Origin of the sequence: Microbacterium sp. NPDC060117 (genome assembly GCF_042729315.1) — a bacterium.
GTDB lineage: Bacteria > Actinomycetota > Actinomycetes > Actinomycetales > Microbacteriaceae > Microbacterium.
Map to the genome: position 1 here is coordinate 1246527 of NZ_JBHWXR010000001.1, position 111762 is coordinate 1358288.

The window sequence follows — 111762 nt, forward strand, 5'->3', positions numbered from 1 at the left end:
TGCTGCTGCAGCAGATCAGCCTGCCCATCAGCGGGCGAGTGCGGCGGTACTTCAACATCATCACGCAGGAGGGCGACGCGAACACCCACGACGAGCACCGCCTGCTCTGCGAGGCCATCGCCGGCGGGCACGTCGAGTGGGCGGGCAGCCTCGCCGCGGCGCACCTCGAGCACGGCAGGGTGAGTTCGATGAAGATCGTGGACCAGCTCTTCGAGCCCTGAGCTCCGGACGCACACCTGGCATGCCAGATCGCCCCCTCCTCGAAGGAGGGGGCGATCTGCATCAGAGGGTCGGGAGCAACTCGGACCAGTCCGGCGCGAAGCGCTCCCGGCGCACCCAGAGGCGCTCGCTGCCGCGTTCGACGAGGAAGCCCTCGGCATCGCGCGAGAGCAGCTCCTCTCCGCGCGGCGAGTCGAACAGCCGCTCGGTCCAGTCCTCGACCGTCGGGAACGTCGACTCGTATAACCCGTCGAACACGGTCGCGCCCGGCGTGCTCCAGATCCGGTAGCTCTGCACGTAGCGGACGGCGCCGGGGTGGTGCCGCCGAACCAGCTCTGCGTGCACTCCTCCCCAGTGCGCGACGAACCCGTCCCGATCCAAGTGACTCTGTCGCACCTGCGTGCCGATGCGGATCCAGCCGCGGGTGCCGTTCGGATCGCCTTCGTCGTGGCGGCGATCGAAGACCACCCGCTCCAGGATGCTGCACTCGGCCCCGCCGAGCTCGGCGCAGAGCGGGGAGGCGTCGGCCGGGCCGGATCCGACCGGCAGTCCGTACAGGTGCAGCAGCGCCCCGAACTCGCCGGGTCCGGCCTCGGACTCGTTCACCAGCGGGCCCGGCGAACGCAGATCGAGCGACACCTCGACCGCGATCCCCTGGGCGACGAGGTCCCGGGCCACGGCGCGCAGTGCGAGCGGATCCTGCGGACCGCGCAGCATCCAGACCCGCTTGTGCCGTAGCGAGACGTCGGAGAAAGATGGGCCGGTACGCACCACGTCAGACCACGTTCAGCCGGTTCGGGATGGAGTTGAGCTCCTCCACGCCGTTCTCGCCGAGCAGCACCGTGCCGCCGACGCACACGCGCTGACCGTCGCGCAGGGCGTTCGGCTCGAAGGCGAACGCATGTCCCTCCTGGATGACGAAGTCGCCGTCGATGCCGACACCGCCGGGCAGCTTCGGCAGACCGGCGAGGGCCGGGTCCACCTCGGGGTGCAGACGGGTGGCGCTGTTGTAGATCGGCGAGACGGTCTGCACCATCGGACCGGTGTTCCACGTGCGCGAGCTGCGCAGCGGCTCCTCCATGATCGCGGCGAGCTCGGAGAACAGCATGCCCGGCTTCAGTGCGGCCAGACCCGCCTGGTAGGAGTCGACGCAGACCTGCTCCAGCTCACGCAGCAGAGGGCTCGGCTCGCCGAACGACACGTCGATCTGCTGCTGCGATTCCTGACCGCCGTAGAACGCGAACACCTCGGCGGCGATCGTGTCGCCGGTCTTCAGGATCCGCGGGGCCCCGCCCATCTCGAACCACTCCGGCACCGACCACGCGAACATGCTCTCCCCGGCGCGCTCCAGCATGAAGGGCCAGCGCACCCAGCCGCCGCCCGCGATCACGGCGTGGAACGCGGCCGCGGCGATCTCGTGCTCGCTGCCGCCCCGACGCGCGGTCTCGACGAACGCGCGGCAGGCGTCCTCGCCCAGCGATGCCGCCTTGCGCAGCAGCACCCGCTCCTCGGGGCTCTTGATGATGACGATCGACTCGTACGGATCCGACACGTCCACCCATTGCACGTGCGGCATCGCGGCGATCACGTTCTGCCACTGGGTGTGCGAGATCGTCCCGGCCCACTGCGAGACCATGCGGCTGGTGAGCCCGACGACCCCGAGCCGGGCGTCCTCCATGCCGCGCTCCTTCAGGGTCGCGGCGAGGTTGGCGATCGCGTTGCCGGGCACCCAGTCCTCGACCCAGCGCTCCCAGCGGTGGCCCTGCGCGTCGTATCGCTCGAGCGGCACATCGCCGATGAAGTACGTGGGGTCGTCGGTCGCGGTGAGCAGCACGACGCCCCGCTTGCCCTCGTTGGTGAGGTAGGAGTCGGCGATGTCGCGGCCGGTGCCGAACACGACGATGCCGTCCAGCCCCTCCTTCGCGATGAGGCCGCGGATCGCCGCCCAGCGGCGGTCGCGCTCCACGAGGCTCAGCGTCGGGTAGTTCGCCTGGATGTCGGTCATTGCTCTTTCCTTCACTGCGTGTGTGTTCCTGTGGTCTCCAGCGCCGAGAGCTCGCTGCGGAGCCGTCGGACGCTGCGGACGATGAAGTCGAGGGCGTCGCCCTCTCGGACCGGTGCGCGCAGGGCGTCCAGCCCCGGCGCGCGACCGCGTGAGACCCGTTCCTCGTAGGCGCGGGCGAGTCGCACCAGCTCGATCACCTCGCCGGGTGCGAGGTCGGGGTGCCCCTCGCGCCAGTGCGCATCGAAGAGGTGGATCCCCATCTCCGCGCGGCTCGAGATGATGCCTTCGATCGAGAGCATCACGTCCCGCTCCGGGCCGAGCGCCGCCAGCAGTGCCGGCCAGTCCAGCACGCCCTCGCCGACCGGGAGCAGGAACCGGCTGAGCCCCTCGTCGGTGAAGACGAGCGCGACATCCCGGATGTGCGCGGCCCGCAGGTACGGCGAGACGCGCACGGCCGCGGCGACCGGATCCTCCCCGCGCACGGCCACGTTCGCGCTGTCGAACGTGATCCCGAGCACGTCGGGGCCGACCGACTCCACCAGTCGCACGAGCTCGTAGGTGGTGATCTCCTCGTGCGTCTCGATGTTCAGATGGCTGCCGTGTGCGCGCAGCACCGGCGCGAGCGACTGCAGGAACCGCTCGGTCGCGACCAGCTGCTCCGGCCAGTCCACGTCGGTGCGGAACCGATCGAAGGCGAACCTGCCCTTGTCGGCCAGTCGGAATTGATAGTTGCTCAGCGCGCTCCACAGCTCGTGGATCCCGGCTGCGGCGGACACCTCGATCATCCGCACCATCGCGGCGCGGTAGTCACCGCCCATCCTGCGGATGTGCGGTGACTCGGGCGTCGAGAACGGGTTGACCTTGCCGACCCCTGCCTCGAGCCGCAGCCCGAGGTCGGCCGCGCACTGCGCGGCCGACCGCACTTCGTCCTCGTCGAGGTCTGCGCTCAGCTCGAGCACGGACCGGAAGTACACCCCGTCGAGGGAGTGCTCGGCCGCGCGCTCGAGCATCCAGCACGCCCCGTGCTCGTCCGAGCCGGGGAACTTGGTGCTGTCGACGCCGACCAGCACAGGCGCCTACTCCCCGGCCCACTCGACGCCGGCCGGAACCGTCTCGAGCTCGATGAGGCCGTGCGCGAACACGTTCGTCGGGTCGTACTGCGTCTTGATCGCGGCGAGACGGTCGTACTTGTCGCCGTAGATGTGGCGGGCCCCCGCTGCGTCGTTGTGCTCGGACGTGAAGTTGATGTAACTGCCCGCCTCCCATTGCGCGACCGCCGCGCCGAAGCGCTTCACCCAGGCGACGAGCTCCGGGCGCTCGTCGGCGTACAGCCAGTCGGCGCCGATGTTGCCGCCCCAGCGGGAGTGGATGCCCGTGGTCGAGTCGTTGCTGTGATCGCGCGGCGTGAGCTTGCCGGCGATGAGTTCGAACGGGCACATCGTCTGGTGCGCGATGAAGGCGCTCGAGTTCAACGGCTGCCCCGGGTAGGCGTCGGCATGCTCGATCGCGAGGTCGAGCAGCTCATCGGGCAGCTCGCCGAACGCGACGTGGCGCCAGTAGTGCGAGATGCCGTAGCGGAACTCGTCGTCCGTGGAATGCTGCAGCGTGACATGAGGGATGGAGCGCAGGCTGGTGTAGATCGGCTCGTATCCCTCGAAGATCGGCGCGGTGATCGCCGGCTCATCGGCCGGGTCACCGTAGGTGACGGTCGCGATGGAGATGATCGGCTTGCCGCGGTGCTCACGGGGCAGCTGACTCCAGTAGTGCGGTGCGCGGTAGAGGCGCACGTAGGTGGTCGAGCTGTCGGGCTGCGCGGGCCCGAGCTCGCGGAACCGCTGCAGCAGCGCCTTGCGGTCCTCAGCCGGGAACAGGGCGAGGCGCACGGTGGCGAGACCCGGCAGATCGACGTAGTCGAAGACGAACTGCGTGGCGATGCCGAAGTTGTGGCCGGCGCCCTTGAGCGCCCAGAACAGCTCAGGCTCGCTGTCCTTGTTCACGCGGCGGATCTCGCCGTCGGCCGTGACGATCTCGACTTCGCGAAGGAAGTCGACGGTCGATCCGAACATGCGCGAGAGGTAGCCCATGCCGCCGCCGAGCACCAGGCCGGCGACGCCGGTGTGCGAGACGACGCCGGCAGGCAGCGCCACGTTGAACGGCTCGGCGGTGCGGTCGACATCGCCCCAGCGGCAGCCGGGGCCGACGGTGAGGGTGCGCTGCTCGGTGTCGACGACGACGTCGCGCATGAGGCTCATGTCGATCATGACGCTGCCGTCGGCGACCGAGGTGCCGGCGAGGTTGTGGCCGCCGCCGCGCACGGTGAGGGCGACGTCGTTCGCGACGCACCACCGCAGCGCGTCCGCGGCGTCCTGCGCCGTGGTGCAGCGCACGATCGCGAGCGGGTGCTGGTCGATGTCCGCATTCCAGATCCGGCGCAGCGTCTCGTAGCCGGGCTCACCGGGATGCACGACGTCGCACGAGACGGCGGTGTCCAGCCCGGCGGGCAGAGTGGGGTACGGCATGGTCGTGATCTCCTTCGTCACTTTCTGGGTTCTGGTCGCAAGGCTCGTGGGGCTCATGAGGCCCTCGCCTCGGTTCGCGCTCCGACGGTTTCGAGCACCGCCTGCAGGGCGGCGAGCGAACGGCCGAGGAATTCGCGCAGCTGGGCACCCGCGTCGCCGCCCTCGAGGCGCAGCTCCGCGAGCCCCGGGGCCTCGCCCCGCGCGGCGCGGATGGCGTGGTCGTCGGCGAGGCGGCCGAGCTCGGCGAGTTCGATGTCGTCGAGTCCCGGATCCGCAGCCCGCCAGAGCGGATCCTCCGGGTCCAGGATCATCTCGGCCCGCGAGCCGCCGATGCCCTCGATGAACAGCTGCACGTCCGGCGAGGCCGTCAGCAGCGTCGCAAGGAGGGGCCGCCAGTCGATCGCGCCGTCGCCGACGGGGGCGAGGAAGCGGCTGAGGCCGTGCTCGGAGCGGGCGACGATCGCGTCGCGCAGGTGGGTGGTGCGGGTGATCGCGGCGACCCGGTCGACCGCAGGGCCGAACGCCTCGCCGCGCACCGGCAGATTCGCCGGATCCAGGCAGACGCCCAGCACGTCGTCGCCGTGCTCCGCCACGAGACGCAGAAGCTCCCGGGTCGTGATCTCCTCGTGCGTCTCGATGTTCAGGCGCACGTCGGTCGCACGCAGCGTGGGCGCGAGCTTGCCGATGAAACGCGAGGTCGCCTCGAGCTGATCGGCCCAGGTCACATCGGTGCGGAACCGGTCGAAGCAGTACGGCGCGGGCAGGCCGTGCTTGTAGCCCCCGCTCGCGGTCCACGGCTCGGTCCAGCCGTATTCGGCGCAGATCCGGATCAGGCGCTGCATGCCGGCGAGGTAGCTGCCGTCTCCGAGGTCGCGCACGCGCGGCAGCTCGGCGGTCATGTACGGGTTGATCTTGCCGACCCCCACCTGCACCGCGAACCCGCGCGCGTCGGCCTCCCGCGCGAATGCGGCGATGCCGACCGGGTCGAGCGTCGGGAACGCCTCGTCGAGAGTGCGCACCAGGATCCCGCGGAATCCGAGCTCCTCGAGCACGTCCAACGTGGCGACAGGAGAGGGCGCGAGCGTGGAGGATCCGCCGGAGAACTTGACGTCGGCGCCGATCCTCATCGTGCCCCCGATCCGGCGCGAGCGCGCAGCGCGATCCGCTGGGCGCGGCGCTCCCGCTCGATCGCCACATCCGGCACGGGTACGGCCTCGAGCAGCGCGCGGGTGTACTGCGCCTGCGGGTCGCCGTAGATCTGCGCGACCGGGCCGCGCTCCGCGACCACGCCGTGGTGCAGCACGACGATGCTCGAGCACAGGTACTTCACCACGGCGAGGTCGTGCGCCACGAAGAGCACGGTCAGATCCATCTCGCGCTGCATGTCCTTGAGCAGGTTCAGCACCTGCGCCTGCACCGAGACGTCGAGCGCCGAGACCGGCTCGTCGCAGAGCAGCACCTTCGGGCCGACGCTCAGCGCGCGCACGATCGCGATGCGCTGCCGCTGGCCGCCGGAGAAGTGCCGCGGATAGCGGTCGAGGTGCTGCTCGCCCAGCCCCACCCGCTCCATCAGCTCGATGACCCGGTGACGCCGTTCACGCGCGGAGAACCCGCCGACGACGATCATCGGCTCCTCGACGATCTGCCGCACGGTCATCCGCGGATCCAGGCTGGAGTACGGATCCTGGAACACCATCTGCACATCCCGGCGATAGCGGTGCAACTCCGCCGCGCTCGAGGAGCGCAGGGGCGTGCCGCGGTACGAGATCGTTCCCGCGGTGGAGTGCTCGAGACCCACGATGCAGCGGATGGCCGTGGACTTGCCGGATCCGGATTCGCCGACGAGACCCAGCACTTCGCCCTGGCGCAGTTCGAACGACACGTCGTCGAGGGCGAGGGCGCCTCTGCGGACGGAGCCGAACCGCTTGGTCAGGTTCTGCACCGAGATCAGCACATCGGATTCAGACATCGACGCTCACTCCCTCCGTGGCCGGTTCCGCCGCGGCCGTGTGCTCGGCCTCGGCATGCGCGGCCATGTAGTCCTGGACGGTGGTCAGACGGACGTTCGGATCCGCGTCCAGACGCGGGACGGATCCGATCAGCCCGCGCGTGTAGGGATGCTGCGGCGCGACGAAGAGCTCCTCGACGTCCTGCTGCTCGACGAGGTTCCCGCGGTACATCACCGCGACGCGGTGGGCGAGCCCGGCGACGATCGACAGGTCATGGGTGATGAACAGCACGGCGAGGTCGAGCTCGCGCGACTGCTCCTCGATGAGGTCGAGCACCTGCTCCTGCACGCGCACGTCCAGTGCCGTGGTGGGCTCGTCGGCGATGAGCAGCCGCGGCTGCGCGACGAGCGCCGCCGCCATCACCACGCGCTGTCGCATGCCGCCGGAGAACTGGCTCGGGTAGGCCCGCAGCCGCTCCTTGGCCTTCGGCACGCCGAGCCTGTCGAGCGTCTCGGCGGCCCGCGCGTACGCCTCCTTCTTGGAGGTGCCTCGTACGAGCAGCGGCTCCGCCACCTGCTCGCCGATCGTGAGCACCGGATTCAGCGCCGTCATCGGATCCTGGAAGATCATCGAGATCTCGGCACCGCGGATCCGCCGCATCGACTTCTTCGACGCGCCGAGCAGCTCGGAACCGGCCCAGCGGATCGATCCCTGCAGCTCGACGTCGCGGTCGAGCTGCAGGATCGACCGCGCGGTCATGGTCTTGCCGGAACCCGACTCGCCGACCAGCGCGAGGCGCTCGCCGGGACGGATGCGGAACGACACGTCGTCGACCAGGGTGAGGTCGCCGTCGCCGCCGCCGATGCGGAAGCGCTCGGGGACCACGACGGAGAGGCCGCTCACCTCGAGGATGGGCTCGGTGGACATCATGCGCGCCTCCTCGAGGCAGGGTCGGCGATCGCACGCACGGCGTCGCCGACGAGACCGAAGGTGATGGCGGCGATCGTGATCGCCAGACCGGGGAAGAACGCGACCCACCACGCCGTGGTGATGTAGGCCTGGCCCTGCGCGATGAGGGATCCCCAGTCGGCGCTCGGCGGCGGAGCGCCCACGCCCAGGAAGGCGAGGCCCGCCATCATCACGATCGTGCCGGACATCTCCATGCTCACGTGCACGTAGATCGCGTCGAGCGAGTTGGGCAGCGCGTGCCGGAGCATCAGGCGCGTACGGGTCATTCCGGTGATCTGCGCCGACTCGACGTAGGCGCTGGTCATGGTCTCGCGCAGGATCGTGCGCATGATCCGGGCCGTGCTCGGCCACGCGGCGAAGATCATCGCGACGATGATCGAGACGAGCGACGGCCCGAGCGCGGCGGCCAGTCCCAGCGCGAGCACGAGCGACGGGATCGACATGAACATGTCGCAGATCCGCATGATCGCCTCGTCCAGCCAGCGCGGGGCGAGCGTGGACAGGCTGGCGACGAGCACGCCCAGTGCGGTCGCGGCCAGCACCACGAACACCGCGGCGAGGAGGGTCATCGGCGCTCCGGCGAGCACGCGGGAGAGGATGTCGCGGCCGGTGTCGTCGGTGCCGAGCCAGTGTCCTGGCCCGGGCGGCAGCAGCGCGTCGGTCGGCTTGATCGCGTACGGATCCTTCGGCGCGAGGAGCGGGCCGACGAGCGACAGCACGAGCAGCAGGCCCGCGAGCACGAACGCGATCTTGTCGACGACGGGGGCGTGGCGACCGAGGAGCTTGCGCGAGATCGCACCGATTCCGCGCCCGAGGGCGCCCGGCGAAGCCATCTGGGACAGCCGTCGCGCGGTGCCCGTGCCTTCGACGGTCTCGACGGAGACGGTCACGGCGCCGGTGGGCTGTTGCGTCTGCGTGTTCATGCTCTGCCTACCTGGGAGGTGCGGACACGGGGATCGATCGTCATCTGCGTGACGTCGACGATGAAGGAGGTCACGATGAACACGAAGCCGATGATGAGCACGGCTCCGAGCACCGAGAACGTGTCGTGGTTGATGATCGACGCGTACATGTAGCTGCCCACGCCGGGGAGCGAGAAGACCACCTCGACCAGCACTGCGGCGCTGACCATCCAGCCGAACTGCATGCCGACGATCGCGAGAGTGGACCCGAGGGCCGAGCGCAAGCCGTGTCTCAGCACGATCCGCCCGCTCGGCACGCCCTTGGACACGGCGAACGTGATGTAGTCCGACTTGAGCGCGGTCATCATGTTGGAGCGCACGTTGCGCGCCAGCGTCGAGATGAACGGCGTGCTCAGCGCCATCGCCGGCAGCAGCAGGTGCCAGATCGAGTCGAGCACGTTGCCGATGTTCCCGAACAGGAGCGAGTCGAGCACACTGAACCCGGTCACTTTCGGCGGGGCCATGCCGACGCTGTTCACGCCGGAGATCGGGAACCAGCCGAGGATCGAGCCGAAGAGGAACCGCGCCATCAGCGCGAGCCAGAAGATCGGGATCCCGCCCTGCATCACGAGGATGATGCGCGTCGCGGTGTCGCCCGCACGACCCTCGTTGAGCGCCGCGACGAGTCCCAGCGGGATCGCCACGCACAGGGTGATGAGCATGCCCAGCACGACCACCTGGATCGTCGTCGGCAGCACGTGCGCGATGTCGGCGAGCACCGGCTGGTGCGTGTACGCCGAGCTGCCCAGATCACCGCGCAGCGCCCGGACCAGGAAGTCCCCGTACTGCACGATGAGCGGCCGGTCGAGGCCGAGGACGTGGCGCATCTGCTCGATCTGCTGAGCGTTGGCCATCCGGCCCGCGGCGACAGCGGCGATGTCCCCGGGGATGAGCCGCGACATCAGGAAGACGATCGTGGCGACGCCCCAGAGGGTGAGGACCGCGAGACCGATCCTGCGAAGGATGAAGGAGAGCATGTTCTTCCGTCCGGGAGGAGGGACGGGGCGAGCCCCGCCCCTCCTCGGATCCGATTGCGCCGGCTTACTCGGCCAGCGTCAGCAGTGAGATGTCGTACGTGGCCGCGATCGGCGAGTACGGGATGGGCGCGAACTTCTCGTTCTGCACCTGGACGCGCGACGGGAACGCGATCAGCATCGTCGGGCGATCCTGGATGATCGCCTTCTGCGCCTGCTCGAAGTCCGCGCATGCGGTCTTCTGGTCCGTCGAGGTCGTGCCCTCGGCGAGGAGCCGGTCGACCTCCGGGTTCGAGTAGCGCGCGAAGTTCGACTGCCCGATCGATGACGAGCTCCACGTGTGCGTCAGCATGGAGCCGATGTCGGGGTACTGGGCCAGATCCCACAGGATCGAGACGTCCGGCGTGGTCTCCGGCTTCTTGATCATCTCCAGGTACTGCGAGTACGTGATCTGCTTCACGTCGACGTTCAGGCCGATGTCACGCAGATTGGCCTCGAGGATCGTTCCCGCGGTGCCCTGCTCCGGGATGATCGACTGGTACGCGATCGTCACGGTCTGTCCCGCGACGCCCGCCTCCTGGATGAGCTGCTTGGCCTTGGCCACGTCCTGCTTCGCCGGATCGGTCGTGTACCGGCACTGCATGTACGCCGGGACCAGGCTGTCGGCCGGCTTGCCCCAGCCCTTCAGCGCATTCTTGATGTGGGCGCTGTAGTCGTACGCCAGCTGGATCGCCTCGCGCACCTTGATGTCCTTCGTGATGCCGCTCTCGGTGTTCATCGCGCCGATCGTCACGAGCGGGCTCTGGTGCTCCGTGATCTGGAACCCCTTCTTGCCCTTGAAGGTGTCGAGGTCGCTGACTGCCATGCTGGTGCCGATGTCGGCCGTGCCCGCCAGCGTCTCGTCACGCAGCGCGCTGTTCTCCTTGAAGATGCGCATGACGAGGCTGTCCGGGCGGTTCTTCTTGTCCCAGTACTTGTCGTAGACCGCGAGGTCGACCTCGGACGCGGGGTTGTAGCTCTTCAGCGTGTACGGCCCGGACCCGGCGTCGTTGCTGCTCAGCCACTCCTGTCCGTCGTCGGATCCGGCGTGCTCGGAGACGAGCTTGGAGTCCACGACGTAGATGAGCGCCAGCGCGCCGGCGAATGCGAGGTTCGGCTTCGCCAGAGTGATGGTGACCTGGTTGTCGCCGATCGCCTTCGACGACACGTAGTCGGTGATGAAGCCGGCGCTGCCGGAGGCGATCTTGTGCACGCGCTCGAGCGTGTAGACCACGTCGGCCGCGGTGAGCTTGTTGCCGGAGTGGAACGTGACGCCATCACGGATGGTGAGCGTGATCGAGGTCGCGTCGGAGGAGTATTCGTACTTCGACGCGATGCTCGGCACGATCTTGCCGTTCGCGTCGTAGTTCAGGATCCGGTCGTAGAGGCCGGCGATGTAGAAGTCGTTGTTGGCGTTCGAGCCCTGCTGCGGGTCGAGCGTCTCGGGCACGATGTGCGAGGCGATCACACCGGCCTTGCTCTGCGTTCCGCCGGTGCTGCCCGCATCTCCTTTGCCGGTGGACAGACCGCAGGAGCTGAGTGCGAGCACCGATGCGGTGACGAGGACGAGCAGTCCTGCCCTCTTTGGCAAGGTCTTCATCCCTTTTCCCTTCCTTACTGCGTCGAGTGATTGAGGACGGAGCGGATGCTCGATCGCGTTCGGGCGGGTTCCCGGGGATCTGATCGACAGCGCCGTCGGAATCAGGATGGCATACCAGAAGGCGCTTGTCACGCACCTTCTTGACCAATTAATCCTGTTTGGCATTCCAAACGGGATTCGGACTCTCGCACTTCCTCCCCGGCGAGACCCGGGCCGGGACCGCGATCGCTAGCCTGGCCGCATGAGCACGCACATCGCCGCCGCACCCGGTCAGATCGCCCCCGTCGTCCTCTTCCCGGGGGATCCGCTGCGCGCGAAGTGGATCGCGGAGAACTTCCTCGACTCAGCGGAGCTCTACTCCGAGGTCCGCGGCATGCTCGGCTTCACCGGCACCTGGCAGGGACATCGCGTCTCGGTGCAGGGATCGGGCATGGGGCAGCCGTCGATGTCGATCTACGCGAACGAGCTCTTCCAGGACTACGACGTGCAGACTCTCGTGCGGGTCGGCTCCTGCGGCGCGCTCACCGAGAAGGTGGGCATGCGCGACATCATCATCGCGAACGGGGCGTGCACCGATTCGGGGATCAACCGGATCCGCTTCCACGGCCAGGACTACGCACCCGTCGCCGACTTCGCGCTGCTGCGCCGTGCCGTCGAGGCGAGCGAGCGGATGGATCTCGAGCACGCGGTCCACATCGGCCTGCTGTTCTCGGGCGACCAGTTCTACAACACCCGCCCCGAACTCACCGAGCCGCTCGTCGCGCACGGGGCGCTCGCCGTCGAGATGGAGACCAGCGCGCTCTACACGCTCGCCGCGTTCTACGGCCGCCGCGCGCTCAGCATCTGCACCGTGTCGGACCACCTCGTCACCCACGAGGAGACGACGGCGCTGGAGCGCGAACAGAGCTTCGGCGACATGGTGCGGATCGCCCTGGAGGCCGCGATCGCGGTCTGAGCCGGCCGACGAGGTCGGTCAGCGCAGGGCGATCGACACGTCGGATCCACCCTCGTGGGTGAGCCGGGCCCCCATCTGCACGAGCTGAGGTCGGGGAGCGAAACCGCCGGCGAAGAGCGCCTGCCCCTGCGCGAAGAGCGGCGACCGCGCGATGGCATCGGCCGGCGCGAAGCCGAACACCTCCCCCAGCTCGGCGAGGTCGCGCTCGGAGCTCATCTTCATGAGCGCGAGATTGTCGCACTGCGAGATCACATTCGGGTGCACCTTCGAGGGGCGCTGCGTGGAGAGCAGCAGCCACAGCCCGTACTTGCGCCCCTCGGCGGCGATCTGCTCGATCCGCTGCGCGAGCAGACGCTGCAGCGGGGTCGACGCATCCGGACCGCAGAGATTGTGCGCCTCATCGATCACGATCAGTCGCCCGATGCGCTCCTGACGTCGCGCCCAGAGCTCGTCGAGCACCGCCAGAGCGGCGGTCTGCATCTGCGCCGGGGTGGCGAAGTGCCCCAGGTCGATCACCGTCGCGTCCGCACGGTCTCCGACGATGTCGGTCACATCTCGTCGATCCCATGCCCACATGTCCCAGTCCGGGAGGCCGAGGTTCTCGATGCGCTTGGCGATGCGCAGATAGCCCGGATCGCCACTCTCACGCAGCCACTCGACGACGGGCTTCTGCTCGTCGGTGAGGTACTGGGCATCGATCCGCAGCATGAGGTTGTAGTCCTCCGCGTCCCGGATCGGATCCAGCTGGAGGATGGCGGCCCGCGAGCGGACATCCATGTCGACGAAGCGCACCAGGAGCCTGTCGTCTCGCCCCGGTGCGGAGTGCAGCACCCGCACGTCGCGCTCGCGCAGCGCGGCGGCCTCCGCGGCCGGGGCGTCGTCGCGCACCTTCCCCAGCGCGACGAAGTCGGAGTTCGGATCGAACACGACGACGGGAAGTCGCGTGTGCAGCAGCACCTGCTCGAGCAGCACACCGAGCGCGTAAGTCTTCCCGGATCCGCTCTGCCCGCACCAGAACGTGTGCCGGTTGAGCCGAGAGGCGTTCAGGAAGGCGGGCGCCTCCGAGTCGAGGAGGCTTCCGATGGGCAGATCCGCGGGCATGACCGTCATCCTAGGGCGGCGGGCGCGGCCGGACTCCTCGCGTCCCGCCGTTCACCCGTCGGTGGGATGATCGACACATCATGTCTGCGCGCCTCGATCCGTCCGTCCTCCGCTCCGCCGAGGGGGACCCGGATCCCGACGCGGTCTACATGGCGTTCGTGGAATGGGCGGAGTCCACCGGGATCTCGCTCTACCCGGCGCAGGACGAAGCGGTCATCGAGATCGTGTCGGGGCAGAACCTGATCCTCAGCACCCCGACCGGCACCGGCAAATCGCTCGTCGCGGTCGCCGCGCACTTCGCCGCCCTCGCCGACGGGCGCCGCACCTACTACACCGCCCCGATCAAGGCGCTCGTCAGCGAGAAGTTCTTCAGCCTGGTCGACGTGTTCGGCGCCGAGAACGTCGGCATGGTCACCGGCGACTCCGCCGTGAACGCCGACGCCCCGATCGTCTGCTGCACGGCGGAGATCCTCGCCAACCTCGCGCTGCGCCAGGGACCCGATGCCGAGGTCGGCCAGGTCGTCATGGACGAGTTCCACTTCTACGGAGACCCGGATCGCGGGTGGGCGTGGCAGGTGCCGCTGCTCACTCTGCCGCAGGCGCAGTTCATCCTCATGTCGGCCACGCTCGGCGACGTGACGGAGCTCGCCGCGGACCTCACCCACCGCACCGGACGCGAGACCGCGGTCGTCACAGGCGTGGAGCGGCCCGTCCCCCTGCACTTCTTTTACGAGACCACCCCGATCCACGAGACGATCGAGGATCTGCTGCACACCGACCGCGCGCCGGTCTACATCGTGCACTTCTCTCAGGCCGCCGCGATGGAGCGCGCCCAGGCGCTCGCGAGCGCGAAGGTCGCCACGCGCGAGCAGCGCGACGAGATCGCGGAGCTCATCGGCGGGTTCCGCTTCACCACGTCGTTCGGCAAGACCCTGGCGCGCCTGCTCCGGCTCGGCATCGGCGTGCACCACGCGGGCATGCTGCCGAAGTACCGGCGCCTGGTCGAGCAGCTCGCGCAGCGGGGCCTTCTGCGCGTGATCTGCGGCACGGACACTCTCGGCGTCGGCATCAACGTGCCGATCCGCACGGTTCTTCTCACGGCGCTCACGAAGTTCGACGGCACGCGGATGCGCCAGCTCAACGCACGCGAGTTCCACCAGATCGCCGGTCGGGCGGGCCGCGCGGGGTTCGACACCGCCGGGACCGTCGTCGCGCAAGCGCCCGAGCACGAGTCGGAGAACCTCGCCGCGATCCGCAAGGCCGGAGACGATCCGAAGAAGAAGCGCAAGATCATCCGCAAGAAGGCCCCGGACGGCTTCGTGTCCTGGGGGGAGCCCTCGTTCCAGAAGCTCATCGCCGCCGAGCCCGAGACGCTGACCTCGCACATGCAGATCACGAGCGCCATGATGCTCAACGTGATCGGTCGCGGCGGCGACGTGTTCGCCAATATGCGCGCACTGGTATACGACAATCACGAACCACGTGCGAAGCAGCGCATCCTCGCGATCCGAGCGCTCGGGATCTACCGGACGCTGCGGGAGTCGGGCATCGTCGAACGCGATCCCGACGACGGTTCGGTACGGCTCACGGTGGACCTGCAGCCGAACTTCGCGCTGAACCAGCCGCTGTCGCCCTTCGCGCTGGCGGCGTTCGAGTTGTTGGCCCCTGAGGATCCGGCTTTCGCGCTGGACATGCTCTCGATCGTGGAGGCGACCCTCGACGACCCGCGGGCGATCCTCAGCCAGCAGGAGTTCGTCGCCCGTGGCGAGGCCGTCGCCGCGATGAAGCGCGAGGGCATGGAGTACGAGGAGCGCATGGAGGCGCTCGAGGAGATCACCTACCCGAAGCCCCTCGAGGAGCTGCTGTCGGCGGCGTTCGAGACCTTCAGCGCCGCTCAGCCGTGGATCCGCGACTTCGAGCTGCACCCGAAGTCGGTCGTCCGCGACATGTACGAGCGAGCCATGTCGTTCGGGGAATACGTCGCGCTCTACAAGGTTGCGCGCTCGGAAGGAGTGGTGCTCCGCTACCTCTCTGACGCCTACCGCGCGGCCTCGCAGACCATTCCCGAACACCTGAAGACCGAGGAGCTGCGGGATCTGATCGAGTGGCTGGGCGAACTGGTCCGCCAGGTCGACTCCTCCCTGCTGGACGAGTGGGAGGAGCTCGTCTCGGGCCACCCCGTCTCGCACTCCGACGAGCCGGTCGTGCCGCCGGCCCCGAAACGCCTGACGACGAACGTCCGCGCCTTCCGGATCCTCGTGCGCAACGAGCTGTTCCGCCGCGTGCAGCTCGCCGCCCGAGAGGATCTGGACGCCCTCGCCGCGCTGGATCCGGAGTTCGGCGCCGACGGCTGGGATGCCGCCCTCGACGCCTACTTCGCCGAGCACGACGAGATCCGCACCGGACCCGACGCCCGCAGCGCGGCGCTGCTCATCATCGACGAGACCGGCGGGCCCGATCATGAGCGGCCGGCGCGCGCCTGGGCGGTGCAGCAGATCCTCGACGATCCCGTCGGCGACCACGACTGGCGGATCTCCGCGATGGTGGATCTGGACGCCTCCGATGAGGCGGGCGAGGCCGTCGTCGCCGTGACCGGCGTGGCCCGGCTCTAGCCGGATGCCCATCTCATCATCTCCGGAGGGATCCCCGAGCTCCCGGAGCCGATGTCCTGCGCCCGGCGTATCGTCGAGGACACGGAGCGAAACGGAGGACGTCATGACGATTCACGAAGGGCGCGGGGGGCCGCGAACAGCACGCCGGCGGGGGCCGATCCACCAGGGAATCATCCCCTCCTATCTGCTGGCGAAGCTCGCTGAGTCGGAGCGATACACGCAGGCCGCCGAAGCGGCCAGGCAGACCCTGATCGCGCCGGCGCCCGCGCAGCACCGCGCGCAGCTGCAGCTCTCCATCGACGAGAACGGCACGCTCGTCGCCACAGTCGAGGCCGCACCGAATCGCACCATCAGCGACGCGCACGGCACCGAGAACCTGCCCGGCACCGTGGTGCGCAAGGAGGACGAGCCGACCGTCGCCGACGTCGCGGTGAACCAGGCGTTCGACGGGCTCGGCGCGACGTTCCAGATGCTGCTCGACGCCTTCCAGCGCAACTCGATCGACGGCCAGGGCCTGCCTCTGGACGCGACAGTGCACTATGGATCCGGATACGACAACGCGTTCTGGAACGGCGAGCGCATGGTGTTCGGCGACGGCGATGGCCAGGTGTTCCAGCACTTCACCGCCTCGGTGACCGTGATTGGCCACGAACTGGGCCACGGTGTGATCCAGCACACTGCGGGCCTGGAGTACCAGGGCCAGCCCGGCGCTCTGAACGAGTCGCTCGCCGACGTGTTCGGCGCTCTCACCGAGCAGCACCTGCTCGATCAGACCGCGGATCAGGCGACCTGGCTCATCGGCGCCGGCATCTTCACCCCTGCGGTGCACGGCAAGGCGCTGCGGTCGATGCTGCACCCTGGCACCGCCTACGACGATCCCGAGCTCGGCAAGGATCCGCAGCCGGCCGACATGAGCGGATACGTCACGACCACCGACGACAACGGCGGGGTGCACATCAACTCGGGCATCCCGAACCGGGCGTTCGCGCTGTTCGCCGTCGAACTCGGCGGTCGCGCCTGGGAGGCCGCCGGATCCGTCTGGTACCGCGCGCTCACCGGGGGCCTTTCCTCGTCGGCGACGTTCGCGCAGTTCGCGAACGCGACGATCAAGGAGGCGGACGCGGTGAGCACGGCGACCGGGGACGCCGCGCGCATGGCCTGGGCCTCGGTCGGCGTGATCAAGGCGACGGGCGATGAGCGACACGCCGGCTGATCCGCCCGTCGGCGTCCCCGCCGACTCCGCTGCCGCCGGCGACGACGGCGTCGCGATCCGTGTCGCCCGCAGCGGCGGGATCGCCGGGATGACGCGGCGCTGGAGCGTCCAGCCCTCCGGCGGCGAGACCGAGCACTGGATGCTGCTCGTCGAGCGCTGCCCCTGGGACGAGAAGCCGCCGGCCGGCACCGGGGCGGACCGCTTCGTGTGGCGGATCGAGGTGCGGATCCGTCGGGAGCGCCACGAGCAGGTGATCCCCGAGGAGCACCTGCAGGGTCCGTGGCGGGCGCTCGTCGACGCCGTGCAGGAGGCCGACGCCGGCACCCGCCGGGCCTGATCTCGGCAGCCGAGCCCGTCGCCCGAGGGGCGGAAGGCGGCCTGCGTCACACACCCCCGCCACCCAGGGCGTACATCTCGCGCAGAGCGCGCCGGCCGCGTCGCTCCCGGCACCTGCCGGTCAGGATCTGCGGGATGCCGCCCAGCGCCGGCGGATCCTGTGCAGCAACGGCATGAGCCCGTAGATCACGATGGGGACGGCGATCGTCACCGTGATGATCGTGCGCGGGATCACGGGGATTCCCGCCATCAGCGGACCGAGCAGCAGGTTGATCGCCAAGAGGGTCGGCGTCACGGCGATCCAGATCATGAGCGCGAGCGTGTGCTGACTCGGCGGCCGAGGGATCGCGGGAGCCGTCGAGGCGGGCGGAGCCGCAGCGTCGGGCGGGACCATCGGGCCGGACGGGTGCGTCATGCGTCGGCCGCCTCTCCGCTCAGCGCCGGCATGCGTCGTGCACCGCGGACGTCCTCGTCGACGAGATCGGCGTTGACGTCCATCGCGACCGCATTGGCGTGACCTGCGGCGGTGATCACCTGCGCACGCGGATCCACGAGGTTGCCCGTCACCCACACTCCGGGAACGGCGGTGCGCCCCGACGCATCGACGTGCGCGAAGCCCGCGCCGTCGACGGCACCGCCGAGAGCCACCACGAGTTCGGTGCGAGGGCGGGAATCCGGCCGGAGGAACAGCGCGTCGACGGGGACCACGTCACCGCTGTCGAGCCGCACTCCGCCGAAGCGCTCGCCGTCGACGAGCAGTTCGGCGACCCTGCCGTCCTGCATGCGGATGTCCCGCGCGCGGAGCTGGTGCTCGTCCTCCTCCGTGAGCACGCTGCCGTTCGTGAAGAAGGTCAGATCCGGCGACCATTGACGGACGAGAAGCGCATGCCGCACCGCGCCCGGAACGCCGCCGAGCACGCCCAGTGCCCGATCGCCGACCTCGTAGCCGTGGCAGTAGGGGCAGTGCAGGAGGAAGCGCCCCCAGGACTCTCGGGCGCCGGGGATGTCCGGAAGCACATCCTCGACACCCGCCGCGAGGATGATCCGACGGGCGGAGATCTCGGACCCCTCCTCGGTCGTCAACACGAACCCGTCCTCGGCGTCGCCCGCGGCCGACACCACGGGGTGCGGGATCAGGCGCACGCCGTAGGACGCGATCTCCTCGCGTCCGATCTCCAGCAGTCGCGACGGCGGGAAGCCGTCGCGCGAGAGGAAGCCGTGCATGTGCGCGGCAGGCGCGTTGCGGGGTGCGCCGGCGTCGAGGAGCACCACGGAGCGGCGGGAGCGGGCGAGGACGAGGGCGGCACTGAGTCCTGCGGCTCCGCCTCCGACGATCGCGGTGTCGAACTGTTCTCGGGTCATGCGTCCAGGTTCGCGTCGGACGGTACGATCTGGCAATCCTTCTTGCAGAAACCGCAAACCCCTGGTGTTCTTGTCGATGTGGACACGAACGCAGACCTCGCCGCCGCGCTGGATGGGATCGGACCGCGCCTGCAGCGCATCAGGACCAGTCGCGGCCTCACCCTCGCCGAGGTCGCAGAGCTCGCCGGCACCTCGGCCAGCACCGTGTCCCGGCTCGAGAGCGGCCTGCGCCGGCCCGGCCTCGAGCTGCTGTTCCCCCTGGCGCGGGCGTACGGGATGAGCCTGGACGACCTCGTCGGCGCGCCCGAGTTCGGGGATCCGCGCGTGCAGTTTCGTCCACGGCGCAGGAACGGGCGCATCGTGATCCCGCTGAGCCGCAATCCCGGGGGCGTACAGGCGTGGAAGGTCGTGCTGCCCGCCTCTCCCGGCCCCGGCGAGCTGCGCAGGCATGACGGATCCGAGTGGATCTACGTCCTCAGCGGGCGCATCCGCCTCATCGTCGGCCAACGGGACCTCGTTCTCGGACCGGGCGAGGTCGCCGACTTCGACACCCGCACTCCGCACTGGTTCGGGGCCACGGGCGACGCGCCCGCGGAGATCCTCAGTCTCTTCGATCGCAACGGCGCACGGGTGCACATCCCCGAGGCGAGCGACGACACCGTCGTGCACTGAGCAGGACACCGGCGACGGCAGGTCGGTCGCGAGTGACATCGGCGTCGACGCGTCCGCGCCCTCAGTCGGACGCCGCGACGAGGCGGACGGCGACCGCGCGCAAAGCCGTGCGCACCTCGTCGCCCTCGAGGACGACGAAGCGGATCCCCGTGGCTCCGAGGTAGAGCGCGAACTCCTCCGGCGAGCGGGACCCCGCGACGAGGATGCTCGTCTCAGGCCCCTCCTCGGTCACGACCGCGACCGTGGCGTCGAAATGACGGCGCACCTCGGTCGCCGGAGCGTACATGCGCACCCGCGCACGGTAGCGATAGGGCGCGGTGGTGATGCTGTGCGCCGTGAACTCCCGCAGCGACTCCTCCGGGATCTCCCGGGCCGGGAAGCCCTCCCGCAGCATCAGCGGGCCGCGGATCCGGTCGATCCGGAGCGTGCGCCATGCCTCGCGCTCGGGATCGAGTGCGATCAGGTACCAGCGCCGGGCGGTATGCACGATCCTGTGCGGCTCCACGATGCGGCGCACCTCGACGCCGTCGTGGCGGGTGTAGTCCAGGCGGAGGCGCTGCCGGGCATGGATGGCGGCCGCGATCGCCGCCACCACACCCGGATCCACCGCCGCGTCCGCTGTGCGGGTCGGGTCCAGCGGCACCAGGGCGCGCTCGACCTCGGCGATGCGGGTGCGCGCCGCCGAGGAGAGGGACTGCTCGAGCTTCGCCAGCGCGCGCCCCGCGGCCTCCTCCATCCCGGTGACAGCGCTGTTCGCGGCGGCCCGCAGCCCCACAGCGATCGCGATCGACTCGTCAGCGGAGAGGGCGAGCGGCGGCACGCTCGCACCCGGCCCCAGCCGGTACCCGCCGTGTCGGCCGCGCGTGGCCTCGATGCCGTATCCGAGCTCGCGGAGGTCGTCGATGTCGCGGCGCAGCGTGCGATCGCTCACCTCGAGCCGCTCGCGCAGTTCGACGCCGCTCCACTCGTGGCGGATCTGCAGGAGCGAGAGGAGAGCGAGCGTGCGTCCGGTGGTGCGTGTCATGCGACCATGCTTCTTCCCTATCCGGTCATATTCTGGCCGTTGATGGCGAGAAGCTGAAGTCATGAACGCACAACAGAGCGAATCCGCCGTCCTCCCGTTCCGTATCGAGATCGCCGAGACCGCCGTCGAGGACCTCCGCGCCCGGCTCCGCGGCGCCCGTTTCCCCGGCCCTCTGCCCGGAGACACCTGGCACGACGGCGTGCCCGTCGAGGTGCTCCGCGACCTCGTCGCCCGGTGGGAGCGGCACGACTGGCGGGCCACCGAGGAGCGCCTGAACAGCCACCCGCAGATCGTGACGCGCATCGACGGGCAGACGATCCACGCCGTGCACGTGCGCTCTCCGCATCCGGGGGCGACCCCGATCCTGCTCATGCACGGCTGGCCGGGATCCTTCCTGGAGTTCGAGGGTCTGATCGGGCCGCTGACGGATCCTGTCGCGCACGGCGGGGACGCCGCCGATGCGTTCGACGTGGTGATCCCCTCACACCCCGGATTCGGCTTCTCCACGCCGCTCGAGGATGCGGGCTGGACCGTCGCCCGCACGGCTGCGGCCTACATCGAGCTGATGACGCGACTCGGCTACGACCGTTTCGCGGTGCAGGGCGGCGACCACGGCGCGGCGGTGGCGCCGGAGATCGCGCAGCAGGCGCCGGAGCGCGTGCTCGGCGTGCACGCGAACGGATCGCTCGGCGGATCCTTCCTCGGCGGGCTCGACGAGGAGACGACGGCCCGGCTCACCACGCTGGAGCAGGATCGGGTGCGCCGCGTCGGCGAGTTCATGCAGCGCGAGTTCGGCTACATCGCGATCCAGGGCACACGGCCGGGCCTCATCGGCGCCATGACCGCGGACAGCCCGGTGGCCCAGTTCGCGTGGATCTATGACAAGCTGCAGGCGTGGACCCACCCGGTCGACGCCGACGCTGTCGACGTGCTGGGCGAGCGCTTCGTGTTCGAGAACGCCGCGCTGTACTGGTTCACGGCCAGCGGCGGATCGTCCGCGGCGCTGGTCTACGCGCTGAACACGGCATGGGAGGCGCCGAAGCCGAGCTCCGGAGTGCCGACCGCCGTGATCGTGTTCGCGCACGACATCGGCCTGCGATTCGCCGAGGAGCAGCACCACCGCATCGTGCGGTGGACCGACGTCGAGGATCGCGGCGGCCACTTCGCGGCCATGGAGGAGCCGGGCCTCCTCATCGACGACATCCGCGCGTTCTTCGGATCCTTGCGGGCCTGACGCGGCCAGGGCCGTCGCTCAGCGCGCCGGCTCGACACCGGGCTCAGCGCGCCGGCTCGGTACACGGCTCAGCGCGTGGGCTCGGCGGCACCGCCCGTGTCCGGCTCCACGGGCGGCAGCGGGATCGCCACGCTCGCCGCGGACGTCGGCGTGCCGAGACCGAGCCCGAACGGATCCGCCGTCGGCTGCTCGGGGAGCAGATCAGCCTCGTCGCGGTCGAACAGCTCACCGGGCAGCGCCGCCCATTCGCTCGGCTCTTCCGGCTTCTGCGTGAACATGCCCATGCGTCCATTGTGCGCCCGCCGGTGCGGGAGCGGATCCGCCGGATCCCCGAGGGTCAGCCGCGCAGGAGCGTCGCCCGGGCGCTGATCCGCGGGGCGTCCGGCACCAGCACGGCCAGAACGCGCACGAAGGTGGTCATCCAGACCAGGCCCAGCCCCACGGCGATCGCCTCGAGCCCGGCCGAGGAGTACAGCCCCATCGGCCAGTGCAGCAGCACCGCCGCCACCAGCAGCACGCCGAGGCCCACCGTGGCGATCACGAGCGCCCGCGGCGGGCCGGGCAGCGCCCGCGTCGAGATCAGGGCGGCGAGCGCGAACAGCGCGAGTGTGCCGATGGCCGCGATCCAGTGCACGACGCGGTTCAGCTCGATCGGCACGAAGCCCACGACGGCGAGAGCCGCCCCGGTCGCGCCCCAGAGGGCGACGACCACGGCGATCCCGCGCAGTGCGCCGTCACCGCGCAGCCGGTGCAGGTCGCGGCCGATGTACGCGCCGACCGTGGCGAACAGCAGCCCCGCCACGACCAGGGTGCCGTTGAACGCCCAGCCGCGGGCGCCGAGGCCGAGCTGCGAGAAGTTCTGCTGCCACCACAGCGGATCCGACGCGGTCGCCATCGCGAACAGCGTGCCGATCGTGAGGAACCCGAACAGCAGGGTAGCCAGATCCCGCGTGCGGATCCCGACGCCGGCGGTGTAGGCGAACCGTCCGCCGATCGCCGCGGCGACGCCTGCGACGAGGGCGCCGCCCAGGGTCGGGGCGGTGAAGTCGTGCAGGCCGGCGCCGAAGACGACGCCGCCCAGCAGCACCCCGAACGCGGTCACCGCCGCGAAGGCCACGGTCAGCGCGACGGCCGACACGTGCGACACCGCCGTCTGCCATGGCGGCATCGAGTCGGTCTCGCCACGGCGGTGCTGCACCGTGCTGACGACGAACGCAGCCGCCGCGATGACGCCGGCGATCACCGCCACGGGCTGGCTCAGCGATCCGGGTCCGGTGAGCGCACGGGGCGGACCGAGCAGCGCGACAAGCCCCGCGAGCGTGCCGAGGGCGAAGCAGAGCGCCGTCGCCCACACCGTGCGCGTCTCGTTGCGCAGCCCGCGCGAGGTGTCCATGCGGTCATCGAACCACGTCCCGCCGACGTCGGCCCGGCGACCGTCCGCGGACCATGGATCCGGACCCGATCGACCGCCGCGGACACCGGAGTCCGTCAGCGCGCGACGGCGCCCGTGCCGCCGTGCATCTCACCGCGGAGGGGCCAGCGCCCGTTTCGCTGACGGAACTCGTTCGCGCGCAGGAGCGGCGAGACGTCGAAGAGACGTGGATTCAGCCGCAGCCGCGGACCGGACGAGCCCCGCACGGTCAGCCGGAACCCCCCGCCGGACGCCTGCACGGAGAAGTCGGTGATGTCGGCGTAGGCGATCACGGCCTCGCGCCCCCAGACCGTGCGGAACGCGATCTCGTCGACCCGGGGCTCGACGTAGAAGTTGCGGTACATCACGAGGAACACCACGCCACCGAGCAGGATCCCGATCGAGGCGATCCGCAGCGGCCACAGCATGCCGTCGCTGTTGTTCTCGGTGAAGGAGGCCAGCCCCATCATCAGCCCGACGGCGACGAACAGCGCGCCCGCGAGCGGTACGAACACCGGCATGCGCTGCCGCACGGGTCCCACCGATCGGCGCCCGCGCATCCGTGACACGGCGGCCGCCGCGAGGATCAGGACGGCCAGCACGAGGAGGACCTTCACCACGACCGCGGACACCCCTCGAAGGTACCGCGTCGAACCCCTGTCGATGTCCGCCCGCTCGCGCCCTCGCCCGAGGGCTGCGCCCGGAACGCAGGAGATCCCGGCCGGAACCGCTCCCGAGACGGGAGGGACGACCAGGATCTCCTGCGTTCGGGGCGGCGGTCAGACCAGGACCAGGTCCTCCATGCGCACGTACGACGCCTCCATGCCATCGACCATGCCGGTCGCCAGGATCATGTCGCGGGTCTCGGCGTCGGGGTACTCGACGAGAAGCGTGATCAGCGTCGCGCCGTCCTCCTCGTAGAGGTTGAGGTCGTTCAGCGTGACCGGGCCGTCGGTACCCTGCATCTTCTCGGTGGTCACCGCGCGGCGCGTGGCATCGACGAACAGCGCTTCTCCCTCGAAGCCGAAGGCCTGGCCCGCGGTGTCTCCGGTCGGGGCCCAGGAGTAGCGGTACGCCTGACCCGGCTCGGTGGCGATCACGCATTCCGTCATCTCCCAGCCGTCCGGCCCGAGCAGCCACTGCTTCACGAGTTCCGGCTCGTGGTGGGCCCGCCACACCAGATCCTGCGGACCTTCGACGAGCCGCGTGATGCGCACATGCGTGTCATCCAGCAGCTCGACGCGGGTGCCCTTGCCCTGGGCGTAGGCGCGCAGATCCTGCAGCACCGTGTCGAGCTGGCTCATCGCGGCCTTCGTGCCCTCGATCACGCCCATCGCGACGACCTGCTCGAGCGCCTCGGCCGACTCGAAGTGGCTGGTGCCGGTCATGCGGGTGCCCTCGGCGGTCGGAGCGAACTCCAGCGTCATCCGCATCGCCGGGAAGCCGTCGATCGGCTGGCCGGAGTCGTCGACGAACGAGTCGAGCACCTCGAACAGCGCGGGCGCCTCGATGCGGGTGAACTCCCATCGCCCCGACGACTTCTCGCCGCGCGGGCCGTCGAGCCGGTACTGCGCGATGCCGCCGACCGTGTGGTCGAACTCGGTGAAGGTGGCCGGCCATCCGGGCGGGCCCCAGAAGCGCTCGAGCTGGCGCGGGTCGGAGTATGCGGCCCACACGCGCTCCACCGGGGCGGCGAAGTCGGCGAGGATCGTCAGCGTCAGGTTTTCGGGATCGGTGATCACGTCGGTGACAGGCATGTCACCCTCCTTCTGTGTCGGTCAGGTGGTGGTGGATCCGCGCGGCGCGGATCCGGGATCGGTGTCGGTGTCGACGTCAGGGCCGGAGTCCTCGGCGAGCAGCTGGTCGAGCAGCGAGATGCGGCTTCGCCACAAGTCCTCGTAGCGGGCGAGCAGCGCCCGAGCGCGCGCGATCATCTCGGGATTAGCGCGGACCAGCCGCTCGCGTCCCTCGGCGCGCTTGACGATGAGTTCGGCCGCCTCGAGCACCGCCACGTGCTTCTGCACCGCCGCGAACGACATGTCGTAGTCGCGAGCGAGCTCGGACACGGACTGCTCCTGGGCGATCGTGCGGCGCAGGATGTCGCGCCGCGTGCTCGCCGCCAGGGCCTGGAACACTCGGTCGATCTGTTCATCGCTCAGTTCATCTCGTACAACCATTTGGTTGTAGATTAGGCCGGCCGGATCCGGATGTCAAGACACGGACTTGTCGGAATCCAGCGATCGTCCGCCCCGGTCGACCACGCCCGGACACGACGCTCCCGCTCCGACGCGGCCAGCTCCGCCGTCTGAGCGGGGCTCCAGGTCCGGGCGGCCCGCAGAGCCGCCCTACCGCCATGCCAGTCCCGCCGGGCCTATCCTGACCGCATGGACGAGAACCCGGATCCGCACATCGTCGCCGAGGGGCTGCTGCCGACGCCGTTCACGGCCGACGAGATCCGCGCGGCACTGCGCCACGGGGCAGTGATCCGAATACTCGATGAAGCAGCCGACGGCACCTCACTCGAACGGATCAACCGCTTCTCGGACGGCGATGACGACGGTGCCACGCTGACCAGCCACGCCCTCGCCAGCCCCGGCGCAGCCGTCTCGAAGCGCGTCACCTGGCGGGATCTGCAGGCGCATGCCGCGTTCCCCGCGGATCGGACGGTCGTGGTCACCGAGACGATCGAGCACCCGCTCGGGCGCCTCGCATGCCTGCGCTACGACGTGGGCGATGACGACGGCAGCGCCGTGTTCTGGTTCGCGCTCGCGCATCCGGGGATGCCGGTGCAATACGAGGCGACGGACGCGGCGGGCCGCACCCACACCACCGTGCAGGAGATCACCCCGGGCTGACCGCCGGAACAGCGTGCGCTCCGGATCCCACTCCCGCTCAGGCCTTCTACGAACCCAGAACGGCGTCGAGCAGGCCGGGGAACTTCGCGTCGAGGTCATCCCGGCGCAGGGTGAGCATGCGGCGGCGCCCGTTGGGCTCGTTGCGGATCACGCCCGCCTCGCGCAGCACCTTCATGAAGTGCGACTTCGTCGACTTCGGCAGGTCGGGGTCCGTCGCGTGGCACGCCGCCATGTCGAGCGGACCGTCGACGAGCTGGCGCGCGATGGACAGGCGTTCCGGATCGCTGAGCGCGAAGAGCACCGCGGTGAGCTCGATCTCGGAGCGTTCCGGATGCGGAAGGTCGACGGCGCCTGGCATGGTTCGATAATACTTGAACCTTTCCGTCAGGGCGAGTAGTCTGCACAACGTTCGATAATTCTCGAACGGATGAGGAGCACTCATGACTACCCAGCCGATCGTCACGCCGCGGGTCTCGGACTCGGTGGCCCTGACGCCGCGCCCCGCACGCACGCGTTTCGGGTTCGTGCTCGGGATCGTCGCGCAGATCCTGATGATGGCGGGGGCCAGCGCGCCGTCGCCCTTCTACCCGGTGCTCGCGCAGCATCTGGGATTCGACGCCATCGTCATCACGGCGGTGTTCGCCGTGTACGCGGTCGCTCTGCTCCTCACCCTGCTGACGGCGGGCTCACTCTCCGACCACGTCGGTCGCCGCCCGGTGATCGCCGTCGGCCTCGTCCTGCTCGCCGCGAGCATGGTGCTGTTCGGGAACGCCGGATCCGTGACGCTGCTCGTGCTCGCACGCATCCTGCAGGGCGTCGCGAGCGGATTGCTCATCGCATCGCTCTCGGCGACGGTCCTCGACCTCGCCCCGCCGGCCCGGCCCGGATCGGCCGCGCTCTGGAACGCGCTGAGCCCCGGGATCGGCCTGGCCGCCGGCGCGCTGATCGCCGCGCTCGCGCTCGACACGACCCCGGATGCGATGCTCGACGTCTTCACCCCGCTCGCGGCGGTCTACGTCGTGATCGCGATCCTCGTGCTCCTCGCGCCGGAGACAGCCCCGCGACTGCCCGGCGCCTGGGCGTCGCTGCGCTTCCGACTCTCGGTTCCGGCGGAGATCCGTGCCGAGTTCTGGCGGGCCGCGCCCGCCGTCATCGCGGGCTGGGCCACGGGAGGACTGTTCCTCTCGCTCGGCGCGACGATCGTCCGCAACGAGCTCGGCGGCACCGCGCACCTCTGGCAGGGGCTCGCCGTCGCCCTCCTGGCGGGGGTCGGCGCCATCACGGCGTTCGCGATCCGGCGCCGCACCGCCCGGACCATCGTGATCTTCGGCACGGCCGCTCTGGCCGTCGGCACCGCGCTCTCGCTGCTGGCGCTCGGTCTGGGCTCGCTCGCCGCCTACCTCGCGGCCGCCGCGGTGACGGGGATGGGGTTCGGCACCGCGTTCTTCGGCGTCGTCGGATCCCTCGCGCCTCGGATCCCCGCGACCCAGCGCGCCGACGCCTTCGCCGTGCTGTACCTGCTCGCCTACCTCGCCTTCGGCGTGCCCGCGGTCATCGCGGGCGTGCTGGTCGCCCCGCTCGGGCTCGGCACGGTGTGCCTCGGATACGGCGTCGTCGTCATCGTGCTGTCGCTGATCGCACTGGTGCTGCGCACCCGCCGTCGCGCCTGAGCCGCGACCGACCTTCGCACGCTCCGCCGAGGAAGGGCTGCGGCGGCCTGCCGGGCGACGGACGTCACCGACTGTTCATCCCTCCGCAACCCCGCGTCCGCCTGGGCTGGCCAGGGTCGAATCGGATCCCGCGCGTGGACGGCTGACGTCCGGATCGCGGATCCGCAATCGACCACGCATCCCTGGAGACCCCCGTGCCCCTGCTCCGCTCGCGTCGCACGCTCGCCGTCGCGCTCGCCTCCTTCCTCGCCCTCGGCGGATCCGTCCTCGCCGCCGTCCCTGCCTCCGCCGCGGACGCGCCGACCGACGTCAAGGACGCGTCGTGCGCCGTCGGCGACGTCCGTGATCTGTGCGCGCCTGTGGGCGATCTGCTCGACGTCCGCATCGGCGACGTGCACCCGACCCAGCCCTCACTCGGCTACGACGAGGTGTACTACAAGCTCGGCCGCTACGACGCCGACCTCTCGAAGGACGCGATCAACAAGAAGTTCGCCGACTGGTGCGAGGCGAACGGCCAGCAGGACGCCGCGAGCGCCCAGCCGGACGCGACCCTGACGGATCCGTCCACCTTCACCTGCACGGTTCCGGTCGGCAGTGAGACGGCCGACACGATCGCCCCGATGAAGACCGTGGTGATCGGCCCGCAGGGCGTGCTGTACCTCACCGACGGGCACCACACCCTCACCTCGTTCCAGGAGAACAGCGGCCCCGACGTGCACGTGCGGCTGCGGGTGCTCGGCAACCTGTCCGGTCTCTCGGACGCCGACTTCTGGGCGGCGATGCAGGCGAACAAGTGGACCTGGCTGCGCGACGTGAACGGCGACGCGATCACGCCCGCCCAGCTGCCGTCGAACGTCGGCCTGTCGAACTTCGAGGACGACCGCTTCCGCAGCATCCTCTACTTCGCGCGCGACATCGGCTACTCCGCCGACGGCGCCGTGCCGTTCCAGGAGTTCTACTGGGGCACCTGGCTGCGCACCCGCGCCGACATCCCGGTGGCGGCCTGGAACCAGGACGACTGGGCCGGATCCCTGGCGCTCGTGAAGCAGCTCACCCAGGCGCAGGTCGCGCTCGGCGCCGGCACCGTCGTCGATCCGCAGTCCGGCTACACCGCCGGTGACCTCAGCGTGCTCGGCGCCTGGAACGACGGCAAGGCCGAGTCCAAGGGGGAGTGGGCCAAGCTCGCCAAGCCGTACTCCGACGCCAAGCCCGGAAAGCTCGCGTACATGACCGAGTACCGCCTGCGCCACGTGACCCCGGCGCCGACGGTGCCCGCGGCACCGGCCGCGCCCACCGCGCTCGTCTCGGGCGCTTCGACCGCGGGCTCCCACGTCGCGGCCTCCTGGGCCGCCCCGGCCGACGGCGGATCCCCGATCACCGGCTACACCGTCGCGCTCGGCGCCGCCCTGTCCGCCGAGGTCGATGCGCGCAGCACGTCGTTCACGTTCGACGGCGTCGCGCCGGGCTCGTACGCGCTGACGGTCACCGCGCACAACGCCATCGGATCGACCGCCTCCGCCGCGACGTCCGTGACAGTCGCCGACCCCGCCGCGATGCAGGGCTCGGTCGCGATCGCCGGCGACCTCCGCCCGGGCGGATCCGTGACCGTCACCGCGAACGGCCTCGCCGCGGATGTGGAGGGCTTTGCGGTCGAGGTGCACTCCGACCCGGTCTCGCTCGGAACCGGATCCACGGACGCTGCCGGCACGTTCGCGCTGCAGGCCGCACTGCCCGCATCCCTGCCCGCCGGGACGCACACGGTGACCGTGTCGTTCAACGGCACCACGGTCGCCTCGGCCTCGTTCACGGTCGCAGCCGGCGGCGACAGCGGATCCGGCAATGGCGACAGCGGATCCGGTTCGGGCTCGGCCGGTTCCGGATCCGGAGCCTCGGGAGCGCTCGCGACCACCGGATCCGACGCGCCCATCGCCCTCGGCATCGCGGGCGCCGTCGTCATCGCCGTCGGCGTGCTGCTGCTCGTGCGGCGACGCGCCGGGCTCCATCAGGACTGACCACCGCACGACGAGGGGCGCATGACCGGCGATCCGGTCGTGCGCCCCTCGTCGTGCGGCGGTGCGCCCTACCGCGGTCCGCGGCGGAACAGCCCAGCGAACAGCGTGTGCAGCAACGGCAGCACCGAGACGCTCATCAACACGGTTCCCAGCACCGGGTTCACGGCGAGCACGACCGCCCCGCCGATGAGCAGCGCCGCGAACAGCAGGCCCGAGACGCCCCGGCGGATGAGGCCGTCGATGCGGTCGAGCCGGCGTTCGATGCGCGACGTGTCGAACGTGACGGATCCCTCGTCGACCCGGGTGATGATCTCGTCGATGCGCTTCGGCAGCCGCCAGAGGGTCGCAGCGTTCGCGCCGGCCTGCTGCGCGAAGTCGCGCACGAGGTTCCCGCTCTCATCCGCCAGCAGGCGGGTGGCGTAGGGCTCGATCGATTCCCAGATGTTGAACTGCGGATCCAGCCCGCTGCACATGCCCGAGGTGAGCGAGACGGCGCGGATGAGCAGGAGCAGCCCCTCCGGAAGCTGCACCGGCAGCGAGCGCATCGTGTCGCCGAACTCGACGGCGAAGCCCTGGAACTCCCGCGGATCCACATCGCGCAGCTCGGCGAAGCCCATGCCGCCGAAGCGGGCGAACACGGCGGTGAGCGCGCGCTCCAGCTCGCGGTTCTCGGCGGAGGGCATGAGCACGCCGATCTCCTGTGCGGCGGCGACCATGCCCTTCCCGTCGCGCGAGGCAGCGGCGATGAACAGCGTGCGCAGGCCGTGCCGGATCCCCTCGGGCACCTCCGCCATCATCCCGAAGTCGATGAACGTGAGACGCCAGGCCGGGTGGGACTCACCGCCCGTCGGGAAGCCGCCCATCCCGGTCGCTGAGCCCGTCGAAGCGCCGGGCATCCCCACCCCACCGGCCCGGTGCGGGGTGACGAAGATGTTCCCCGGATGCGGATCCGCGTGCACGAACCCGTGCGTGAAGAGCTGGTCGAACATGACCTCGGCGAACACGCGGGCGACGTCGGCGGGGTCGATGCCGGCCGCGCGCAGAGCGTCGATGTCGTTGATCTTGATCGCGGTGACGTCCGAGAGCGTGAGCACGCGACGCGTGGTGCGCTCCCAGGCCACGAGGGGCGCATCGACCCTCGGATCATGGGCGAAGTTCTCGGCGAACCGCTCGGAGGCTGCGGCCTCGTGCAGGTAGTCGATCTCCTCGAGGCTGGTCTGCGCGAACTCCTCGACGAGGGCGGGGGCATCGACGCGGTCGGCGATGAACCTGATGCGGCGCAGCCAGCCCGCCACCCGGCGGAGCGCGGCGAGGTCCGTGGCGACCACCTGGTCGATCCCGGGGCGCTGCACCTTGACCACGACCTCGGCGAACCCCGCGTCGGCGGCGTCGAGCTCGGACAGCCGCGCGCGATGCGCCTGCCCCAGGGACGCGGCGGCGAGCGGCGCCTCATCGAACCACGCGAAGGCGCGCTCGAGGGGCACGCCCAGTTCGGCCTCGGCGAGCGCGCGGATCTCCGCCACGGGCACCGGCGGCACCTCGTCCTGCAGGCCGGCGAGCTCGGTCGTGATCTCGGGGGGCAGCACGTCCAGGCGCGACGACATGAACTGGCCGACCTTGATCATCAGCCCGCCGAGTTCGACCGCGAGCACATGGAACCGCTGCGCGAGCGTGCGCATCCGGCGCTCGCGGCTGTTGTCGGCGACGCGGGTGAAGCCGATCCGCGGCAAAGCCAGCTCGAACCACCACGTCTGCACGAGCACGCGCGCCGCGAATCCCAGGATCCGCCGGTATCTGGCGCGCAGGGGCGGTCCCGGTTCGCCGCCCGGGCGGGAGGCCGACGTCGTGGGTGCGGATGCCGCGGGCGAGGGCGCCGCCGCCGGCATCGACGTGGCAGATCCGGCTGGAGCCGGCATCGCTGAGGCCGGCGCCGGTGCGGCCTGCGCCGGTGCGGCCGGCGCGCTCGATGCCGTCGCCGGATCAGTGGCTTCCGCGCGCGCGGAAGTCACCGCCGGCGCCTGATCCGGGGGCTGGCTCAGGAACCAGTCGTCGTTGTTCTCCCCTGCCGCCATCAGTCGGCGAGGATCGCGTACAGCTTGCGGCGAGCGTCGTCGAGCACCTCGATCGCCTGCTGCACCTGCTCCGGAGTGCCCGTGCGCGCGACCTGCGCCGCGGCGCCGGCGAGGTCGACCCCCGCCTTGGGCAACGCACCGAACTGTCCGCCGAACGGCCCACCGAACGGTGCGCCGCCACGAGCGCCCTCCCACGGCGGCGCCCCGGCCTCGTCGGCGACGGCGCGGCCGGCCTCGGTGAGCGAGTAGGTCTTGCGGCCACCCTGCTCTGCGGCCTCGATGAGGCCCTCGTCCGCGAGCAGCTGCAGGGTCGGGTAGACGGATCCGGCGCTCGGCTTCCACGACCCGCCGCTGCGCTCCTCGATCTCCTGGATGATCTGATACCCGTGCATGGGCTGCTCGGCGAGAAGCGCAAGCACCGCGGTGCGCACATCGCCACGAGCCATCCGCGGAGTGGTGGTGGGACGCTGCTCGAACGCGGAGCGCAGGTGCTCCATCGCCTCCCAGAGTCCGGCGGTCGGGTTCATCCCCGGGCGCCCGCCGAAACCGCGGCCCCCGCCCGGACCGAACCCCGGTCCACCGAAACCGCGCGATGCATAGCTGTTGTCCATGACGACCTCCTCGAGTGGCACCCGTTTCGAGCGATAGTCAACGATATGTCGTTATGTATCGGAAGGGAAGAGGATCTGCATCGTCTCCACGCGGCTGCGCTCAACGTGCGCGAGTGCGAGCGCCGCGGCGCGCTCAACCTGCCCCTTCCGCACCGCATCGCACAGCTCGGCATGCTCGTGGTGCAGATCCTGATCGTCCTGCGTGTTGGTGAGGTGGAACAGTCGCTTCACCCGGCCACGCACCGGCAGCATCAGATCCTGCAGCAGGCGGCTGCCGGCGAGTTCCACGAGGACGTCATGGAAGTCGGACGTGGCATCCGCCAGCCCCGCGCCATCCTCCGCACTCAAAGCCCGCGCCGCCGTCGAGAGCGCCTCAGACAGGCGCTCTCCGGAGACGCCCGCTGCGCAGCGCGCCGCGGCAAGCCGTGCCGCGAGCGTCTCCAGGGAGGCACGCACGTCGAAGAGTTCGATCACATCGTCGAGCTCCAACGGAGCCACGATCGCACCGCGGTGCGGCACGGTGCGAATGTACCCCTCGGCCTCCAGGCGGGGAAACGCCTCGCGGATCGGCACCCGAGAAACCTTGAGCCGCTCGGCGACCTCGCGTTCGCGCACTCGACTCCCCGTGGCCAGCCGCCCGTCGATGATGCGGTCACGGATCCACTCATAGACCCGCACCCCTTGCGAAGCGCCGGGAAGCGACCCGTCGGGATCCCCCGCGATCGATGTCGATACGTTCCCCATACCCCTCGCTCTCGCCGTGGTTTGCATGACAAATTCTATGCCCAAGACGGCGATACATCACCAGATCTTCGATCTTGTATGACAATCTCGATTATTTTGGTATACAATCTTGCCTCGAGTCCTCACTCGCCCTCCGGTCGGCCTTCAGCACAAAGGAGTCTGCGCATGACCACCACCTCGACCTCAGAACAGGATCGCCCGCGCACCTTGAAGCGCGAGCTCGGCCTGCCCGCGCTGATCGCCTACGGCCTCACGTCCATGGGCGTGCTGTCGGTGGTGTCGGTCTACGGCCCCGCCACGAAGATCAGCGATGGACACCTCCCCGCCGCCTACGTCGCCGCGATCGTGATCATGCTGTTCACCGCCCACAGCTACGGACGCATGGCCGCGCACGTGCCGATCACCGGCGGCGCGTACGCCTACGTCACGCGCGGCTTCGGCCCCGCCACCGGGTTCCTCACCGGTTGGGTCATGCTGCTGGACTACCTGTTCCTGCCGATGGTGAACTTCCTGCTGTTCGGCCTCTACTTCAACAGCCTGTTCACCTCCGTGCCGTCGTGGGTCGGCACGCTGCTGTGCATCCTCGTCGTCGCGGTCTTCAGCATCATCGGCGTCAACTGGATCAAGCGGATGAACTCGGTCGTGATCGCCGCCTCGGTGCTGGTCATCCTCGCCTTCCTCGTGCTCGCCGTGATGAACGCACCGAAGCTGAACCTGGAGGCGATCGCCCGGCCGCTTTCGATCGGAGACGGCGGGATTCTTCCGATCCTCGCGGCAGCCGCGATCGTCGCCTTCGCTTTCCTGGGCTTCGACGGCGTCTCCACCCTCGCCGAGGAGACGAAGGATCCGCGCCGCAAGGTGCCGAAGGGTATCGTGCTCGCGACCCTCTTCGCGGGCCTCGGCTACCTCGCGTTCGCGATCGCCGGAAGCCTCATCGCGCCGGACTGGACGAAGCTGCAGAACCTCGACGCCGCCGGCACCGAGCTCATGCAGCATGCGGGCGGGGACGTCCTCATGGTGACCTTCGTGATCGTGAACACCGCGGGAATCGTGCTCTGCGGCACGGCTGCGCAGATGAGCGTCAGCCGCGTGCTGTTCGCGATGGGCCGCGACGGGATCCTGCCTCCGGTGCTCGCCCGGCTGCACCGCCGCTTCCGCACCCCGTACGTCGCCGCGCTGGTGGTCTCGGTGGTGGCCCTCGTCGCCCTCTTCATCACGCTCGATCAGGCCGTCTACATGATCAACTTCGGCGCGCTGATCGCGTTCGCGATGGTGAACCTGTCCACGATCAAGGTGCTGTTCTTCGACATGAGGCTCCGCCGCGGATGGGGCCTCGTGCGCCACCTTCTCTTGCCGATCGTCGGCTTCATCTCGATCGCCTGGCTGTGGACATCGCTCGCACCGTTCACCTACGCGCTCGGCTGCGCCTGGCTGGCCGTCGGCATCGTGATCTACCTCGTGCGGCGGAAGCGACATGGCGGTCCGCTCGCCCTGCAGCTCGACGACGCGAACACCGAGGCCATGCCGACGCTCCAGTACAAGGACTGACCCCGCGAAAGGACCCCTGCATGCGACGCGCTGAGCGACAGGAGCGAGACGTAGTGACCGCAGCCCCGGCACACCTGCTGCGCACCCCCGGGCTCGTCGATGCGCACATCCATCCCGACAAGACCTCATGGGGACAGCCGTGGGCGCCCCGACGTCCGGCGACGACGCTCCCCGAACTGATCGCCGGAGATCGCGCGACCCAGGCCGGATACGCGACGAGCGTGGAGGACCGGGCGCACGCGCTGCTCGCACACGCGTTCGCGAACGGCACGCTCGCGGTGCGCGCGCACGTGGATGTCTCGTCCGAACTCGGCACCGCGAACGTCGAAGGCGTGCGCGCCGCCGCCGAGCAGCTGCCGGGGATGACCGTGCAGATCGTCGCGTTCCCGCAGTTCGGCCTTCTCACGAACCCCGGCACGCTCGACGCGATGAAGGCCGCGCTCGGTGCGGGCGCAGACCTGGTCGGCGGCATCGATCCCGGCGGACTCGAGGGCGACCTGCACGGCCACCTCGATGCCGTGTTCGGCCTCGCGGATCGTGCGGGACGCGACCTGGACATCCACCTGCACGACGGCGGCGAGGACGGCCTCACCCAGATCCGCGAGATCGCCCGGCGCACGATCGCGGGAGGACGGCAGGGGCGCGTGACCATCGGGCACGCCTTCGCCCTCTGCGACGCCACCCTGCCGAGCCTCGGCGACACCCTCGACCGCGTGGCGGAGGCCGGAATCTGGATCGCGACGTGCGCGCTCGGTGACGACCCCGTGCCCGACCTGGACCGCCTCGAGAACCACGGCGTGCGGGTTGTCGCGGGGTCGGACGGCGTCCGCGACGCATGGAGCCCGTTCGGCACCGGCAGCATGCTCGACCGCGCGCACCTGCTGGGTTACCGCACGGCCGCGCGCACCGACGCCGAGCTCGAGCGGGTCTTCCGCATCGCCACCGTGCACGGCGGGGAACTGCTCGGGATCCCCGAGATCGCCGAATGGGATCCCGAAGGCGGCACGCGACTCGAGTTCGCTGCCGCGAACATCGCGCAGCTCGTCGTGGACAGGCCCGCCCCGCACCGGGTCCTCGTCGCCGGCCGCGACGTCACGCCCGGCTGACGGCACCCCGCCCGCAAGGGAGTGTCTCGCACCACGTCGGGCGATCACGCGACCTCGGGCGCGTACCGACAGGATCCGCCTGATCCGACGCGAATGTCTGATCCGGCGACCACCGCCACGCCCGGACCGCACCGCTCCACGCCCTACGGTTGAGGGATGACGATCACCGCCGCGGCAGACGGATCCGCCCTGGGAAACCCCGGACCCAACGGCTGGGCCTGGTACATCGACGACGACAACTGGGCCGCCGGCGGATCCCCTCACGGCACGAACAACCAGGGCGAACTGCGGGCCGTGCTGGAGCTGCTGCGCGCGACCTCGAGCGCCGCGGGCGAGAAGCTCGTGATCGAGTGCGACAGCCGGTACGTGATCGACTCCGTCACGAAGTGGATGCCGGGCTGGAAGCGCAAGGGCTGGCGCAAGTCCGACGGCGGGCCGGTGCTCAACCGCGACCTGCTCGAGGGCATCGACGAGGAGCTGCGCGGGCGCGACGTCTCGTTCACCTGGGTCAAGGGACACGCCGGGCACCCGCTGAACGAGGCCGCAGACCAGCGCGCGAACGGCGCGGCGACCGCGTACCAGCGCAAGCAGGAGCCCGACCGCGGACCGGGCTTCACCGCGGGCGCGTCGACGATGAGCAATGCTCCGGCGGTGCTCGACGAGCCCGCTGCGGCGGCACCTTCCGGAACCTCCTCTGCAGCGTTCGCGCTTCCCGTCGTCGCCCCCTCCGCCGCGCCCGCGCCCGCCCTCTGGGCCGAAGCCTCCGACCTGCTCGACGGCCTCGACCTCCCCGCCGACACGACCCCGATCGACCTGCGCATCACGCTCAGCGCCGAGGATCACGCCCGCCTCCGCGACCGCGCCGACGCGCAGGGTGTGTCGCTCGAAGAGGCGCTGCGCCGGTTGATCTGAGAGCGCGGCATCGACGCCGGCCCGGCGCGAAGGGCCCCGGCCTTCCCTCACAGAGGCCGGGACCCTGGTCTCATCCGTGCAGCAGCGCGTCGACGTCCTCGACGGTGACCGTGCGGCCGTAGGGGGCGAGATCGAACGTCTCCGCGTAGCGGATGGCGTCGGCGTCCGCCCCGTAGACGCGACGCAGCGCGGCTCGGGCCGCGTCCTGCGCCTCGATGTACTCGCGCCAGTTCTCGACGATGAACGCGTCGGTCGCGGGGATGTCGTCCGGGTCGGGCACGAGGTCGACCAACCCCCGCTGTGCCGGCGCGAACTCGAGGAACTGCGTGGCGTGCGCTGCACAGGCGCGCAGCTTCCGGTCGATCACCGGCGTGGTGTTGACCGCGACGTCGGCACGATGACGATCGATCGACCCGTAGTCGATCATCTGCAGAACGACCGGCTGCTCAGCGAGCGGCGGGACCTCGCGGCACGGGTTGGGCAATGTCGTGAGACCCGTGACATGGCGGACGAGCCGCCCCGCGAGCCGGTTGTCGTTGTGCCCGGCGCCCTCGTCGGTGAACGTGATGATCACATCGGCGCGCCACTGGCGGATCGCTCGGAGCATGCGCTGACGCAACTCCTGCGAGTCGACCATGTCGCCATCGTGCTCGTCCCACACCTCGTAATCGGCGAGACCGATCACCTCGGCGGCGGCATACCCCTCGCTCAGCCGCCGCCGTACGAGCTCCTCCGGTCCGAGTTCCATGTGGCCCGCATCACCGTTCGTCGTGCAGAGGACTTTGATGTGGTGGCCGCGATCGGCGAGCAGCGAGAGCGTGCCCGAGGCGTACTCCTCGGCCTCGTCAGGATGAGCGACGACGACCAGGATCTTCAGATGCTTGTTCATGGGGTGCCTTTCGATGACATGCCGGACAGCGCCGGCGCTGGCGGGCGTGCGGAGTGTGCCGAGTGCGGCTCAGCGTGCCGAGACCGGCAGGACCACGTCGGCGTTGCTGCCGGCGTCGACCAACCGGGCCCGGGCGCTGCGTCGCGAGAGGCAGACGGCGCCACGGATCTGGGCGCGAGCGCCGAGCGCTCCGCAGCGGATGTCCGGCCGTTCATGGGGCAGGAACCCGAGCCGGTCCTGCACGGCCTGTGCGAGGGTCGGCCCGTGCCGGTCGGAGAGGGAGCCGGCGATCACGACGAGTTCCGGATCCAGCAGCGCCGTCACCGATGACACCACGACGACGAAACGGTCGGCGATGGCGTCGACGTCGTCGCCGAGCGCCGCGAGCGCCTGCGGCCGGAGCAACTGCTCGAGCAGCACGCCTCCCCCGGGGACGGCACGGCCGCGCTCCGCCGAGGCATCCGGCGCCGCGCCGAACGAGGGCACGATCACGCGCCCGATCTCGCCCGCGAGCCCGTGCGGACCGACCATGAGCTCGCCGTCGCGGAGATACCCCGCCTTGATGCCGGATCCGACCCAGATCAGCGCCACCGAGGCCACGTCTCGCGCCGCTCCGTGCTCCGCCTCGGCGATGAGCACGAGGCCGACGTCGTTCGCCGTGTAGACCGCGACCCCGGGAAGCGCCGCGCCGAGCGCGCCGATCACGTCGATGTCGACCCACGCAGGCAGCCGCACGCTGTGCACGAGCACGCCCCCGAGCGGGTCGATCACGCCGGGCAGGCCGATGGTGACATCTCGCAGCTGGGCGATGTCCGCGTCGGCTCCCTCGAGGGCGGACTCGATGAGGGCGCGCAGCGCGGGCGCGATCTCGTCGGAGGACCGCACAGGATTCTGCGCCGATGCGTCCCCGATGAGGCGCCCATCGAGGTCGCACACCTCGACGACGAGGCGTTCCGCCGTGACCGTGATCCCTGCCACGAGCGCGGCCCGGGGGTTCACACGCCAGATCTGCGCGGGCGGACCGGAGCGGCTCGCCCGTTCCCCGTCGCGTACGATGACGCCCGCCTCCTCGACGCGCAGCAGCAGTCGCGCCGCCGCCGGCTTCGACAGGCCGGTGATCTGCTCGATCTCCGGTCGGGTGAGCGGGCCGTGCTCGAACAGCGCCGCGAGCACCGCGCCCTCGTTGAGGGTGCGGAGATCCCGCGGTGTCCCCGACTTCATCATGAGTGATCCTGCCAGATCGCGGCTCCGATGCTCCGAAGCCGGGCAGCGCTCGTGGCGAGGAAGCCGAGCTGTCCGGTCATTGGATCCGCCTGCGCGTGGTATTGGGCGTCGTCGGGGCGCTCCCCGCGCGCGACGAGTTCGGTGAACTCGTCGGCGAGCCGGCCGAGTGCTTCGATCTCCGACTCCCTGAGGTCGGGGTGCGCCGCGCGCCATTCCGGCAGTGAAAGGGGGATGTCGTTGTGGTCGTGCCAGGAGTTCTCGATCGTCCAGGTCGCCGTGCTGCCCGCATCGGCGAGGGCGCCCAGCACGGCGGACCAGTCCACGACGCCGTCGCCGACTGCGCGGATCTGCCGTCGCAACCCCTGGGGAGTTCGGAACAGTGCGAAGTCCCGCATGTGGGTCTGCCGAACGAAGGGCGCGACGCGCCGTGCTGCAGCCACGGGGTCCTCTCCCCGCACCACGACGTTCGCGAGGTCGAGAGTCACTCCGAAGCGCTCGCCCACGTCCTCCGCCATCCGGACGATCTCGTCGGTGGTGATCTCCTCGTGCGTCTCGATCGCGAGATGTGCGTCGTGGGCCTCCAACACGGGGACGAGCCGCTTCGCGAACGCCGCGGTCAGGCGCAGCTGGTCGTCCCAGGAGACGTCTGTGCGGAACCGGTCGATCGCGAACAGCCCCCACGAGTGCCCCTGATAGTTGGCGGTGTCGCCCCACAGCTCGCGACAGCCGACCGCGGTCGCCGCCTCGATCATCCGCGTCATCCCGAGCAGGTAGTCGCCCGCCCCCAGATCGCGGATCGTCCGGTCCTCGGAGGTGTTGAACGGATTGATCTTGCCGAGCCCCATCTCCAGGTACAGGCCGAGATCGTCGGCGAGGGCGCGCACGTCGGCGAGCACGGCCGGATCCAGGTCGGGGGCCACATCGAGGATCGTCCGGAAGAAGACCCCGTCGTAGCCGTCATCGGCGCAGCGCTGCAGCAGACCGAGTGGTCCGAGCTCGGCCGCGAGCGGGTGCTTGCGTCCGCAGATGCCGACCCTGATCCTCGGATCCGGGCGGGTGGTCGTGTCAGTCGTCATCGTTCTCCTCCTCCATCGCGTCCGCGTCGCCGGGGAGCTCGAGCTGAAGCCCCGGGGAGGCGGACGCGAGCGCCTGCGTGTAAGGGTGCTGCGGGGCTCCGAGCACCTGTTCCGGTGCGCCATCTTCGACGATCGCGCCGCGATGCAGCACGATCACGCGATCGGCGATATAGCCCGCGCTGAGCAGATCGTGCGTGATGTAGACGACGGTCACGCCGTCGTCGCGGAGCCCGGCGAGCAGGTCGAGAATCTCCCGGCGGATCGAGACGTCGAGCATCGAGGTCGGCTCGTCGGCGACGATGACCCGCGGATCGGTGGCGAGTGCCCTGGCTATGCCGACGCGTTGCCGCTGGCCTCCGCTGAGATCGTCGGGCCGCCGGCGCAGATACGCCTCGGCGGGGCGCAGCCCCACCCGCTCCATGAGGGCGCGCACCGCCTCCGCGTGCTCGGCTCGGCTCATCCGCGGATGCGCGGCTCGGTGCACCTCGGTCAGTTGGAATCCGACCGCCTGCGACGGGTTGAGGGATCCGTACACGTCCTGGAACACCATCTGCGCCGGGCGCTCCCGGCCACGGCGTCGACGGCTCACCAGCTCGGGCGGTCGACCGGCGACCTCGATCTCGCCGGTTGTGGGCGAGGCGAGTCCGACCAGCAGCTTGCCGAGCGCGCTCTTGCCGCTGCCGGACTCGCCGACCACGGCGACGATCGTCCCTTCTGCGATCTCGATGTCGATCGCGGCGAGGGCGGGCGTCGCACCGCGGCCGTAGGTCTTGCCGACGCCGCGCAGCGCGATCATCGGCGCGTCGATCTCACGCTGAACCGTCATCGCCGTCCTCCTTCGGCCATCGCCCCGCGCCGAGACGCGGGGACGGATCCCTTCGCCGCAGGCCGCGGGAGCGCCGCCAGCAGCTTGCGCGTGTAGGGATCCGCGCCGCCGGTGCCGCGCAGCGCGCTCGTCGTCGCCTCCTCGAGCACGATGCCGTCGCGCATGACGACGGCGCGGTCGGCGTGCCGCAGCAGCAGGGGCAGGTCGTGGGTGATGAAGAGCACCCCGAACCCCTGCTCCTTCTGCAGCCGACGGACAGTGAGCAGGATCTCCTGCTGCACGATGACGTCGAGCGCGGTGGTCGGCTCGTCCATGATGAGCAGATCCGGTTCGAGCGCGAGCGACATCGCGATCGCCGCACGCTGCCGCATCCCGCCGGAGAACTCATGCGGATAGGAGCGGGCGCGCGCGGGGTCGATGCCGACCATGTCGAGCAGCTCGCCGACCGTGCGGGACGACCCGCCGTGCGCGGTCATCGCCTCGCCGATCTGCGCACCCACGCGCTGCACCGGGTTGAGTGCGGCGAGCGAGTTCTGCATGACGATCGCCGCCCGCGCCCAGCGCAGACGCCGCAGCTGCCGATGATCCGCGGCCAGCACGTCCACGCCCGACAGCTCGATGGATCCGCCGGTGATGACTCCGGGCGCGCGCAGCACCCGCAGGATCGCCTGTGCGATCGTCGACTTGCCGCAGCCCGACTCCCCCACCAGCCCGACGAACTCGCCCCGGGCGACGTCGAGGCTCACCCCGCGGACCGCGGACGAGAGGCCGTCGCGGGTGACGTAGCCGATCTCCAGGTCTCTGATCCGCAGCGCGGCCGTCTCGGTCCGGGCGCGGTCGACGGGCGTCGTCACGGCGTTCATCGCGGATTCCTCTCACTGGTGCGGAACACCGGTGTGATCAGGGAGGCACTGCGCAGCCCCGTGCCCACGAAACGGTGCAGCAGCTCCTGCGCCTGCAGACGGGGGTTGCTCGCACGATCCATCGCGAAGTTGATCAGCACGAGCGACGACGCGGTGATGGCGATCGTGAGACCCGGAGCGACGAACTGCCACCAGTATCCGAGCAGGAGCGAGGAGTTGTTCTGCGCCCAGAAGAGCATGGTGCCCCACGACACCATCTCCGGATCCCCGAGGCCGAGGAACTCCAGCGACGCCTCCGCCGTGATCGCGAACACCACCTGGTTGACGAAGAAGGCGGCGAGCACCGACGACAGGTTCGGCAGCAGTGCGGTGAGCATGATCCGGATCCGTCCGACGCCGGCGCACTCGGCGGCGGCCACGAAGTCCCTGGTGCGCAGGCTCAGCGACTGGGACCGGAACAGACGAGCCCCGAAAGCCCAGCCGGTGAGGCTGAGCACACCCACGATCGTGAACGGGCCCGGGGGTAGGAACGCGGCCAGCACCACCATGAGCGGCAACCCGGGGAGCACCAGGAATACGTTGGTGACCACGGAGAGCGTCGCATCGACCACCCCGCCGAAATAGGCGCTGACCAGGCCGACGATGAGCCCGACGATCGTGGTCAGCGCGGCGACGAGCAGGCCGATGCCGAGGGACGCACGTCCGCCCTGCAGCAACTGCGCGAGCGTGTCCTGGCCTCGCCCGCTCGTTCCGAGCAGGTGCGGGGCGCCCGGCGGGAGGTTGGGATCGAATCCCGAGTCCGTAGCTGAGAACGGCAGCAGCCACGGCCCGACGATCGCCGCGAGCGCGAGGATCGCGAGCACGACCGCCCCGACGATCGCGGTCGGCGGCAGCGCGCGCAGACCCCGGCGCCGACTCCGTCGCGGGCTGACGATGAGCTCTGTCGAAGTCATGAGCCGCTCCTCTGCAGCACGCGGGGATCGAGCACGGCGTAGACGAGGTCGACGACGAGGTTCGCCGCGAGCACCGTCAGGGTGATCACCAGGAACAGCGCCTGGATCAGCGGATAGTCGTGCGCCGTCACGGCCTGCATGAGCGTGAGACCGACTCCGGGGTAGGAGAACACGATCTCCGTCATGATCTGGCCGCCGACGACGGCGCCGATCATGCCGCCGAGCAGCGTCACCGACGGCAGTAGCGCGTTGCGGGCCGCGTGCCGCGTCGCGATCCGCAACGGGGTCAGGCCCTTCGCCTCGGCGAGCGCGAGGTAGTCCTCCCCCAGCACGCCGATCATGGCATTGCGCATGTTCAGCGTCCACGTGCCCAGGGACACGATCACGATCGTCAGCACCGGCAGCAGCAGGTGTACGGCGACGTCCCCGAGGAACTCCGGCGTGAAGCCCGGATCCGCGTTCTCATAGGCCTGCCCGATCGGCAGGACTCCGAGCTGCACGCCGAGCAGGTACACGAGCAGCAGCGCGAGGAAGAAGTAAGGGAAGGATCCGACGAACAGCAGCGCCGCCGGCACGATCCGATCGAACCAGCTGCCGCGGAACCACGCGGCGAGGATCCCGAGACCGGATCCGATGAAGTAGCTCAGCACCAGCGCGAGGCCGCCCAGCAGCAACGACCAGCCCAGCGTCCCTGAGATCACCTCTGTGACCGCGCTCGGGAACCGCGAGAACGAAAGACCGAAGTCGCCGTGCAGCAGATCGCCGAGGTACTGCACGTACTGCGCGATCAGCGGAGAATCGCTGATCCCGTACGCGGTGCGCAGCGACTGCAGCATCGACGGATCGACCTGCCCGCCGAACCGCGCGAGCGCGGCTGTCGCCGGGTCACCCGGAGCGAGCCGTGGGATCAGGAAGTTGATCGTCACGGCCGCGAAGGCGGCGATGAGGTAGAGCCCGAGCCTGCGGGCGAGGAACGCGAATCTCATGGTCTCGACGAAGTCAGGCCTTGGTCAGATGCGGGAACACGAGGTAGCCGGTGTAGTCCAGGCTGAGCGAGAGCGGGGCGTACGGGTTGCTCTCATCCGGGAATCCGGTGTACCGGCGCGTGCTGAACAGACCGTAATCGGGGGCTTCGAACAGCGGGACGACGGGGAACACTTCGGCGAACCGCTGCTCGATCCGGTGCATCACATCGACCTGCTGGGCCTCGTCGACGAGGCCGGTGAACTGCTCGAGCAGTGCCGTCGCCTCGGGATCCGCGAAGCGATGCGCGTTGATGGTCGACGTCGTGCCGACGGGCTGCACGGTGTTCGCCGACATGGTCTCGAAGTAGAACCGGTACGGCGTCGAGCTCTCCATCATGCCCAGCAGCGTGCACTGGAACTCGCCCCCGTAGACCTGGGCCGCCCATGAGTCGTACGCCAGCGTGGAGAGCTTCATCTCGACGCCGACCTTCTTCAGGTCGTCCGCCACGCTCTGACCCGTCGTGATCCAGTCCGTCCAGCCCGTGGGGATGATCATCGTGAAACTCATCCGCGAGCCATCGGGGGCGACTCGGATGCCGTCGGCGCCCTTCGCGTAGCCGGCCGCGTCGAGCGCCGCTGCCGCGCTCGTCGGGTCGAGGGCGACGGATCCCTTGCCCGCGTCGACGAGGCTCGTGTCGACCCAGCTCTTGAAGTGGTCCACAGGGAGCGAGATCGCGTTGGCGGGAGCAGCCTTGCCCCAGTACCCGACGTCGACGATGCGCTTGCGGTCGATCGCGAGGCTCAGGGCCTTGCGCACCTTGACGTCGCCGAATGCCGGCAGTGTGGTGTTCAGCTGCAGGTTGACGGTGCGCGTGCGCGGCCACCAGTAGTGGTTGTTCTTCTTGTCGCGGGCGACGAAGGTCTTGTCCGGATCCGGCATAATCCCACCCCAGTCGATCTTGCCGGCGAGCACCTCGGCGCTGATCTGGTCATTGCCCGAATAGGACCGCAGCTGCAGGCCATCGACCTGCACCTTCTGCCAGTAGTGCGGGTTGCGGGTGACGCGGTACACCTGGCTGGAGAAGCTCTCCACGGTCGTGAACGGTCCCGTCGCGACTGGGTCGGGGTTGTCGTAAGTAGTCGGATCCGCGATCGACGACCAGACGTGCGCGGGCACGATGAACTGCGAGACGACGGCCTCCAGCGCGGTCGCACTGGGACGGTTGAAGGCGATGACGACGGTCTGCGGATCCTTCGCCGTCACCGAGACGATCTCGTCGCGCACCTGGCCGGCGGTGCCGAAAAGCCCCTCGTTCTTCTGGATCAGGTCGAAGGTCGCGGCGACGTCGTCGGCCGTGAACGGCTTCTTGTCCGACCACATCACATCCTTGCGCAGGGCAAAGGTGAGCTCGGTGCCGGCGGCATTCCAGGCGTACTCGGTGGCGAGCCACGGATCCGTCTTGCCCGTCACGGCGTTCGTGATCATGAGGGGTTCGTACATGGCGTTGCGCGAGACCCAGCGGGCGGTGGCCGAGAACGGGTTGAACGTGCGCGTCATGCCGCTGGGGGGCTCTGCCACAAGGGTGAGGAAGCGGGATCCGCCGCCGGATGCGCCGCCAGGGGCGCAGGACGCGAGGATCGCCATGCCGCCGAGGGCGACGGCGCCGCTCAGGAATCCGCGGCGGGTGAGGGTGAAGCTCTTGCTGGTGCTGACGGTGCTCATACCGCACTCCTTCGGGCGGGATCGGAACTGGGGGTAGAACAGGTAACGTTGGAGACAGTATCCTCCTGAGACAGTAATCGTCAACATCAGAGTGACGATCCGCTGAGACCGAGACCCACAGCGATGTGGACCGATCCGAGGAGGACCCTCATGAAGTTCCCCGTACGCCCGACACTCGTCGCCGCACTCGCGGCGACAGCGCTCATCACGGCCGGCTGCTCCGGCGGCTCCGGCGCACCGACGACCTCGAGCGACGCCCCGCTCACCGTCTGGCTCATGGCCGGCGGGCCGGGCGAGACGAACGTCGTCGACACCATCAACGAGATGTTCCACGAGAAGCACCCGAACGTGAAGGTCACGGTGCAGGTGCAGCAGTGGGACAACATCACCACGAAGTTGACGACGGCGCTGGCCTCCGGCAACGGGCCCGACATCGTCGAGATGGGCAACACGCAGACGCCGCTGCAGACGTACTCGGGCGGGCTGCTCGACCTCACCGCCGACAAGGCGAGCTTCGAGGACTCCGGCACCTGGCTCGCGGGACTGGCCGAGCCGTCCGCCTTCGACGGCAAGCTGTACGCGGTGCCGATGTACGGCGGCACCAAGGTGGTGATGTACAACAAGGACATGTTCGCGAAGGCGGGCATCACCCAGCCCCCGCAGGACCTCGACGAACTCACCCAGGTCTGCGCCAAACTGGCGCAGACCTTCGGATCCACGCCGAACTTCTCCGGCTTCTACATGCCCGGCCAGTACTGGTTCTCCGGTGCCCCGTTCGTCTTCGGCAAGGGCGGCGACCTGGCCGTGAAGAAGGGCGACACCTGGCAGGGCGCGCTCAGCACGCCGAGGGCCCAGGAGGGCCTCGCCGCGTGGAGGAGCTTCCAGAACAGCTGCTCCACCCCCTCGTCGGTCGGCGTGAACACCAATAACCCCGACCAGGCCCAGGTCTTCGCCGATGGCGGCGCCGCGATCATCTCGGCGCGAGGATGGGAGCCGGCGGCCGTCGTCGAGAAGAACCCGGCGCTCAAGGACCAGCTCGGCTTCATGCCGATGCCCGGCTACGAGAAGGGCAAGCCCCTGCCGGTCATCGTCTCCGGTTCCACGATCGGGATCTCCGCGGCGTCGAAGAACCCGGAGGCCGCAAAGGACTGGCTGCGCATCATCACCGGCAAGAAGATCCAGTCGGTCCTGGTGGCGGAGCAGAACCAGCTTCCGATCACTCCGGCGTTCATGCCGTCCTCCGGCGTCGTGCCGTTCCTGCAAGCGAGCGGTGAGGCGTCGAAGTTCAACAGAGCCCTGCCCGCCGTGCCCGGCTGGGCGACGCTGGAGACGGAGCGCTACAACGAGCAGTTCTTCTCGTCGATCGCCGCGGGCGACGACCCGAAGAAGGCGGCGGCCGCGTACGACGAGCACGTCGCCGACGTGCTCAACAGCACGGGTTCCTGACGTGCGAGCCGACCGGCGGCTAGCCTATGCGCTGATCGCGCCCGCCGTCATCGTCCTGCTCGCGATCCTCGCCTATCCGCTCGGTCGGCTGCTCGTGCTGTCGTTCCAGAAGTTCGACTCGCGCTCGCTGTTCACCGGTGAGGCGCCCTTCGTCGGTCTGGGCAACTACGCCAAGGTGCTCGCCGACGGAGCCTTCTGGCTCGTGCTCGGCCGCACCGCGCTGATCACGGCGACCACCGTGGTCGCAGTGATGGTCGGCGGGTTCCTTCTGGCTCAGCTGCTGCGCAAGACGAGCGGCTGGGCCAGGATGACGCTGATGATCGGCCTCGTCTTGGTGTGGGGCATGCCGATGGTTTCGGCCGCGATCATCTGGCAGTGGCTGTTCCAGCCGCAGTACGGGGTGATGAACTGGGTGCTCACCCGGCTCGGCGTGTTCGGCGATCTGAGCGCGCACAACTGGTTCGGCAATGCGACCGAGGCGCTCGCGATCATCATCGTCATGGTGGCGTGGAAGGGCCTGCCCTTCGTCGCGATCACGCTCTACGCCGCGATGACCCAGATCCCAGAGGAGTTGTACGAGGCGGCGTCGCTGGACGGCGCAGGACCGGGCAGGATCGCGAGTGCGATCACACTGCCGATGCTGCGCCCGATCCTGGTGGTGCTGACGACGCTGCAGGTGATCTGGTCGGTGAACTCGTTCACTCCGTTCTGGGTGCTCACCCAGGGAGGGCCGGCCGGCGGCACCACGACGCTGTCGATCTATGCGTTCGTGCGCGCCCTCACCGCCAACGACTACGGCACGGGGGCGGCGATCTCGATCATCACCGTGATCCTGCTCTCGGTCCTTTCGGCGGCGTACGTGCGCCGCCTCGCCGCTCAAGGAGAGCTCGCATGACCCGTCGCACCACCCGCATGATCGCGAACATCGCCGCCATCGTGGTGTTCGCCCTGATGGTGTTCCCCGTGTACTGGATGTTCGCGACGGCGTTCAAGCCTCCGGGCCAGGTCCTGTCGGCGACGCCGCAGTTCGTGCCGTGGCCGATCAGCCTGGACAACTTCACCATCGCACTCGGCGGCGGCGAGTTCTGGATCTACCTGCGCAACTCGCTGATCGTGTCTTTGTCCACCGTGGTGCTGTCGATGATCGTGGCAGTGGGAGCGGCCGTAGCCACGGCGCGCTTCTCCTTCGCGGGGCGCAAGGTGCTGCTGGTCGTGCTCATCGGAGTGCAGATGATTCCCGGATCCGCGATGATCATCCCGCTGTACCTGATGCTGCGGCAGGTGGGAGCACTCGACTTCTTCCCGGGCCTGATCCTCACCTATCTGACCTTCGTGCTGCCGTTCACGGTGTGGAATCTGCGGGGCTTCGTGACGAACATCCCGATCGATCTGGAAGAGGCGGCGATGATCGACGGCTGCAGCCGCTTCCAGGCGATCCGCCGGGTGGTGCTGCCGCTGCTCGCACCGGGCATCGTCGCGACGTCGATCTTCGCGTTCGTCAATGCCTGGGACGACTACCTGTTCGCCTACGTGCTCATGCGCTCGCAGGAGAACTACACGCTGCCGGTGTGGCTCGTGTCGTTCTCCACGGACAGTCAGGTGAACTACGGCGCGACCATCGCGGCGTCGGTGATCTTCTCGCTGCCCGTGCTGGTGTTCTTCCTGCTCGTGCAGCGCAAGCTCGTTTCGGGCCTCACCAGCGGTGCCGTGAAAGGCTGAGGTCGGGGCGCGCGGCCCGCCGGCCGCGCGCCCGGCCTGATCACCGCCCCGCGAGCAGCTCGCGCAGCCGGGTGACCTCTTCGGCCGGCATGGAGTAGGTGTGCTCGGGCGCGGGGTATACGCTTCCGCGCACCTCGTCGGCGTAGGCGGTCACGCCGCCGATCGCCGCCGTCCGCAGATCTGCATAGCGCTTGACGAACTTCGCCGCGCCGCCGTCGTAGATGCCGAGCAGGTCGTGGAACACGAGCACCTGACCGTCGGTGGCCGATCCGGCTCCGATCCCGATGACCGGGATGTCGATGAGCGGCATGAGCGCGGCGGTGAGCTCGCTCGGCACGGCCTCGACGACGAGCAGCGCGCAGCCCGCGTCCTGCAACGCGATCGCGCTGTCGATCACGGCGAGCGCGGCCTCGGCGGTGCGACCCTGCGAGCGGTAGCCGCCGAGCGACGTCGCCGTCTGCGGGGTGAGTCCGACGTGGCCGACGACGGGGATCCCGGCCTCCACCAGCGCCCGCGCGCGCTGCACCGAGGTGCCGCCGCGCTCGATCTTGACGAGGTCGCAGCCGGTCTCCTTCACGAAGCGCTGAGCCGTGGCGAGCGCCTGCGCGTCGGAGGTCTCGTACGAGCCGAAGGGCAGATCGGCGACGAGCAGCGGCTTGGTGAGCCCACGCCGCACGGCCTTCGTGAGCATGATCATCTCGTCGACCGACACCGGCACCGTGCTGTCGTAACCGAGCACCGTCATCGCCGCGGAGTCGCCCACGAGCACCATGTCGACGCCCGCCGCCTCGACGATCTGCGCGCCGGGGTGGTCATAGGCGGTGACCATGACGATCGGCTCGCCTGCAGCCTTCTTCTCGGCGAGGTCGCGGAGGGTGAGGCGGCGGGTGGGGGCGGCGTGCGCGCTCATCGTGCGATTCCCGTCAGCAGCTGGTCCACGGCGTCATCGACCTGGATGATCCGGTTCGTCCGGTCGACGTGCACCACCACGGGTGCGTAGTCGGCGAGGTCCTCGCGGGAGTAGTCGGCGTACGAGATGACGATCACGGTGTCGCCGGTGTGCACGAGCCGCGCGGCGGCGCCGTTGACCTGGATCATTCCGGATCCGCGTTCTCCGGCGATCGTGTACGTCTCGAACCGGGATCCGTTGTCGACATCGACGACGTGCACCTGCTCGTGCGGCAGGATGTCGGCCGCGTCGAGCAGGTCGGGATCGATCGTGATGGACCCCACGTAGTGCAGATCGGATCCGGTGATCGTCGCACGGTGGATCTTCGACTTCAGCATGGTGCGTCGCATCAGGCGCTCACTCTCAGGAGGCGGTTATCGATGAGGCGGGCGGCGCCGACGTAGGCGGCGACCGCGAGGAGGCCGTCGCCGGTCAGCGTCGTGACGGGCTGCAGCGTCTCCGCATCGCGCAGCTCGAGGTACTCGGCGCTGATGCCGGCATCGTCCAGGATCTGCCGCGCGGCGTCTTCGATGACGGCGGCCCTGCGCTCCCCCGCTTCGACCAGGGCGTCCGCGGCCTCGAGCGCCCGGTTCAGTGCGACAGCCTGTTGCCGCGCCGCGGGGTCGAGGTAGATGTTGCGCGAGCTCATGGCGAGCCCGTCGGGTTCCCGCACGGTCGGCACGGCCTCGATCCGCACGTCGATGTTCAGGTCGCGCACGAGCCGTCGCACCACGAGCACCTGCTGCGCGTCCTTCTGGCCGAAATAGGCGACGTCCGGGGCGACGATGCCGAACAGCTTGACGACCACCGTCGCGACGCCGTCGAAGTGGTGCGCGCCACGGCTCGCGCCGTCGAGCACGTCGGTGATGCCGGCGATGTGGATCGTGGTCGCGAACCCATCGGGGTAGACCTCGGCCGGCTCGGGAGCGAACAGGATGTCGACGTGCTGCTCCTCCGCCATCGCGGCGTCGCGCGCCTCGTCGCGCGGGTAGCGGCTGAGGTCTTCGTTCGGGCCGAACTGCGTGGGGTTCACGAACAGCGACACCACGACGAGATCGGTGCTCTTCCGGGCCTCCTGCATCAGCGACAGGTGTCCGGCATGGAAGGCGCCCATGGTGGGGACGAGTCCGACGGCCTTCTGTTGGCGCTTGGCCTCGAGGACCGCATCGCGGACCTCGGCGATGGTGCGGATGATCTTCATGCGCGGGTCCCTTCGGAATCCGTGGTCGTTCCCTGATCGGCACCCGGAGTCGTTGAGGACCCCGCGCCGACCGCACCCGTGGTCGTTGAGCGAGCGAAGCGAGACGAAACGCCGTCACCCCGGTACGCACCCGGGGTCGTTGAGCGAACGGAGCGAGACGAAACGCCGTCGCCTTCGGGATCGGCGAGCACGCGGGTCCGCGCGATCAGCGCATCGAAGAACTCCAGGAGCTCCGGGTCGCCGTCGGCGATCGCCGCGCGCTGCCGAGCGGCGGTGGCCTCGTCACCGCGGGCGATCGGTCCGGTGAGCGATTCCGCGGCGCCGCGATCCGCCCAGTTGTCGACGGTCTGCCGCACGAGCGGCGCGAGGACCGCGCGCGCCTCGACCGCGGGGATCCCCACGGATCCGGCGACCCGCTCGGCCGCATCGAGCACGGCCAGGAGCAGGTTCGAGGCGATCGAAGCAGACGCGTGATACCCGGCGCGGTGCGCGTCCTCGACCTGGAACGGGTGCGCGCCGAGAGCCCGAGCAATGCTCTCCGCGGTCGCGAGCGCCTCCGACGTCCGCCCGTCGACCGCGGCGCCGATGCCGTGGAAGACGCTGGGCTGCTCGGATCCGGTGAACGTCTGCAACGGGTGGATGCTGAAGTCGACGTCGTCGAGCCCCGTCGCTCCGGAGACGTGGCCGACGAGCATCGCGTGCGGGCGCGCTGCCAACGCAGCAACGTGGATCGCCGCATCGGGCACGCACAGAATCGCGATGTCGACCGCCGGAATCGCGTCGTCGCGGCGGAGCGGCCCGCTGACCGTGAACCCGGCGTCCGTCAGGGCTCGCGCGAGCACGCCACCGAGCCGCCCAGCACCGACGACGGCGATACTGCGGTCAGGGCTCGCAGGCAGCGAGGGGGAGGTCGAGTTCATTGTTGGACCCCGGCCGGGATCGACGTCCGGGACGGGTCGAGTATCCGCCCGCGACGGGATCCGAGCCAAATCGGAGATCAGAACAAGAACTCAAACTACGCTGTCCATAGCAGATATGATCATCAAATGGATTGGCTGACTTATATATTGCTCTCCGATTGATCCGTCACGTTCACCCTCTTGCTGGAGTGCTTTGCGCCACCGAATCCATTCGAGACGCCGCTCAGAAGAGATGGGTCGCTTCGCCCCTAGTGCCAAGCCAGCGCTGGGAACCGGCCGTTTGGGAGTCTGGGCGACCGGATCAGCGTCAAGATCGGGACCACTCAACCGATAGCGATGCACTGCTCTGCGTTTCGTCGAACAGGGGGTGCTGACGCGTTCCCTAAACGCCACGCGCCGCTCACGAGCTTGACCCGGGAGCGGGGTCAGATCTGCGAGGTCGCCAGAACTGCCGAAGCGATGGGCACCACCTGTCCGCGGTCTCGATAGGCTGCGTGAAACCGGAACCAAGTGCTGGGAGCACCGCGTGAAGAAGCAGATCAATGTCGTTGGCGCAGTTGTCATGCGTAACGGCACGGTACTTTCAGCGCAGCGCAGTCCGCTCATGTCGCTCGCCGGGTCTTGGGAGTTCCCCGGCGGCAAGATCGAGCCCGGCGAGACTCCCCAGGACGCGCTGGCACGCGAGATGCGCGAAGAGCTTCTCTGCACGATATCCATCGGGGACCATGTCGAAACGACCGCACACGAGTACGACTTCGGCGTGGTAACGCTTACTACGTTCTATGCAACGCTCATTGACGGTGAGCCCAAGCTCACTGAGCACTCCGAGATTCGCTGGATCCCCGTGCCGGATCTCCTGAGCGTGGACTGGGCTCCTGCAGACGTGCCTGCCGTCGAGCGCATCATGCGCGATCACACAGCGTAGTCATGACGCCAGTGACCGACCCGTCGAGGATCACGCTCGACAACACCTTCGGTTTCCTGGACCGTACCGTCTCGTCGGAGCAGTTGTTCCATCCTCTGCTGGTCTCCAACACCGACGGCAACACGATGGTGAAGGCCATCTCAAGTGAGCTTCGCCGCGCCAAGAGCTTCACGTTCTCGGTCGCTTTCGTGGAGGCCAGTGCCGTTTCACTCCTCAAGCAACCACTCCTGGACTTTGAGGGCCGCGGCACGCTCATCACGTCGACGTACCTCGGCTTCAACTCTCCGAGCGCGTTCCGCGAGCTCCTCAACATGCCGCGTACCGACGTCTACGTGGTGGACCCTCCGCAGGGCGGGTTTCACGCCAAGGGGTATCTGTTCACTCACCGTGACGACAGCACCACTGCCATCATCGGAAGCTCCAATCTCACTGCGTCGGCGCTGATCAAGAACCACGAGTGGAATCTGCGCTTCTCTGCGCTCCCCGAAGGCGACATCGTTGAGCAGCTTGATCGAGTTATCTCCGTGCAGCTCGCCAACGCGAAGCCACTCACGAGCGAGTGGATTGACGAATACGAGCGCACCTATGTCGCTCCAGCTCGAGGAGCATTAGTTCTCCCCGGCGGCAACGCAACTACGAGCATCGTGCCGAACCAAATGCAGCTGGATGCTCTCGAAGAGATACGTAAGGTCCGGGTCGCCGGCGAGACTCGAGCGGTAATCGTATCCGCGACGGGCACCGGCAAGACGATCCTCTCCGCACTCGATGTGCAGTCGTTCGATCCGCAGCGGATGCTCTTTGTCGTCCATCGTGACCAGATCCTGGATCGCGCGATCGAAGAATTCCAACGTGTCCTTGGCGCACCGCATTCAGATTTCGGGAAGTTCGTTGGTGGTCGCCGGGAGCTGGACCGACGCTATGTCTTCGGGATGATCAACACCATCTCTCGACCCGAAGCCCTGGCGACAATCCTCCCCGACCAGTTCGACTACGTACTGATCGATGAGGTACATCGCGCTGGAGCCCCGTCCTATAGACGCCTTATCGAACATCTGAAACCCAAGTTCCTTCTCGGCGTCACAGCCACTCCCGAGCGAACCGACGACTTCAACGTCTTCGAGCTCTTCGACTTCAACGTGCCCTATGAGATTCGACTTCAGCGAGCTCTCGAGGAGGACATGCTCGCACCGTTCCACTATTTCGGCGTGACGGACTTCGAAGTCGACGGCGAAGTAGTCAACGACGCCACCCAACTGAGCTTGCTCGTAGCGCCTGAACGCGCGAACCACGTTGTCGAAGCGCTCACGACGTACGGCCACGCGGGAGTTCCGGTGCGAGGGTTGATGTTCTGCAGCCGCAAGGACGAGGCTCGGGATCTCTCACGCTTACTCAACGAGAGGACGGTTCACGGAAAGCGGCTGCGGACCAAGGTTCTCACCGGCGACAACACCATCGCGGAACGTGAGGATGTCGTCGCCGAACTTGAAGCAGGCTCACTCGACTACGTCTTGACCGTCGACGTCTTCAATGAGGGCATCGACATCCCGTCTGTCAATCAGGTGGTGATGCTGCGGCAGACGCAATCCAGCATCGTGTTCACTCAACAGCTTGGGCGTGGGCTTCGCAAAACGGCGGGCAAGGATCACCTGATCGTCATTGACTTCATCGGCAACTATGCAAACAACTACCTGATCCCCATCGCCCTCTTCGGGAACACTTCGCTCAACAAAGATTCGATCCGTCGCAGCATGATCGATTCCCAGGAGGCAGGCGCAATCTCGGGTCTGTCCAGTGTGAACTTCGATCAGATCTCGAAAGAGCGGATCTTTGCGTCGCTTGCGGACACAAAGCTCGACAGCATCCAGAACCTCAAGCGGACCATCTCTGAGATGGCCAACAGACTTGGCAAGACACCAAAACTAATGGACTTTGCACGTTTCGACAGCGCTGATCCCGTGGTGCTTGCCACAACGAGGGATAGTTTCTGGCACTTGCTCTGTGCTGTGAGGCAGGAGTCGCAATTGCCCACGGAAGATCAGTCCGGTCCGTTGAAGTACGTGTCCCGCGAGCTTCTCAACGGCAAACGACCACATGAGTTGCTGGTCCTGGACGAGCTGTTCCGGAGTGATGCGACGCTCTCCACTCGTGACCTCGCGGAGCTTCTTGAACGCAACGGCTGCGTCTTGGAGAGTCGGACACTGCGGTCCGTTAGCCGAGTACTCACGCAGGAGTTCTTCACTGCACCACAACGCGCTCAGTACGGGCCTCCGCTCGTAGTAAGCGACGATCACGAGCGCTTAACACTCAGCGATGATGCCAAGAGGCTCCTGAGCGATGGGTTGTTCGCCCGCCACATTCGAGACGTGATCGAGACAGGACTGTATCTGGCACGACACCGCTATCGCTGGTCCAGCGGGCTGGAGGTTGGGGAACGCTACTCCCGAAAAGACGTCTGCCGCCTTCTCAATTGGGACAACAACGAGGAGGGCACGATCAATGGTTACAAGGTCGACGCGACGTCGGCGACGTGCCCCATCTTCGTTACGTATCACAAGCACGAGGATGTGTCGGCAAGCACGGCCTACGGTGACGAGTTCCTCAACGAATCCGAGATGCACTGGTTCACCCGCAGCCGCCGAACGCTCGGCAGCGCGGAAGTGATAACCATCGTCGATAACGCAGTGCCACTGCACCTCTTCGCGAAGAAGGATGACGTCGAAGGCCGTGACTTCTACTACCTTGGCCGCGCACATTCGTCATCCGCGAGACAGACACAGATGCCCGATGAGGGCGGCGCGCTCCTCAACGTCGTGACGATGACGCTGGGTGTTGAATCGCCAATCGAGGCGAGCCTTTACGACTACTTCGTGGCGAACGCTCCTCGGCCGAAGCCCTGATCCGCTAGCCTCGCCCCATGCCATCCCCTGCGACCCTCGCCGCCCTCCGCGCATTCGTCGAGGAGCGGGACTGGGACCAGTTCCACTCGCCGGAGAACCTCGCCAAGAGCATCGCGATCGAATCCGGGGAGCTGCTCGAGTGCTTCCAATGGGGCAGTGAATTCGACCAGACGCGCGTCGAAGAAGAGCTCGCTGACGTCGTCACTTACTGCATCCACCTGGCAAACCGGATCGGCGTCGATCTGGACGAGATTGTCCTGCGCAAGCTCGAGTCGACGCGGGCGAAGTATCCAGCGGATCAGGCACGGGGGCGCATGGCGAAGTACACGCAGCTTGCATTCGAACGCGAGGAGAGCGGTGGACACAAAGCCGGCGCGGAGTCCACCGATGCCGAGGGCGGATCCGGCGCCGCGTGGGCCGCCGAAGCCGCCAACGCTGACCACCCGACGGTCCCGGATCAGCCATGACAGGCTTCCGCATCGAGCACTTGCCGTTCCGGCGTATCGCGGTCGACGAGCAGGCTCAGGGCGACTCGCGCCTCTCCAACTGGCCCGTCGTTTATGTCATCGACGGCAACCGACGGCAGCCGAAATCCGGACTCTATGTCGGTGAAACAGTAAACGCATACCAGCGGATGGTGCAGCACCTCGCCGGCACGAAGAAGAGCGCCCGCCTCGACACTGTTCGCGTCATCATCGACGAGCGCTTCAACAAGTCGGTGTGTCTCGACCTCGAGTCGCATCTGATCCGTTGGTTCTCTGGTGACGCGCAGTACGAGGTGCTCAATAGCAACGCCGGGCTCACTGCGGACGCGCAGTACTTCGACCGCGCCGCCTATCGCGAGTCGTTCGCGAAGATCTTCGAGAATCTGCGCGAGGAGGGCCTCTTCGCGCAGAGCATCTCCGAGATCGAGAACAGCGACATGTTCAAGCTGTCACCGTTCAAGGCACTCAACCAGGACCAGAACATCGCGGTCGACAACATCCTCAAAGTCCTCATCGAAGACCTTCAAGCGCCCTCGCGCGGATCGACGCTCGTGGTGAACGGCGGTCCTGGCACCGGCAAAACGATCGTCGCCATCTTCATGATGAAGCTGCTCGCCGATATCGCGGCCTACACGCCCGGGGATGATATCGACCAGGACTCGCTCTTCGCCGACTACTTCCTCGAAGGACATCGCGAACCGCTCGCGAGGCTGCACATCGCGCTCGTGATTCCTCAACAGTCCCTTCGCACGTCAGTTCAGCGCGTGTTCCGCAAGACGCCGGGCCTGGATCCGAAAACCGTCCTGAGCCCGTTCCAGTTCGCCGAGTCCACCGAGCAGTTCGATCTCGTCTTCGTCGACGAAGCCCACCGACTGGGGCAGCGCGCGAACCAGGCGTCCGGCGGGCAGAACAAGAAGTTCCCGCGCATCAATGAGGCGCTCTACGGTCGCGATGATCCGTCGTTCACGCAACTCGACTGGATCCGTACCCGTAGTCGCCATCAAATCCTGCTCGTCGACGAACTGCAGAGCGTGCGGCCGCACGACCTCGCGCCGCAGACGCTTCAGCAGATCATGCGAGCAGCGAAGGATGGCGACCACTACTTCCATCTCATGACACAGATGCGAGTGAAGGCGGGTGCCGACTACGTCGGGTTCGTGCGCGCGGCGCTGCGCGGTGAGGATCCTGTTCGCCCTGACCTCGACGACTACGACCTGCGCTTCTTTGACGATCTCAGCGAGATGAGAGCCGCGATCCGCGACGTCGAGAAAGGGTACGGGCTTGCCCGGCTCGTGGCCGGGTTCGCCTGGGACTGGGTCACTAAGCAGCGCAAAGGCAAGAAGCGTCTCGCCGACTTCGACTTCGACTTCGAGATCGACGACGAGCGACTGCTCTGGAACGTCACCGACAAGGACTGGATCAACTCCTCGGGCGCGATCGATCAGGTGGGTTCCATCCACACCGTGCAGGGTTACGACCTCAATTACGCGGGCGTGATCATCGGCCCCGATCTGCGGCTGGATCCGGCAACTGGGCAAATCGTCGCCGACCGCGAGAACTATCGCGACAAGAAGGGCAAAGAGAAGACCGGTTCCTTCGCCGGCGGATTCTCCGACGAGCAGTTGCTCGCCTTCATCCGCAACATCTACGGCGTGCTGCTTACCCGCGGAATTCTCGGGACCTTTGTCTACGTGTGCGACCCCGGTCTGCGGGAGCGGCTGCGGGCTGTGTTCGGCAACTGACAGACATCCGTCCAACGCGCGGCGCGCGCATGCGAGCCAGACGTTGCGGATCCGGTCCGCGCCACGCGCCGGCGACGCGCCGGGAAAGTCCGCGGCCGCTGGTTGGCTGGACGGATGGAGATCTCCACGCTGGTCCTGCTCGTCATCGTCGCCGTGCTGGTGATCGCGTTCGCGCTCACGGCGTGGGGGCTGAGCAGGCGCAACCGCCGGACGAGGGACGAGTTGCAGCGCCGCTTCGCCGACGAGGAGAGCTCACTCGTCGAGCGCCAGGCCAGCGCGACGCGCGAGCTGCAGAGCACGCACAGCGAGACGCTCGCCACCCTGACCACGCGGCATGACACCGAGATCAAGCAACGCCTCGATGCGCACGAAGAGCAGGTGCGATCGCTCATCGCCGAGCGCGACGCGGCAATCGCGAACGAGGAGGGGTCCCGTCTGCTCGCAGGTCGCGGACTGCGGTGGGAGCTCGCGTCGCGCGAAGTTCTCGTCGACGCATGCGAGGTGGCCAGGCTCGACGCGATCGTCGCGACGAACATCGTCTTCTCGCCGCATGACGAAGGATCCATCGCGCCCTACTGCGCGCAGCTCGATCACCTGGTGATCACCGAGAAGGCCGTCGTGCTGGTCGACAGCAAGAACTGGAAGGGCCTCATCCTCGACGGCAAGAAGCCGTCGACGCTCGCGGGCGCACTGGGGGTGCTGTTCGACGAGAGCGCGCTGCCGCCGTCGTTCGCGATCGCCGTCTCGCGAGACGGCGGGGAGCGTCTCGACGTGCGCACGCTGCTCGGCTCGGAATCCCCTGCCTCTCAGGTGCGCCGTCAGGCCCGTCGCTTCTATCAGCACCTCTCTGCACGGCACGGATCCGCGCCCTACCTGCAGACCTGCGTGTTCTACTCGCACCCCGACGCGCGCGTATGGACCGGAGGGCTCGACGAGACCGCGAAGGCGCAGCCCACGCGGATCGCATCCGTCCGCACGATCCAGAAGGCGCTCCTCGACGCGCAGACGGGCGGCCCGGCCGGCCCCTCATCGCACCAGCTCACGCAGCTCGTCACGACGGTGCGCGAACTCGGCGCCGACCTGCACGGCACAGGTCGCTTCGCCGCGGAGTTCCGCAGCTCGGTGCCGCTGAACTTCCGGATGCCCGCGCACGGAACGCTGTCTGCCCACACCGGGACCGCGGAGGGACCGCGGATCCGGGAGCGCCGCGGGGCGTAGGCCTGAGGCGGCCGGCTTCGGCTCTGTATCGGGTCAGCAGCCGGGGGCCTTGGGACGTTCCAGGCAGGTGCCCTGAACCAGGGCCGTATGCGCCTTGACGACGCGGATCTGCTGGCTCGCGGGCGGGCCGTTCAGCGTGCCGTTGATCGGGATCCAGCCGGTGCCGAGATCGATGCCGGCGGCATAGGTGACGGTGACGGTCACCGTGTAGGCGCCGGGCTGCTTATAGACGTGGCTCGTGTCGGTGGGCGTGAACTGCGCCTGCCCGCTCGCGTCCCAGGCCGTGCCCGGCGTGGTGCTCGTGCGCTGCTCACCGTCGCCGTAGTCGAACGCGTAGTTCACCGGCGTGAATCGGATGGTGAGCGCCCGGCCGAGGATCGTGCCTGGGATCGTCTCGGTCTTGGCGCTGCTCAGGAAGTTCGCCGGGAGTCCGACGACCGCGACGTTGTCGGGCTCGCCGGTGACGGTCGCTGTGGACGGGACGAAGCGCGCCAAGTCTGAGACCGTGACGCTCCAGCCGGGGACGGTGGGAGACGGTTGCCCGTTTGCGACACCCAGGGGTGCGAGAGTGCGGCAGAAGGCACTGGGCGGCCCGGGGGTTGCGGCGCAGATTTCATATGGGGACGGTTCTGCGGTGCCGGCGTCACCTGGGGTGCCCGGGTCACCGGGGCTGCTGCCGCCTGGACCTCCCACATTGTTGGTCTCGCTGCCCGTCAAGGTGATTCCGTCACCCGTATTGTCCCCACACAAACCCAAGATCTGTCTCGCCTCGTCGCATTCAGGCGCAGACTGCGCACCGGCTCTGGCAGTCCCCAAGGGGAATAAGGACAAAATGACCGCCACGAGAACGCCCGGCGCCTTTCGTCCTACCGCGCTTCGCATTGAGACTTCCCTGACATTGAGCTGGAGACAGCGAGCATCCCATCCGCAGAACGATCGAACTGCAGGTTCAACGGAACCGTCAGCGGCCGGCTTGCCGGTGTAACATCCGAGCCGCTCGAGTCTTTGACGCGAGTGCCAGAGACATCCACGCAGGCGTTTGCTTCCACCTTCGAAGAGGCGGAGTCATACCCAACGCCTGAGAACCAAATGAGCTTGATGTCTCCTGACAATGTAAGGCCCTGTTTATGAAGCTCCCGCGCGGAATCTATTGACGACTCCAGCGCGCCACCAATCAAGAACTTTGCCGAGTCTGGCGTCTCGATGCCGTTTCGGTTTGCATTCGCTGCATCCACATAGTCCCGGTACACCTGTTCCGCGGCCTTGAATGCCTCCGCCTCGCTCGTGAACAGCGGGGTCGGGGTGGGCTTGGGACCAGGGCCGGGGGTGCAGCCGACCAGACCTACTGCGGCGGCGACGAGCACCACGGCGATGCCCGCTCGCAGCGGCTCCATGAGGCGGCCGGCACGACCGGCCGTTGCCATGAGAGCACTGCGTCGAGGTTTCACTCCCACACCGTAACCGGATCCGGAGCGCCGCCGGGGGAGTTATCCACAGGCACACCTCCGGGCAGCGTGCCGCGTTTCGTCTCGCTTCGCTCGCTCAACGACCCCAAAGGTCGACATCGACCAGGCCACCATCGACCACGCCATGACGAACACCTACGGCACCATCCGGCAGGACTTCATCACGGGCATCCGCTAACCGACCGGCACGGCACCTCACATCCGACCCAAAGGGGTGGGGGGAAGCCCCCAAAAGGCCAGCCAGCACCGGACCGCCGGGGTGGGCCCGGCGCTACGTTCCGTCGCTCGGTCAACGACCTCGGGGCGGCGCCGCGATCCCCTGCATCACGAGGTCCACGAGCCCGTCGACGCGTTCCGCCGTGAGGGGCCGGCCGAGCAGCGCCGCATACGACGACGCCGCGACGAACTGGTCCGCGACGGCGGTCGGATCCGCGTCGGCGCGCACCGAACCGTCCTCCTGGGCGCGGGCGATGCGGGCGACGATCCACGACACGATCGGATCCGCGAAACGGTGGTTCAGGGCCTCGCCCAGCGCCGGATCCGTGGCGGTCACCGCGATGAGCGCACGGGCGAGCTCGACGTTCTCCGCGCGGGACAGGTGCTCCCCCGCTGTTGCGAACCAGGCCCGCAGATCCGCTGCCAGATCGCCGGAGAAAGGTAGCGCGACGTCGGCTCCCGGAAGCGCCCCCGCGAGCAGTGCCTCGCCGAGGATCGCCGCCTTCGACGGCCACCAGCGGTAGATCGTCTGCTTCGAGACGCCGGCCTCGGTGGCGAGGCCCTCGATGGTCACGGCGGCGTAGCCGTCTGCGGCGAGCGCGCCTCGCATCGCGGCCAGCACCGACTGGCGGGCGTTCTCACTGCGCGGACGGGGCACCCTTCGAGAGTAGCGAGGTGTACGCTCAGCAATAAGTGGACGCACCGTTGCGAAACTCGATCGCGACCCAGAAGGGGAGCGGCGCGACGGATCGGATCCACGAGCGAACGAAGGAGACACCCATGGCCCTGACCGCGAATTCCTCCATCGGCGACTGGCTGGCCGACCCGACCGGCGGCGACCTGATCCGCGGGCTGCTGGCGCAGTCCGGAGCGAGCGCCGACTCGCTCACCCCTGTGCTCGGACTGCCCCTGCAGCAGCTCGTCGTGATGAGCCAGGGCGCCATGCCGCAGTCCGTGGTCGACGACCTCGTCCGCGCGGCGAACGGCGGCGAGCTCCTCGAGGACGTCGCTCCGAGCGGCTGGACCGAGCAGACGACCCCCGGCCGCTTCGCCGGCAAGACCGTGATCGTCACTGGCGCCGCCTCGGGCATCGGCAGGGCCACGGCCTCCCGCATCGCGCGTGAGGGTGGCCGCGTCATCGCCTGCGACATCGCCGCGGACAAGCTCGACGCCCTGAGCACGGAACTGCCCGGCATCGTGACCGTGGCCGGCGACCTGACCCAGCAGGACGCGATCGACCGTGTCGTCGCCGCAGCGGGTGACCGCATCGATGGCCTCGCCAACGTCGCCGGCATCAACGACGACTTCTCCCCCGCCGGCGAGACGCCCGACGCCGTCTGGGACCGCGTGATCGCGATCAACCTCACCGCGCCGTTCAAGCTCATGCGTGCGGTGCTGCCGCTCATGGAGGCGGCCGGACGCGGATCCATCCTCAACGTGTCGAGCGAGGCGGGCCTGCGCGGCAACGCGTCGGGCAACGCCTACACCGCCAGCAAGCACGGCATCATCGGCGTCACCAAGTCGGCGGCCTTCATGTACGGCCCCAAGGGGATCCGCGTGAACTCCGTCGCACCCGGCGGCGTCGCGACCGGGATCCCGATGCCTCCGCACATGTCCGAATACGGATCCGGCCGGCTCGCGCCATTCCAGCAGGCGATCCCCACTGTCGCGACCGCCGAGCATCTCGCCGCCTCGATCACGTTCCTGCTCTCGGACGACGCCGTGAACATCAACGGCGCGATCCTCGCCTCCGACGGCGGGTGGTCGGTGCAGTAGCGCGGCACTCGCCTGCGGCGGGCAGGAGCCCGAGGGCGGTCAGGCACCGAGACGACTACTTCCGGCGGCGCACCACCAGCACGACGAACAACGCGACGAAGACGGCGACGAGTGCTCCTGCGGTGATCCCCACGGTTCCTCCCCAGCGATGCGGCCCGAGATGGGCGGCGGGCTTGGATTCTCGCACACGGATGTCGGCGCGCTCCCAGCCGCGATCACCCTTCGCTCGACGTCGTAGCCCGAACGCCGCAACCGGTCAACCCCCTCCGCGCCGCGACAGAACGCCGCTACGGTCGTGCTCGTCACCGGGAGATGGACGCAGGAGGAAGGTTCCCGGCACATGCGGGCTCCTGGGCTTCAGGACCCCGCCAAGCCGCGGAACCCCGAGGATCCGGGCCGGACAGCAACCGGCCCGGATCCTCGCCGCCGATGACGAGCGGATCCACGCAGGTGTTCCGCGTCACCCGCAGGATCCGATCGAAAGGCGTAGCGTCCGGAGCATGGCAATCCTCTACTACGGCGGCTCCGAGCACCCGATCGAGATCGAAGACGTCGCCCTCGCCCACCTGAAGATCGTGATCGCGACGAAGCTCCGCCGCAACGAGAGCTTCACCCTGTCCTGGCGCCACGAAGGCGACCAGCCCCTCGGGCGCTCCACGATCTGGCTGCACCCCTCCATCCCGCTGCGGTTCGAGTTCACCGACCCGACGCCGCCCGAGATCGACCCGCGACGCGTCCAGGCCTACGCGAACTCCGCCAACACCTCCGGAGGGATCCTGCTCCCCGACGAGGCCACGCTCGACCTCTGACGCGCGAGGATCCGGGAGCGCTGTGCGATCGCCGATCCGCGGGCGCGGGTGTGGGTGTCGCCGTCAGGGCGACCGAAGCGACGTCACGATCGGCACACCGTGTGACGATCGGCACACGATTCAGCCGGATCCGCGTGCTGATCGTGACAACGTGTGCTGATCGTCACTCGGGAACGAGTCGGCGACCGTCAGCTGCCGAGACCGTCGTCGAAGACCTGCAGTGCCGAGGTGTCGTTCGTGGCGTCGGTACGCGTGAGGCGCTTACCGCGGAAGAAGTCGGGGGCGACCCTCGCCTGGACGAACATGAGGATCACGCCGAGACCCAGCACGGTGACGCCGATGATGCCGACCAAGCCGACCCCACCGATGTTGCTGCCGGATCCGGCGTTCGGATCCATCGCGTCGATGGTCGTCTTGACGAACACGATCAGCAGCAGGATCCCGCCGAGGCCGGGCAGCACGATCTTCATCATGATCGAGCCGAAGCCCTCGCGGATCGCCGCCTTGCGGAAGTACCAGGGGCTCGCGAGCGCCGTGACGCCGTAGTAGAAGCACACCATCATGCCGAGGGCCGTGATCGTGTCCCACAGCACGTCCTCGCTGATGAAGCGCATGACGGCGTAGAACACGGAGGCGACGATCGACGAGAGCAGCAGCGCCACGTGCGGCGACTTGTACTTCGGGTGCACCTTCTTCAGCGACGCGGGCAGCGCCCCATAGTGCGACATCGCGAGCAGGGTGCGCGCGGGCGAGATCGCCGTCGAGTTGATCGACGCCATCGCGCTGACCAGGATCGCGAGCGAGAGCAGGATCGCGGCCGGTCCCATGACCGGGTGCGCGAGCGCCGCGAACACGTTCTCGATGATGTCGGGATTGCCCAGCCCGGTCGGGCCGTCGCCGAGACCGGCGAACGCGACGGTGGCGGTCGCCGTGCCGGCGTAGAGCACGACCAGGATCGCCACGAGGATCATCGCGGCCTTGCTCTCGGTCGAGAGGCGTCCCTTCGACGGCTTGGTCTCCTCACCCATGGTGAGCACCGTGTCCCAGCCCCAGTACACGAAGATCGACACCGCGATGCCGGCGGCGAACGCGCTGAAGCTCGACACCTCGAACGGGTTGAACCAGCTCAGCTCGGGCATCTTCGCCTGGGTGTTGGCCGGATTCCCCGCGCCGACGAACATCGCGACCACGAACCACACCATGACCGCCATCTGGAAGATCACGGTGATGTACTGGAAGATCTTCGTCGAGGTCATGCCGCGGTAGGAGATCAGCGTCGCGAGCGCCATGAACGCCAGGCACACCGCGATGTTGATGAACTTGTTCGCGGCGAGGTCCGCGATCGACGGGTCGCCGACGACGATGCTGATCGACTGGAACAGGAACTCGACGGCGATGCCGGCGAGGTTCGACAGCACCAGCACGGTCGCCGCGATCAGGCCCCAGCCGGCCATCCACCCGATCCACGGTCCGAAGGCGCGGGTGGCCCAGGTGAACGACGTGCCCGAGTCGGGCATCGCCGAGTTCAGCGCGCGGTAGCCGAGCGCCACGAGCAGCATCGGGATGAAGCCCATGAGGAAGATCGCGGGGGTCTGGTAGCCGACCTCGCTCGCGGCGGGTCCCACCGCGGCGGTCAGCGTGTACGCCGGCGCACAGGTCGAGATCCCGATCACCAGGGCGCCCAGCACGCCCACGGTGCCGGTCGGCAGACCCTTCTTGCTGATGCCCGTGACGGAGTCGAGGGTCCGCGTGGCCGGATCCGGCACGCCCTGGTCGTACTTCACACTCATGCGAGTCCTGCTTCCTGCGCTCCGTCGCACGGTCGCCCCGATGGCGACACGGTGTCCGGCAACGCTGCGCCCCACCGTCGATTCTATGGGTGGGCTGAAAACGGCGCAGGCGGGGATGCACCGATCAGGTGACGATCTGCACACCATGCGACGATCACCACACCTTCCGGCCGGATCCGTGTGCTGATCGTGACGACGTGTGCTGATCGTGACGACAGCGCCTCGGAACCAGGCGCGGATCCGGGCCGTCGACCGCCGGTAGACTGGACCCTGCCCCGCCTCCCCTCGCTCCAGGAGCCCGCGTGACCTCTCCGAACACCCCCACCGACCACGTCCCCGACTCGGTCGCGAACGCAGAAGCGACGCCGGAGAAGGAGCAGCCGTACGCGGCGCTCGGCCTCAAGGACGACGAGTACGCGCGGATCCGCGAGATCCTCGGCCGCCGCCCCACGTCGGGCGAGCTGGCGATGTACTCGGTGATGTGGAGCGAGCACTGCTCCTACAAGTCCTCCAAGAACTACCTGCGCCGGTTCGGCCAGAAGGTCTCGGACGAGATGAAGAAGCGCCTCATGGTGGGCATGGGCCAGAACGCGGGCGTCATCGACGTCGGCGAGGGCTGGGCCGTCACGTTCAAGGCCGAGTCGCACAACCACCCCTCGTTCATCGAGCCGTTCCAGGGCGCCGCGACCGGCGTCGGCGGCATCGTCCGCGACATCATCTCGATGGGCGCCCGCCCGGTCGCCGTGATGGACGCGCTGCGCTTCGGCGCGATCGACGACCCCGACACGGCCCGCGTCGTGCACGGCGTCACCGCCGGCATCAGCTTCTACGGCAACTGCCTGGGACTTCCGAACATCGGCGGCGAGACGGTGTTCGACGCCGTCTACCAGGCCAACCCGCTCGTGAACGCGCTCGCGGTGGGCGTGCTGCGCCACGAGGACCTCAAGCTCGCGAACGCCACCGGCGTCGGCAACAAGGTCGTGCTCTTCGGCGCCCGCACCGGCGGCGACGGCATCGGCGGCGCGTCGATCCTGGCCTCCGACTCCTTCGACTCGACCGGCCCGACCAAGCGCCCCGCGGTGCAGGTCGGCGACCCGTTCGCCGAGAAGGTGCTCATCGAGTGCTGCCTCGAGCTCTACCGCGACGAGCTCGTCGAGGCGATCCAGGACCTCGGTGCCGCCGGCATCTCCTGCGCCACGAGCGAGCTGGCCGCCAACGGCAACAGCGGCATGCACGTGTCGCTCGACAACGTGCTGCTGCGCGACCCCACCCTGACCGCTGAGGAGATCCTCATGTCGGAGTCGCAGGAGCGCATGATGGCGATCGTCGCGCCCGAGAAGCTCGACGCCTTCCTCACCGTTGTGAAGAAGTGGGACGTCGAGACCTCGGTCCTCGGCGAGGTCACCGGCGACGGCCGCCTCATCATCGACTGGCAGGGCGAGCGCATCGTCGACTTGGATCCGTCCACCGTCGCCGTCGACGGCCCGGTCTACGACCGCCCGGTCGCGTACCCCACCTGGATCGACGCCCTGCAGGCGGACGCCGCGGAGCTGCTCCCCCGCGACAACGACCCCGAGGCCCTCAAGCAGCAGTTCCTGGCGCTGCTGGAGAGCCCGAACCTCGCCGACACCCGCTGGATCACCAACCAGTACGACTACTACGTGCTCGGCAACACCGCCCTCGCCTTCCCCGACGACGCCGGCATGATCCGCGTCGATGAGGAGTCGGGCCTCGGCTTCTCGATCGCGACCGACGCGAACGGCCGCTACAGCCAGCTCGACCCGTACGCGGGCGCGCAGCTCGCCCTCGCCGAGGCGTACCGCAACGTCGCCGTCACCGGCGCGGAGCCCACGGCGATCACCGACTGCCTGAACTTCGGATCCCCGGAGAACCCCGAGGTCATGTGGCAGTTCGGCCAGACGGTCGACGGCCTCGCCGACGGCTGCTTCGAGCTCGGCACCCCGGTCACGGGCGGCAACGTCTCCTTCTACAACCAGACCGGCGACGTGCCGATCCACCCGACCCCGCTGGTCGGCGTGCTCGGCATCATCGACGACGTCTCCCGCCGGATCCCCTCGGGCTGGCAGGACGAGGGCCAGAACATCTACCTGCTCGGCACCACCGCGACCGAGCTTTCCGGATCCGCCTGGGCCGACGTCATCCACGACCACCTCGGCGGCCTGCCGCCCAAGGTCGACCTCGCCGGCGAGAAGCGCCTGGCCGGCCTGATCGCCGCCGCGCGCGACGAGTGGCTGATCTCCTCGGCGCACGACCTGAGCGAGGGCGGCCTCGGCCAGGCCCTCGCCGAGGGCGTCATGCGCTTCGGCGTGGGCGCCCGCGTGTGGCTGACCGAGCTCATGGAGCGCGACGGCGTGGACGCCGCGACGGCGCTGTTCTCCGAGTCGGCCGGCCGCGTGATCGTGACGGTGCCCCGAGAGGACGACGTGAAGTTCCAGGGTCTGTGCGAAGGCCGCGGCTACCCCGTGCTCCGCATCGGCGTGACCGACAGCGCCCCGCAGCTCGAGGTGCAGGACGTCTTCACCGTCTCCGTCGACGAGCTGCGCGCGACCGCCCAGGCGACCCTGCCGGCGGCGTTCGGCCCGACCGTCGCGGAGCCCGTCGGGGCCTGAGGGCCCGGGAGGACGCTCATGAACAGCACCCCCGAGGAGACCGAGGACCTCTCGATCTACAGCGACCGGCGGCAGCGCCGGATCCGCATCACGGCATGGGTGGTGATCGTCGCTCTCATCCTGGTGGGCGGCGGCTCCACCGTGCTCGCGGTGCTGCTGGGCTGACACCGGCGGCCGCGCAACCCCTCGGGGACCGCCTCGCGCGCAGTTCTGCAACGAGGCTCGGCTGGTTCTGCAGGGTGCCGGGGTTCACCTCGGTCGCCCTGCGGCGTACCCTCGGGCAGGGAACGGAGGCGCCATGACCACCCAGCCCATCGACGTCGCCCTCGACGCGAGCGTCGAAGGGTATCTCATCGGATCCCCGGTGAGCATCATCCGCGAATACGCCTCGACCCCCGGATCCGGCCCGCGACTGCACCGGCACCCCTATGTCGAGACGTTCGTCATCCACCGCGGCCGCGCACTGTTCACCGTCGGCGATGAGCAGGTCGTCGGCGGGGGCGGGCAGATCCTCGTCGTTCCCGCGCTGGTCGCGCACCGCTTCGAAGTGCTCGACGGCGGCACCTATGAGGCCACGCACGTGCACGCCAACGACCGCTTCGTCACGGAGTGGCTCGAGTAGCGGATCCGGCGGTTCGGCGCCTGCGGAGGCGGGGGCGGGACAGCCGCTCCTCCCGCACGGGGTAGGTTCGAGAGCATGCGACCCGAGCGTGCGGTGACACTGCAGGACATCGCCGATCGCCTCGGTGTCTCCCGTTCGACGGCGTCGTTCGCGATCACGGGGCGCGGCCGCGTGTCGGAGGACATGCGCCGCCGTGTGCACGAGGTCGCCGACGAGCTCGGCTACCGGCCCAACACCGTCGCCCGCCACCTCAAGGGGTCGCGGACCGGAATGCTCGCGTTGCGCCTGCCGCCGGACAGCACCACGATGTCGTACTACATGGAGGCGACCTTCGGCATCGTCGAGGAGGCGAACCGCGCCGGCATGACGGTCATCATGCTGCCCACCGAGCAGAACGCCGACCGCGCCGATCAGCTCGTCGCCGATGCGGTGATCCTGCTCGACCCCGATCTCAACGACCCTGCAGTGCACACGCTGCTCGCCGGGCGCCTGCCCGTGATCACCGGCGAGCCGACGCCCGACGGCCTCCCGGAGCCCCGCGCCTGGGTCACCAGCGAGCACGCGCCCGCGGTGCGCGAGCTCATGGATCACCTCCTCGAACGCGGCATGCGCCGTCCGGCGATGCTCTTCCCCGAGCTGCGCGGCTACTGGGCCCTCACGGTGCGCGATGCCTTCGTGGACTGGTGCGCCGACCACGGCATCCGTCCCCGCATCACCGAGCTCGAGCACCCCGCCCCGCCGGAGGTCATCCACGCGGCCGTCTCTCAGCTCGTCGCGGCGGACGACGAGGATCCGGTCGACGCGATCGTGACAGTCTCCGACGGCACCGTGCTCAGCGTCGTCACCAGCGCGCAGCAGCTCGGCCGGACGGTCGGCGAGGACCTGCTCGTCGCTGCCCTGGTCGACACCGAGGTGCTCTCCCTCACCCGGCCCTCCATCACCGCGATCGACCTGCACCCCCGCGAGTTCGGACGGCGCTGCGCCCTCGCCGCCCTCGACGTGCTCGACTCCGACGGCGCCGCCGAAGCCGCGCCGCGCCGCGATGTCGTGCCGATCACCGTGCACTACCGCGACTCCACCCGCGGGTCCGCCTGACAGGCGCCGACAGGTCCGCCGGGCCTGATTCCCGAAGATCCCCTTGTTTTGCTTTATCGATATTGCTACTCTTCTAGCACCTTGATCCACTGACCTCTGCGGCCGACGGCGATGTCGTGTCGCTCTTCAGGAGCCCCTATGTCAACGCCCGACGAAACCCTGGCCTCACCGACCGAGCTCACGGCTCAAGTCACGGAGGGCCGCTTCAAACGGGTGCTCGGAGTGCCCTCGCTCGTCCTGTTCGGCCTCGTCTACATGGTGCCGTTGACGGCGTTCACCACGTACGGGATCGTCACCCAGCTCACCGGCGGACGCGTCGCCGCGACCTACATCATCACGCTCGTCGCGATGGTGTTCACGGCGCGGTCGTACGCGCGGATGTCGGTCGCCTATCCGTACTCCGGATCCGCCTACGTCTACACCCAGCAGTCGTTCGGCGGCGCCCTCGGCTTCCTCGCCGGCTGGGCGCTGCTGCTCGACTACCTGTTCCTGCCGATGATCAACTACCTCATCATCGGCCTCTACATGGGCAGCAGCTTCCCCGGGGTGCCCACCTGGGTCTGGATCGTCGCCGCCATCGCGATCGTGACCGTGCTCAACATCGTCGGAATCGTGTCCGTCGCCCGCGCGAACTTCGTGATCATCGCCGTGCAGGCCGTGTTCATCGTCGCGTTCATCGCGCTCTCCGTCGGCGCGGCATCCGGTCACGGTGTCGACCCGCTCACGCCGTTCACCGGAGACGGTACCGTCGGCAGCGTCCTTCCCCTGTTCCAGGGCGCGGCGATCCTGTGCCTGTCCTTCCTCGGCTTCGACTCGGTCTCGACCCTCGCCGAGGAGGCGAAGGACTCCCGGCGCACGGTGCCCAGGGCCATCATGATCGTCACCATCGCCGCGGGGCTGCTGTTCATCCTGCTCACCTACGTCGCCCAGATCGCCTACCCGTCGAACCGCTTCACCTCCGCCGACACCGCGAGCATCGAGGTGGTCGCCTCGCTCGGTCAGCAGTGGCTGTCCACCCTGTTCATCGCGGGCTTCATCGCCGGCAGCATCGGATCCGCCCTCACCTCGCAGGCCTCCGTGGCCCGCATCCTGTTCGCGATGGGTCGCGACGGGGTGCTTCCCCGCGCCGTCTTCGGCCACCTGAACAAGCGCTTCGGCACCCCGGTGATCCCGATCCTCATCGTCTCGGTCGTCTCGCTCTACGCACTGTTCGCCGATCTGCTCACTGTGTCGAACATGATCAGCTTCGGCGCCCTCATCGCGTTCTCCTGCGTGAACCTGGCGACGATCAAGCACTACTTCGTCGATCGCGGCGAGCGCAGCGGATGGAACGCGGTTCGCAACCTCATCCTGCCCGGCATCGGCTTCGCGCTCACGGTCTGGCTGTGGACGAACCTCTCCGGCATGACCTTCGTCGTCGGCCTGTCCTGGCTGGCGATCGGCTTCGTGCTGCTCCTCATCGTCACGCGGTTCTTCCGCCGCCCCACCCCGACCCTCGATCTGAAGGAGTGACATTGGTCGACACGATCGTCATCGCAGCACGCGTGCACTCGCTCGCACCGGAGACCGCAGAGGGGGCGGACGCCGTCGCGATCACCGACGGGCGCATCACCGCCGTCGGGCCCAGAGCCGAGATCCTCCCGCTCGCGGAAGCGGCCACGGAGCTCATCACCCACGCGAGCGCGACGATCATCCCCGGCCTCGTCGACGCGCACAGCCACCCGATCTACAGCCTCGGGATCGTCCGCGGGCTGTCGTTGACGGGCGTGCACACCTATGCCGAGCTCGTCGCGGCCCTCGAGCGAGGGCGCGACGAGCAGGCCGGCGACGAGTGGTTCCTCGCCTGGGGCCTCGATCCGACCGCGTTCGAAGGACGCCCGATCGGCAACGCCGCGCTGCACGAGGTGCTCGGGAGCGACCGCCCGGCCTACATCAAGATGTTCGACGCGCATTCGGGCATCGCCTCGGCATCTGCCCTGGCCCGCGCGGGAATCGATGCTCCGGTGACGCATCCGGACGGATCCGGGGCGGTCGGCGACGAGGACGGCCGCCTCACCGGGCACCTGATCGAGTTCCCGACCATGGAGATCGTCGAGCGGACCCTGCCCGTCCTGGGATTCGACGACCGGGTCGCGCAGCTCCATCGCCTGCTGTCCGACATGGCCGCGGTCGGCATCACGGCGGCGCACGTCATGGACCTGCAGGACGACGACGCGCTCGACCTGCTCGCTGCGATCGAGGCGTCCGGCGACCTGCCCGTGCGGCTGCGGATCTCTCCCTGGGTTACGCCCGAGACGACGGACGCAGAGGTCGCCGCGCTCGTCGGAATGCAGGGGCGCGGCGGCCGGCGGTACAGGGTCGAAGGCGTGAAGTTCTTCATCGACGGCACCGTCGAGGGCGGCACCGCCTGGCTTTCGCGTCCCGACGCCGAGGGCGAGGGTCTGTCCTCGACGTGGACGCCCGCCGAGGACTACGCGGAGCGGGTGCGACAGTTCGACGACGCCGGTGTGCCCACCGCGACGCACGCGATCGGCGAGCAGGGGATCCGCTTCGTCGCGGAGACGCTCGCGGCTCTGCCGAAGGGCGGCGTGCCGCACCGCATCGAGCACATCGAATCGGTCGAAGACGACGTCATCGCGATGATCGGCGCGAACGGCATCGTTGCGAGCATGCAGCCGACGCACTGCACGCACCATGTGCGCAGAGACGGCTCCGACGACTGGTCGCGACGCCTCGGCACCGAGCGCGCCGCACGCGCCTGGCGCACCGCCGACGTGCGCCGCAGCGGTGCGGTGCTCGCCCTCGGGTCGGACTGGCCGGTCGCGGCGTTCGACCCGTGGGAGATCCTGGCGGACGCCCAGGGGCGTCGATCCGTCGCCATGGCCGGCTCCGCGCCCGTCGGCCCGGAACAGGCGCTCACCGCCGTCGAGGCGCTCGAGGGGTACACGTCGCATGCGCATCGCGCGGTCGCGTCGGACGGAGGACGACTCGTCCCCGGTGCGCCCGCGGATCTCGTCGTGGTCGATCGCGATCCGCTGGCGGCCTCGCCCGAAGAGCTCCTCGGGGCTCGCGTGCTGCTCACCCTCGTCGACGGGAAGCCCACCGTCGGGCCGTGAGCACCGCCGGCCCGACCGAACACGGCGGGCCTAGAGTGAGCCGCATGGCTCCCGATCCCCGCGCGCTGCTCGAGGAGCTCCGCGCCGCGGCAGCGACCCAGGTCGCTGAGACCGACGCCGCGCTCCGGGAACTCCTGCGCGACCGGGAGGGCTCGAACGACGATGACGAGCACGACCCGGAGGGCGTGACGCTGTCGTCCGAGTGGTCCCGCCTCCACGGGCTCGCCGATGCCGCGGCCGCGAAGCTGCAGCAGGTCGACGATGCACTCGCCCGCCTGGACGCCGGCACCTACGGCATCTGCGCCTCGTGCGGCCGGCCGATCCCCGCCGGTCGTCTCGAGGTGCGCCCGTTCGCCGAGCACTGCGTCGCCTGCGCCGAGCGTCTCGGACGTTGAGGGCGCGCGACGAACCGGCGACCGCCTCCATCGTCGGAGGTGAGGTCGCGATCCCGAGTGCTGGTGCTCGCGCTATGACGGATCCAGCTCGTTCTGCCGCCCTGTGGGCTGAGTTGTCGGGATCGCGGTCTCACAGCAGGCCGCGACCTCGCGCGACGGCGATCGCATCTTCCCTGTTGGTCACTCCGAGCTTGCGGTAGATGCTTCGGACCTGGGACTTGACGGTGTTCGACGAGACGAAGAGGGCCGACGCCACGGCTTTGATCGATGACGTGTGCACGAGCTCGCCGAGCACGACGGCTTCCCGCTCGGTCAGGCTCGCCTCGTCCTCCCAGTGGAGCAGGAGAGACCGCGCCGGAATGTTCTGAGCGATGTCGTCGCGACCGACGTCTGCGAGCGCCCGTCTGACCCGTTCCAGGTCGGAGGACGGGATCAGCACGAGTGCCAGACGTTGACCGCTGTGCTCCAGGACGGCGGCGAGCTGGCGCGCGAGCCCCGCGGTCCTGGTCGACGGCGCGGCGCGGAGAAGAGCAGCCAGTTCGATGGTCAGCCGCTCCGCTTCCGAGCGGGCGGAGAGCCCTGCGACGACGGCGCGCCGGGATTCGCTGAGAACCGTGTCGATGCGCCCGAGGACCAGAGCCACACGCGCGCGCTGCACGTGCGCGTCGGCGCCGAGGCCCAGATCGCGGCGGAGGGCGACCGAGGCGGCGTGGGGGTCGCCGAGGGCGAGATGGATCACGCCGCGGATACCGGCGAGCCGACGCCGCGCATCGACGGATCGTCCCTCGGCGCCGCGCCTCGCGACCAACGCGTCGAGTCGGGCGATCGCTTCCCCCGGTCGCCCGTCGACGAGCTCCGTCCAGGCCTCGACGATCGCGATCTCGACCCAGAACTCGATCGTGTCGCGGTCGTGGACCATGCTCGCCAGATGCTCGCGCGCCGTGGCGGTGTCGAATCGTTCGAGGGCGATCAACGCTTCAGCCAGGCGGTAGAAGGTGCCCGAGTACATCGATCTCTGGACATCCGTCCAGTGGTCGTCGCGCGCGAGCTCGGCGTATCGGGCGGCCGAGCCCATGTCGCCGCGTAGGGCGTGGATGCCGGCCAGCATCGAGATGTTCCCGAACCCGTTGTGCGGGTGTTCCGGCGCCGCTTCGGCATAGCCCTTCGCCAGCGTTCCGAGCGCCTCCTCGACGTTTCCCGCGTAGTAGAACGACGTCCCGATCTGGCTGTAGATCCGTGGGATGTCGCCGACCTCCGCGCGCTGGTCGTCGCTCAGGCCATCGAGCGCGCGCACGGCCGCTCGCGCGGAGCGGATCCCGAGACGAGTACGGCCGAGGAGGCGATACGCAACCGCCTCGCTGGCTCGGATGAGAGCACGATCGATCGCGGGGAGTTCGTGCTTCCTGCCGTGCGCCACCCGCAGGACGGAGAGGAGGATGCGGGCGGAACGGAGACGGTGGTGCGGGAGGCCGAAGAACGACAGGCCGTAGACGAATCCGAGAAGCGGACGGCTCTGGAGATCGGCCGGCGGCAGATCACGGAGAAGTTCGCGGAGCTCGTCCGAATGGGCGGCGATCAGCGCGAACCACTCGGCGCGGAGCAGATCCATGACGACGTCGTAGTCCTCGATCGCGACGGCGTCCGAGATCTCCTGCACGGTCGCCGGAACAGCCAGCTCGGGAGGATTCCGGAAAGAGCCTTCTCTGCCGCGTGCGTCGCTCGTCTGTCCGTCTCCCAGAGCCGGCGTGCTCTCCATGTCCGATATTCTGCCGGAGTCGTCGCACCCCGATCGACCGCGGGTACGGCCTGCTCCGACGAGCCGATGCGCGGCCTGTTCATGCCGCCCGGACCGAGGGGGGCTCGCCGGACGAGAGGCCGTCATGAAGCACGTCGCGGGAGAACCGCTGCCCCGTGAACGCCAGGATCCGCCAGCCGAAGGCACGCGGCTGCTCGGCCTGAAGGCGAACCTCGCGAAGTTCTTCCTGCTCGCCGCTCTCGTTCCCCCGGCGACCGTGGCGATCGCCCGGCGAGCGTCGGAGCTCGAGGGTGCCGACGCTGCGGCGGGCTGGACTGCAGCCATCATCGCGATCGGCTCCGGCAGCGCGATCGCGGGCGCGCTGATCGCAGGGTGGGCGGCCGACCTCGGAGCACGGACGCTGCGCAGCCGCTGGTGGGTGCTCTTCGGGGGCACCGCGCTGGGGGTTCTCGCGCTCGCCTGGATGAGCCTCTCCCGTTCCGGATGGGAGCTCGCCGCCGGCTGGGGTCTGGCGCAGGGGGGCCTGTCGGGAGCGATCGCCGTGTCCCGGGCTCTGCTGACGCATGTGTCGGCCGTGCATCGGGAGCGCAGCGCGGTGGTCATGATCGCGGTGTCCTCGGTGGGGCTGCTCGTCCCCATCGCGATGTTGATGCTCCTTCCCGGATCCGCGTGGGGGACGACGATCTGCCTCGCGCTGTGCGCTGCGGCTGTGCCCGCGATCGCACTGACGCGCACTTCTCCGCGGACCGGGGACCGGGACCGCGCTCGGGCCTCCGTTCCCGCGCGCGAGGCGGACCGCACGGCGGCGCCGCGGATGTCGTGGGTCGCGGTTCTCGTGCTCGGCTTCAGCTCGCAGGTCGCCTTGTCGGCGTACCTGACATACCACCCGCTGGACATCGTCGCGCGTCTCGGTCTCGACTGGGATCGGGCGACCCAGGCGGGAACCCTCGTCCTCGCCGTAGCGCTCCTCGGTCTCGTCGGAGCGGCCACCGTCATGCTGATCCTCCCCCGCATGCTCAGATCCACGCTTCCGCTTCTCTCCGTCGCGGGGGTGCTGCTGGTGACGGGATTGTTCCTCCGGGCGATGACGACCTCCCTCGTGCTGCTGGCGCTGGCCGGCCTTCTCAGCGGGATCGCGATCGGCATCAGCACCACCTTGCTCTTCACCGCCGCATTGGCGCTCACGACGTCGGAACGAGCCGGCTGGAGGCTGGGCGTGTACAGCGCCGTCATCGGCATCGGCCAGCTCATCGGCCCGTCGCTCGTCCTCGGGGTCGTGATCGCGATCAGAGGCGTCCCGGACTATTCCACGCTCTTCCTGCTGCTCGCCGTCATCCCGTTCGGCTGGATCACCATCGCGATCGTGCTGATGCTCCGCCAGTGGCGCAGGGACCCGCTGCGGTCCTGCTGACCGGCCCGAGACTCCTGCGGCGCGCCTCAGCGGCGCGACGCCCCGTTTCACCCCCATTTCACCCCGGAATCGATCGCTTCCCCCGCACGGCTCGGACAGGCTGTTGAGTATCCGATACCTGCCGCGCGTGGGGAGTGGGGCAGCGCTCCGTCGGTGTGGGCGCAAGACGTTCGCGCCTGATCGCGGCATGCGATCTCGCGCCCGCCACCCACGACGCGCACCTGATTCAGAGCGTGACGACGAAGGAGAGACATCACGATGATGCAAGGACGTGCAGCGGGAAAGACTCAGGAGCCGAACGCGCCAGAGGGCGGGCCGTCAGTCGCCACGACGGGACGGATCAGCCGGCGCACGATCGTCCGAGGTGCGGTGTGGAGCGTCCCCGTGATCGCGACCGCCGCCGCGATGCCGCTGGCTGCGGCGTCGGTGGGTTCCCCGACTCTGAAGTTCATCAACGGCCCCTACAGCGTGGGCGGCTGCAGCGATCTGACCAACGTGACTCTCGCGGCGACGACGAACGGCACGACGCCTGCGGCGAGCACGACGGTGAGCGTCGTCCTGCCGAGTGGTCTCACCTGGGCGGACGGGTTCACCGGCCCCCGCAGCTTCACGACGGACCCGAACGGCAAGGTGGTCCTACCCGCGATCACAGCGAAGCCCAATGCGGCCTCCACCCCGTCTCTGGGTGCGTCGATGACCGGCGCGAACGCAACGGCGCCGGTGGTCGTGACCGCTCAGGTCGGCGCGAAGATCTACGACGTCGTCTCGACCGGGAACCCTCCCGCGACCGGGATCCCGCTCGGATCGGTGGCCGTCGGCCACGGAACCTTCCTCAACCCGGACGGCAGCCTGGTCTACTTCAACACCGTCGCAGGGAAGGCGATGCCGCTCGCGACCAATGTCACCAGCGGCACCACCGTCCTCATCGGAGGAACCCAGTCCTACTCCACGTATGTGTCGGGCGGGGTCGCCACCGTGCAGGACGTGGCCACGGGAACCACGATCACGGCCGCCGGCGTGCCGAACGGATCCACCGCGGTCGGTCATGCGACCTTCCTCGCACCCAACGGAGACCTGTACTACTTCAACTCGGCCACGAACACGTCCGTCCTCGTCGCCTCCGGGGTGTCGAGCGCGAAGGTGTCGCTCTTCAACGGGACACAGCCCGTTCTGACCTTCGTCGCGGGCGGCGTCGCGAGGGCGTACAACGCCACGACCGGGAGCTACGTCACCGCGACCGGCGTCCCCGCCGGAACCACCGCCGTCGGCCATTCCACGTACCTCGCCCCGGACGGGCTGCTCTACTACTACCGGGCAGCCACCGGCACCGCGGTCGTCGTGAGTTCGGGTGTGTCCAGCGCGACAACGACGCTCTATGGCGGCACCGATCCGTACGTGACGTATGTGACCACCGGCATCCCCGCGGTCTACGGCGTCACCAACGGGACCTATCAGACCGCGACGGGCGTTCCCGCGAACTCGGTCGTCGTCGGACACGCGACCTACCTCGCACCGGACGGACGGTTGGTCTACTACAACGCCGGGGCCAACGCGCCGATCGTCCTCGACACAGGTGTGACGAGCGCCGTCGTGCACCTCTACGGCGGCACCGACCCGATCGCGACCTACACGCACAACCTGGTCTGTTGACCCGGTGACGGAATGGCGGCGCGTGCACGTGCGCCGCCATTTCCGTCGGCATCGCCCACCAGAATGGATCCATGACCGCCGACGCCGACGTCCTCGCCCGTGCCCTCACCTCCGATGCCCCGCTCACATGGGTGCTGACCGGCGATTCGATCACGCACGGCCTGGTCCACACGCAGGGCGGTCGCACGTACGCGGAGCACCTGCACGAGATCGTCCGCGGCGAGCTCGGCCGGGTGCACGACGCGGTCATCGACACCGCGATCAGCGGATGGCGGGTCGTGCAGCTCCTCGACGACTTCGACCGCCGGGTCGCGACCTGGCGCCCGCAGGTGGTCACGGTCATGATCGGCACGAACGACTGCTCCGACGAGGGCGTGTTCCCCGTGATCACGCCCTCCGAGTTCGCGGCTTCGTTGACCGCGTTCGTCCGGCGCGCGCGCGAGCTCGGAGCGATCCCGGTGCTGCAGACGCCTCCCGCCGTGGACGTGCCGAACGCTCCTGAGCGCGGCCGCATCGCGGAGTTCGCGCAGGCGGTGCGCGACGTCGCAGCAGCCGAGGGCACGATCCTCGTGGATCAGTTCGCCCGGTTCGCCGCACTCGGCAACGGCGGGGTGCCGTGGGGACTGATGAACGACCCGTTCCACCCCAACGCCACGGGGCACGAGGCCCTCGCGCTCGAACTCGCCGAGGTGCTGGGCCTGGACCCGGTCGAGTCCCGCGTGCTGCCGAAGCTTCGCGCCGACGTCGCCGCAGGAAGGCTGAACTGACGCGGAGAGCACGCCTTCGCTCGCTGGCCGCATGGCGCCCTTCCAGGTCGCCCGCTGGTCGCAATCTGCCCCTCCAGACCGCTCTCTGGTCCCATACCGCCCCTTCGCGGGCATGGAAGGGGCGGTATGGGACCAGAGAACAGAGGCCGGCAGGACGCGACCAGCGGGCGGAACCGGGACGTCGGCGCCGGTCGCCACGGGGTGAGGTGCGCGGCGGTGCTGACGAGAGTGCTGTGACTGCATCCCGGCCGATGACGGGCGGATCCGTCCGGCATAGGCTGAGGGTCATCATGGACCCTCTGCAACAGATCCTCGAGTGGCTCGGACGCTTCTGGTGGGTGATCTTCCCCATCATGGGCGTGGCCGGCGGTCTGGCGCGGCGCTGGCAGATCCTGTCCCAGCAGCGCCACAAGCAGAAGCTGGAGACGCTGCGGTTGAAGGGCGAGATCAAGGCCGCCCAGCTCGCCGCGAGGGGTCAGGTCACGCCGACGATGTCACCGCGCGAGGTCGCGCAGCAGCAGGCGAACTCGTCGAAGGAGCTCCTCGGACGCCTGTTCACCGAGCACGACGAGATCACCGCCCGCTGGCTGGACTACGAGCTCGACGTCGCCAAGATGATCGCGTTTCCCGCCATGAGCGACGGGCGCCAGCCGCTGACCGCGGCGTTCCTGCGCGCGAAGAAGACCGCCGATGCGCTGCGGCCGAGCTCGGCCGACGCGAAGGTGACCGAGCAGCAGGTGTCGGAGTATCTCGACGCGGTCGGCAACTACGCGGTCGCCTTCGAGATCGCGGAGAAGGACGCCCGTCGCCTGCGCGATTCCACATTCACCGAGACGGAGCGCAAACGCCTCGAGCGCGCGCAGCACATGCTGAAGGTCGCCGTGGATCAGTCCGCCACGGCCGCAGAACGCCAGACCGCGTACCGCCGCGTGCGCGAGGAGCTGGACGGCCTCATCGATCTCTCCGACGCCGCCGTCGAGAACCTCGAGAAGAAGGTCGCCCTGCAGCTGGAGCGGGGCCAGGCTTCCGAGGCCGCCGTCCCCGCTCGCGACGGGGTCGAGACGGATCCGGCCCTCGCGTCGGCGTCGGTCCCGCAGCCGGATCCGGTCGCGCAGGGAGATCCCGACCCGCTCGCGGATCCGATCCCGGTCCGGGATCCGCTCGCAGCCGCGGATCCGCGGCGCCAGGCCGCGCCGCTGCGGAATCCGGAGCGCTGAGGTCGTGACCGGCAGGGACGCGCCGCTGCGCGTCGGACTCATCGGCGCGGGCGGGATCGCCGTGTCGCACCTGGACGCCTGGCAGGCGCTCGGCGCGGAGTGCGTGATCTCCTCGCGCACCCGCCCCGAAGCCCTCGCCGCGCAGTTCGACGTCGAGATCGCGGATGACGCCGACGCGCTCATCGAGCGGGTCGACATCGTCGGGATCCTCGCGCCCACGCCCACGCACCCCGACCTGGCGCTGCGCGCGATCGCGCGAAAGCGGCACGTGGTGTGCGAGAAGCCGCTCGCGGTGAGCGCGGTCGAGGCACGGCGCATCGCCGACGCCGCCGACGCCGCGGGCGTGCGCCTGTTCCCCGCTCATGTCGTGCGGTACTTCGCGGCGTACCGGCGGATCCAGCAGCAGGTCGCCGCCGGCGCGATCGGCGCGCTGCAGTCACTGCGGCTCAGCCGCTCGGGAGCGGGACCCGCGACGGCGTGGTTCTACGACGAGGGCGCCGGCGGCGGACTGATCCGCGATCTGCTCATCCACGACATCGACCAGGCGCTGTGGCTCGCCGGGCCCGTGATCTCGGTCGCCGCGCGGCAGGATCCGCAGAGCGTCGACGGACGCTTCTCGCCACCGGTCTCCGCGATCGTCGAGCTCACCCACGCGAACGGCGCCACGACGCGGATCGACGGCGGCTGGCTGGGCGCGGGGACACCGTTCCGCACCACGATCGAGGTGTCGGGCACGGAGGGGACGCTCGCGCACGACAGCGCTGCTGGCGGCGGCGAGACCGCGGTCGCGGGGCCGGACCCGTCGGCCGAGCCCGACGCCGGCTACCTCCCGCCGCAGACCGAGGACCACCCCTACCGCACCCAGATCGCCGACTTCGCCGAGGCGATCCGCACCCGGCGACCCGCTCGGGTGACCCCGGCCGACGGCATCGCCGCGGTCGCCGTCGTGGATGCGGCGTATGCCTCCATCGCCGCAGGCGGCGCCGCCGTGCCGGTCTAGCGCGGAGTCCGGCCGGATGAGGGCAGGGCGATCCTGCCGTCGGGAGCGAGCGTCACCGCGCTCCCGCCGAAGTCGCGGCGCCCGCGCTGATCCATGAGCCGCGCCGCACTCCCTGCGGCGTCGGGCAGCGGAGTGCCGTCCGGGTAGTCGAACCGGACCGACCGCACCCGGCCCGCGACCACCGTCCCATCCGCGCGCAGCCGGATCGAGAGGTAGGCGCCGTAGCGCGTCGCCGGATCCTTGCCGAACACGCCCCCTCCGCCGAAGTTGCCGAGGCTGTAGGCGATGAGACGGCCGCGGTACCACTCCATGCCCCGGAGCACGTGGGGACCGTGTCCGAGGACGAGATCCGCCCCGGCGTCGATCGCCGCGTGGGAGAAGGCGACCGGATCCCCGCGATCCTCGCCGTACATCGACTCCGTGCCGAGAGCGACCACGTCGGCACTCGGCCCCTCCGCCCCCATGTGCGCCTGCACGACCACGACGTCGGCCCGTGCGGCCGCGGCACGCACGACGGCGCGCACGTGCCGGAGGTCGGTGACGCGGTTGAAGTCCGCATAGGGTGCGAAGCCGATCATCGCCACCGTGACGTCGCCGATCCGCATGTAGGCGATCTCGTCGCGACCGCCCACCGCCCGGATCCCCGCCCCGGCGAGCGTCGCCATGGTGTCGTCGTAGCCCGCCTGCCCGAAGTCGCGGCTGTGGTTGTTCGCGAGGTTGAGGATGTCGAAACCCGCGAGGCCCGCGACCGAGGCGGGGTCGCTGCGGAAGGCGAGGCAGTCCGGATCCTTCCCGCATTTGTCGTGCCCCGTGTCGGGCGCGATCGCCTGCTCGAGGTTGCCGGTGACGATGTCCTCCGCGAACCACGGGCGCACGCCGTCGAAGTGCCCGGCCCCGTGGTCTGCGGGCGTCGAGCGGCTCGCGTCGTAGAGCAGGATGTCCCCGGTCGCGCCGATGCTGACCTCACCGGCGCGCTGCGCGGACTGCTGCGGGATCGTCGCGGGTGGGGCGGGCAGTGCCGCCGCCCCGGTCGCGACGATGCCGACGACCGCGAGCCCCAGCACCGCGGCGGGAGTGCGCCACGGGAGGCGACGGCGGGAGGGCGACTCCGCGGAGCGGCGGCGAGAGCGCGACTCCGCCGGGCGCCGCCGCGCGGGCAGGTCGAACAACCAGGACAGCCTGTCCCGAGTGACCAGGGCGCCGATCCCGACGCTGACGGCGATGACCACGGCTGTGAGGACCACCGGCAGCAGGACAGCCGCGACCAGCTGCACCGGCCGCCCGGCGTCCGACACCCGCTGCGCCACGAGGGCGTCGGCGAGCGCGAGCACCGGCATGTGGATCACGTAGATCTGCAGCGTGCGCCTGCCGAGCCGGCCCAGGGCTCGACCGAGCCGGGGCACCCTCGCCAGCAGCGGCGCCACGGCGATCCCCGCGCCGACGCCGAGGAGGGCGACCGCCGGCCACACTCCCGGGATCTGCTCCGTCCCGGTGGCCCGCACCACGGCGAAGGCGCCGAGGTAGAGCGCCACGGACGAGGCCGCGAGCAGAGGACGCGGGCGGGCCGCGAGACCGATGACCCGCCGCGAGAACGTCGTGCCGATGAGGAAGTAGAGCAGGTTGGCGAGCAGCGATCCGCGGTTGCTCACGATGTCGATGAGCCCCGCGCCCACGGCGGTCGTCAGCGCGGCGGCGGCAGCCAGGGGCATCCAGGCCGGCAGGCGGCGCAGCGCCTTCGCCACGAGGAAGTAGAGCGCGAGTGCGTAGAGGTACCAGGCGTTCGGCGGGCTGATCGTGATCGCCTCGACGAACTCCGCGACGGACCTCGGGATCAGGGTGGGGAAGTCGGGGAACGCCCACATCGTCACCATGTGGATGAGCGTCCAGAGCAGGTACAGGTACAGGAACCGCAGGACACGGCTTCGGAACACGGCGGCCCACGGCCGGGCGACCGCGTTCGCGGCGAAGCAGCCGGAGATGAGGAAGAACAGCGGCATCCGCACCGGGTAGGCGAGATCGGAGATCAGGCCCCAGGCGCCGGGGATCGGCAGGCCGATGCGCCAGTCGATCGTGAGATAGCTCTTCATCGCGACGTGCCAGAACACGACGAGGACGATCAGCAGCCCCTTGGCGGCGTCTGCCCAGGCCAGCCGGGTCGTCGGGGCGGGCCCGGCGACCGTCACGCGGCGGATCCTGACGAGTGCGGCGCCTCCGCGTGCCGCGCGGCCCCCGCCGCCGGAATCGGCGCGAACGCGGCATCCAGGAGCTCGGCGATCAAGCCGGTGTAGTCGAGGCCCATCGCCGCGTACATCAGCGGCACCTGGGACCGTTCGGTCATCCCCGGCGTCGTGTTCACCTCGTTCAGCACCGGGCCGTCGGCGGTGACGAAGAAGTCGAAGCGGGCCACGCCGGCGCACCCGAGTGCCTCGTACAGCCGCCTCGCCGCCGAGCGGACGGCAGCCTCGTCGGCGGGGTCGATCGGGGCCGGCACCGTGAAGCGGGCGGTGCCGTCGTACTTCTCCGTGGCGCCGAACACATCGCCGGGCGCCACCGCGATCTCGAGCGGCGCGCCGAGGCGCAGCGTGCCGTGCCGATCGCGGAAGACGGCGACGTCGACCTCGCGGCCGGTGACGTACTCCTCGATCAGCACCGGATCCCCGAACGTCCGCGCGCGATCGACGGCGTCCGGAAGACCATCGAGGTCGGCGACCACGAAGACCCCGTTGCTGGATCCACCGCCGGCGGGCTTCACGACGAAGGGCGGGGTCAGACCGGCCACCGTGATCCCGACCTCGCCCCCGGACGAGACGACGCGCCCGCGCGCCGTCTCGATCCCCAGCGATGCGGCGACCAGCTTCGTGGCGTGCTTGTCCATCCCCAGGGCGCCGGCGCGGACCGGGGATCCGGCAGAGGGCACTCCGCACAGATCGAGCAGCCCCGCGATCGTGCCGTCCTCGCCCCGTTCGCCGTGCAGCACCGCGAACGCGACATCGCAGCCCGCGACGAGCTCGACCGCACGGTGCACGGGCAATGCGACGCCCTGCTCGTCCCGCCACGCACCGTCCTCACCGATGGTGAGCGGGACCGCGATGTGCGTCAGTGCACGGACAGCCCGTGTGACGCCGGCCGCGGACGCGAGGGAGACCGCGTGCTCGTGATTCGCGCCGCCTCCGATGACGGCGATCCGGCGGCGGGGGTGCTGAGACATGCGGTTTCTCCTTGGGACGGGTGCGGGGTTCGGGGTGACGCGTCGAGGGTTCGACGGATGCGGGAAGCCCGAGCGCCCACCGCCGTGACGATCTCGTGCTCGATCGTGCGCGCCCACGCCGCCCACTCGGCGACCGTCGGCGCGCCGTCCCGACCCGGGCCGAAGATCGTGACGCGCTCGCCCGGGCGCAGCAGTCTGTCGCCGGTGTCGACGACGACCATGTCCATCGAGAACCTGCCCACCAGCGGCCGCCTCTCACCGTGCACCAGCACCTCGGCCCGCCCCGATGCCGCGCGCGGGAGCCCGTCGGCGTAGCCGAGCGGCAGCAGCGCCAGACAGGTGCGGGACGAGGTGACGAAGTCGTGGCCGTATCCGACGCCGGTGCCCGCCGGAGCCTCGCGGGAGGACACGACGCTCGAGGTCAGCGTCAGGGCGGGCCGCAGATCGTCGGTCGTGCGGGACGGATCGATGCCAAAGAGCCCGGCGCCGATGCGGTGCAGGTCGTACCCGGCCGCGGTTCCGGTGAGCGTCGCCGCGGTGGCGGCGAGATGCAGGAGGTGCGGACGCAGACCGCGACGACGGGCGGTGCGGACCGCGTTCTCGAACACCAGGCGCTCGCGCACGTTCTGAGCGTTCCCCGGGTCGTCGGCGCAGGACAGGTGCCCCATCACGCCCACCACGCGGATCGCGCCCGCCGCCTCCTGCTCGCGCGCGAGCGCGCACAACGACGCCCAGTCCTTCGGCGGACAGCCGTCACGGCCCGTGCCGACATCGACGTGCAGGTGCACCCGAGCCGTGGTTCCCGTCGCCCGCGCGGATCCGGCGATCGCGAACAGCAGCTCGAGGTTCGGGGCGGCGAGGTCGACGTGCAGGTGCAGAGCCGTCTCGACGTCGGCGTCCGGCGTGTTGAGCCAGCTCAGGATCGGTGCGTCGATGCCCGCCTGCCGCAGCGCGAGCGCCTCGTCGATGCTGGTCACCCCGATCGAGCCGGCACCCGACTCGATCACCGCAGCAGCGATGTCCCCGTGTCCGAACGCGTCCGCCTTGAGGACCGCCATCAGCCGCCCGCCGGTCAGCGCACGGAATCGCTCGGTGTTCTCGCGGAGCGCATCCTCATGGACGACGAGTTCCGAAGCAGGCGATCGCATGGATTCGAGTCAATCCATGGCCGGGTTGCCGGAGCGTATCCGGTTCTCGATATGCGGCCGATATGCCGGTGTCCGCCGGGTCGCCGGCGTGGTTCGACGGCGGTCAGGTCGCACCCTCGTCGTCGCCCAGCGACAGCGGCCGCACCACCACGCGCCGGCGGTCGCGGATCCACACGCGTCCGCTCTCGCGGTGCTGGGCGCGGGTCGTGAACCGGTAACGGTAGGCGACGGCGCGCACCTGCGCCGGACGCACCCCGCCGAACGGGTCGTCCCGCAGCAGCCGGAGCGTCGGCGGATCCGCCTCGAGCAGTCGCACCAGCAGCATCGCGAACCAGTCCTCGTACATCCGCCCCAGCGGCAGGAACCACATCAGCCAGTCCAGGCGCAGGTGGTACGGCGCGAACTGCCCGGGGATGCGCTGCCGATCGCTCGGCTTGCCCTTGAAGCCGTATTCGCGCCACTCACCCGCGAGCGGATCCGGATCCGCATCGGGCAGCAGCGTGCCCTCGACCACGATCTCGATCCGCTCCTTGGTCACCGTGCCGAAGGCGCCGTAGGCGTTCGCGAGCTGCCAGCGGTTGAACGACGCGTTCATGGCCTGGCTGCGCGAGAAGAGGTTCCGCACCGCCGGCACCGAGAGCCAGACGTAGAGCACACCGACTGCGGAGGTGACCACGAGCCAGGGCGACGGCAGGCCGCCGATCGTCCAGGGCAGGGCCGTCGGCGGGTGGTGCGGTGCGCCCGACGGAATCCCGATCGCGGAGACGGCGAGCACCACGGTCGCCCAGTTCAGCCAGGCGAAGTTGCCGGTCACGACGAGCCAGAGCTGGGTCGCGATGACCACGCCCGCGCTGACCGCGCCGACGATCGCCGGCACGGGGCCAGGAATCCACAGCCCCAGGATCGGGGCGAGCAGCAGCCAGGGCGCGCCGAGCTGGGCGACGTGGTTGCCCACCACCTCGAGCCGGTGGAACCAGGGCGGCAGCAGATGCGCCTGCCGGCTGAGCGGGCCTGGCATGGGCTGCGTCTCGTGGTGGTACATGAGCGCGGTGAGATCGCGCCATTCGCGACCGCCGCGGATCTTGATCATGCCCGCGCCGAACTCGAGCCGGATCACGAGCCACCAGAACAGCACGATCACCACGGTCGGCGGCGGCTGCGACGCGGATCCGAGGAACGCGGCGAGGAACCCCGCCTCGAGCAGCAGCATCTCCCAGCCGAAGCCGTAGAAGGTCTGCCCGATCGACGAGATCGACATGTATCCGAGCCACAGCAGCAGGAAGCACGCCATCGGCACCCACGGCGGTGCGAGCTGCGGCAGGCCGGCCACCAGAGCGGCCGACACGACGATCCCCGCGACGCACAGCGCCGCGAGCCGCCGATCGGTGTAGCGCACCCGCAGGAACAGCGTCGGCCGCAGGAGCCGGCGGGCGCGGGAGGAGGACCCGGCCCAGGCGAGCAGCTCCGGCGCCGGGAGCAGGCCGTGCTCGCCCAGCAGCGCGCGGAACTGGTTCAGAGTGCTGACGAAGGCGACCAGGTAGAGCGCCGCGATGCCTCGCTGCAGCACCTCTCGCGCGAAGCCGAAGTCGACCGCCGCGAAGCCGTCCATACCGGAAGGCTACGCGCGGGGCCCGGATCCTGACAGGTGCTCTCCCCCTGCCCTTCAGGTCTCCGCCACCCACCTTCGGGTCGTCCCCGTGAGCGCACCCAGGGGCTCCGCTGACGGGGACGACCCGAAGGTGGGTGGCCTTCCCCTGCGCTCCGCACGCGACACCTGCACGACGTCGCGACGCATGCACGATCCGATCGCGGATCCGGTCGTGCATCCGTGGCAGGGTCATGCAGGCGTCGCGCGTCGCGAACCGGCCCGCGAACCGGGCCGGGGCCCGGGTCAGAGCGCGGCGAGCAGGTCCTTCATCTCGGCGATCTCCGCCGTCTGCGCGTCGATGATCGCAGCCGCCAGGTCGACCGCGGCGGGAGCTGCCCCGTCGGCCTTCTCGGTGCGGGCCATGTCGACCGCGCCCTCGTGGTGCACGATCATCTGCTGCAGGAACAGCTTCCCGGCCTCGGCACCCGGAGCGGCCTCGAGCGCCGCCATGTCGGCCTCGCTCATCATGCCGTCGCCGTGGCTCATGGATCCGGGCGCCGCGGACGGCACGCCCCAGTCGGCGAGCCAGCCGCGCATGGTCGCGATCTCGGGCGCCTGCGCGGCCTTGATCCTCGTCGCGAGCTCCGTCACCCGCGCGTCGACGCCGGTCTTGGCGAGCAGCGTGTCGCTCATGTCGATCGCCTGCTGGTGGTGGCCGATCATCATGCTCGCGAACATCGCGTCGGCGTCGTTCGCGGTTCCCTGGGCGGATCCGGTTGCCGGTGCGGACGCACCATGCGTCATCCCGGGCATTCCGGAGTGGTCGGTCGCCGGCGCACAGGCGGTGAGGGCGGCCCCGGCGAGGGCGATCGCGCCGATCGCGAGGGCGCGGTGGAAGGTGCGGATGGTCATGTCGTTCTCTGCTTTCGTCGTCGATGACGCGCACCGCCGGACGGCGGTGCGCGAGGCCGTGCCCGGCGCGTCCGCCCGCGGAACGGGGAGTGCGGGACGCGCTGGATCCGGCTCATCTGCGACTGATGCAGAGGGCGGAGATGCTCGGAGGGCGCGGCGCGGCGGGAACGTTCGCCGCAGAACTGGTGGCGGGTGCGACGATCGCGGGGCGCAGATCCTCTGCGGGCGGTCCGGGCAGCGCGGCGGGCGCCACCGGAGCGAGCACGCAGCCCTCCGCCATCGCGGCGTGCTCGGCGCAGTCCGCGCAGCCGTCACCGGCCACGGCATCCACGGCATCGACGGCCTCCACGGCATCCACGATCTCGTGCGCCGCCGTGGTCGCCGGCATCGGCGACCCGGACATCGCGACGTGCGCGGACGGATCCGCTCCCGCCATCGGAGTGCCGTGCCCGTCGAGGACGTGCATCCCGAGCAGCCCCGCGATCACCGCGGCGACGAGGAGCGCGATCCGCAGCGACCACGTCGACGACGCGCCCACGACTCGGATCCGATACCCCACGGGGGTACAGCATACCGGCCCCGGTCCGCGAAGGACCGAGGCCGGCACGGTGGGCGAATGCGCCCGGTTACTTCTGCAGCCAGTCGAAGTCGCCGCCGTGCTCCTTGACCCATTCGTCGATCGCCTGGGGTTCCTTGCCCTCGCCGAACTGGTTCACGACCATGTCCTCGAGCGAGCCGTACTGCGCGTCGTCCAGCTTGATCTTGCCGATCAGAGCGGCGGCGTCGGGGTGCTTCTCCGCGAAGCCCTTCGCGCCGAGGAAGTGCAGCCCCTCGGGCTTGCCCATGGCGCCCTTCGGATCCTTGAGGTCCTTGACGGGGTAGGCGCTGTTGGCCCAGAACGGACGCCACAGGGTCACCGCGATGTCCTGCTTCTTGTCGGTCGCCGACTTCAGCTCGGTGAGCATCGCGGCGGTCGACGACGTGACCAGCTGGTACTCGCCGTCCAGGCCGTACTCCGGCATCATCTTCTGCGTCTGCGCGGTGAGACCGGCGCCGGGCTCGATGCCGATGATCTTGCCGCCGAAGGTCGAGGCGCGGCCCTTGAGCTGATCGATCGAGTCGATGTCGGAGTAGGTGGGCACCGCGATCGTGAGGCGGGCGTTGCCGTAGTAGGTTCCGAGGTCGTCGATCGAGCCCTGGTACTTGTCCATGTACGCCTTCTGCGTGACCTCGGGCCACGCCGACGGGAAGATGTCCACGTCGCCCTGCGACAGCCCCGCGTAGAGCGGGCCCGCATCGGAGAGCGTCTGCATCTTCACGTCGTAGCCCATCTTGCCGAGCTGGTCCTGCAGCAGGTACGCGGTGCTCAACCCGTCCGTCCAGCTGGGCAGGAACCCGATCGTGATCGTGCCCTTGTCGCCCTTGCCGGCGCCGTTCGTGGGGGCCTTGCCCGCCATCTCGAGCGTGCCGCCGGCGCCGTCGCTCGCGCATCCGGCCAGGGCGAGCACGGCCGCGACTCCGAGCGCCGCGAGAGTGGTGATCCTGCTCTTACGCATGCTGCAGCTCCTTCTCCTCGGCGGATGCTTCCGGGGTCTGATCGACCACGGCGGATGCCGTGGCCAGGCGCCGGGCCGCGCGGCGACGCGAGAGCATCCCGAGCAGCGACGCGGGGTGCTGTCCGAGCGATCCCAGCGACGCGGTGACGCGGTCCAGGAAGACCGCGATCAGCACGACGCCGAGTCCGGCTTCGACGCCCTTGGCGATGTTGACGGTCGAGATCGCTTCGACCACGAGCTTGCCGAGCCCATCGGCCCCGGCCATGCCGGCGATCACGGCCATGGACAGGGCGAGCATGATCACCTGGTTGACGCCGGCGAGGATCGTGGGCATCGCCAGCGGCAGCTGGATCCCGCGCAAGATCTGACCCGGTGTCGCGCCGAACGACTGTCCGGCCTCGACCGTCTCGGAGTCCACCCCGCGGATGCCGAGCTCGGTGAAGCGCACGCCCGGGGGCAGGGCGAAGATCACCGTGGCCACGAGGCCCGGCACGACGCCGATGCTGAAGAACACGATGGCGGGGATGAGGTAGACGAATGCGGGCATCGTCTGCATGAAGTCGAGCACGGGCTTGAGCACCGCGCGCACGGTGGCGTTGCGGGCCGACCAGATGCCGAGCGGGATCGCGATGACGACGGCGACCGCCCCGGCGACGAGCACCAGTGCGAGCGTCTGCATTGCGGGGACCCACAGGCCCATCGCCACGATCAGCCCGAACGAGATCACGGTGCCGATCGCCAGGCGCCAGGAGCGCACGAGCCAGGCGATGAGCGCCGCGATGATGATCACGACGTAGAACCACGGCATCAGCAGCACGAAGCTCAGGCCGTCGACGAGGAACGAGACCACGGTCGAGATCACGTGCAGCAGGCCGTCGAGGTTGGCCTTGATCCAGTCGACCGCGACGGCGACCCAGGATCCGATGGGCAGGACGTTCATCGGGTGACCTCCTCGTTGGGCGCGTCCGGTGTGGTCGGCGTGCTCGGTGTGGTCGGCGTGCTCGGTGCGCTCTCGGATGCGGGCGCGGTCCAGCCGTCGTCGAGGATGGCGTCGACCTCGGCCTGCGGCAGCGGCAGCACCGGCAGGTTGATCTCGCCCGTGGCACCCGGGCCGGGGCCGAGGGCGGCGAGCAGCGTGACGCGCGGGATGACGCCGACGAGCCGGCCCTCCGCGTCGGCCACGGCGAGCGGCACCGGGGACTCCACCGCGGGGATGAACAGATTCATCAGGATCTCGTCCTCGTCGACGACCTGCGTGGCGGGCTTGAGCACCGACGTGATGGTGCTCTCGCCGCGGCGGATCAGCTTGACGACGTCTCGGTCGGTGACGACCCCCTTGAGCGTGCGGTCCCGGCCGACGACGTACGTCGCCGACATGAACGCGTCGCGCATCTGCTTCAGCGCGGTACGCGGGCCGGCCGTCTCCGCGACGACCGGACGCGGACGCTCCATGACGTTCGCCGCGGTGAGCACCCGGGCGCGGTCGACGTCCTGCACGAACTGCTCGACATAGCTGTTGGCCGGGTCCGTGAGGATGTCCTCCGGCGTGCCGATCTGCACGATGCGGCCGTCGCGCATCACCGCGATGCGGTCGCCGAGGAACATGGCCTCGTTCAGGTCGTGGGTGATGAACACGATCGTCTTCTGCAGCTTCTGCTGCAGCTCGAGCAGCTGCTCCTGCATCTCACGGCGGATCAGCGGATCCAGCGCACTGAACGCCTCGTCCATGAGCAGGATGTCGGTGTCCGCCGCGAGTGCCCGGGCGATGCCGACGCGCTGCTGCATGCCGCCGGAGAGCTCGGACGGCAGCTTCTCGCCCTGGCCGTCCAGGCCGACGAGAGTGAGGATCTCCTCGGCCTTGGCCAGGCGCTCGGTCTTGCCGATTCCCTTGAGCTCGAGCGGATACGCCACATTCGCGGCCACGGTGCGGTGCGGCAGCAGCGCGAAGTGCTGGAACACCATCGACACGCGGTCACGGCGGATCTCGCGCAGACGGGAGGCGGGGATGCCGGTGATCGGGTCGCCGGCGACGAGGACGGATCCGTCCGTCGCCTCGTGCAGCCCGTTGAGCATGCGGATGATGGTGGACTTGCCGGATCCGGACAGTCCCATGATGACGAAGATCTCGCCGCGGTTGACGGTGAAGCTCGCGTCGATGACGGCGGCGGTGCCGGCATCGGCGACGGCGGATCGGGTCTCGCCGGCCTTCAGCCGGCGGACGGCCTGGTTCGGATTCCTCCCGAACACCTTGAACAGATGACGCGCTTCCAGAGCGGTTTCGGACACGTTTCCCCCGCGGCCTCACCCATCGGGGAGGCCTGCATCGGTCTCGCCCGGGTGATGATCACAGGGCCGTTTCGAACCAAGCCATGCTGGCGGCGCAGGAGGAGGATTTCGGATCCTCAGCAGAGATCATCGACCGTACGCCCACGCCTCTTCGTGCACAGCAGAATCGAAAGAAGGACGCGACCGCGGACTGGTCTTGGGGCCATCAGGCCCGCATTCCAACGTAACGAGAACCTGATCCCGTGGCAAATCCGCGGTCGATGGCCCACCCGACCCGATGCGGCGAGGACGGCGCTCGCGCGGCCGGCGTTCGCGCGTTCGGGGAGCAATGTCTGTCCTCGATCGGGCTCGGTAGCAGCAGACATTGCGCCTCGAAGCCCGCGATCAGCGCCGCACGGACCGGGTGACCGTGAACTTCGGAGTGCGCGCGAGCTGCTCCGTGACACCGACCGCTGCGGCGAGCGCGCGACGGTGATCGAGGTGCGAGTTGAAGACGGTCCAGACCTCGCCACCCGCACGGAGCATCCGCGCAGCGGCGTCGATGAGCCGGCGTCCCGCTCCTTCGTGCACACTCGCGCCGAGGTGGAAGGGCGGGTTCAGCAGCACGAGGTCGACGGATCCGTCCGGGATCTCGGATCCGGCATCGTCGAGAGTCACGGTCACCCGGTCGGCGACGCCGTTGGCCGCCATCGTGGCCCGCGCCGACTGCACCGCTGCCGCGGAGCGATCGGTGGCGACGACGCGCGCGCTCGGCACCGCGAGGGCCAGCGATGCGGCGAGCGCACCCGTGCCGCAGCCGAGGTCGACGGCTGTGGCACCCTCCCGTCCGGCGAGGGCGGCGAGCTCCGGGGCGCGCTCGCGCATCACGTCGAGCAGCACCCGGGTGCCGATGTCGATGCGGTCGCCGGCGAACGCCCCGCCGTGCGCGCACAGAGTGAGACCGAACTCCGGGTGCGTCGAGGACACCGGGAACGGCGGGTCCGCAGGCACCGGCCGCGGATCGGTCGCGACGATCAAGCGTGACTTGCGCGCGGCGCGCTGGGGCTGCACATGGCCGAAGAAGCGGGCGAGCACCTCGTTCTGCGCCAGGGTCATGTGCTTCACGCGCCCCCCGGCGAGCAGCATGACGTCGGCCGCCGCCCAGCGCACGACCGCATCCGCGATCTCCTCGAGCTCGGCGAGGCCCTTCGGCAGCTGCAGCAGCACGAGCCGCGCGTCGCGCAGCAGCTCGGCGTCGAGCTCGCGCGAGTCGAAGCCCGTCGCCCCGAGTTCGGCAGCGTTGCGGGCCAGCGCGCGGCGCCCCGACACCAGATCCTGGTGCACGCGCACGCCGTCCAGGCCCGCGGAGACGAGGGGCAGGGTGAGCGCGCCGTACCCGTCGCCGATCACGGCGATCGCGGATCCGTCGATCCCGTGCTCGACGGCCGACGCTCGTGCGGCCTCGACGAGCAGCTCGTCCGTCGCGTCCCACGCCTGCAGATTCGGCGCCTCCACGTCGGGGAACCGGCGCAGGCGGGCGTAGGGGAACTCGGGCACCCGTTCAGCGTACGCGGACGCCGGTTTCGAGCCGGAGGGTGGGAATCAGGATCCGTTTTCCTTCCCGTCGCACAGGCCGGGCGAGGATACTGGGGAACGATGAGCGCAACGTTGACCGTCACCCAGGTCGTCCTCCCCACCGCCCCCGTCGGATCCCCGAACCCCCTCCCCGCGATCGCCGCCATGCCACAGGCGCCGTACGAGGCCACCACGGAGGGGCTGCCCGCCGAGATGGCGGCGAACATCCGGTACGGGCAGGTCACGTCGATCCATCCGTACCTGCTCCAGGACGGCTACGACCGCGAGCGCACACCGGCGCCGATGCGCCTCGCCGTGCTCGAGAACGAGCAGCTGCGCGCCGAGTTCGCCCTCGACCTGGGCGGCCGGCTGGTGCGGCTGTTCGACAAGACCACCGGCCGCGACCTCGTGTACCGCAACGCCATGCTGCAGCCGGCGAACCTCGCCCTGCGCGACGCGTGGTTCTCCGGAGGCGCGGAATGGAACATCGGCATGCGCGGTCACTGGCCGCTGACCTCCGCCCCGCTGTACGCCGCCGCGATCACCGGCGACGACGGCGAGCCGATCCTGCGGATGTGGGAGTACGAGCGCGTGCGCGGCCTGATCCTGCAGATCGACGCGACGCTCGACGGTGCCGCCCTGCACGTGCGGGTGCGGGTGCGCAATCCGCGCGACCGCGAGACGGGGATGTACTGGTGGACGAACATCGCCGTCACGCAGACCGAGGGAAGCCGCGTGCTCGCGCCGGCGACGCACGCCTACATGACCGGTTACGACGGCACGCTCGGCCGGGTGGACCTGACCGAGACGGATCCGCGTCTGCCCGCGTCGGCACCCGCCGCCGCGGACTACTTCTTCGACCTGGCGCCGGGTCTCGCCGCGGACGCCGCTCCTGGCGCACCGGCACCGCGCCCCTGGATCGCCGCGGTCGACGCGGACGGATCCGGCCTCGCGCACGTCTCGACCGCAGGACTGGTCGGCCGCAAGCTCTTCGTCTGGGGCGACACCCCGGGCGGGCACCGCTGGTGCGACTGGCTCGGCGGCGAGACGGGCGCCTACTTCGAGATCCAGGCCGGGCTCGCCGCCACGCAGTACGAGCATCTGCGCATGCCGGGCGGGGCGACGTGGCAGTGGACCGAGACGTTCCTGCCGCTGACGCTTTCGGATCCGGCTCTCGATGGATCCTGGAACGAGGACGTCGCCGTCGTCGGCGCCCAGGTGCTCCGCACGGCGGATGCCGCCGGATCCGCCGGCATCGCCCGGCTCGAGGCCGCTGCCGACGTCGCCCCGGACGCGCTGCTGTCGGCGGGCTCCCCCTGGGGCGCGCTCGAGCAGGAGCTCGCGGCCCGCGCCGGTTCGGCCTTCGCCTCGCTGCCCGGCGTGCGGTTCGCGCGTGAGGGCGAGGAGGGTGAGTACTGGGCGGGGCTGCTGGATCGCACACCCGACGCGGCCGCGGACGCCGCGGAGCCGGATCCGCTCGACGCCCCTGCCTCCTACGTCACCGGCGAGGAGTGGGACCATCTGCTCGCCGAGGCGCCCTCCACGTGGCTGACGCACTATCACCGCGCCGTCGCCGCGCACGCCCGTGACGAGCACGGCACCGCGATCTCGCATTACGAGGCCTCGCTGCGCCATCGCCGCAGCCCTTGGGCGCTGCGCGGGCTCGGGCTCGCCCTGCGTCAGTCCGACGGAGGCACCGCCGCGCAGGCGCAGGGGATCAGCCGGCTCGCCGAGGCGCGCGAGCTCGCCCCCGGCCTCGCACCGCTCGCGCTCGAGCTGGCCGAGGCGCTGCTCGCCGACGGACGCGCCGACGAGGTGCGCACCCTGGTCGAGACCCTGCCGGCAGAGCTGCGCGGGCTCGGGCGGTTCCGCGTCGTGGAGATCCGCGCCGCCCTCGCCGCCGGAGACACGGAGGCCGCGGGCCGGATCCTCGAGGAGCGCTTCGAGGTGCCGAACCTCCGCGAGGGCGAGCTGAGCATGTCGGCGCTGTGGCACGAGGCGTTCCCCGACCGCCCGGTGCCGGCCTGGTACGACTTCGAGATGGCGCCGGAGGGCTGAGGCCCGGATCCCGCAATCCCGCGGTCGGGCCCTGGTCCATTCCGGCCTCCCGGTCCCGCGGCTGCGTCCTGGTCCCGCGGCTGCTCCCACTCCTGTTCCCTGGTCGCGTAGCGCCCCTTCCGCGCCTGCGAAGGGGCGCTACGCGACCAGGAAGCGACGGGAGTCAGCCTCGGTCGAGGTCGTCCAGGAGTTGGACGGCAGCTGCCGCGTAGGCGCCGATCCAGCGATCGTGGATCCGCTTGATCGGAAGCGGGGCGAGCGTGAGGTGACGCTCCCTGCCCTCGCGGCGACCGATCACGAGCTCGGCGCGTTCGAGCACCTTGAGGTGCTGCAGCACCGTGGTGCGGTCGAGCTCGGGGAAGCACGCGCACAGCTCGCCCGTCGTCCGCGGCGCGGCGCGCAGGGCGTCGAGCATCCGGCGTCGGACGGGAGCGGCGAGTGCCTTGAAGACGAGATCGTCGTCCTCGGTTCCCTCCACCACATTCATGTTGTAATCTTACAACATGTCTCAGATCGAAATCGCTGCGGACATGGCTCCGCTCACCGAGCTGTCCTTCTCCGTCTCCGGCCGCGTCTCCCGCCCGCCCGCGGAGGTCTTCGAGGCTGTCGCCGATCCTGCGCAGCTCTCCCGCTACTTCACGACGGGCGGAGCTCGGGGCCGCCTCGAACCCGGCGCCGAGGTCAGCTGGGACTTCGCCGACTTCCCCGGACGCTTCCCCGTCGTGGTCATCGAGGCGAAGGCCCCTGAGCGCATCGTGATCGAGTGGGCGGCGGCCCCTGGCAGCAACGACACCGGCACCACGCGCACGGTGTTCGAGTTCGCCCCGATCGACGGGGGTGCGCGCACCCTCGTCACGATCACAGAGTCGACGTGGCGCGCCACCACGGGCGGCGCGAAGAGCGCCTTCGGCAACTGCGAGGGCTGGACCGGCATGCTCGCAGCACTCAAGGCCTGGCTCGAGCACGGCATCAACCTGCGCGACGGCTTCTACAAGTAGCTCTCGCGAGGCAGGCAGTCCTCTCCAACGCCTCCGTGCGGATCCACCTCCGCTCGCTGGTCGCATAGCGCCCCTTACACGGCCGCGAAAGGGCAACACGAGACCAGCGAACGACCTGCCAAGCCGCACCGGATCCGGCCGGTCAGCCCCGCATCCGCGGATCCTCGGTCGGGTCGCGGTACATCGCCGGGCATCCCTGGTCCTTCGCGGAGGGGCTGAGCTCGAAATGCCAGGCCTCGTTGTCGTATGTGCGGCACAGCCCGAACTGCGCGCCGTGGCGGTTCAGCCAGTCCGCAGCGTCGTAGGGGGCGATGTCGACCGCCTGGCCCTTGACGTGCAGCGACGTCTCGGGCGTGCCCACCCAGCGCGACGCCTCGGCCTCGGATCCATAGGTGCGCACGGCGTCGCGCAGCAGCCAGGCCTGGTACGCCTTCGAGCGCCAACCGCTCGCCACCCGCAGCTCGAGCCCGTCCTCCTCGGCCGCGGCGAGCGCCTGCTCGAGCGCCTCGCGCAGGCCGGGTTCCAGCTTCGACACCGCGGGGGCCGAGTCCTGCAGCGACACCGAGTCGCCGTCCGCGATGTAGCCGTCCTCGGCGGTCGGCATGCCGCCGCCGCGTGCGGAGGCGGATCCGCCGTCGCCCGCCGCCACGGGGCCCGGATAGTCGGGGCGCGCCGTGACGGCGGCCGTGATCACCGCGGCGGCGGTGCCGGCGCCCAGCAACGCGAGCACCGTCAGCGTCGCGAAGAACCGGAACAGCCGCCGGCGCCGTCGGGGAGCCTGTGACGCCGGGTGCCGCGGGGCCGGGATCCGCATCGCCGCGCGCATCCCCTCGACGTCGGGCTCCCGGGGCAGGATCCATTCCGGTGCGGATCCGGGTCGCAGCGGAGCAGAGGTGTTCGTGTCCATGCCTCCACCCCATCGAGGCGGACGTTGCCCGGCCGTTCGCGTTTTCGCATACGCCCGCGATATGCCGCTGTGCTTAGGCTTCTGGCATGCGCGTGCTGATCGTGGAGGACGAACCCGCCCTGGCCGGAGCGGTCCGTGACGGGCTGCGTCTCGCGGCGATCGCCGCGGACACCGCCGGGGACGGGCACCTCGCCCTGGAGCTGCTGGACATCAACACCTACGACGTGGCGGTGCTCGACCGGGACATCCCCGGTCCGAGCGGGGACGACATCGCCCAGGCGATCGTCGCCTCCGGATCCGGTCTACCGATCCTCATGCTCACCGCCGCCGATCGCCTCGACGACAAGGCGACCGGTTTCGAGCTCGGCGCCGACGACTACCTGACCAAGCCGTTCGAGATGCGCGAGCTGGTCCTGCGGATCAGGGCGCTGGCGCGGCGCGCCCCGCGGTCGACACCGCCGGTGCACGAGCTGGCCGGCATCAGGCTCGACCCGTTCCGCCGCGAGGTGTACCGCGACGGACGCTACGTCGCCCTCACCCGCAAGCAGTTCGCGGTGCTGCAGGTGCTCGTCGAGGCCGGCGGCGGCGTGATCAGCGCCGAGGAGCTGCTCGAGCGCGCCTGGGACGAGAACGCGGATCCGTTCACGAACGCCGTGCGCATCACGGTCTCGGCGCTGCGCAAGCGGCTCGGCGAGCCCTGGGCGATCCTCACCGTGCCGGGGGTCGGCTACCGGATCGACGTCGACGGCAGCGCGCGCGATGGCGATACGGGCGACGAGGCGACGGACGAGGACGCGACGATGCCGGGGCGCACGAGGAATGCCTGACGCGTCGTCGAGCCCCGCAGAGCCGCCGAGGCCGGCACTCCCCTCGACGCCGACCCTCCCACCCCGCCCGGTCCGCACTGCCGGCCTGTCGGTGCGCTGGCGACTCACGCTCAGCTACGTCGCGCTCGTCGCGGTGGCGGGCGCCGTGCTGCTCGGCGTCGTCGCGCTGTGGCTGCTGCGCTACGTGCCCGACGGCACGGTCTACAACACCGACCCGATCGCCGGCACGAGCTGGGCGCCGAATCGCACCGACATCATCCGCGCGTTCGTTCCGCCCGCCACGTGGGCGCTGCTCGGGCTCATCGCGGTCGGCGTGCTCGGCGGCTGGCTCCTGGCCGGCCGGGTGCTGCGCCCGCTCACCGTGATCGGCGAGACAGCGCAGGCCGTGAGCGACGGCGACCTGGACGCGCGGATCGCGCTGCCGGGCCGCGACGACGAGTTCCGGCGCCTCGCCGACGTCTTCGACGGCATGCTGGACCGCATCCAAGGCGACCTGCAGCGCGAGCGCCGCTTCGCCGCGAACGCGTCTCACGAGCTGCGCACCCCGCTCGCGATCACCCGCGCCGTGCTCGACGTGGCCGAAGCGGATCCGGATCCCGACATCCCTCAGTTGCTCGTGCGCCTGCGCACCGCGAACGAGCGCGCGATCGCCCTGACCGAGGCGCTGCTGCTGCTCGCGCGGCTCGACGCCCGCCCGCCCGCACGCATCCCCGTCGACCTGTCCCTGGCCGCGGAGGGCGCTGTCGAGCTGCTGCACGAGGTGGCCGCGGCTCGTGACGTGCGGCTCGACGCGGTCGGCGACCCGGTCATGGTCCGCGGGGACGCGGCGCTGCTCGACCAGCTCGCCCTGAACCTCGTGCAGAACGCCCTCGTGCACAATCTGCCCTCCGGCGGATCCGCCACCGTGCGCACGCTCCGTCTCGGCGGGCAGGGTGCGCTGGTCGTCGAGAACACCGGAGACCGGCTCGACCCGGCCGTGGTCGCCACGCTGGTCGAGCCGTTCCAGCGCGGCGCCGGCCGCACCCGCGACGGGGCGCACGGCGGATCCGGCCTGGGCCTGGCGATCGCCGGTTCGATCGTCGACGTGCTGGGTGGGGCGCTCGAGCTGACCGCCCTGCCCGCGGGCGGCCTGCGCGTCGAGGCGACCTTCCCGCTGGAGTGACGCGGGTCGGCGCTGCGCGTCGACCTCAGCTCGGCGGGATCCAGATCGGGTCGGGGGCGATGGCCGCCGAGATCCGCCGACTGGCGATGCCGAGCTGTCGCGCCTGGGCGGCGGTGAGGACGTCGAAGACGAGCGTGTCGACGAGCGCCTCGTGACCCGGGGTCGCCTGCTGGACCTTCGCGTGGCCGTCCTCCGACAGCACGGCGAGGGTGAACCGTCCATCCGTCTGGTCGATCACACGCCGGACCCAGCCGCGCTGCTCGAGGCGTGAGACCGCACGCGAGAGCCGCGAGAGCGTGCAGCTCGCGAACCCGGCGAGCACGCTCAAGCGCAAAGATCGCCCCTCGGCGGCGTCGAGCGCGTAGAGGATCCCGAACTCGAAGTGCGTCAGGCCGCTGTCCCGCTGCAGCTGGGCGTCGAGCGCGGCAGGAAGACGCTCCAGGAGCGTCGCGACGGACGCCCAGATCTCCGCTCTGGGCAGCGGCGTCGTGGCGGATCTCGTGGGCTCGGGCACGAGGTCAGGATACCTCGAAACCGAAGAGCGTGACTTGCTCAAGCAACTGAATACGCGTAGGTTGACTTTCCCAAGCAAGTGAAACGGCGACACCGACGCCGTCCGGAACGGAGCGATATGAACCTGGAACTGCACGGCAGGACGGCTTTCGTGAGCGGATCCACCCAGGGCATCGGCTATGCCATCGCCTCCGCACTCACCGCCGAGGGGGCGGAGGTCACCATCAACGGGCGCACCCCTGCCACCGTCGATGCCGCCGTGTCCCGACTGCGCTCGGAGCATCCGGGAGCGCTGCTGCGCGGAGTCGCCGCCGACCTCGCCGACCCCGGGGAGACCTCCCGTCTGCTGCAGGACATCGGCGAGGTCGACGTCCTGGTGAACAACGTCGGCCTGTTCGGGGTCGCGCCGTTCAGCGACATCGCCGACGAGGACTGGCAGCGTTATTTCGACGTCAACGTGATGAGCGGCGTCCGGCTCTCGCGAGCACTTCTGCCGGGCATGCTGCGCCGCGGGTGGGGGCGGGTCGTGTTCATCGCCAGCGAGTCCGGTGTCGACGTGCCCGCCGACATGATCCACTACGGCGCCACCAAGGCCGCGATGCTCGCCCTCGCCAACGGCCTTTCCAAGCTCACCCGCGGGACGGGTGTCACCGTCAACAGCATCCTCGGCGGCCCGACCTATTCCGACGGAGTGGAGGCGGTCGTCACCCAGCTCGCCGCCGCCCAGGGCGTGGACGTCGGGACGGTCAAGGCCGCGATCATCGGCCAGAACCGCACGACCCTGCTCGAGCGGTTCATCGACCCTGCGGAGATCGCGAACCTCGTCGCCTACCTGGCCAGCCCCCGCTCCTCGGCCACCAACGGATCCGCCGTGCGCGCCGATGGCGGCGTGCTCACCACGATGCTCTGACCCGCGTCATCTGCGCCGGAGCGCAAGGCGCCCGCGGCACTGCAGCGACATACACGCGGGTGACCGACCGCCTCGGCGGGAACCTGCGCTCGGCGTCGGCATCGGATCCGCACTTGACACTCCTCAGGTTCGGTGGTTAGTTAGTCGAGTAACTAACCGACTGACCGCAACGAGGACATCCGTGATCGACGAAGGCCGACCGCTCTTCCTTCAGATCGCCGAGGCGATCGAGGACTCCATCGTCGACGGCACGCTCGCCGAAGACGCGCAGGCCCCGTCCACGAACGAACTCGCCGCGTTCTACCGGATCAACCCCGCAACCGCCGCGAAGGGAGTGGCCATGCTCACCGACAAGGGAGTGCTCGTCAAGCGCCGCGGCATCGGCATGTTCGTCGCCGTCGGCGCTCGCGACATCCTGCTCCGCGAGCGCCGCACCGCGTTCGCGGACCGCTTCATCGATCCGCTCCTCGCCGAGGCCCGCACGCTCGGGCTCGGTGAGGACGATCTGGCCGCCCTGCTGCGCGAACGCGCCGCACTCGCCGCCCCGACCACCGCACGCACCGAAGGGAACCGCGCATGACCGCCGTCATCGAGGTGTCGAACCTCGCGAAGCGCTACCGCGAGAAGCTCGCGCTCGACAATGTCTCACTGTCCATCGAACCCGACACGATCTACGGCCTGCTCGGCCGCAACGGCGCCGGCAAGACCACGCTCATGTCGATCCTCACGGCGCAGAACTTCGCCACCTCGGGCAACGTCCGGGTGTTCGGCGAGAATCCCTACGAGAATGCGCACGTGCTGAGCCGGGTGTGCTTCGTGCGCGAGAGCCAGAAGTACCCGGACGACGCGGCGCCGATCCACGCGCTGCGCGCCGCACGGCTGTTCTTCCCGAACTGGGACCAGCAGCTCGCCGATCGGCTCGCCGACGAGTTCCAGCTGCCGATGAAGCGCCGCATCAAGAAGCTCTCCCGCGGCCAGCTCTCCGCGGTCGGCGTGATCATCGGACTCGCCTCACGCGCCGAGGTCACCTTCTTCGACGAGCCGTACCTCGGCCTCGACGCCGTGGCCCGGCAGATCTTCTACGACCGCCTGCTCGAGGACTACGTCGAGCACCCGCGCACGATCATCCTGTCCTCGCACCTGATCGACGAGGTCGCGAACCTGATCGAGCGGGTCATCGTGATCGACGACGGGCGGATCCTGCTCGACGAGGACACGGACGCCGTGCGCGGTCGCGCCTCGACGGTGGTCGGGGATGCGGCGGCGGTCGACGCCTGGACCGCGGGACGGGAGATCCTGCATCGCGAGGCGCTCGGCCGGGTGGCCTCGGCCACGGTGCTGGGCCGGCTCACTCCGGAGGACCGCGCCGGCATCGTCGACGCCGGCCTCGACCTCGCCCCGGTGTCGCTGCAGCAGCTCATCGTGCGCCTCACACAGCGCTCCGGTGATGACGCACCGACTGCTTCCCCTCTCGCCGAATCGCACGGAGAACCCCTGTCGCTCACGAAGGAGGTGCGCTGATGTCCCGGATCCTGAACGTCGTCCGCCTTCAGCTCGTCAACAAGCAGACCTGGGTGTGGATCCCGCTGATCGTCCTCGGCTCCGCACTGGCGCTGTCGATCGTCATCTACGCGATGATCCCGTCCGACGGACCGAAGTACGGCGGCGCGGGCCAGGCGCCGCTCTGGTACTTCTTCGCGCTCGGCCTGCAGGCTCTGACGCTGACCTTCCCGTTCTCCCAGGCGCTGAGCGTCACACGTCGCGAGTTCTTCCTCGGCACTCTGCTCACCGCGATCGGCGGCGCGCTGCTTCTCACCGCCGTGTTCCTGCTGGGTGGCTGGATCGAGGATGTGACGCACGGCTGGGGCGTGAACGGCTACGTGTTCCGACTGCCTTGGGTCTGGGAAGGCGGTCCGCTCGCCGCGGCACTGACGTACTTCACGCTCGCCCTGTTCCTCTTCCTGGTCGGCTTCACCGGCGCCACGATCTTCAAGCGCGCCGGGGCGCTCGCGATCGCCGTCGTCGGCGTGGGAGTCGGCGCGGCGCTGGTCGGCGTCGTGTTCGTGATCACCAGGTTCGAGCTCTGGGGACAGGTGGGCGCAGGCCTCGCCGGGCTCGGCGCGCTCGGCCTGGCGCTCTGGGGCCTGGTCGCGATCGCGGTGCTCGCCGGGATCTCGTACCTGGTTCTGCGCCGCGCGATCCCCTGATCGGCGGCATGCAGGAGAAGGGCCCGGCCATGGCGGCCGGGCCCTTCTCCTGTCGCCGGGTTCACACGCCGTATGCGGCGAAGAACATGTCGAGCGCGGTGTCGACGTGTGCGGGGATCTGCGCCGCGGGCAGGGCGGCGTCATCCCCGAGCAGCATCGCACGGTTGATCGGCTCGCCCATCACCAGCCAGTTCAGCTGCGTCGCCGCCAGCTCGGCGTCGACCGCGCGGACGAGCCCTGCCGCCTGGAGGTCTTCGACGACGGCCGTGAGCGCGATGATCGCCCGGCGGGGACCCCGCTCGTAGAGGGCCTCGGCGAGCTCCGGCGAACGTCGCAGCTCGCCGATCACGAGGCGGCGCAGCGCCAGGATCCGCGGCGCGAGCACGGCGCTCAGCTGCGCTACGAGCAGGTCGCGCAGGTCGCCGCGCGCGCGGGATGCGTCGGCGAATCGTGGCGCGGGTTCGAGCACCGAGGCGCTGGCCCCCTCGGTCTGCGCAGTGACGATCTCCAGGAACAGGTCGCGCTTGCTGCCGAAATGGCTGTACAAGGTCTGCTTCGCGACGCCGGACTCCTGCGCGATCGAGTCCATCGTGACCGACTCGTATCCGGTCGCGAGGAACTGCCGCTCGGCCGCGGCGAGGGCCGCGGCGCGCTTGGGCTGCGAACTCGGGCGCATCCGATCACCTCCTTGCCTAAATCATACTCGTGAGTCTAGTATCCAAACAAGACTCATTGGTCTAGAAAGTGGAGGTGTCCCATGGCAGAGAAGTCCGCCCTTCAGTTCGACGCCCGGCTCCGCGTCGCGCCCGAGGCCGCATCGTGGACGGTGTTCGACGTCCCCGACTCCCGCGCGTTCTTCGGCACCGGCCGACCGGTGCGCGTGACGGGAACCGTCGATGACCACCCCGTCGCCATCACGCTCATGCCCGTCGGCAACGGCGCCCACGTCGGCCCGGTCAAGGCCGCCACCCGCGCGGCGATCGGCAAGGCCGCCGGCGACCTCGTGCACGTGCGCCTGGACGGACCGGGGGCATGATGCGGGTGCGCACGGCCCTCGGCGACACGGTCGGCGTCGAGGTGCACGGCCCCGAGGGAGGCCCCGCCGCGCTCTTCGTCCAGGGCGCCGGGCTCGAGCGCGCGGCGAACCCGACCCCGTCCGAGACGGCGCGCCTGCTCGCCGAGCGCGGCTTCAGGGCCGCCGTGCCCGATCGCGTCGGACGGGGCGACTCGTCCGCGTCCGGCCCGATCGAACTCGAGCGTGAGCTCGCCGCGATCGCGGCGGTCGCCGACGCGCTCGGCGGACAAGTCGCACTGGTCGGGCACTCCTCGGGGTGCGCGCTGGCGATGCTCGGCACCGACCGGATACCCGCTCTCGCCGGACTCGTGCTCTGGGAGGCACCGCTCTGGCAGTTCCCCGAGGGAGCGCCGGCGTGGTGGGCCGACGTGCGCCGGCACATCGACGCGGGCGATCTCGAGGGCGCCATCGTGAGCTACATGGTGGGCATGCCGCCCGAGTGGATCGACGAGCTGCGCACGTCACCGCAGTTCCCGGCGCTCGTGCACAGCTGGATCCCGGACAGCACCGCCCTCGCCATCGTGGAGGAGCAGTCGCCGGGCGCCTTCCTCGCCGGGCTCGCGGCCCCCGTGCTCGCGGTCGTCGGTGCGGAGACCTTCCCGGGCATGGCCGAGGCGGCCGCCGCCATCGCCGCATCGGCGGCGCACGGAACCGCGGAGGAGCTTCCCGGCGCCTGGCACGAGTGGGAGCCGAACGCGATGGCGGACCGCCTCGCCCGCCTGCTCGCCGGAGCCGTGCGCTGAGGCGGGCGCGGTACGTCCTAGCGCGGCGTCACGGAACGCCCCGCGACCATCGCCATCGTTTCCCGAAGGCGACGGTCGCGGGGGATGCTGCGCGGGCGGCTACACGGACCCGCCGTTGTGGTGGCGGACTCCCGCATCGCCGGTCCATGGGGGCGCGGCCTCGAAGGTGCCGCGACCTTCCCGTCGAGCGGAGAGCATGGATGAGAACCCCACGAGAGCGATGACGGCCACGCCCGACACGATCCCGACCCAGACGTTCCGAGTCAGAACGCCGAGGCCCGCTCCTGCGCCCGCACCGATCAGGATCGCCAGCGTCCAGATGAAGAAGACGTACCCGCGGGTGAGGCGAGGAACCGGAGTCTCACTCATATCCGAAGGATACGAACTCCTCCGTGAGAGCGCGAGTGCGTTCCCGATCCTCGCTCCGGCGGCGAGAACCACGGCTCAGGGCACCAGGACCACGTCGTAGCCGGCCTCACGCAGGGCGCTCCGATCGCCTGGCGCGATGCCGTCGTCGGTGAGCAGCGTCGGGAACAGGTCGGATCCGCCGACCGCGGCGAACGCAGAGGCGCCGATCTTCGACGAGTCGGCGACGATCACCGCGCGCCGTGCACGGCTCGCCATCATGCGGTTCACGGCCGCCTCGCGCTCGTCATGCGTGCTCGCCATCCCGTCGGCCGACACGGCGTTCACGCCGATGAAGGCGATGTCCAGTGCGATCCCCGCGAGCAGCTGCTCCACGAACGGCCCGACGAGCTCGTAGCTGCGGGAGTGGATCACTCCGCCCGTGACCACGACCTTGATGTCGGGGCGCGTCGCGAGCTGCGCGGCGATGTTCACGGCGTTCGTGACCACCGTGAGCCCCTGGTCCGCGAGGTCCTCCCTCGCGGCGAGCGCCGTCGCGATCGCGGTGGTCGTGGTGCCCCCGGAGAGTCCGACCACGGATCCGGGCGCCACCAGCGCGGACGCGGCCTGCGCGATGCGCTCCTTCTGCGAGGTGCGCTGGTGGCTCTTGTACCGGATCGGCAGCTCGTAGGCGACGGACTGCGCCACCGCCCCGCCGTGGGTGCGGGTCAACAGGCGCCGCTCGGACAGACTGTCCAGATCGCGGCGGATGGTGGCTGCCGAGGCGTCGAGGCGCTCGGCGAGCTCCTCCACGGACACGTCGCCGCGGGCGGCGAGCAGGTCGAGGATCGCTGTGAGACGGTTCGCCCGGTTCATGCGCGGACTCCGGAGCCGGCGTTCGAAGCGCGCAAATGGCTGCATCTCAGGCGAAGATCCGGCCATGTGCGCGCTTCGAAACGGGAATCCCGCCCGAGACGGAACCGCGTCACGACGCGTCCTGAAGGGCGAACAGCCGCAGCAGCCGTGCGGCCTCCCCGGCGACCGCGTCGCGGGCGGGCGCGAGATACTTCCGGGAATCGACGAGACGCGGATCCGCCTCCAGCCTCTCCCGGATCGCCCGCGTGAAGAAGCCGTTCAGGTGCGTGGAGACGTTGATCTTCGTCATGCCCGCGCGGACCGCGGCGGAGATCGCATCATCCGGCACGCCGCTGGATCCGTGCAGCACGAGCGGCACGTCGACGCCGTCCTCCCCCGCGCCGCGCAGGGCCTCGCGCAGACGTGCGATGAGGTCGAGGTCGAGCGCCGCGGTGCGGTCGGTCATCGCGTGCGAGGAGCCGACGGCCACGGCGAGGGCGTCGACCCCGGTCTCCGCGACGAAGGCCCGAGCCTCCTGCGGATCCGTGCGCACCCCGGGGGCGTGCGCTCCGTCCTTGCCGCCCACCTCGCCGAGCTCGCCCTCGACGTACACCTCGGCGGCGTGGGCGCGTTCGACGACCTGGGCCGTGAGGGCGACGTTCTCGGCGTAGTCGAGCTTGCCGCCGTCGAACATCACGGATCCGAACCCGAGCGCGAGGGCCTCGTCCACGAGCTCGGGACGCTCGGCGTGGTCGAGGTGCACCGCGACCGGCGTGACCGCGCGCCGGGCGACCGCCAGCGTGGCCAGCGCGATGGGCTCGAGCCCGCCGTGGTAGTCGGCGCAGTTCTGCGAGATCTGCAGGATCACGGGCAGTTCGGCCTGTGCGGACGCCGCGACCAGTGCCTCGGCCGTCTCCAGGTGGATGACGTTGAACGCGCCGACGCCGGTGCCGCGGCGGGCCGCGTCGTGCACGAGGTCGCGGGCGGAGACGAGGGTCATCGGGGGGTCCTTTCGGTAGACGGTCTGCTCAGCGCCGTCAGGGGCGGGCTGTCGACGATCAGGGCGGATTCGAGGTCGGGCCACGACGGGTGGATCTCGCCGGCGAGCGGCATCAGCACGGCGGCGGCCGACCATGCCGTCGCGCGTCGCAGCAGCACCGTCGGCTTCTTCTCGCCCTGCGCCATCAGCACGGCGCACGCGGCGACGGCCGCATCGCCCGCACCGGTCGGGTTGCCGGCGAGGGGCTCGGCGAGCCGGGCGCGGACGATCTCGTCGGAGGTGACGGCCAGCATCCCGTCCACCCCGCGGGAGAGCAGCACCAGCGATGCGCCGCGGTGCAGCAGCTCGCACGCCCCGGCGATGGGATCGGCGATGCCGGTCGCCTCGGCGAGCTCGGCCGCGTTGGGCTTGAGCACGGTCGCGCCGGCATCGGCGGCGGCGAGAAGCGCCGGCCCTGACGTGTCGGCGATCACGATCGCGCCGGCGTCGCGGCCGATCCGGATGAGCGACGGCAGCAGATCGTCGGGGGTTCCGGGAGGGAGCGATCCGGAGAGGACGAGGACGGGCTTGATCTTCTTCACCGCAGCACGTCCGGATGCGGATCCGGATGCGTCGACGACGTCTCGGACGGGACTCCCCATCGCCAGCGCCCGGGCGACAGCGGCGCGGAGCGCGTCCCACTCCCGCGCGGTCGGGGCGACGCCGCGCTCGTTCACGATCGTGGTGTCGCCGAGATGCTCGTCGACGAGGGCGACGCTGCGGCGGGTCGCCCCCTGGACCGGAGTGAGTTCGTGGGGCACACCGGACGAGGCGAGCTCCGCGGCGAACTCGTCGCCGGTCGGTCCGCCCGCGGTGGCCAGCGCGAGCACGGGGGCGCCCTGCGCGTGCGCCACCCGGGCGACGTTCAGGCCCTTGCCGCCCGCGCGGGCGACCCCGGTGTCGGCGCGATGGGTGCCGCCGGGCACGATCCGCTCGACGTGCCAGGTGAGATCCAGCGCCGGATTCGGAGTGACGGTGACGATCATGCGAGGCTCCTCGCGCGCAGCGCCGCGCCCAGGATGCCGGCGTTGCCGAGCAGCTGCGCGGGGACCAGATCCGGGATGCGGTGGAAGCTGAGGCGCGCCTTCAGGCGCGCGCGCAGCTCGTCGAACAGGGCGCCGCCTGCCCGGGAGAGTCCACCGCCGATGATGACGGCCTGCGGCGCGACGACCGCGGTGAGCTGCGCGAGCGACAGGGCGAGCGCGTCGAGCGCGTCGTTCCAGACGGCCGCAGCGACCTCATCGCCGGCACCGGCGAGCGCGATGACCTCCTTCGCGCCGTCCACCGCGATGCCGGTGCGGTCGGTGTAGCGCCGGGCGATCGCTCCCGCCGAGGCGATGGCCTCGAGGCAGCCCCGCGCACCGCACGGGCAGAGCGGCTCGTCTGCGACCGGCGAGTGGCCGACCTCACCGGCGTAGCCGCCCGACGTGAAGGGCACTCCGCCCAGCAGCAGGGCCCCGGCGATCCCGGTGCCGATGATCAGCACGATCGAGTCCGGATAGGGGCGCGCGCCGCCGAGCACGTGCTCGGCCCAGCCGCCGGTGCGCACGTCGTGGTCGAACGCGACGGGCAGGCCGAACGCCTCCTCCGCGAGGGCGCGGATCGGGGCGTCCCGCCAGCCCATGTTGCTGGCGAACACGCCGATCCCGGCCACCTCGTCGACGATGCCCGGCACGACCAGCCCCACCGCGACCGGATCCACCTCGGGATGCTCCTCGCGCAGCTGCGCCCCGAGCTCGACCAGGCGGTCGATGAGCCGCTCCGGCAGGTCGACCCCGGGGTCGGGCGTCGGCGTGCGGCGCAGCCCGAGCATGACGCCGTCGGCGTCGAACAGGGCCGACTTGATGTCGGTGCCGCCCACGTCGAACGCGAGCACGGGTGCGCCGGCACCGAGCTCCGCGGCCTCTGCAAGGAGGTCTCCGGAGGCATCGGCGACCACGTCGGGCACGGCGCGGGCTGCCTCGGCCGCTTCATGCGCGCGGATGTTCACCGCGACACCGTCGTCAGGGGTGGTCATCGCCGGCGCTCAGTCCTCGAGGATGACCGAACGGGTGAGGTTGCGCGGCTCGTCGGGGTTGAGTCCCTTGGCGAGCGCACGGTCGAGGGCGACCCGGTGCAGGCGTGCGAGGTCGGCCATCGGGTCGATCGGGTGCTGCACCCAGCGTCCGCCGGTTGCGGCGACCTGCGCATCCAGCCCCTCGGGCGCGGCACCGAACTGCCACGTGATGCGACCGGGCGCGGCGATGGCGATCGGGCCGTGACGGTAGTCCATCGACGGGTACGACTCGGTCCACGACTGCGACGACTCGCGCATCTTCAGGGCAGCCTCGTGCGCGAGGCCGATCGTCCAGCCGCGCCCGAGGAAGGTGTACTGCTCGGCGCCCGCGAGGGTCGGATCCACATCGGCGAGCGCGGTGCGGGCATCGGCGACGGCACCGGCGAGGTCCTCACCGAGCGAGGCGCGGAAGAGCGCGAGCGCGGTGGTCGCGAATCGGGTCTGCACGACGGACTGCTCGTCGGCGAACGGCAGCAGGATCGCGTCATCGACCATGCTCACCAGCGGCGAGGTCTCGTCGCCGATCACGCCGATGATGCGCGGGGCGGATCCGGAACCGGTGAACTCGTCGACGAGCTCGAGCACCTCGGTGGTCGTGCCGGAGCGGGTCAGGGCGACGACGGCGTCATAGCCGCGGTCCATGAACGCCTCGCTCGCCGCGTAGGCGTCGGTGATGCCGAAGCCCGCGCGCTCGCGCAGCGCGGCGTAGGACTGGGCCATGAACCAGGAGGTGCCGCAGCCGATCACGGCGACGCGCTGCCCTTTCGCCGGCAGCAGGGCCTGCTCGGCCGTCATGCCCGCCGCGCGCTCCCACATCTCGGGCTGCGAGTCGAGCTCGGCGCGCATGTGGGCGCCGGGGGCGAGATTCTCGTTCGGGTCGATCATGCGTCCTCCTCGGCGGGCTCCGGTCGCAGCGAATGCGCGACCTTGCTCGATCTTACGACAAAACACGCACTTTCCGTCACCTCTTCAGGAAATCGATCCACAGACAAAACCTGAATGACACTAGGCTTTCCTCACTCGAAACCTTAACGTCGTACGGCTTTCGATGCCCATCCATCAAAGGAGATGACATGCCCGATCTTTCCCGTCGCACCGCCCTGCTCTCGCTCGGAGGCGCCGCTCTCGCAGGCACGCTCGCCGTCACGGGTGCTGCCCCTGCGAACGCCGTCGCCCAGGGTGCGCAGCCCAACCGCACCGTCACGGTCTACCTGGTCCGCCACGGCAAGACGTGGCTGAACCAGGCCGGCCGGATCCAGGGCTGGTCCGACTCCCCGCTCACGGACGCGGGCGTCGCGACGGCGGCGAACGTCGGCCGCAACCTGGCGGCTGAGATCGGCGGGTTCGACGCCGCCTTCTCCGCCGACATGATCCGCCACTTCCAGACCGCGAGCGGCATCCTCGCCGCCGCGGGTTCGTCACTCACGCCCACGCGGGTCGCCGGCCTGCGCGAGGTCTCATACGGAGGCTGGGAGGGGGAGAAGCAGTCCACCGCGTTCCCGCAGCTCGCCGCCGCAGGGCCGCTGGACACGCTCACGCACATCATCGATGCCTTCGTCGCGAGCAACCCCGACAAGACGCTGCCCACCGAGACCTGGGCGCAGGTCGCCGCTCGCATGAACGACGCGCTCACCGCCGCGGCCACCGACCGAACGATTCCGATGCGCCATGGGGGAAAGATCCTCGCCGTCTCCAGCGGCATGTCGATCACCTGCCTGCTCGAGTCGCTCGGCGCTACCGTGCCCGCGCCGCTGGAGAACGGCGCGGTCAACGTCCTCAGCTACGCGAAGGGCGCCTGGACCGTGCAGTCGGTGAACGACACGAGCTACGCGGGCTGAGCTCCGCGCACCGAGGCCGTCGACTGCGGCCCGTCCTGCATACCGTGCGATGCGATCGCGTTCAGCGGGATCCGGCGGCCTCGGTGTGATGGCGGATGACCTCCGCGACCACGAAGTTGAACCACTTCTCGGCGAATTCCGGATCCAGATGCGCCTCCTCGGCGAGCGCGCGCAGGCGGGCGACCTGCTGCTCCTCGCGGCCCGGATCCGATGCCGGCATCTCGTGCTCGGCCTTGAGTACGCCCACCTGCTGCGTGCAGCGGAACCGCTCCGCGAGCATGAAGATGAGGGCGGCGTCGATGTTGTCGATACTGGCGCGCAGTCGCAGCAGTTCGGTGCGGGGATCGGCAGCGGACATGGGGGCTCCTCACCGGACGGCGGACGGGCGGACCCTCCGACGATAACGCGTCCCCGCCCTCTACAGTGAAGCCATGAGCCGCGAAGACCGCACCCCCGAGGAGGCGGCGGACGACACCGCCGCGATGCCCGCCGGCACGGCGGAGACCGGGGGCACCGCGACCGCGACCGTCGCCCCGGCCGACGACACCGCCGCGGAGGACATCGCCCCCTCCAAGTACATCGAGGCGGCGCCTCCGCGCGCATCGTTCTGGACGCGCATCGACAAGCCGTTCCGTTTCGGTTTCCTCGCCACGGTCGGCGGTCTGCTGGCGATCCTCCTCGGCCTGTCGCTCGGCAGCCTGTCGACCGTCCTGATCTACATCGCCTTCGCCCTGTTCGCCGCACTCGGCCTCGACCCGGCGGTGCGCTGGCTCGAGCGGCACGGGCTGAGCCGCGCCTGGTCGGTGGTCACGGTCATCGTGGCGCTTGCACTCGTCCTGGTCGTCATCGTGCTGGCGATCCTGCCGACCGTCATCGACCAGATCGCGACGTTCATCTCGGGGATCCCCGGAACGATCCGCAACTTCACGCACACGCAGTTCTATGCGTGGCTCGAGGGTCAGTTCGGCGTGGGCCTGACAGACCTCGTCACCGAGGTGCAGAAGTTCCTCAGTGACCCCAGCCGGATCGCGCAGATCGGCGGGGGCGCGCTGCAGATCGGGACCGGCATCGCGACGGGCATCGCCACGGGCATCTCCGGCGGACTGATCGTGCTCGTGCTGACGCTGTACTTCCTCGCGACGCTCCCCTCGATCAAGTCGGGGCTGCTGCGGCTCGCGCCGGCCCGCGACCGCAAGGCCATCGACCGCATCAGCGAGCAGATCATCGAATCGGTGGGCGGCTATGTGATGGGCATGGTGGGCCTCGCCTTCATCAACGCGGTGATCGTCTTCCTCCTCTATCTGGTGCTCGGGCTGCCGTTCCCCCCGCTCATGGCGACGGTGGCATTCCTCATCACGCTGATCCCGCTCGTCGGATCCGTTCTGTTCTGGATCATCGGCACCGGCATCGCACTGTTCAGCTCGCCACTCATGGCGCTGATCTTCGCTGCGGTCTACGTCGTGTACATGCAGATCGAGGCCTACGTCATCACCCCTCGCGTGATGAGCAAGGCGATCTCCATCCCCGGCTCGCTGGTCGTGATCGGCGCTCTCG

General features: G+C 69.7%; 108 protein-coding genes and 1 pseudogene (2 of these 109 running past the window's edge). 48 read left to right on the forward strand and 61 right to left on the reverse strand.

From position 1 onward, the window contains the following. Positions 1–221: the end of a GntR family transcriptional regulator gene (locus ACFWCK_RS05570; protein WP_233311610.1), read on the forward strand. 472 nt of this gene lie to the left of the window's left edge; the window shows 221 of its 693 coding nt (coding positions 473–693); the start codon falls outside the window, past its left edge; the stop codon is at positions 219–221. Between the two features lie 61 nt (positions 222–282). On the opposite strand, the gene ACFWCK_RS05575 is transcribed toward ACFWCK_RS05570, so the two are convergent. The 10 genes from ACFWCK_RS05575 to ACFWCK_RS05620 all read right to left on the reverse strand — a co-directional run bounded on the left by ACFWCK_RS05575 (position 283) and on the right by ACFWCK_RS05620 (position 11236). Next, on the reverse strand, positions 283–936 hold the full coding sequence (locus ACFWCK_RS05575) for an EthD domain-containing protein (RefSeq protein WP_378804931.1): 654 nt from the start codon (positions 934–936) through the stop codon (positions 283–285). A gap of 58 nt (positions 937–994) precedes the next feature. After that, entirely contained in the window at positions 995–2224 is a 1230-nt protein-coding gene (locus ACFWCK_RS05580; protein ID WP_378804932.1) for a M24 family metallopeptidase, read from the reverse strand. A gap of 11 nt (positions 2225–2235) precedes the next feature. Beyond that, entirely contained in the window at positions 2236–3294 is a 1059-nt protein-coding gene (locus ACFWCK_RS05585) for a sugar phosphate isomerase/epimerase family protein (RefSeq protein ID WP_378804933.1), read from the reverse strand. 6 nt (positions 3295–3300) lie between these two features. Further along, entirely contained in the window at positions 3301–4743 is a 1443-nt protein-coding gene (locus ACFWCK_RS05590) for an FAD-binding oxidoreductase (protein WP_378804934.1), read from the reverse strand. Between the two features lie 53 nt (positions 4744–4796). Then, positions 4797–5870, reverse strand: coding sequence for a sugar phosphate isomerase/epimerase family protein (locus ACFWCK_RS05595; protein ID WP_378804935.1), 1074 nt, complete (start codon positions 5868–5870; stop codon positions 4797–4799). Beyond that, entirely contained in the window at positions 5867–6712 is an 846-nt protein-coding gene (locus ACFWCK_RS05600) for an ATP-binding cassette domain-containing protein (RefSeq protein WP_378804936.1), read from the reverse strand. Before ACFWCK_RS05600 ends, ACFWCK_RS05595 begins: the two co-directional genes overlap by 4 nt. Next, positions 6705–7622: an ABC transporter ATP-binding protein gene (locus tag ACFWCK_RS05605; protein WP_378804937.1), complete on the reverse strand. Its 918-nt coding sequence runs from the start codon at positions 7620–7622 to the stop codon at positions 6705–6707. The genes ACFWCK_RS05600 and ACFWCK_RS05605 overlap by 8 nt, the downstream gene beginning before the upstream one ends. Continuing rightward, positions 7619–8584 carry an ABC transporter permease gene (locus tag ACFWCK_RS05610; RefSeq protein ID WP_233311618.1) on the reverse strand — a complete coding sequence of 322 codons (966 nt, stop codon included), beginning with the start codon at positions 8582–8584 and terminating at the stop codon, positions 7619–7621. Before ACFWCK_RS05610 ends, ACFWCK_RS05605 begins: the two co-directional genes overlap by 4 nt. Beyond that, the gene (locus tag ACFWCK_RS05615) at positions 8581–9600 is read right to left on the reverse strand and encodes an ABC transporter permease (RefSeq protein ID WP_378804938.1); all 1020 of its coding nucleotides are present in this window, start codon (positions 9598–9600) and stop codon (positions 8581–8583) included. The genes ACFWCK_RS05610 and ACFWCK_RS05615 overlap by 4 nt, the downstream gene beginning before the upstream one ends. A gap of 64 nt (positions 9601–9664) precedes the next feature. Continuing rightward, positions 9665–11236 carry an ABC transporter substrate-binding protein gene (locus tag ACFWCK_RS05620; RefSeq protein WP_378804939.1) on the reverse strand — a complete coding sequence of 524 codons (1572 nt, stop codon included), beginning with the start codon at positions 11234–11236 and terminating at the stop codon, positions 9665–9667. A 241-nt stretch (positions 11237–11477) separates the two neighbouring features. On the opposite strand from ACFWCK_RS05620, the gene deoD reads away from it, so the two are divergent. After that, positions 11478–12191, forward strand: a complete 714-nt coding sequence (gene deoD, locus ACFWCK_RS05625) for a purine-nucleoside phosphorylase (RefSeq protein WP_378804940.1) — start codon at positions 11478–11480, stop codon at positions 12189–12191. Positions 12192–12209: 18 nt separating this feature from the next. Here deoD and ACFWCK_RS05630 read toward each other — a convergent pair whose 3' ends face one another. Beyond that, a complete protein-coding gene (locus ACFWCK_RS05630; RefSeq protein WP_378804941.1) occupies positions 12210–13292 on the reverse strand; it encodes an ATP-binding protein in 1083 nt (360 codons plus the stop codon). Positions 13293–13372: 80 nt separating this feature from the next. Here ACFWCK_RS05630 and ACFWCK_RS05635 point away from each other — a divergent pair, with 80 nt between their 5' ends. The 3 genes from ACFWCK_RS05635 to ACFWCK_RS05645 all read left to right on the forward strand — a co-directional run bounded on the left by ACFWCK_RS05635 (position 13373) and on the right by ACFWCK_RS05645 (position 17454). Beyond that, entirely contained in the window at positions 13373–15904 is a 2532-nt protein-coding gene (locus ACFWCK_RS05635) for a DEAD/DEAH box helicase (protein ID WP_378804942.1), read from the forward strand. Between the two features lie 169 nt (positions 15905–16073). Next, complete coding sequence (locus tag ACFWCK_RS05640) at positions 16074–17117, forward strand: M4 family metallopeptidase (protein WP_378805041.1); 1044 nt, start codon at positions 16074–16076, stop codon at positions 17115–17117. After that, the gene (locus ACFWCK_RS05645) at positions 17098–17454 is read left to right on the forward strand and encodes a protealysin inhibitor emfourin (protein ID WP_378804943.1); all 357 of its coding nucleotides are present in this window, start codon (positions 17098–17100) and stop codon (positions 17452–17454) included. Before ACFWCK_RS05640 ends, ACFWCK_RS05645 begins: the two co-directional genes overlap by 20 nt. A 120-nt stretch (positions 17455–17574) precedes the next feature. Here the strand turns inward: ACFWCK_RS05645 and ACFWCK_RS05650 are convergent, their stop codons facing one another. After that, positions 17575–17868: a hypothetical protein gene (locus tag ACFWCK_RS05650; RefSeq protein ID WP_378804944.1), complete on the reverse strand. Its 294-nt coding sequence runs from the start codon at positions 17866–17868 to the stop codon at positions 17575–17577. After that, on the reverse strand, positions 17865–18815 hold the full coding sequence (locus tag ACFWCK_RS05655; protein WP_378804945.1) for an NAD(P)/FAD-dependent oxidoreductase: 951 nt from the start codon (positions 18813–18815) through the stop codon (positions 17865–17867). The genes ACFWCK_RS05650 and ACFWCK_RS05655 overlap by 4 nt, the downstream gene beginning before the upstream one ends. 78 nt (positions 18816–18893) lie before the next feature. Between ACFWCK_RS05655 and ACFWCK_RS05660 the strand changes: the two genes are divergently transcribed. After that, positions 18894–19487 carry a helix-turn-helix domain-containing protein gene (locus ACFWCK_RS05660; protein ID WP_378804946.1) on the forward strand — a complete coding sequence of 198 codons (594 nt, stop codon included), beginning with the start codon at positions 18894–18896 and terminating at the stop codon, positions 19485–19487. A gap of 61 nt (positions 19488–19548) precedes the next feature. Here ACFWCK_RS05660 and ACFWCK_RS05665 read toward each other — a convergent pair whose 3' ends face one another. After that, entirely contained in the window at positions 19549–20511 is a 963-nt protein-coding gene (locus ACFWCK_RS05665) for a helix-turn-helix transcriptional regulator (RefSeq protein WP_378804947.1), read from the reverse strand. Between the two features lie 61 nt (positions 20512–20572). Here ACFWCK_RS05665 and ACFWCK_RS05670 point away from each other — a divergent pair, with 61 nt between their 5' ends. Continuing rightward, positions 20573–21745, forward strand: a complete 1173-nt coding sequence (locus ACFWCK_RS05670) for an epoxide hydrolase family protein (RefSeq protein WP_378804948.1) — start codon at positions 20573–20575, stop codon at positions 21743–21745. A 68-nt stretch (positions 21746–21813) separates the two neighbouring features. On the opposite strand, the gene ACFWCK_RS05675 is transcribed toward ACFWCK_RS05670, so the two are convergent. The 5 genes from ACFWCK_RS05675 to ACFWCK_RS05695 form a co-directional block, all read right to left on the reverse strand. After that, a complete protein-coding gene (locus ACFWCK_RS05675; RefSeq protein WP_233311630.1) occupies positions 21814–22029 on the reverse strand; it encodes a hypothetical protein in 216 nt (71 codons plus the stop codon). A gap of 53 nt (positions 22030–22082) precedes the next feature. Next, positions 22083–23138 carry a DUF998 domain-containing protein gene (locus tag ACFWCK_RS05680; protein ID WP_378804949.1) on the reverse strand — a complete coding sequence of 352 codons (1056 nt, stop codon included), beginning with the start codon at positions 23136–23138 and terminating at the stop codon, positions 22083–22085. 95 nt (positions 23139–23233) lie between these two features. Next, complete coding sequence (locus ACFWCK_RS05685) at positions 23234–23788, reverse strand: hypothetical protein (RefSeq protein ID WP_378804950.1); 555 nt, start codon at positions 23786–23788, stop codon at positions 23234–23236. Positions 23789–23935: 147 nt separating this feature from the next. Then, positions 23936–24913 (reverse strand): SRPBCC domain-containing protein, encoded by a 978-nt coding sequence (locus ACFWCK_RS05690; RefSeq protein ID WP_378804951.1) that lies wholly within the window; start codon positions 24911–24913, stop codon positions 23936–23938. Positions 24914–24934: 21 nt separating this feature from the next. Beyond that, positions 24935–25333, reverse strand: a complete 399-nt coding sequence (locus ACFWCK_RS05695; RefSeq protein ID WP_233311634.1) for a helix-turn-helix transcriptional regulator — start codon at positions 25331–25333, stop codon at positions 24935–24937. A gap of 207 nt (positions 25334–25540) precedes the next feature. On the opposite strand from ACFWCK_RS05695, the gene ACFWCK_RS05700 reads away from it, so the two are divergent. Then, on the forward strand, positions 25541–26011 hold the full coding sequence (locus tag ACFWCK_RS05700) for a hypothetical protein (RefSeq protein ID WP_378804952.1): 471 nt from the start codon (positions 25541–25543) through the stop codon (positions 26009–26011). Positions 26012–26057: 46 nt separating this feature from the next. Here the strand turns inward: ACFWCK_RS05700 and ACFWCK_RS05705 are convergent, their stop codons facing one another. Then, a complete protein-coding gene (locus ACFWCK_RS05705) occupies positions 26058–26369 on the reverse strand; it encodes an ArsR/SmtB family transcription factor (RefSeq protein WP_378804953.1) in 312 nt (103 codons plus the stop codon). A gap of 82 nt (positions 26370–26451) precedes the next feature. Between ACFWCK_RS05705 and ACFWCK_RS05710 the strand changes: the two genes are divergently transcribed. After that, entirely contained in the window at positions 26452–27681 is a 1230-nt protein-coding gene (locus ACFWCK_RS05710) for an MFS transporter (protein WP_378804954.1), read from the forward strand. Between the two features lie 194 nt (positions 27682–27875). Then, positions 27876–29693 carry a ParB-like protein gene (locus tag ACFWCK_RS05715; protein ID WP_378804955.1) on the forward strand — a complete coding sequence of 606 codons (1818 nt, stop codon included), beginning with the start codon at positions 27876–27878 and terminating at the stop codon, positions 29691–29693. 68 nt (positions 29694–29761) lie between these two features. Here the strand turns inward: ACFWCK_RS05715 and ACFWCK_RS05720 are convergent, their stop codons facing one another. After that, positions 29762–31579 (reverse strand): ABC1 kinase family protein, encoded by a 1818-nt coding sequence (locus ACFWCK_RS05720; protein ID WP_378805042.1) that lies wholly within the window; start codon positions 31577–31579, stop codon positions 29762–29764. Between ACFWCK_RS05720 and ACFWCK_RS05725 the strand changes: the two genes are divergently transcribed. Next, positions 31539–31715: a hypothetical protein gene (locus ACFWCK_RS05725; protein ID WP_378805043.1), complete on the forward strand. Its 177-nt coding sequence runs from the start codon at positions 31539–31541 to the stop codon at positions 31713–31715. The two genes, ACFWCK_RS05720 and ACFWCK_RS05725, sit on opposite strands and share 41 nt — an antisense overlap. A gap of 49 nt (positions 31716–31764) precedes the next feature. Here the strand turns inward: ACFWCK_RS05725 and ACFWCK_RS05730 are convergent, their stop codons facing one another. Both ACFWCK_RS05730 and ACFWCK_RS05735 read right to left on the reverse strand, forming a co-directional pair. Next, the gene (locus tag ACFWCK_RS05730) at positions 31765–32376 is read right to left on the reverse strand and encodes a PadR family transcriptional regulator (RefSeq protein WP_233311640.1); all 612 of its coding nucleotides are present in this window, start codon (positions 32374–32376) and stop codon (positions 31765–31767) included. A gap of 51 nt (positions 32377–32427) precedes the next feature. Continuing rightward, the gene (locus ACFWCK_RS05735; RefSeq protein ID WP_378804956.1) at positions 32428–33120 is read right to left on the reverse strand and encodes a GntR family transcriptional regulator; all 693 of its coding nucleotides are present in this window, start codon (positions 33118–33120) and stop codon (positions 32428–32430) included. Positions 33121–33285: 165 nt separating this feature from the next. Here ACFWCK_RS05735 and ACFWCK_RS05740 point away from each other — a divergent pair, with 165 nt between their 5' ends. From ACFWCK_RS05740 to ACFWCK_RS05750, 3 genes are all read left to right on the forward strand, one after another. Further along, entirely contained in the window at positions 33286–34668 is a 1383-nt protein-coding gene (locus ACFWCK_RS05740) for an APC family permease (RefSeq protein ID WP_378804957.1), read from the forward strand. A 53-nt stretch (positions 34669–34721) separates the two neighbouring features. Then, entirely contained in the window at positions 34722–35774 is a 1053-nt protein-coding gene (locus ACFWCK_RS05745; protein WP_378804958.1) for an amidohydrolase family protein, read from the forward strand. Positions 35775–35930: 156 nt separating this feature from the next. Beyond that, a complete protein-coding gene (locus ACFWCK_RS05750) occupies positions 35931–36686 on the forward strand; it encodes a ribonuclease H (protein WP_378804959.1) in 756 nt (251 codons plus the stop codon). A 70-nt stretch (positions 36687–36756) separates the two neighbouring features. Here ACFWCK_RS05750 and ACFWCK_RS05755 read toward each other — a convergent pair whose 3' ends face one another. The 8 genes from ACFWCK_RS05755 to ACFWCK_RS05790 all read right to left on the reverse strand — a co-directional run bounded on the left by ACFWCK_RS05755 (position 36757) and on the right by ACFWCK_RS05790 (position 45205). Further along, positions 36757–37575, reverse strand: a complete 819-nt coding sequence (locus tag ACFWCK_RS05755) for a PIG-L deacetylase family protein (RefSeq protein WP_378804960.1) — start codon at positions 37573–37575, stop codon at positions 36757–36759. A gap of 69 nt (positions 37576–37644) precedes the next feature. Then, positions 37645–38799 (reverse strand): ROK family protein, encoded by a 1155-nt coding sequence (locus ACFWCK_RS05760; protein WP_378804961.1) that lies wholly within the window; start codon positions 38797–38799, stop codon positions 37645–37647. After that, positions 38796–39875, reverse strand: a complete 1080-nt coding sequence (locus ACFWCK_RS05765; RefSeq protein WP_378804962.1) for a sugar phosphate isomerase/epimerase family protein — start codon at positions 39873–39875, stop codon at positions 38796–38798. The genes ACFWCK_RS05760 and ACFWCK_RS05765 overlap by 4 nt, the downstream gene beginning before the upstream one ends. Next, entirely contained in the window at positions 39865–40701 is an 837-nt protein-coding gene (locus ACFWCK_RS05770; RefSeq protein WP_378804963.1) for an ABC transporter ATP-binding protein, read from the reverse strand. Before ACFWCK_RS05770 ends, ACFWCK_RS05765 begins: the two co-directional genes overlap by 11 nt. Then, complete coding sequence (locus ACFWCK_RS05775) at positions 40698–41564, reverse strand: ABC transporter ATP-binding protein (protein WP_378804964.1); 867 nt, start codon at positions 41562–41564, stop codon at positions 40698–40700. Before ACFWCK_RS05775 ends, ACFWCK_RS05770 begins: the two co-directional genes overlap by 4 nt. Beyond that, positions 41561–42517, reverse strand: a complete 957-nt coding sequence (locus ACFWCK_RS05780; protein WP_378804965.1) for an ABC transporter permease — start codon at positions 42515–42517, stop codon at positions 41561–41563. Before ACFWCK_RS05780 ends, ACFWCK_RS05775 begins: the two co-directional genes overlap by 4 nt. Then, positions 42514–43503 carry an ABC transporter permease gene (locus ACFWCK_RS05785; protein ID WP_378804966.1) on the reverse strand — a complete coding sequence of 330 codons (990 nt, stop codon included), beginning with the start codon at positions 43501–43503 and terminating at the stop codon, positions 42514–42516. Before ACFWCK_RS05785 ends, ACFWCK_RS05780 begins: the two co-directional genes overlap by 4 nt. 13 nt (positions 43504–43516) lie before the next feature. Continuing rightward, positions 43517–45205: an ABC transporter substrate-binding protein gene (locus ACFWCK_RS05790; RefSeq protein WP_378804967.1), complete on the reverse strand. Its 1689-nt coding sequence runs from the start codon at positions 45203–45205 to the stop codon at positions 43517–43519. Between the two features lie 150 nt (positions 45206–45355). On the opposite strand from ACFWCK_RS05790, the gene ACFWCK_RS05795 reads away from it, so the two are divergent. The 3 genes from ACFWCK_RS05795 to ACFWCK_RS05805 are packed head-to-tail and all read left to right on the forward strand — an operon-like array spanning position 45356 to position 48370. Then, a complete protein-coding gene (locus tag ACFWCK_RS05795) occupies positions 45356–46651 on the forward strand; it encodes an extracellular solute-binding protein (protein WP_378804968.1) in 1296 nt (431 codons plus the stop codon). 1 nt (position 46652) lies between these two features. Further along, on the forward strand, positions 46653–47546 hold the full coding sequence (locus ACFWCK_RS05800; RefSeq protein ID WP_378804969.1) for a carbohydrate ABC transporter permease: 894 nt from the start codon (positions 46653–46655) through the stop codon (positions 47544–47546). After that, on the forward strand, positions 47543–48370 hold the full coding sequence (locus tag ACFWCK_RS05805; RefSeq protein ID WP_378804970.1) for a carbohydrate ABC transporter permease: 828 nt from the start codon (positions 47543–47545) through the stop codon (positions 48368–48370). Before ACFWCK_RS05800 ends, ACFWCK_RS05805 begins: the two co-directional genes overlap by 4 nt. Before the next feature lie 40 nt (positions 48371–48410). Here the strand turns inward: ACFWCK_RS05805 and panB are convergent, their stop codons facing one another. Genes panB through ACFWCK_RS05825 form a run of 4 tightly spaced genes read right to left on the reverse strand, consistent with a single transcriptional unit; the run spans position 48411 to position 51440 of the window. After that, positions 48411–49280, reverse strand: a complete 870-nt coding sequence (gene panB / locus ACFWCK_RS05810; RefSeq protein WP_378804971.1) for a 3-methyl-2-oxobutanoate hydroxymethyltransferase — start codon at positions 49278–49280, stop codon at positions 48411–48413. After that, positions 49277–49669, reverse strand: a complete 393-nt coding sequence (panD, locus tag ACFWCK_RS05815) for an aspartate 1-decarboxylase (RefSeq protein ID WP_378804972.1) — start codon at positions 49667–49669, stop codon at positions 49277–49279. The genes panB and panD overlap by 4 nt, the downstream gene beginning before the upstream one ends. Further along, positions 49669–50520, reverse strand: a complete 852-nt coding sequence (gene panC, locus ACFWCK_RS05820) for a pantoate--beta-alanine ligase (RefSeq protein ID WP_378804973.1) — start codon at positions 50518–50520, stop codon at positions 49669–49671. Before panC ends, panD begins: the two co-directional genes overlap by 1 nt. Then, positions 50517–51440, reverse strand: a complete 924-nt coding sequence (locus ACFWCK_RS05825; protein ID WP_378804974.1) for a DUF2520 domain-containing protein — start codon at positions 51438–51440, stop codon at positions 50517–50519. The genes panC and ACFWCK_RS05825 overlap by 4 nt, the downstream gene beginning before the upstream one ends. Positions 51441–51966: 526 nt before the next feature. Between ACFWCK_RS05825 and ACFWCK_RS05830 the strand changes: the two genes are divergently transcribed. From ACFWCK_RS05830 to ACFWCK_RS05850, 5 genes and pseudogenes are all read left to right on the forward strand, one after another. Continuing rightward, positions 51967–52365 (forward strand): (deoxy)nucleoside triphosphate pyrophosphohydrolase, encoded by a 399-nt coding sequence (locus ACFWCK_RS05830; RefSeq protein WP_378804975.1) that lies wholly within the window; start codon positions 51967–51969, stop codon positions 52363–52365. Between the two features lie 2 nt (positions 52366–52367). Next, positions 52368–55262, forward strand: coding sequence for a DUF3427 domain-containing protein (locus tag ACFWCK_RS05835; RefSeq protein WP_378804976.1), 2895 nt, complete (start codon positions 52368–52370; stop codon positions 55260–55262). Positions 55263–55279: 17 nt separating this feature from the next. Further along, a pseudogene (locus ACFWCK_RS05840) lies at positions 55280–55597 on the forward strand (nucleotide pyrophosphohydrolase); the annotation flags it as partial. Positions 55598–55725: 128 nt separating this feature from the next. Next, the gene (locus tag ACFWCK_RS05845) at positions 55726–57489 is read left to right on the forward strand and encodes a DNA/RNA helicase domain-containing protein (protein ID WP_378804977.1); all 1764 of its coding nucleotides are present in this window, start codon (positions 55726–55728) and stop codon (positions 57487–57489) included. Between the two features lie 114 nt (positions 57490–57603). After that, positions 57604–58707, forward strand: a complete 1104-nt coding sequence (locus ACFWCK_RS05850) for a nuclease-related domain-containing protein (protein ID WP_378804978.1) — start codon at positions 57604–57606, stop codon at positions 58705–58707. A 33-nt stretch (positions 58708–58740) separates the two neighbouring features. Here ACFWCK_RS05850 and ACFWCK_RS05855 read toward each other — a convergent pair whose 3' ends face one another. The 3 genes from ACFWCK_RS05855 to ACFWCK_RS05865 all read right to left on the reverse strand — a co-directional run bounded on the left by ACFWCK_RS05855 (position 58741) and on the right by ACFWCK_RS05865 (position 61047). Continuing rightward, entirely contained in the window at positions 58741–59202 is a 462-nt protein-coding gene (locus tag ACFWCK_RS05855; protein ID WP_378804979.1) for a PKD domain-containing protein, read from the reverse strand. Positions 59203–59573: 371 nt separating this feature from the next. Beyond that, on the reverse strand, positions 59574–60131 hold the full coding sequence (locus ACFWCK_RS05860; RefSeq protein ID WP_378804980.1) for a hypothetical protein: 558 nt from the start codon (positions 60129–60131) through the stop codon (positions 59574–59576). A gap of 331 nt (positions 60132–60462) precedes the next feature. After that, positions 60463–61047 carry a TetR/AcrR family transcriptional regulator gene (locus ACFWCK_RS05865; protein WP_378804981.1) on the reverse strand — a complete coding sequence of 195 codons (585 nt, stop codon included), beginning with the start codon at positions 61045–61047 and terminating at the stop codon, positions 60463–60465. Between the two features lie 122 nt (positions 61048–61169). On the opposite strand from ACFWCK_RS05865, the gene ACFWCK_RS05870 reads away from it, so the two are divergent. Both ACFWCK_RS05870 and ACFWCK_RS05875 read left to right on the forward strand, forming a co-directional pair. After that, positions 61170–62165: an SDR family NAD(P)-dependent oxidoreductase gene (locus ACFWCK_RS05870; protein WP_378804982.1), complete on the forward strand. Its 996-nt coding sequence runs from the start codon at positions 61170–61172 to the stop codon at positions 62163–62165. Between the two features lie 500 nt (positions 62166–62665). Next, a complete protein-coding gene (locus tag ACFWCK_RS05875; RefSeq protein ID WP_233311656.1) occupies positions 62666–62974 on the forward strand; it encodes a hypothetical protein in 309 nt (102 codons plus the stop codon). A 188-nt stretch (positions 62975–63162) separates the two neighbouring features. Here ACFWCK_RS05875 and ACFWCK_RS05880 read toward each other — a convergent pair whose 3' ends face one another. Next, positions 63163–64764, reverse strand: coding sequence for an APC family permease (locus ACFWCK_RS05880; protein WP_378804983.1), 1602 nt, complete (start codon positions 64762–64764; stop codon positions 63163–63165). A gap of 302 nt (positions 64765–65066) precedes the next feature. On the opposite strand from ACFWCK_RS05880, the gene purL reads away from it, so the two are divergent. The 7 genes from purL to ACFWCK_RS05915 all read left to right on the forward strand — a co-directional run bounded on the left by purL (position 65067) and on the right by ACFWCK_RS05915 (position 72622). Further along, positions 65067–67394, forward strand: a complete 2328-nt coding sequence (gene purL, locus ACFWCK_RS05885) for a phosphoribosylformylglycinamidine synthase subunit PurL (protein WP_378804984.1) — start codon at positions 65067–65069, stop codon at positions 67392–67394. A gap of 18 nt (positions 67395–67412) precedes the next feature. Next, positions 67413–67559, forward strand: coding sequence for a hypothetical protein (locus ACFWCK_RS05890; RefSeq protein WP_233311659.1), 147 nt, complete (start codon positions 67413–67415; stop codon positions 67557–67559). A 133-nt stretch (positions 67560–67692) separates the two neighbouring features. Next, positions 67693–68016, forward strand: coding sequence for a cupin domain-containing protein (locus ACFWCK_RS05895; protein WP_378804985.1), 324 nt, complete (start codon positions 67693–67695; stop codon positions 68014–68016). A 75-nt stretch (positions 68017–68091) separates the two neighbouring features. After that, positions 68092–69111, forward strand: coding sequence for a LacI family DNA-binding transcriptional regulator (locus ACFWCK_RS05900; protein ID WP_378804986.1), 1020 nt, complete (start codon positions 68092–68094; stop codon positions 69109–69111). A 138-nt stretch (positions 69112–69249) separates the two neighbouring features. Beyond that, positions 69250–70623: an APC family permease gene (locus ACFWCK_RS05905; protein WP_378804987.1), complete on the forward strand. Its 1374-nt coding sequence runs from the start codon at positions 69250–69252 to the stop codon at positions 70621–70623. A 2-nt stretch (positions 70624–70625) separates the two neighbouring features. Further along, a complete protein-coding gene (locus ACFWCK_RS05910) occupies positions 70626–72227 on the forward strand; it encodes an amidohydrolase (protein WP_378804988.1) in 1602 nt (533 codons plus the stop codon). Between the two features lie 44 nt (positions 72228–72271). After that, positions 72272–72622 (forward strand): TraR/DksA family transcriptional regulator, encoded by a 351-nt coding sequence (locus ACFWCK_RS05915; protein ID WP_378804989.1) that lies wholly within the window; start codon positions 72272–72274, stop codon positions 72620–72622. A 130-nt stretch (positions 72623–72752) separates the two neighbouring features. Here the strand turns inward: ACFWCK_RS05915 and ACFWCK_RS05920 are convergent, their stop codons facing one another. Then, complete coding sequence (locus ACFWCK_RS05920; protein WP_378804990.1) at positions 72753–74378, reverse strand: LuxR C-terminal-related transcriptional regulator; 1626 nt, start codon at positions 74376–74378, stop codon at positions 72753–72755. 124 nt (positions 74379–74502) lie between these two features. On the opposite strand from ACFWCK_RS05920, the gene ACFWCK_RS05925 reads away from it, so the two are divergent. The 5 genes from ACFWCK_RS05925 to ACFWCK_RS05945 all read left to right on the forward strand — a co-directional run bounded on the left by ACFWCK_RS05925 (position 74503) and on the right by ACFWCK_RS05945 (position 80423). Further along, complete coding sequence (locus ACFWCK_RS05925) at positions 74503–75789, forward strand: MFS transporter (RefSeq protein WP_378804991.1); 1287 nt, start codon at positions 74503–74505, stop codon at positions 75787–75789. A 384-nt stretch (positions 75790–76173) separates the two neighbouring features. After that, positions 76174–77439 carry a hypothetical protein gene (locus ACFWCK_RS05930; protein WP_378804992.1) on the forward strand — a complete coding sequence of 422 codons (1266 nt, stop codon included), beginning with the start codon at positions 76174–76176 and terminating at the stop codon, positions 77437–77439. Between the two features lie 71 nt (positions 77440–77510). Then, entirely contained in the window at positions 77511–78206 is a 696-nt protein-coding gene (locus ACFWCK_RS05935; protein ID WP_378804993.1) for an SGNH/GDSL hydrolase family protein, read from the forward strand. A gap of 290 nt (positions 78207–78496) precedes the next feature. After that, positions 78497–79423: a hypothetical protein gene (locus tag ACFWCK_RS05940; protein WP_378804994.1), complete on the forward strand. Its 927-nt coding sequence runs from the start codon at positions 78497–78499 to the stop codon at positions 79421–79423. 4 nt (positions 79424–79427) lie between these two features. Continuing rightward, entirely contained in the window at positions 79428–80423 is a 996-nt protein-coding gene (locus ACFWCK_RS05945; protein ID WP_378804995.1) for a Gfo/Idh/MocA family protein, read from the forward strand. Here the strand turns inward: ACFWCK_RS05945 and ACFWCK_RS05950 are convergent. The 10 genes from ACFWCK_RS05950 to ACFWCK_RS05995 form a co-directional block, all read right to left on the reverse strand. Next, a complete protein-coding gene (locus tag ACFWCK_RS05950) occupies positions 80420–82606 on the reverse strand; it encodes a CapA family protein (RefSeq protein WP_378804996.1) in 2187 nt (728 codons plus the stop codon). The two genes, ACFWCK_RS05945 and ACFWCK_RS05950, sit on opposite strands and share 4 nt — an antisense overlap. Next, positions 82603–83631, reverse strand: a complete 1029-nt coding sequence (locus tag ACFWCK_RS05955) for an ATP-grasp domain-containing protein (protein ID WP_378804997.1) — start codon at positions 83629–83631, stop codon at positions 82603–82605. The genes ACFWCK_RS05950 and ACFWCK_RS05955 overlap by 4 nt, the downstream gene beginning before the upstream one ends. After that, entirely contained in the window at positions 83520–84779 is a 1260-nt protein-coding gene (alr, locus tag ACFWCK_RS05960; protein ID WP_378804998.1) for an alanine racemase, read from the reverse strand. The genes ACFWCK_RS05955 and alr overlap by 112 nt, the downstream gene beginning before the upstream one ends. 103 nt (positions 84780–84882) lie before the next feature. Continuing rightward, positions 84883–86388, reverse strand: a complete 1506-nt coding sequence (locus ACFWCK_RS05965; protein WP_378804999.1) for a lipase maturation factor family protein — start codon at positions 86386–86388, stop codon at positions 84883–84885. 282 nt (positions 86389–86670) lie between these two features. Beyond that, on the reverse strand, positions 86671–87279 hold the full coding sequence (locus ACFWCK_RS05970; protein ID WP_378805000.1) for a DUF305 domain-containing protein: 609 nt from the start codon (positions 87277–87279) through the stop codon (positions 86671–86673). A gap of 112 nt (positions 87280–87391) precedes the next feature. Beyond that, the gene (locus ACFWCK_RS05975; protein WP_378805001.1) at positions 87392–87838 is read right to left on the reverse strand and encodes a DUF6153 family protein; all 447 of its coding nucleotides are present in this window, start codon (positions 87836–87838) and stop codon (positions 87392–87394) included. A 67-nt stretch (positions 87839–87905) separates the two neighbouring features. Further along, positions 87906–88835 carry a glycine betaine ABC transporter substrate-binding protein gene (locus ACFWCK_RS05980; protein ID WP_378805002.1) on the reverse strand — a complete coding sequence of 310 codons (930 nt, stop codon included), beginning with the start codon at positions 88833–88835 and terminating at the stop codon, positions 87906–87908. Next, positions 88828–89775, reverse strand: a complete 948-nt coding sequence (locus tag ACFWCK_RS05985) for an ABC transporter permease (protein ID WP_378805003.1) — start codon at positions 89773–89775, stop codon at positions 88828–88830. The genes ACFWCK_RS05980 and ACFWCK_RS05985 overlap by 8 nt, the downstream gene beginning before the upstream one ends. Further along, positions 89772–91121 carry a glycine betaine/L-proline ABC transporter ATP-binding protein gene (locus ACFWCK_RS05990; protein ID WP_378805004.1) on the reverse strand — a complete coding sequence of 450 codons (1350 nt, stop codon included), beginning with the start codon at positions 91119–91121 and terminating at the stop codon, positions 89772–89774. The genes ACFWCK_RS05985 and ACFWCK_RS05990 overlap by 4 nt, the downstream gene beginning before the upstream one ends. A gap of 384 nt (positions 91122–91505) precedes the next feature. Next, on the reverse strand, positions 91506–92657 hold the full coding sequence (locus tag ACFWCK_RS05995) for a class I SAM-dependent methyltransferase (protein WP_378805005.1): 1152 nt from the start codon (positions 92655–92657) through the stop codon (positions 91506–91508). A gap of 99 nt (positions 92658–92756) precedes the next feature. Here ACFWCK_RS05995 and ACFWCK_RS06000 point away from each other — a divergent pair, with 99 nt between their 5' ends. Continuing rightward, the gene (locus tag ACFWCK_RS06000) at positions 92757–94733 is read left to right on the forward strand and encodes a DUF5107 domain-containing protein (protein ID WP_378805006.1); all 1977 of its coding nucleotides are present in this window, start codon (positions 92757–92759) and stop codon (positions 94731–94733) included. Between the two features lie 163 nt (positions 94734–94896). Here ACFWCK_RS06000 and ACFWCK_RS06005 read toward each other — a convergent pair whose 3' ends face one another. After that, positions 94897–95220, reverse strand: a complete 324-nt coding sequence (locus ACFWCK_RS06005; protein WP_378805007.1) for an ArsR/SmtB family transcription factor — start codon at positions 95218–95220, stop codon at positions 94897–94899. A gap of 16 nt (positions 95221–95236) precedes the next feature. On the opposite strand from ACFWCK_RS06005, the gene ACFWCK_RS06010 reads away from it, so the two are divergent. Continuing rightward, entirely contained in the window at positions 95237–95731 is a 495-nt protein-coding gene (locus ACFWCK_RS06010) for an SRPBCC domain-containing protein (RefSeq protein WP_378805008.1), read from the forward strand. A 142-nt stretch (positions 95732–95873) separates the two neighbouring features. Here ACFWCK_RS06010 and ACFWCK_RS06015 read toward each other — a convergent pair whose 3' ends face one another. Then, positions 95874–96638 carry a M15 family metallopeptidase gene (locus ACFWCK_RS06015; protein ID WP_378805009.1) on the reverse strand — a complete coding sequence of 255 codons (765 nt, stop codon included), beginning with the start codon at positions 96636–96638 and terminating at the stop codon, positions 95874–95876. Between the two features lie 86 nt (positions 96639–96724). Here ACFWCK_RS06015 and ACFWCK_RS06020 point away from each other — a divergent pair, with 86 nt between their 5' ends. Continuing rightward, positions 96725–97465: a response regulator transcription factor gene (locus ACFWCK_RS06020; RefSeq protein WP_378805010.1), complete on the forward strand. Its 741-nt coding sequence runs from the start codon at positions 96725–96727 to the stop codon at positions 97463–97465. Further along, on the forward strand, positions 97458–98627 hold the full coding sequence (locus tag ACFWCK_RS06025) for a sensor histidine kinase (RefSeq protein ID WP_378805011.1): 1170 nt from the start codon (positions 97458–97460) through the stop codon (positions 98625–98627). The genes ACFWCK_RS06020 and ACFWCK_RS06025 overlap by 8 nt, the downstream gene beginning before the upstream one ends. A gap of 25 nt (positions 98628–98652) precedes the next feature. Here the strand turns inward: ACFWCK_RS06025 and ACFWCK_RS06030 are convergent, their stop codons facing one another. Further along, entirely contained in the window at positions 98653–99141 is a 489-nt protein-coding gene (locus ACFWCK_RS06030) for a MarR family winged helix-turn-helix transcriptional regulator (RefSeq protein ID WP_233311687.1), read from the reverse strand. A 117-nt stretch (positions 99142–99258) separates the two neighbouring features. Between ACFWCK_RS06030 and ACFWCK_RS06035 the strand changes: the two genes are divergently transcribed. The 4 genes from ACFWCK_RS06035 to ACFWCK_RS06050 all read left to right on the forward strand — a co-directional run bounded on the left by ACFWCK_RS06035 (position 99259) and on the right by ACFWCK_RS06050 (position 102257). Next, a complete protein-coding gene (locus ACFWCK_RS06035) occupies positions 99259–100050 on the forward strand; it encodes an SDR family NAD(P)-dependent oxidoreductase (protein ID WP_378805012.1) in 792 nt (263 codons plus the stop codon). 181 nt (positions 100051–100231) lie between these two features. Then, the gene (locus ACFWCK_RS06040; RefSeq protein ID WP_378805013.1) at positions 100232–100630 is read left to right on the forward strand and encodes a GntR family transcriptional regulator; all 399 of its coding nucleotides are present in this window, start codon (positions 100232–100234) and stop codon (positions 100628–100630) included. After that, positions 100627–101571, forward strand: a complete 945-nt coding sequence (locus ACFWCK_RS06045; RefSeq protein WP_378805014.1) for an ABC transporter ATP-binding protein — start codon at positions 100627–100629, stop codon at positions 101569–101571. Before ACFWCK_RS06040 ends, ACFWCK_RS06045 begins: the two co-directional genes overlap by 4 nt. Then, a complete protein-coding gene (locus tag ACFWCK_RS06050; protein WP_233311691.1) occupies positions 101571–102257 on the forward strand; it encodes a hypothetical protein in 687 nt (228 codons plus the stop codon). The genes ACFWCK_RS06045 and ACFWCK_RS06050 overlap by 1 nt, the downstream gene beginning before the upstream one ends. 61 nt (positions 102258–102318) lie before the next feature. Here the strand turns inward: ACFWCK_RS06050 and ACFWCK_RS06055 are convergent, their stop codons facing one another. Next, positions 102319–102933 carry a TetR/AcrR family transcriptional regulator gene (locus ACFWCK_RS06055; protein ID WP_378805015.1) on the reverse strand — a complete coding sequence of 205 codons (615 nt, stop codon included), beginning with the start codon at positions 102931–102933 and terminating at the stop codon, positions 102319–102321. Between the two features lie 81 nt (positions 102934–103014). On the opposite strand from ACFWCK_RS06055, the gene ACFWCK_RS06060 reads away from it, so the two are divergent. Next, positions 103015–103293, forward strand: a complete 279-nt coding sequence (locus ACFWCK_RS06060; protein WP_378805016.1) for a DUF1905 domain-containing protein — start codon at positions 103015–103017, stop codon at positions 103291–103293. After that, a complete protein-coding gene (locus tag ACFWCK_RS06065) occupies positions 103290–104075 on the forward strand; it encodes an alpha/beta fold hydrolase (RefSeq protein ID WP_378805017.1) in 786 nt (261 codons plus the stop codon). Before ACFWCK_RS06060 ends, ACFWCK_RS06065 begins: the two co-directional genes overlap by 4 nt. A gap of 99 nt (positions 104076–104174) precedes the next feature. Here ACFWCK_RS06065 and ACFWCK_RS06070 read toward each other — a convergent pair whose 3' ends face one another. The 6 genes from ACFWCK_RS06070 to ACFWCK_RS06095 form a co-directional block, all read right to left on the reverse strand. Further along, the gene (locus tag ACFWCK_RS06070) at positions 104175–104444 is read right to left on the reverse strand and encodes a hypothetical protein (RefSeq protein ID WP_378805018.1); all 270 of its coding nucleotides are present in this window, start codon (positions 104442–104444) and stop codon (positions 104175–104177) included. A 75-nt stretch (positions 104445–104519) separates the two neighbouring features. Then, the gene (locus ACFWCK_RS06075) at positions 104520–105296 is read right to left on the reverse strand and encodes a DeoR/GlpR family DNA-binding transcription regulator (protein WP_378805019.1); all 777 of its coding nucleotides are present in this window, start codon (positions 105294–105296) and stop codon (positions 104520–104522) included. Between the two features lie 109 nt (positions 105297–105405). Then, positions 105406–106275: a ketose-bisphosphate aldolase gene (locus tag ACFWCK_RS06080; protein WP_378805020.1), complete on the reverse strand. Its 870-nt coding sequence runs from the start codon at positions 106273–106275 to the stop codon at positions 105406–105408. After that, positions 106272–107300, reverse strand: a complete 1029-nt coding sequence (locus tag ACFWCK_RS06085; RefSeq protein WP_378805021.1) for a 1-phosphofructokinase family hexose kinase — start codon at positions 107298–107300, stop codon at positions 106272–106274. The genes ACFWCK_RS06080 and ACFWCK_RS06085 overlap by 4 nt, the downstream gene beginning before the upstream one ends. After that, positions 107297–108331: an ROK family protein gene (locus tag ACFWCK_RS06090; protein ID WP_378805022.1), complete on the reverse strand. Its 1035-nt coding sequence runs from the start codon at positions 108329–108331 to the stop codon at positions 107297–107299. The genes ACFWCK_RS06085 and ACFWCK_RS06090 overlap by 4 nt, the downstream gene beginning before the upstream one ends. A gap of 9 nt (positions 108332–108340) precedes the next feature. Then, positions 108341–109255: an SIS domain-containing protein gene (locus ACFWCK_RS06095; protein WP_378805023.1), complete on the reverse strand. Its 915-nt coding sequence runs from the start codon at positions 109253–109255 to the stop codon at positions 108341–108343. A gap of 188 nt (positions 109256–109443) precedes the next feature. On the opposite strand from ACFWCK_RS06095, the gene ACFWCK_RS06100 reads away from it, so the two are divergent. After that, entirely contained in the window at positions 109444–110208 is a 765-nt protein-coding gene (locus ACFWCK_RS06100) for a histidine phosphatase family protein (RefSeq protein WP_378805024.1), read from the forward strand. Positions 110209–110269: 61 nt separating this feature from the next. On the opposite strand, the gene ACFWCK_RS06105 is transcribed toward ACFWCK_RS06100, so the two are convergent. Continuing rightward, positions 110270–110566, reverse strand: coding sequence for a chorismate mutase (locus tag ACFWCK_RS06105; protein WP_233311701.1), 297 nt, complete (start codon positions 110564–110566; stop codon positions 110270–110272). A gap of 73 nt (positions 110567–110639) precedes the next feature. Between ACFWCK_RS06105 and ACFWCK_RS06110 the strand changes: the two genes are divergently transcribed. Further along, positions 110640–111762, forward strand: partial view of an AI-2E family transporter gene (locus ACFWCK_RS06110; protein WP_378805025.1) — the 5' portion only. 113 nt of this gene lie beyond the right edge of the window; only the first 1123 of its 1236 coding nucleotides appear in the window; it begins with the start codon at positions 110640–110642; the stop codon falls past the right edge of the window.

What these genes read in the sequence shown, in the direction of transcription:
- ACFWCK_RS05575 (WP_378804931.1), bottom strand. Translation starts at nt 936, where the DNA reads ATGCTGCGCGGTCCGCAGGATCCGCTCGCACTGCGCGCCGTGGCCCGG.
- ACFWCK_RS05580 (WP_378804932.1), bottom strand. Translation starts at nt 2,224, where the DNA reads ATGACCGACATCCAGGCGAACTACCCGACGCTGAGCCTCGTGGAGCGC.
- ACFWCK_RS05590 (WP_378804934.1), bottom strand. Translation starts at nt 4,743, where the DNA reads ATGCCGTACCCCACTCTGCCCGCCGGGCTGGACACCGCCGTCTCGTGC.
- ACFWCK_RS05595 (WP_378804935.1), bottom strand. Translation starts at nt 5,870, where the DNA reads ATGAGGATCGGCGCCGACGTCAAGTTCTCCGGCGGATCCTCCACGCTC.
- ACFWCK_RS05600 (WP_378804936.1), bottom strand. Translation starts at nt 6,712, where the DNA reads ATGTCTGAATCCGATGTGCTGATCTCGGTGCAGAACCTGACCAAGCGG.
- ACFWCK_RS05605 (WP_378804937.1), bottom strand. Translation starts at nt 7,622, where the DNA reads ATGATGTCCACCGAGCCCATCCTCGAGGTGAGCGGCCTCTCCGTCGTG.
- ACFWCK_RS05610 (WP_233311618.1), bottom strand. Translation starts at nt 8,584, where the DNA reads ATGAACACGCAGACGCAACAGCCCACCGGCGCCGTGACCGTCTCCGTC.
- ACFWCK_RS05615 (WP_378804938.1), bottom strand. Translation starts at nt 9,600, where the DNA reads ATGCTCTCCTTCATCCTTCGCAGGATCGGTCTCGCGGTCCTCACCCTC.
- ACFWCK_RS05620 (WP_378804939.1), bottom strand. Translation starts at nt 11,236, where the DNA reads ATGAAGACCTTGCCAAAGAGGGCAGGACTGCTCGTCCTCGTCACCGCA.
- deoD (WP_378804940.1), top strand. Translation starts at nt 11,478, where the DNA reads ATGAGCACGCACATCGCCGCCGCACCCGGTCAGATCGCCCCCGTCGTC.
- ACFWCK_RS05630 (WP_378804941.1), bottom strand. Translation starts at nt 13,292, where the DNA reads ATGCCCGCGGATCTGCCCATCGGAAGCCTCCTCGACTCGGAGGCGCCC.
- ACFWCK_RS05635 (WP_378804942.1), top strand. Translation starts at nt 13,373, where the DNA reads ATGTCTGCGCGCCTCGATCCGTCCGTCCTCCGCTCCGCCGAGGGGGAC.
- ACFWCK_RS05645 (WP_378804943.1), top strand. Translation starts at nt 17,098, where the DNA reads ATGAGCGACACGCCGGCTGATCCGCCCGTCGGCGTCCCCGCCGACTCC.
- ACFWCK_RS05650 (WP_378804944.1), bottom strand. Translation starts at nt 17,868, where the DNA reads ATGACGCACCCGTCCGGCCCGATGGTCCCGCCCGACGCTGCGGCTCCG.
- ACFWCK_RS05655 (WP_378804945.1), bottom strand. Translation starts at nt 18,815, where the DNA reads ATGACCCGAGAACAGTTCGACACCGCGATCGTCGGAGGCGGAGCCGCA.
- ACFWCK_RS05665 (WP_378804947.1), bottom strand. Translation starts at nt 20,511, where the DNA reads ATGACACGCACCACCGGACGCACGCTCGCTCTCCTCTCGCTCCTGCAG.
- ACFWCK_RS05670 (WP_378804948.1), top strand. Translation starts at nt 20,573, where the DNA reads ATGAACGCACAACAGAGCGAATCCGCCGTCCTCCCGTTCCGTATCGAG.
- ACFWCK_RS05675 (WP_233311630.1), bottom strand. Translation starts at nt 22,029, where the DNA reads ATGGGCATGTTCACGCAGAAGCCGGAAGAGCCGAGCGAATGGGCGGCG.
- ACFWCK_RS05680 (WP_378804949.1), bottom strand. Translation starts at nt 23,138, where the DNA reads ATGGACACCTCGCGCGGGCTGCGCAACGAGACGCGCACGGTGTGGGCG.
- ACFWCK_RS05690 (WP_378804951.1), bottom strand. Translation starts at nt 24,913, where the DNA reads ATGCCTGTCACCGACGTGATCACCGATCCCGAAAACCTGACGCTGACG.
- ACFWCK_RS05695 (WP_233311634.1), bottom strand. Translation starts at nt 25,333, where the DNA reads ATGGTTGTACGAGATGAACTGAGCGATGAACAGATCGACCGAGTGTTC.
- ACFWCK_RS05700 (WP_378804952.1), top strand. Translation starts at nt 25,541, where the DNA reads ATGGACGAGAACCCGGATCCGCACATCGTCGCCGAGGGGCTGCTGCCG.
- ACFWCK_RS05705 (WP_378804953.1), bottom strand. Translation starts at nt 26,369, where the DNA reads ATGCCAGGCGCCGTCGACCTTCCGCATCCGGAACGCTCCGAGATCGAG.
- ACFWCK_RS05710 (WP_378804954.1), top strand. Translation starts at nt 26,452, where the DNA reads ATGACTACCCAGCCGATCGTCACGCCGCGGGTCTCGGACTCGGTGGCC.
- ACFWCK_RS05720 (WP_378805042.1), bottom strand. Translation starts at nt 31,579, where the DNA reads ATGCCGGCGGCGGCGCCCTCGCCCGCGGCATCCGCACCCACGACGTCG.
- ACFWCK_RS05730 (WP_233311640.1), bottom strand. Translation starts at nt 32,376, where the DNA reads ATGGACAACAGCTATGCATCGCGCGGTTTCGGTGGACCGGGGTTCGGT.
- ACFWCK_RS05735 (WP_378804956.1), bottom strand. Translation starts at nt 33,120, where the DNA reads ATGGGGAACGTATCGACATCGATCGCGGGGGATCCCGACGGGTCGCTT.
- ACFWCK_RS05740 (WP_378804957.1), top strand. Translation starts at nt 33,286, where the DNA reads ATGACCACCACCTCGACCTCAGAACAGGATCGCCCGCGCACCTTGAAG.
- ACFWCK_RS05750 (WP_378804959.1), top strand. Translation starts at nt 35,931, where the DNA reads ATGACGATCACCGCCGCGGCAGACGGATCCGCCCTGGGAAACCCCGGA.
- ACFWCK_RS05755 (WP_378804960.1), bottom strand. Translation starts at nt 37,575, where the DNA reads ATGAACAAGCATCTGAAGATCCTGGTCGTCGTCGCTCATCCTGACGAG.
- ACFWCK_RS05760 (WP_378804961.1), bottom strand. Translation starts at nt 38,799, where the DNA reads ATGATGAAGTCGGGGACACCGCGGGATCTCCGCACCCTCAACGAGGGC.
- ACFWCK_RS05765 (WP_378804962.1), bottom strand. Translation starts at nt 39,875, where the DNA reads ATGACGACTGACACGACCACCCGCCCGGATCCGAGGATCAGGGTCGGC.
- ACFWCK_RS05770 (WP_378804963.1), bottom strand. Translation starts at nt 40,701, where the DNA reads ATGACGGTTCAGCGTGAGATCGACGCGCCGATGATCGCGCTGCGCGGC.
- ACFWCK_RS05775 (WP_378804964.1), bottom strand. Translation starts at nt 41,564, where the DNA reads ATGAACGCCGTGACGACGCCCGTCGACCGCGCCCGGACCGAGACGGCC.
- ACFWCK_RS05780 (WP_378804965.1), bottom strand. Translation starts at nt 42,517, where the DNA reads ATGACTTCGACAGAGCTCATCGTCAGCCCGCGACGGAGTCGGCGCCGG.
- ACFWCK_RS05785 (WP_378804966.1), bottom strand. Translation starts at nt 43,503, where the DNA reads ATGAGATTCGCGTTCCTCGCCCGCAGGCTCGGGCTCTACCTCATCGCC.
- ACFWCK_RS05790 (WP_378804967.1), bottom strand. Translation starts at nt 45,205, where the DNA reads ATGAGCACCGTCAGCACCAGCAAGAGCTTCACCCTCACCCGCCGCGGA.
- ACFWCK_RS05795 (WP_378804968.1), top strand. Translation starts at nt 45,356, where the DNA reads ATGAAGTTCCCCGTACGCCCGACACTCGTCGCCGCACTCGCGGCGACA.
- ACFWCK_RS05805 (WP_378804970.1), top strand. Translation starts at nt 47,543, where the DNA reads ATGACCCGTCGCACCACCCGCATGATCGCGAACATCGCCGCCATCGTG.
- panB (WP_378804971.1), bottom strand. Translation starts at nt 49,280, where the DNA reads ATGAGCGCGCACGCCGCCCCCACCCGCCGCCTCACCCTCCGCGACCTC.
- panD (WP_378804972.1), bottom strand. Translation starts at nt 49,669, where the DNA reads ATGCGACGCACCATGCTGAAGTCGAAGATCCACCGTGCGACGATCACC.
- panC (WP_378804973.1), bottom strand. Translation starts at nt 50,520, where the DNA reads ATGAAGATCATCCGCACCATCGCCGAGGTCCGCGATGCGGTCCTCGAG.
- ACFWCK_RS05825 (WP_378804974.1), bottom strand. Translation starts at nt 51,440, where the DNA reads ATGAACTCGACCTCCCCCTCGCTGCCTGCGAGCCCTGACCGCAGTATC.
- ACFWCK_RS05835 (WP_378804976.1), top strand. Translation starts at nt 52,368, where the DNA reads ATGACGCCAGTGACCGACCCGTCGAGGATCACGCTCGACAACACCTTC.
- ACFWCK_RS05845 (WP_378804977.1), top strand. Translation starts at nt 55,726, where the DNA reads ATGACAGGCTTCCGCATCGAGCACTTGCCGTTCCGGCGTATCGCGGTC.
- ACFWCK_RS05850 (WP_378804978.1), top strand. Translation starts at nt 57,604, where the DNA reads ATGGAGATCTCCACGCTGGTCCTGCTCGTCATCGTCGCCGTGCTGGTG.
- ACFWCK_RS05860 (WP_378804980.1), bottom strand. Translation starts at nt 60,131, where the DNA reads ATGGCAACGGCCGGTCGTGCCGGCCGCCTCATGGAGCCGCTGCGAGCG.
- ACFWCK_RS05870 (WP_378804982.1), top strand. Translation starts at nt 61,170, where the DNA reads ATGGCCCTGACCGCGAATTCCTCCATCGGCGACTGGCTGGCCGACCCG.
- ACFWCK_RS05875 (WP_233311656.1), top strand. Translation starts at nt 62,666, where the DNA reads ATGGCAATCCTCTACTACGGCGGCTCCGAGCACCCGATCGAGATCGAA.
- ACFWCK_RS05880 (WP_378804983.1), bottom strand. Translation starts at nt 64,764, where the DNA reads ATGAGTGTGAAGTACGACCAGGGCGTGCCGGATCCGGCCACGCGGACC.
- ACFWCK_RS05890 (WP_233311659.1), top strand. Translation starts at nt 67,413, where the DNA reads ATGAACAGCACCCCCGAGGAGACCGAGGACCTCTCGATCTACAGCGAC.
- ACFWCK_RS05895 (WP_378804985.1), top strand. Translation starts at nt 67,693, where the DNA reads ATGACCACCCAGCCCATCGACGTCGCCCTCGACGCGAGCGTCGAAGGG.
- ACFWCK_RS05900 (WP_378804986.1), top strand. Translation starts at nt 68,092, where the DNA reads ATGCGACCCGAGCGTGCGGTGACACTGCAGGACATCGCCGATCGCCTC.
- ACFWCK_RS05905 (WP_378804987.1), top strand. Translation starts at nt 69,250, where the DNA reads ATGTCAACGCCCGACGAAACCCTGGCCTCACCGACCGAGCTCACGGCT.
- ACFWCK_RS05915 (WP_378804989.1), top strand. Translation starts at nt 72,272, where the DNA reads ATGGCTCCCGATCCCCGCGCGCTGCTCGAGGAGCTCCGCGCCGCGGCA.
- ACFWCK_RS05920 (WP_378804990.1), bottom strand. Translation starts at nt 74,378, where the DNA reads ATGGAGAGCACGCCGGCTCTGGGAGACGGACAGACGAGCGACGCACGC.
- ACFWCK_RS05925 (WP_378804991.1), top strand. Translation starts at nt 74,503, where the DNA reads ATGAAGCACGTCGCGGGAGAACCGCTGCCCCGTGAACGCCAGGATCCG.
- ACFWCK_RS05935 (WP_378804993.1), top strand. Translation starts at nt 77,511, where the DNA reads ATGACCGCCGACGCCGACGTCCTCGCCCGTGCCCTCACCTCCGATGCC.
- ACFWCK_RS05940 (WP_378804994.1), top strand. Translation starts at nt 78,497, where the DNA reads ATGGACCCTCTGCAACAGATCCTCGAGTGGCTCGGACGCTTCTGGTGG.
- ACFWCK_RS05955 (WP_378804997.1), bottom strand. Translation starts at nt 83,631, where the DNA reads ATGTCTCAGCACCCCCGCCGCCGGATCGCCGTCATCGGAGGCGGCGCG.
- alr (WP_378804998.1), bottom strand. Translation starts at nt 84,779, where the DNA reads ATGCGATCGCCTGCTTCGGAACTCGTCGTCCATGAGGATGCGCTCCGC.
- ACFWCK_RS05965 (WP_378804999.1), bottom strand. Translation starts at nt 86,388, where the DNA reads ATGGACGGCTTCGCGGCGGTCGACTTCGGCTTCGCGCGAGAGGTGCTG.
- ACFWCK_RS05970 (WP_378805000.1), bottom strand. Translation starts at nt 87,279, where the DNA reads ATGACCATCCGCACCTTCCACCGCGCCCTCGCGATCGGCGCGATCGCC.
- ACFWCK_RS05980 (WP_378805002.1), bottom strand. Translation starts at nt 88,835, where the DNA reads ATGCGTAAGAGCAGGATCACCACTCTCGCGGCGCTCGGAGTCGCGGCC.
- ACFWCK_RS05985 (WP_378805003.1), bottom strand. Translation starts at nt 89,775, where the DNA reads ATGAACGTCCTGCCCATCGGATCCTGGGTCGCCGTCGCGGTCGACTGG.
- ACFWCK_RS06000 (WP_378805006.1), top strand. Translation starts at nt 92,757, where the DNA reads ATGAGCGCAACGTTGACCGTCACCCAGGTCGTCCTCCCCACCGCCCCC.
- ACFWCK_RS06005 (WP_378805007.1), bottom strand. Translation starts at nt 95,220, where the DNA reads ATGAATGTGGTGGAGGGAACCGAGGACGACGATCTCGTCTTCAAGGCA.
- ACFWCK_RS06010 (WP_378805008.1), top strand. Translation starts at nt 95,237, where the DNA reads ATGTCTCAGATCGAAATCGCTGCGGACATGGCTCCGCTCACCGAGCTG.
- ACFWCK_RS06015 (WP_378805009.1), bottom strand. Translation starts at nt 96,638, where the DNA reads ATGGACACGAACACCTCTGCTCCGCTGCGACCCGGATCCGCACCGGAA.
- ACFWCK_RS06020 (WP_378805010.1), top strand. Translation starts at nt 96,725, where the DNA reads ATGCGCGTGCTGATCGTGGAGGACGAACCCGCCCTGGCCGGAGCGGTC.
- ACFWCK_RS06025 (WP_378805011.1), top strand. Translation starts at nt 97,458, where the DNA reads ATGCCTGACGCGTCGTCGAGCCCCGCAGAGCCGCCGAGGCCGGCACTC.
- ACFWCK_RS06035 (WP_378805012.1), top strand. Translation starts at nt 99,259, where the DNA reads ATGAACCTGGAACTGCACGGCAGGACGGCTTTCGTGAGCGGATCCACC.
- ACFWCK_RS06045 (WP_378805014.1), top strand. Translation starts at nt 100,627, where the DNA reads ATGACCGCCGTCATCGAGGTGTCGAACCTCGCGAAGCGCTACCGCGAG.
- ACFWCK_RS06050 (WP_233311691.1), top strand. Translation starts at nt 101,571, where the DNA reads ATGTCCCGGATCCTGAACGTCGTCCGCCTTCAGCTCGTCAACAAGCAG.
- ACFWCK_RS06055 (WP_378805015.1), bottom strand. Translation starts at nt 102,933, where the DNA reads ATGCGCCCGAGTTCGCAGCCCAAGCGCGCCGCGGCCCTCGCCGCGGCC.
- ACFWCK_RS06060 (WP_378805016.1), top strand. Translation starts at nt 103,015, where the DNA reads ATGGCAGAGAAGTCCGCCCTTCAGTTCGACGCCCGGCTCCGCGTCGCG.
- ACFWCK_RS06065 (WP_378805017.1), top strand. Translation starts at nt 103,290, where the DNA reads ATGATGCGGGTGCGCACGGCCCTCGGCGACACGGTCGGCGTCGAGGTG.
- ACFWCK_RS06070 (WP_378805018.1), bottom strand. Translation starts at nt 104,444, where the DNA reads ATGAGTGAGACTCCGGTTCCTCGCCTCACCCGCGGGTACGTCTTCTTC.
- ACFWCK_RS06075 (WP_378805019.1), bottom strand. Translation starts at nt 105,296, where the DNA reads ATGAACCGGGCGAACCGTCTCACAGCGATCCTCGACCTGCTCGCCGCC.
- ACFWCK_RS06080 (WP_378805020.1), bottom strand. Translation starts at nt 106,275, where the DNA reads ATGACCCTCGTCTCCGCCCGCGACCTCGTGCACGACGCGGCCCGCCGC.
- ACFWCK_RS06085 (WP_378805021.1), bottom strand. Translation starts at nt 107,300, where the DNA reads ATGATCGTCACCGTCACTCCGAATCCGGCGCTGGATCTCACCTGGCAC.
- ACFWCK_RS06090 (WP_378805022.1), bottom strand. Translation starts at nt 108,331, where the DNA reads ATGACCACCCCTGACGACGGTGTCGCGGTGAACATCCGCGCGCATGAA.
- ACFWCK_RS06095 (WP_378805023.1), bottom strand. Translation starts at nt 109,255, where the DNA reads ATGATCGACCCGAACGAGAATCTCGCCCCCGGCGCCCACATGCGCGCC.
- ACFWCK_RS06100 (WP_378805024.1), top strand. Translation starts at nt 109,444, where the DNA reads ATGCCCGATCTTTCCCGTCGCACCGCCCTGCTCTCGCTCGGAGGCGCC.
- ACFWCK_RS06105 (WP_233311701.1), bottom strand. Translation starts at nt 110,566, where the DNA reads ATGTCCGCTGCCGATCCCCGCACCGAACTGCTGCGACTGCGCGCCAGT.